At 41.9% G+C, this 115,343-nt stretch carries 92 protein-coding genes and 13 pseudogenes (1 of these 105 running past the window's edge); 71 read left to right on the forward strand and 34 right to left on the reverse strand.

Features of this window, described 5'->3' with window-relative positions:
- Positions 1–126 precede the first annotated feature (126 nt).
- Genes JCM19038_RS10100 through JCM19038_RS10105 form a run of 3 tightly spaced genes read right to left on the reverse strand, consistent with a single transcriptional unit; the run spans position 127 to position 1,055 of the window.
- A complete protein-coding gene (locus JCM19038_RS10100) occupies positions 127–324 on the reverse strand; it encodes a hypothetical protein (protein WP_152549401.1) in 198 nt (65 codons plus the stop codon).
- On the reverse strand, positions 302–469 hold the full coding sequence (locus JCM19038_RS21815; protein ID WP_081831737.1) for a YvrJ family protein: 168 nt from the start codon (positions 467–469) through the stop codon (positions 302–304). The genes JCM19038_RS10100 and JCM19038_RS21815 overlap by 23 nt, the downstream gene beginning before the upstream one ends.
- Positions 462–1,055: a sigma-70 family RNA polymerase sigma factor gene (locus JCM19038_RS10105; protein WP_042417493.1), complete on the reverse strand. Its 594-nt coding sequence runs from the start codon at positions 1,053–1,055 to the stop codon at positions 462–464. Before JCM19038_RS10105 ends, JCM19038_RS21815 begins: the two co-directional genes overlap by 8 nt.
- Before the next feature lie 340 nt (positions 1,056–1,395).
- Here JCM19038_RS10105 and JCM19038_RS10110 point away from each other — a divergent pair, with 340 nt between their 5' ends.
- Positions 1,396–1,581, forward strand: coding sequence for a hypothetical protein (locus tag JCM19038_RS10110; protein ID WP_152549402.1), 186 nt, complete (start codon positions 1,396–1,398; stop codon positions 1,579–1,581).
- Positions 1,582–1,615: 34 nt separating this feature from the next.
- Here JCM19038_RS10110 and JCM19038_RS10115 read toward each other — a convergent pair whose 3' ends face one another.
- A complete protein-coding gene (locus JCM19038_RS10115; RefSeq protein ID WP_042417498.1) occupies positions 1,616–2,116 on the reverse strand; it encodes a GNAT family N-acetyltransferase in 501 nt (166 codons plus the stop codon).
- 114 nt (positions 2,117–2,230) lie between these two features.
- Between JCM19038_RS10115 and JCM19038_RS10120 the strand changes: the two genes are divergently transcribed.
- The 25 genes and pseudogenes from JCM19038_RS10120 to JCM19038_RS24425 all read left to right on the forward strand — a co-directional run bounded on the left by JCM19038_RS10120 (position 2,231) and on the right by JCM19038_RS24425 (position 25,446).
- Positions 2,231–3,490, forward strand: a complete 1,260-nt coding sequence (locus tag JCM19038_RS10120) for an S-layer homology domain-containing protein (RefSeq protein WP_042417501.1) — start codon at positions 2,231–2,233, stop codon at positions 3,488–3,490.
- A 286-nt stretch (positions 3,491–3,776) separates the two neighbouring features.
- Positions 3,777–4,373 carry a response regulator transcription factor gene (locus JCM19038_RS20755; RefSeq protein ID WP_052361418.1) on the forward strand — a complete coding sequence of 199 codons (597 nt, stop codon included), beginning with the start codon at positions 3,777–3,779 and terminating at the stop codon, positions 4,371–4,373.
- A gap of 43 nt (positions 4,374–4,416) precedes the next feature.
- The gene (locus JCM19038_RS10130; RefSeq protein ID WP_042417503.1) at positions 4,417–6,369 is read left to right on the forward strand and encodes a cell wall metabolism sensor histidine kinase WalK; all 1,953 of its coding nucleotides are present in this window, start codon (positions 4,417–4,419) and stop codon (positions 6,367–6,369) included.
- Positions 6,370–6,561: 192 nt separating this feature from the next.
- Positions 6,562–7,341 carry a glycosyltransferase gene (locus JCM19038_RS10135; protein WP_238554373.1) on the forward strand — a complete coding sequence of 260 codons (780 nt, stop codon included), beginning with the start codon at positions 6,562–6,564 and terminating at the stop codon, positions 7,339–7,341.
- Between the two features lie 35 nt (positions 7,342–7,376).
- Positions 7,377–8,024, forward strand: a complete 648-nt coding sequence (locus tag JCM19038_RS10140; RefSeq protein WP_238554374.1) for a sugar transferase — start codon at positions 7,377–7,379, stop codon at positions 8,022–8,024.
- Positions 8,025–8,043: 19 nt separating this feature from the next.
- A pseudogene (locus tag JCM19038_RS10145) lies at positions 8,044–8,235 on the forward strand (helix-turn-helix domain-containing protein); the annotation flags it as partial.
- Between the two features lie 194 nt (positions 8,236–8,429).
- Positions 8,430–8,693, forward strand: coding sequence for an NAD-dependent epimerase/dehydratase family protein (locus JCM19038_RS24415; protein WP_052361422.1), 264 nt, complete (start codon positions 8,430–8,432; stop codon positions 8,691–8,693).
- 5 nt (positions 8,694–8,698) lie between these two features.
- On the forward strand, positions 8,699–9,355 hold the full coding sequence (locus tag JCM19038_RS10150; protein WP_052361424.1) for an NAD-dependent epimerase/dehydratase family protein: 657 nt from the start codon (positions 8,699–8,701) through the stop codon (positions 9,353–9,355).
- A gap of 13 nt (positions 9,356–9,368) precedes the next feature.
- Complete coding sequence (locus tag JCM19038_RS10155) at positions 9,369–10,109, forward strand: YveK family protein (RefSeq protein ID WP_081831740.1); 741 nt, start codon at positions 9,369–9,371, stop codon at positions 10,107–10,109.
- Between the two features lie 291 nt (positions 10,110–10,400).
- Positions 10,401–10,667 carry a hypothetical protein gene (locus JCM19038_RS10165; protein ID WP_042417508.1) on the forward strand — a complete coding sequence of 89 codons (267 nt, stop codon included), beginning with the start codon at positions 10,401–10,403 and terminating at the stop codon, positions 10,665–10,667.
- Positions 10,668–10,685: 18 nt separating this feature from the next.
- On the forward strand, positions 10,686–12,128 hold the full coding sequence (locus JCM19038_RS10170) for an oligosaccharide flippase family protein (protein WP_152549405.1): 1,443 nt from the start codon (positions 10,686–10,688) through the stop codon (positions 12,126–12,128).
- A gap of 11 nt (positions 12,129–12,139) precedes the next feature.
- A complete protein-coding gene (locus tag JCM19038_RS10175) occupies positions 12,140–13,378 on the forward strand; it encodes an O-antigen ligase (protein WP_042417510.1) in 1,239 nt (412 codons plus the stop codon).
- A complete protein-coding gene (locus JCM19038_RS10180) occupies positions 13,350–14,051 on the forward strand; it encodes a glycosyltransferase (RefSeq protein ID WP_052361427.1) in 702 nt (233 codons plus the stop codon). The genes JCM19038_RS10175 and JCM19038_RS10180 overlap by 29 nt, the downstream gene beginning before the upstream one ends.
- Positions 14,024–14,425, forward strand: coding sequence for a glycosyltransferase (locus JCM19038_RS20765; protein ID WP_193745107.1), 402 nt, complete (start codon positions 14,024–14,026; stop codon positions 14,423–14,425). The genes JCM19038_RS10180 and JCM19038_RS20765 overlap by 28 nt, the downstream gene beginning before the upstream one ends.
- On the forward strand, positions 14,425–15,984 hold the full coding sequence (locus tag JCM19038_RS10185) for a hypothetical protein (protein ID WP_042417512.1): 1,560 nt from the start codon (positions 14,425–14,427) through the stop codon (positions 15,982–15,984). The genes JCM19038_RS20765 and JCM19038_RS10185 overlap by 1 nt, the downstream gene beginning before the upstream one ends.
- 282 nt (positions 15,985–16,266) lie before the next feature.
- The gene (locus tag JCM19038_RS10195; RefSeq protein ID WP_238554375.1) at positions 16,267–17,058 is read left to right on the forward strand and encodes an acyltransferase; all 792 of its coding nucleotides are present in this window, start codon (positions 16,267–16,269) and stop codon (positions 17,056–17,058) included.
- A 232-nt stretch (positions 17,059–17,290) separates the two neighbouring features.
- Positions 17,291–17,923, forward strand: a complete 633-nt coding sequence (locus JCM19038_RS10200) for an IclR family transcriptional regulator (RefSeq protein ID WP_193745108.1) — start codon at positions 17,291–17,293, stop codon at positions 17,921–17,923.
- Positions 17,924–18,050: 127 nt separating this feature from the next.
- A complete protein-coding gene (locus tag JCM19038_RS23600; RefSeq protein WP_238554376.1) occupies positions 18,051–18,338 on the forward strand; it encodes a hypothetical protein in 288 nt (95 codons plus the stop codon).
- Positions 18,269–19,186 carry a hydantoinase/carbamoylase family amidase gene (locus tag JCM19038_RS10205; protein ID WP_238554384.1) on the forward strand — a complete coding sequence of 306 codons (918 nt, stop codon included), beginning with the start codon at positions 18,269–18,271 and terminating at the stop codon, positions 19,184–19,186. Before JCM19038_RS23600 ends, JCM19038_RS10205 begins: the two co-directional genes overlap by 70 nt.
- A gap of 109 nt (positions 19,187–19,295) precedes the next feature.
- A complete protein-coding gene (gene solA / locus JCM19038_RS10210; protein ID WP_042417521.1) occupies positions 19,296–20,414 on the forward strand; it encodes an N-methyl-L-tryptophan oxidase in 1,119 nt (372 codons plus the stop codon).
- Between the two features lie 36 nt (positions 20,415–20,450).
- On the forward strand, positions 20,451–21,815 hold the full coding sequence (locus tag JCM19038_RS10215) for a sodium/glutamate symporter (RefSeq protein WP_042417523.1): 1,365 nt from the start codon (positions 20,451–20,453) through the stop codon (positions 21,813–21,815).
- 318 nt (positions 21,816–22,133) lie between these two features.
- Positions 22,134–22,517 (forward strand): carboxyl transferase domain-containing protein, encoded by a 384-nt coding sequence (locus JCM19038_RS24420; protein ID WP_255343370.1) that lies wholly within the window; start codon positions 22,134–22,136, stop codon positions 22,515–22,517.
- Positions 22,484–23,560 (forward strand): acyl-CoA carboxylase subunit beta, encoded by a 1,077-nt coding sequence (locus tag JCM19038_RS10220; protein ID WP_202963051.1) that lies wholly within the window; start codon positions 22,484–22,486, stop codon positions 23,558–23,560. The genes JCM19038_RS24420 and JCM19038_RS10220 overlap by 34 nt, the downstream gene beginning before the upstream one ends.
- A gap of 174 nt (positions 23,561–23,734) precedes the next feature.
- Positions 23,735–24,997: a class I adenylate-forming enzyme family protein gene (locus JCM19038_RS10225; protein WP_052361431.1), complete on the forward strand. Its 1,263-nt coding sequence runs from the start codon at positions 23,735–23,737 to the stop codon at positions 24,995–24,997.
- Positions 24,994–25,446, forward strand: coding sequence for an AMP-binding protein (locus JCM19038_RS24425; protein ID WP_052361432.1), 453 nt, complete (start codon positions 24,994–24,996; stop codon positions 25,444–25,446). The genes JCM19038_RS10225 and JCM19038_RS24425 overlap by 4 nt, the downstream gene beginning before the upstream one ends.
- A 98-nt stretch (positions 25,447–25,544) precedes the next feature.
- Here JCM19038_RS24425 and JCM19038_RS10230 read toward each other — a convergent pair whose 3' ends face one another.
- From JCM19038_RS10230 to JCM19038_RS10260, 7 genes and pseudogenes are all read right to left on the reverse strand, one after another.
- Positions 25,545–27,170, reverse strand: coding sequence for an acyl-CoA synthetase (locus JCM19038_RS10230; RefSeq protein ID WP_042417524.1), 1,626 nt, complete (start codon positions 27,168–27,170; stop codon positions 25,545–25,547).
- Positions 27,171–27,521: 351 nt separating this feature from the next.
- Positions 27,522–29,459 carry a TRAP transporter permease gene (locus tag JCM19038_RS10235; protein ID WP_052361436.1) on the reverse strand — a complete coding sequence of 646 codons (1,938 nt, stop codon included), beginning with the start codon at positions 29,457–29,459 and terminating at the stop codon, positions 27,522–27,524.
- Positions 29,446–29,820 (reverse strand): DUF1850 domain-containing protein, encoded by a 375-nt coding sequence (locus JCM19038_RS10240; protein ID WP_373902843.1) that lies wholly within the window; start codon positions 29,818–29,820, stop codon positions 29,446–29,448. Before JCM19038_RS10240 ends, JCM19038_RS10235 begins: the two co-directional genes overlap by 14 nt.
- A gap of 143 nt (positions 29,821–29,963) precedes the next feature.
- On the reverse strand, positions 29,964–30,968 hold the full coding sequence (locus JCM19038_RS10245; protein WP_042417527.1) for a TAXI family TRAP transporter solute-binding subunit: 1,005 nt from the start codon (positions 30,966–30,968) through the stop codon (positions 29,964–29,966).
- Between the two features lie 19 nt (positions 30,969–30,987).
- Positions 30,988–32,037, reverse strand: a complete 1,050-nt coding sequence (locus JCM19038_RS20775; protein ID WP_052361437.1) for an acyl-CoA dehydrogenase family protein — start codon at positions 32,035–32,037, stop codon at positions 30,988–30,990.
- Positions 32,037–33,197 carry an acyl-CoA dehydrogenase family protein gene (locus JCM19038_RS10255; protein ID WP_042417528.1) on the reverse strand — a complete coding sequence of 387 codons (1,161 nt, stop codon included), beginning with the start codon at positions 33,195–33,197 and terminating at the stop codon, positions 32,037–32,039. The genes JCM19038_RS20775 and JCM19038_RS10255 overlap by 1 nt, the downstream gene beginning before the upstream one ends.
- Before the next feature lie 19 nt (positions 33,198–33,216).
- A pseudogene (locus JCM19038_RS10260) lies at positions 33,217–34,001 on the reverse strand (enoyl-CoA hydratase/isomerase family protein).
- A gap of 289 nt (positions 34,002–34,290) precedes the next feature.
- Between JCM19038_RS10260 and JCM19038_RS10265 the strand changes: the two are divergent.
- The 3 genes from JCM19038_RS10265 to JCM19038_RS10275 all read left to right on the forward strand — a co-directional run bounded on the left by JCM19038_RS10265 (position 34,291) and on the right by JCM19038_RS10275 (position 38,064).
- Complete coding sequence (locus JCM19038_RS10265) at positions 34,291–35,202, forward strand: LysR family transcriptional regulator (RefSeq protein WP_052361438.1); 912 nt, start codon at positions 34,291–34,293, stop codon at positions 35,200–35,202.
- Between the two features lie 101 nt (positions 35,203–35,303).
- Complete coding sequence (locus tag JCM19038_RS10270; protein ID WP_042417529.1) at positions 35,304–36,491, forward strand: CaiB/BaiF CoA-transferase family protein; 1,188 nt, start codon at positions 35,304–35,306, stop codon at positions 36,489–36,491.
- 211 nt (positions 36,492–36,702) lie between these two features.
- Complete coding sequence (locus JCM19038_RS10275; protein WP_202963052.1) at positions 36,703–38,064, forward strand: amidase; 1,362 nt, start codon at positions 36,703–36,705, stop codon at positions 38,062–38,064.
- A 191-nt stretch (positions 38,065–38,255) separates the two neighbouring features.
- Here the strand turns inward: JCM19038_RS10275 and JCM19038_RS10280 are convergent, their stop codons facing one another.
- Positions 38,256–39,752, reverse strand: a complete 1,497-nt coding sequence (locus JCM19038_RS10280) for a gluconokinase (RefSeq protein WP_042417532.1) — start codon at positions 39,750–39,752, stop codon at positions 38,256–38,258.
- 19 nt (positions 39,753–39,771) lie between these two features.
- Positions 39,772–40,670 (reverse strand): annotated as a pseudogene (gene gnd / locus JCM19038_RS10285) (phosphogluconate dehydrogenase (NAD(+)-dependent, decarboxylating)).
- Positions 40,671–41,018: 348 nt separating this feature from the next.
- Between gnd and dgoD the strand changes: the two are divergent.
- Together dgoD and JCM19038_RS10295 are read left to right on the forward strand one after the other, a co-directional pair.
- A pseudogene (dgoD, locus tag JCM19038_RS10290) lies at positions 41,019–42,166 on the forward strand (galactonate dehydratase).
- Positions 42,167–42,200: 34 nt separating this feature from the next.
- Positions 42,201–43,549, forward strand: a pseudogene (locus JCM19038_RS10295) (GntP family permease).
- 114 nt (positions 43,550–43,663) lie between these two features.
- On the opposite strand, the gene JCM19038_RS10300 reads toward JCM19038_RS10295, so the two are convergent.
- Positions 43,664–44,512 (reverse strand): MurR/RpiR family transcriptional regulator, encoded by an 849-nt coding sequence (locus JCM19038_RS10300; RefSeq protein WP_052361439.1) that lies wholly within the window; start codon positions 44,510–44,512, stop codon positions 43,664–43,666.
- 286 nt (positions 44,513–44,798) lie between these two features.
- On the opposite strand from JCM19038_RS10300, the gene JCM19038_RS10305 reads away from it, so the two are divergent.
- Both JCM19038_RS10305 and JCM19038_RS10310 read left to right on the forward strand, forming a co-directional pair.
- Positions 44,799–45,635: a hypothetical protein gene (locus JCM19038_RS10305; protein WP_042417537.1), complete on the forward strand. Its 837-nt coding sequence runs from the start codon at positions 44,799–44,801 to the stop codon at positions 45,633–45,635.
- Between the two features lie 47 nt (positions 45,636–45,682).
- Positions 45,683–45,862 carry a hypothetical protein gene (locus JCM19038_RS10310; protein ID WP_042417538.1) on the forward strand — a complete coding sequence of 60 codons (180 nt, stop codon included), beginning with the start codon at positions 45,683–45,685 and terminating at the stop codon, positions 45,860–45,862.
- 613 nt (positions 45,863–46,475) lie between these two features.
- On the opposite strand, the gene JCM19038_RS10315 is transcribed toward JCM19038_RS10310, so the two are convergent.
- The gene (locus JCM19038_RS10315; protein ID WP_042417539.1) at positions 46,476–47,732 is read right to left on the reverse strand and encodes an Nramp family divalent metal transporter; all 1,257 of its coding nucleotides are present in this window, start codon (positions 47,730–47,732) and stop codon (positions 46,476–46,478) included.
- 235 nt (positions 47,733–47,967) lie between these two features.
- Between JCM19038_RS10315 and JCM19038_RS10320 the strand changes: the two genes are divergently transcribed.
- Positions 47,968–48,471: a hypothetical protein gene (locus tag JCM19038_RS10320; RefSeq protein ID WP_042417540.1), complete on the forward strand. Its 504-nt coding sequence runs from the start codon at positions 47,968–47,970 to the stop codon at positions 48,469–48,471.
- A gap of 301 nt (positions 48,472–48,772) precedes the next feature.
- On the opposite strand, the gene JCM19038_RS10325 is transcribed toward JCM19038_RS10320, so the two are convergent.
- Both JCM19038_RS10325 and JCM19038_RS20780 read right to left on the reverse strand, forming a co-directional pair.
- On the reverse strand, positions 48,773–50,101 hold the full coding sequence (locus tag JCM19038_RS10325; RefSeq protein ID WP_042417541.1) for an oligosaccharide flippase family protein: 1,329 nt from the start codon (positions 50,099–50,101) through the stop codon (positions 48,773–48,775).
- Between the two features lie 219 nt (positions 50,102–50,320).
- Positions 50,321–50,731 (reverse strand): sigma factor, encoded by a 411-nt coding sequence (locus JCM19038_RS20780; protein ID WP_052361443.1) that lies wholly within the window; start codon positions 50,729–50,731, stop codon positions 50,321–50,323.
- A gap of 329 nt (positions 50,732–51,060) precedes the next feature.
- Here JCM19038_RS20780 and JCM19038_RS10335 point away from each other — a divergent pair, with 329 nt between their 5' ends.
- The 5 genes and pseudogenes from JCM19038_RS10335 (at position 51,061) to JCM19038_RS10355 (ending at position 56,578) form a co-directional block, all read left to right on the forward strand.
- A complete protein-coding gene (locus JCM19038_RS10335; protein ID WP_042417542.1) occupies positions 51,061–52,821 on the forward strand; it encodes a polysaccharide deacetylase family protein in 1,761 nt (586 codons plus the stop codon).
- A 5-nt stretch (positions 52,822–52,826) separates the two neighbouring features.
- Positions 52,827–54,103 (forward strand): annotated as a pseudogene (locus JCM19038_RS10340) (glycosyltransferase).
- Positions 54,103–55,224 (forward strand): non-hydrolyzing UDP-N-acetylglucosamine 2-epimerase, encoded by a 1,122-nt coding sequence (gene wecB / locus JCM19038_RS10345; RefSeq protein WP_042417545.1) that lies wholly within the window; start codon positions 54,103–54,105, stop codon positions 55,222–55,224. The pseudogene JCM19038_RS10340 and the gene wecB overlap by 1 nt, the downstream one beginning before the upstream one ends.
- A 76-nt stretch (positions 55,225–55,300) precedes the next feature.
- Positions 55,301–56,320 (forward strand): glycosyl hydrolase family 8, encoded by a 1,020-nt coding sequence (locus JCM19038_RS10350; protein ID WP_042417548.1) that lies wholly within the window; start codon positions 55,301–55,303, stop codon positions 56,318–56,320.
- Between the two features lie 39 nt (positions 56,321–56,359).
- Positions 56,360–56,578: a hypothetical protein gene (locus JCM19038_RS10355; protein ID WP_193745109.1), complete on the forward strand. Its 219-nt coding sequence runs from the start codon at positions 56,360–56,362 to the stop codon at positions 56,576–56,578.
- Between the two features lie 29 nt (positions 56,579–56,607).
- Here the strand turns inward: JCM19038_RS10355 and JCM19038_RS10360 are convergent, their stop codons facing one another.
- Positions 56,608–57,804 (reverse strand): sugar diacid recognition domain-containing protein, encoded by a 1,197-nt coding sequence (locus JCM19038_RS10360; protein ID WP_052361445.1) that lies wholly within the window; start codon positions 57,802–57,804, stop codon positions 56,608–56,610.
- Between the two features lie 170 nt (positions 57,805–57,974).
- Here JCM19038_RS10360 and JCM19038_RS10365 point away from each other — a divergent pair.
- Both JCM19038_RS10365 and JCM19038_RS10370 read left to right on the forward strand, forming a co-directional pair.
- Positions 57,975–59,143, forward strand: a pseudogene (locus JCM19038_RS10365) (NAD(P)/FAD-dependent oxidoreductase).
- 192 nt (positions 59,144–59,335) lie between these two features.
- Entirely contained in the window at positions 59,336–60,589 is a 1,254-nt protein-coding gene (locus JCM19038_RS10370) for a serine hydrolase (RefSeq protein WP_042417553.1), read from the forward strand.
- Between the two features lie 37 nt (positions 60,590–60,626).
- Here JCM19038_RS10370 and JCM19038_RS10375 read toward each other — a convergent pair whose 3' ends face one another.
- Both JCM19038_RS10375 and JCM19038_RS10380 read right to left on the reverse strand, forming a co-directional pair.
- Complete coding sequence (locus JCM19038_RS10375; RefSeq protein WP_042417556.1) at positions 60,627–61,703, reverse strand: hypothetical protein; 1,077 nt, start codon at positions 61,701–61,703, stop codon at positions 60,627–60,629.
- 27 nt (positions 61,704–61,730) lie between these two features.
- Positions 61,731–62,495, reverse strand: a complete 765-nt coding sequence (locus JCM19038_RS10380; RefSeq protein ID WP_042417559.1) for an aspartate/glutamate racemase family protein — start codon at positions 62,493–62,495, stop codon at positions 61,731–61,733.
- Between the two features lie 302 nt (positions 62,496–62,797).
- On the opposite strand from JCM19038_RS10380, the pseudogene JCM19038_RS10385 reads away from it, so the two are divergent.
- From JCM19038_RS10385 to JCM19038_RS10405, 5 genes and pseudogenes are all read left to right on the forward strand, one after another.
- A pseudogene (locus JCM19038_RS10385) lies at positions 62,798–63,039 on the forward strand (PadR family transcriptional regulator).
- Positions 63,032–63,922, forward strand: a complete 891-nt coding sequence (locus JCM19038_RS10390) for a permease prefix domain 1-containing protein (RefSeq protein ID WP_042417562.1) — start codon at positions 63,032–63,034, stop codon at positions 63,920–63,922. The pseudogene JCM19038_RS10385 and the gene JCM19038_RS10390 overlap by 8 nt, the downstream one beginning before the upstream one ends.
- An 18-nt stretch (positions 63,923–63,940) precedes the next feature.
- The gene (locus tag JCM19038_RS10395; protein ID WP_042417565.1) at positions 63,941–64,912 is read left to right on the forward strand and encodes a hypothetical protein; all 972 of its coding nucleotides are present in this window, start codon (positions 63,941–63,943) and stop codon (positions 64,910–64,912) included.
- A 147-nt stretch (positions 64,913–65,059) separates the two neighbouring features.
- On the forward strand, positions 65,060–66,493 hold the full coding sequence (locus JCM19038_RS10400) for a sodium:solute symporter (RefSeq protein WP_042417567.1): 1,434 nt from the start codon (positions 65,060–65,062) through the stop codon (positions 66,491–66,493).
- On the forward strand, positions 66,490–68,118 hold the full coding sequence (locus JCM19038_RS10405; protein WP_042417570.1) for an amidohydrolase: 1,629 nt from the start codon (positions 66,490–66,492) through the stop codon (positions 68,116–68,118). Before JCM19038_RS10400 ends, JCM19038_RS10405 begins: the two co-directional genes overlap by 4 nt.
- A 72-nt stretch (positions 68,119–68,190) precedes the next feature.
- Here JCM19038_RS10405 and allB read toward each other — a convergent pair whose 3' ends face one another.
- From allB to JCM19038_RS10430, 5 genes and pseudogenes are all read right to left on the reverse strand, one after another.
- Positions 68,191–69,612, reverse strand: coding sequence for an allantoinase AllB (gene allB, locus JCM19038_RS10410; RefSeq protein WP_042417572.1), 1,422 nt, complete (start codon positions 69,610–69,612; stop codon positions 68,191–68,193).
- A gap of 33 nt (positions 69,613–69,645) precedes the next feature.
- Positions 69,646–70,884 carry a Zn-dependent hydrolase gene (locus JCM19038_RS10415; protein WP_042417573.1) on the reverse strand — a complete coding sequence of 413 codons (1,239 nt, stop codon included), beginning with the start codon at positions 70,882–70,884 and terminating at the stop codon, positions 69,646–69,648.
- A gap of 66 nt (positions 70,885–70,950) precedes the next feature.
- A pseudogene (locus JCM19038_RS10420) lies at positions 70,951–72,557 on the reverse strand (ABC transporter substrate-binding protein).
- A 19-nt stretch (positions 72,558–72,576) separates the two neighbouring features.
- Positions 72,577–74,007, reverse strand: coding sequence for an amidohydrolase family protein (locus JCM19038_RS10425; RefSeq protein WP_042417575.1), 1,431 nt, complete (start codon positions 74,005–74,007; stop codon positions 72,577–72,579).
- Between the two features lie 96 nt (positions 74,008–74,103).
- Entirely contained in the window at positions 74,104–74,778 is a 675-nt protein-coding gene (locus tag JCM19038_RS10430) for a DUF1028 domain-containing protein (RefSeq protein WP_042417578.1), read from the reverse strand.
- Between the two features lie 257 nt (positions 74,779–75,035).
- On the opposite strand from JCM19038_RS10430, the gene JCM19038_RS10435 reads away from it, so the two are divergent.
- The 4 genes from JCM19038_RS10435 to JCM19038_RS10450 all read left to right on the forward strand — a co-directional run bounded on the left by JCM19038_RS10435 (position 75,036) and on the right by JCM19038_RS10450 (position 80,674).
- Positions 75,036–75,800, forward strand: coding sequence for an IclR family transcriptional regulator (locus JCM19038_RS10435; protein WP_042417581.1), 765 nt, complete (start codon positions 75,036–75,038; stop codon positions 75,798–75,800).
- Positions 75,801–76,110: 310 nt separating this feature from the next.
- Positions 76,111–77,532, forward strand: coding sequence for an amidohydrolase (locus JCM19038_RS10440; RefSeq protein WP_042417584.1), 1,422 nt, complete (start codon positions 76,111–76,113; stop codon positions 77,530–77,532).
- A gap of 20 nt (positions 77,533–77,552) precedes the next feature.
- Positions 77,553–79,085, forward strand: coding sequence for an AbgT family transporter (locus tag JCM19038_RS10445; protein WP_042417587.1), 1,533 nt, complete (start codon positions 77,553–77,555; stop codon positions 79,083–79,085).
- Between the two features lie 446 nt (positions 79,086–79,531).
- The gene (locus tag JCM19038_RS10450) at positions 79,532–80,674 is read left to right on the forward strand and encodes a S8 family peptidase (protein ID WP_042417589.1); all 1,143 of its coding nucleotides are present in this window, start codon (positions 79,532–79,534) and stop codon (positions 80,672–80,674) included.
- Between the two features lie 389 nt (positions 80,675–81,063).
- Here JCM19038_RS10450 and JCM19038_RS10455 read toward each other — a convergent pair whose 3' ends face one another.
- A complete protein-coding gene (locus JCM19038_RS10455; RefSeq protein WP_052361447.1) occupies positions 81,064–82,641 on the reverse strand; it encodes an ABC transporter substrate-binding protein in 1,578 nt (525 codons plus the stop codon).
- 185 nt (positions 82,642–82,826) lie between these two features.
- On the opposite strand from JCM19038_RS10455, the pseudogene JCM19038_RS10460 reads away from it, so the two are divergent.
- From JCM19038_RS10460 to JCM19038_RS24440, 7 genes and pseudogenes are all read left to right on the forward strand, one after another.
- Positions 82,827–83,998: pseudogene (locus tag JCM19038_RS10460) on the forward strand (M20 family metallopeptidase).
- A gap of 138 nt (positions 83,999–84,136) precedes the next feature.
- A complete protein-coding gene (locus tag JCM19038_RS10465) occupies positions 84,137–85,696 on the forward strand; it encodes an ABC transporter substrate-binding protein (protein WP_042417590.1) in 1,560 nt (519 codons plus the stop codon).
- Positions 85,697–85,720: 24 nt separating this feature from the next.
- Positions 85,721–87,283: an ABC transporter substrate-binding protein gene (locus JCM19038_RS10470; RefSeq protein ID WP_052361449.1), complete on the forward strand. Its 1,563-nt coding sequence runs from the start codon at positions 85,721–85,723 to the stop codon at positions 87,281–87,283.
- 479 nt (positions 87,284–87,762) lie between these two features.
- A pseudogene (locus JCM19038_RS23610) lies at positions 87,763–88,697 on the forward strand (ABC transporter substrate-binding protein).
- A gap of 164 nt (positions 88,698–88,861) precedes the next feature.
- Positions 88,862–89,062 carry a hypothetical protein gene (locus JCM19038_RS20795; RefSeq protein WP_052361455.1) on the forward strand — a complete coding sequence of 67 codons (201 nt, stop codon included), beginning with the start codon at positions 88,862–88,864 and terminating at the stop codon, positions 89,060–89,062.
- Positions 89,063–89,170: 108 nt separating this feature from the next.
- On the forward strand, positions 89,171–90,139 hold the full coding sequence (locus JCM19038_RS24435; RefSeq protein WP_052361457.1) for an ABC transporter substrate-binding protein: 969 nt from the start codon (positions 89,171–89,173) through the stop codon (positions 90,137–90,139).
- A complete protein-coding gene (locus JCM19038_RS24440; RefSeq protein WP_052361461.1) occupies positions 90,136–90,756 on the forward strand; it encodes an ABC transporter substrate-binding protein in 621 nt (206 codons plus the stop codon). The genes JCM19038_RS24435 and JCM19038_RS24440 overlap by 4 nt, the downstream gene beginning before the upstream one ends.
- A 37-nt stretch (positions 90,757–90,793) precedes the next feature.
- On the opposite strand, the gene JCM19038_RS10485 is transcribed toward JCM19038_RS24440, so the two are convergent.
- Positions 90,794–92,176, reverse strand: a complete 1,383-nt coding sequence (locus JCM19038_RS10485) for a M20/M25/M40 family metallo-hydrolase (protein ID WP_042417592.1) — start codon at positions 92,174–92,176, stop codon at positions 90,794–90,796.
- A 93-nt stretch (positions 92,177–92,269) separates the two neighbouring features.
- Here JCM19038_RS10485 and JCM19038_RS10490 point away from each other — a divergent pair, with 93 nt between their 5' ends.
- From JCM19038_RS10490 to JCM19038_RS10500, 3 genes are all read left to right on the forward strand, one after another.
- Complete coding sequence (locus JCM19038_RS10490; RefSeq protein WP_081831757.1) at positions 92,270–92,818, forward strand: FGGY family carbohydrate kinase; 549 nt, start codon at positions 92,270–92,272, stop codon at positions 92,816–92,818.
- The gene (locus tag JCM19038_RS10495; RefSeq protein WP_042417599.1) at positions 92,805–93,725 is read left to right on the forward strand and encodes an FGGY-family carbohydrate kinase; all 921 of its coding nucleotides are present in this window, start codon (positions 92,805–92,807) and stop codon (positions 93,723–93,725) included. Before JCM19038_RS10490 ends, JCM19038_RS10495 begins: the two co-directional genes overlap by 14 nt.
- Before the next feature lie 72 nt (positions 93,726–93,797).
- Positions 93,798–94,571, forward strand: coding sequence for a tyrosine-protein phosphatase (locus tag JCM19038_RS10500; RefSeq protein WP_042417603.1), 774 nt, complete (start codon positions 93,798–93,800; stop codon positions 94,569–94,571).
- A gap of 124 nt (positions 94,572–94,695) precedes the next feature.
- On the opposite strand, the gene JCM19038_RS10505 is transcribed toward JCM19038_RS10500, so the two are convergent.
- Both JCM19038_RS10505 and JCM19038_RS10510 read right to left on the reverse strand, forming a co-directional pair.
- A complete protein-coding gene (locus tag JCM19038_RS10505) occupies positions 94,696–95,091 on the reverse strand; it encodes a hypothetical protein (RefSeq protein ID WP_307190004.1) in 396 nt (131 codons plus the stop codon).
- On the reverse strand, positions 95,088–95,885 hold the full coding sequence (locus JCM19038_RS10510; RefSeq protein ID WP_042417605.1) for a DUF3100 domain-containing protein: 798 nt from the start codon (positions 95,883–95,885) through the stop codon (positions 95,088–95,090). Before JCM19038_RS10510 ends, JCM19038_RS10505 begins: the two co-directional genes overlap by 4 nt.
- Before the next feature lie 438 nt (positions 95,886–96,323).
- Between JCM19038_RS10510 and JCM19038_RS10515 the strand changes: the two genes are divergently transcribed.
- Together JCM19038_RS10515 and JCM19038_RS10520 are read left to right on the forward strand one after the other, a co-directional pair.
- The gene (locus tag JCM19038_RS10515) at positions 96,324–97,499 is read left to right on the forward strand and encodes an acetyl-CoA C-acetyltransferase (protein ID WP_042417609.1); all 1,176 of its coding nucleotides are present in this window, start codon (positions 96,324–96,326) and stop codon (positions 97,497–97,499) included.
- 22 nt (positions 97,500–97,521) lie between these two features.
- Positions 97,522–99,117, forward strand: coding sequence for a long-chain fatty acid--CoA ligase (locus tag JCM19038_RS10520; RefSeq protein WP_042417612.1), 1,596 nt, complete (start codon positions 97,522–97,524; stop codon positions 99,115–99,117).
- Positions 99,118–99,273: 156 nt separating this feature from the next.
- Here JCM19038_RS10520 and JCM19038_RS10525 read toward each other — a convergent pair whose 3' ends face one another.
- From JCM19038_RS10525 to speB, 4 genes are all read right to left on the reverse strand, one after another.
- Positions 99,274–100,074 (reverse strand): sulfite exporter TauE/SafE family protein, encoded by an 801-nt coding sequence (locus JCM19038_RS10525; protein WP_042417615.1) that lies wholly within the window; start codon positions 100,072–100,074, stop codon positions 99,274–99,276.
- A gap of 109 nt (positions 100,075–100,183) precedes the next feature.
- On the reverse strand, positions 100,184–101,233 hold the full coding sequence (locus JCM19038_RS10530; protein WP_238554377.1) for a dicarboxylate/amino acid:cation symporter: 1,050 nt from the start codon (positions 101,231–101,233) through the stop codon (positions 100,184–100,186).
- Complete coding sequence (locus tag JCM19038_RS23620) at positions 101,197–101,397, reverse strand: hypothetical protein (RefSeq protein ID WP_238554378.1); 201 nt, start codon at positions 101,395–101,397, stop codon at positions 101,197–101,199. The genes JCM19038_RS10530 and JCM19038_RS23620 overlap by 37 nt, the downstream gene beginning before the upstream one ends.
- 159 nt (positions 101,398–101,556) lie before the next feature.
- Positions 101,557–102,501: an agmatinase gene (speB, locus tag JCM19038_RS10535; protein WP_042417619.1), complete on the reverse strand. Its 945-nt coding sequence runs from the start codon at positions 102,499–102,501 to the stop codon at positions 101,557–101,559.
- Between the two features lie 160 nt (positions 102,502–102,661).
- Between speB and JCM19038_RS10540 the strand changes: the two genes are divergently transcribed.
- Positions 102,662–103,417: an HAD family hydrolase gene (locus JCM19038_RS10540; RefSeq protein WP_042417622.1), complete on the forward strand. Its 756-nt coding sequence runs from the start codon at positions 102,662–102,664 to the stop codon at positions 103,415–103,417.
- A gap of 44 nt (positions 103,418–103,461) precedes the next feature.
- Here the strand turns inward: JCM19038_RS10540 and JCM19038_RS20810 are convergent, their stop codons facing one another.
- Positions 103,462–106,536, reverse strand: a complete 3,075-nt coding sequence (locus JCM19038_RS20810; protein ID WP_052361465.1) for a gamma-glutamyltransferase — start codon at positions 106,534–106,536, stop codon at positions 103,462–103,464.
- Between the two features lie 149 nt (positions 106,537–106,685).
- Here JCM19038_RS20810 and JCM19038_RS10555 point away from each other — a divergent pair.
- The 8 genes and pseudogenes from JCM19038_RS10555 to JCM19038_RS10590 form a co-directional block, all read left to right on the forward strand.
- Positions 106,686–108,655, forward strand: a pseudogene (locus JCM19038_RS10555) (acetoacetate--CoA ligase).
- 47 nt (positions 108,656–108,702) lie between these two features.
- Positions 108,703–108,900, forward strand: a complete 198-nt coding sequence (locus JCM19038_RS10560; RefSeq protein WP_042417626.1) for a hypothetical protein — start codon at positions 108,703–108,705, stop codon at positions 108,898–108,900.
- Positions 108,901–109,050: 150 nt separating this feature from the next.
- Complete coding sequence (locus JCM19038_RS10565) at positions 109,051–109,404, forward strand: DUF5362 family protein (protein WP_042417628.1); 354 nt, start codon at positions 109,051–109,053, stop codon at positions 109,402–109,404.
- A 597-nt stretch (positions 109,405–110,001) separates the two neighbouring features.
- Positions 110,002–111,567, forward strand: coding sequence for a sensor histidine kinase (locus JCM19038_RS10570; RefSeq protein ID WP_042417629.1), 1,566 nt, complete (start codon positions 110,002–110,004; stop codon positions 111,565–111,567).
- Positions 111,567–112,238, forward strand: coding sequence for a response regulator (locus JCM19038_RS10575; protein WP_193745110.1), 672 nt, complete (start codon positions 111,567–111,569; stop codon positions 112,236–112,238). The genes JCM19038_RS10570 and JCM19038_RS10575 overlap by 1 nt, the downstream gene beginning before the upstream one ends.
- Before the next feature lie 168 nt (positions 112,239–112,406).
- Entirely contained in the window at positions 112,407–113,384 is a 978-nt protein-coding gene (locus JCM19038_RS10580) for a tripartite tricarboxylate transporter substrate binding protein (RefSeq protein WP_042417633.1), read from the forward strand.
- 12 nt (positions 113,385–113,396) lie between these two features.
- Positions 113,397–113,846, forward strand: coding sequence for a tripartite tricarboxylate transporter TctB family protein (locus JCM19038_RS10585; protein ID WP_042417636.1), 450 nt, complete (start codon positions 113,397–113,399; stop codon positions 113,844–113,846).
- A 14-nt stretch (positions 113,847–113,860) separates the two neighbouring features.
- Positions 113,861–115,343 (forward strand): annotated as a pseudogene (locus JCM19038_RS10590) (tripartite tricarboxylate transporter permease) (it continues 28 nt past the right edge of the window).

A 115,343-nucleotide genomic window follows, 5' to 3' on the forward strand; every position in this document is an offset into this window, starting at 1 on the left:
GAGGCAGTGTGTAGCTAGAGTGAGTTGTGGTGTAGCTAGAGCAGCGCCTGCTGCATCAAGCCAGGATCGTACCCTGTTTGTCTAAGTAACAAAAAAACCGCCCAGTTACTGGGCGGCATCCACAAGCTATGACCGGAAGCGGTTTTTGAACTCTTCAAATGTGGGAGCATTGTCTTCGTTGAATGTTTGAATAATTTCTGTCAGTTTCAAGTATAGAACTTGTCTTAAATCGTCGCGTTCTTCAGGAGTTGTTTCAAGCAAACACTTTCGGATTTTCGGTTCAAATTGTTGGATGATTTCTTCAATTTTTTTTGGATGATTCATCGTCATTTCTCTCACTTACCTTCTCTATAAAAAGTTGTTCGAGGCGTTCTAACCTTCGCTCAAAGCGGAACAATAAATAAAGCGTAATGGCAATCGGGAACCCGTACTTTGACATGATCTCAATAAGTGACGATATCTCAATCATTGCCAGTTCCTTCTTTCATAACGTTTTGTAAAAAACGAATAGTTGCTAGGCGCATACGTGAGACCGCTTGTTGACTAACATTCAATTGATCCGCGATTTCTTGATTCGTCAGTTCGAATTTGTAATAACCGATGAGTATTTTCTTTTGTTGTGGTGTTAACTTTGTCAAGGCGTGACTGAGTCTTGGATTGGAAGACCATGATTGAACGTCGAGTGTTTCGCATATGATTGAATAGTCAGGTTCAACAGCAATCGTATAGTCAGTGACCGATGGGTTGTCCACGATGAGTGGATTCCTGGTTCGTTGTTTTCGGCGTTTTTGATCGTATTGAATGGCAGTCCAGTAAAGTGTCTTCGAAACATAATGGGTGAATTGTGCATCAAGATAAAACGATTTGAAATGGTCATCTAATCGCTGTTGGTTGGCGTCAGTTGGCTCACGAAAACTCTGAATAAATATATTCCTAGCTTGTGGACTAGATAAAAAATGCTGCATGATAGGCTGTTCAAACAGCTTACTATGATTTCGAATAAATGATTCTAGTTCGGGGCACTCGTCCAATAGTTGCTTAACGATCCACTGCATTTTTATCACCCCTCTTTAACGGTATATGCCAAAAAGAACAATTGTGTGTGGGTTGTACAACAAAAAGGGGAACATTCGTTCTTTAATCATAAAGGTTGGGACCAAGTCTGTAAATATTTAAAAATAACGTTTGACATTTCATTGGTCTTTAAGTATAGTATTAAGAATAACATTAAAAGCGCGAAGGTCTTTAGCATAATTGAGAGAATTTGCAATTTGGAGTAAAGATTGAATATTCTGACGAAACTATACGTTTAGCATACTAGAAAGTAGGGTATATACAATATGTTAATAAGAGGGTGCGCGCAGATAAGTTAAATAGAGAGATAAGAGGTGAGAGATGATGAGGTTACATGTACTATTATTTATTGTTCTCGGCATGGTACTATCCATAACAGCACTAGTATTTGGAATTATTGCACCTACCGCAATTGCAAGTACATTGGCACAAATCATTGGTTTTTCCGGACTTGTATTTACATTTCTTTATGGATTGCTAATGAATCGTTCAACAGCGAAAGTCTAATGAAATCCCGCACCGTTTGCGGGATTTTTTTATGTTATGAGTAACAATAAATGTCCACGAGCTTCCCCCATTTTTCCATTTGTTGTTCGTACGTCATCCCAATTCGTTTTGCAACCCGCACAGAAGGTTCATTTGCAGGATCGATAATTGAGATGAGTCGCGTAATTCCGAGTTGCTCATTGGCATACTCACAACAAGCGGAAGCGGCTTCAGTCGCATACCCATTTCCCCAAGTTTCTCGTTTGAATAAATAACCGACTTCCATTTCAATTTTTTTGTTCACTTTCTGAGGGACAATGCCACACTGACCTAAGAAAATTCCAGTTTCTAAATCCTCAACAACCCAAAGCCCTAGATTAAACTTACGATAATTTTCAAGCGTCCATTCAATCCATTCTTTCGTTTCGGATTTTGATTTTGTTGATGGATAGTATTTCATAGCAACGGGATCACTAAAGATTGTGAGCAGTTGCATAACATCTTCATGGTTCATCTCTCGAAGACGTAAGCGTTCGGTCTCTTGAATGATGTTCATCGTTGACCCTCCTTGCTCCCTTTAGTATACAAGCTAAACCATTACTAGAAAATAGAGAAAAAATCTAAGACTTATGTCATAATCAGAAGAAAGTGTGTAGCGAGGAGACAGATTATGAAGAAGTTAACGAGCGTAATGGTCGCAATGGCTGCTATGGCATTAGTGCCGAGCGTCATCCAAGCGAATGAAGATCCATCATTCTTCGATGTTGATGCAACGAATACTCATTATGAAGCGATCGAACGTATGACTGACCGAGGAATCATTCAAGGGTATCAAGATGGTACATACCGTCCGAGTGCCAACATTAGTCGGGGTCAAGTCGCAACATTGATTGCTCGTGCTCTTGAACTACATTTGCCAGATGAAGAGGAACTGCCAGCGTCAATTTACCACGATGTGAACCGTAATCATACACAAGCGGCTGCAATTTATGCAGTGCAAGAAGCGGGTGTTATGACGGGCAGTAATGAATATTTTAATCCAAGCGCACAGATTAGTCGCGAACAAATGGCAACAGTACTCGTTCGAGCATTTGATCTTGAAAGAGTTGTTGAAGGTGGAAATCAAGATCCGGTAACGGATTTAACGAAAGCGAGTGCAACGCACCGTGCAAATATTAGCATTCTTTCTCAACATGAAATAACGAGAACGTCTGACGGTTCGTTTCGCCCACGTAATCAAGTGACCCGAGGCCAGTTTGCATCGTTTATGGATCGTGCGTTAAGTGTCGTCTATACGAAAGAGCTTGGGATTACTCGCGTACAACAAGTCGATGAGTATACATTTGACGTTCATTTTACAGAGGACATTGAAAGGTTATCGCCAGAGAACTTCTCGTTTGATGGTGATGTGGACATTCTTGATGCGTATCGTTTAGATGGGTTAGAAACGATCCGCCTGATCACTACTGAAGCTACGTTTGGTGTTCGTTCAACGTTATTATACCAAGAAGGACGCACGAGTTATTCATTTGTTGGGACGGGTGGAAGTGACATTGAGGGCATGTTACCGATGGGAACCTTGCTAGATGAAGTCATAAAAACAAAAGGAACGCCAAAGCATGAGGGCTTTTTCTTAGGTGGTCCTTACGTGTTGTATGATAAGAATGGTTATTTTTATGATTATTATGATGACACCCATCCGATCACAGGTTATTGGATTAGTAATCCGATAACGAACATATTTGGAGCAAGAGTCGGAATGACGTTAGAAGAGCTGAACAGTCATTTTGGGACGAACGTAAGGGCGTCGTTTTCAGAGGGTGAAGGGATGTATACGTTTGATTTTAAAGTAGACGGATATGACCTTTGGTTTTCTGCAGATTCCCCGACAGGCAGATCGACGGATGTTATTATACAGAAACGCTCTTAATGATAGAGACCGCTACGACGATACGCGTTGTAGCGGTTTTTTATTGAATGAATATCATCACTATATAATTATTTGAATTGTTTGGGTTGTTGGTATCTTATTTTGGTATATAATGAGATCAATAGTCATAAAGCATAATGACGATAGTCATTTTTATAGGAATTGTGTCTATATAAAATGACAAGTATTGTGATTAAAGTTTTTCTATGTAAGTTGAAAACTTTACTTTCGTAATTGATGTATCTTGCTTGTAGTTAGAAAGTAATTGCGAAATGAGGTATACGAGATGGAGCACGATCGCGTATTGATTATAGAGGATGACAAAGACGTATCGTACCTGATCCAACAATATCTACTTAAAGAATCATTTGAGGTTGAGATGACGAAAAGCGGATATGTTGGTCTAAATAAATTAAAGGCGTTTCGGCCTCATTTATTACTTTTGGATATCGGTCTACCTGATATCGATGGTCTCTCATTATGTAAAGAAATTCGCAGGAGTTCCACGATCCCGATTTTGTTTTTGACAAGTCGTAGGGAGATGAGAGATGTGATCTTAGGGTTAGATGTAGGCGGAGATGACTACATTACGAAACCGTTCGAACCAGAGATTCTAGTTGCTCGAGTTATAGCGAACATACGGCGCTATCGTTTAGTATCTGAATTTACGAATAATTCTAGTCGATTGTTTGAGTCTTTAACAAATCGTGAAATTGAAACGTTACTGTTGCTAAATCGAGGATACACAAATAAAGAAATTGCCAATCGTTTGTATCTCTCTGAAGGAACAATTAAAGGTTATAATCATGTGATCTTTAAGAAGTTAAACGTGAAAAATCGAACACAAGCCATTACGAAAGCAAGAGAAGTTGGCATCCTATAAGCAAAACGAGTGATACATTTGAACCGATTAGAGGAGAATGTGAATGAATACTCGGACGCGCTCTATACTTGTTGTTTTTCTATGTTCGTTGGTTAGCTTCAGCTATTTTTCTACGATCATTCAAGCAAATGAACGTAGTCATTTCATCTATGATGGAGAAGGGGTTCTTTCATTAGATGGGGTGTGGAAAGTAGCAAATGAAGACTTCGCGAGTTGGAGTGAGCACGTTGAGCACGATGATTGGGAATTTCTCGAAGTACCACATCGTCTGTTTTCGCTCGATCGTTATGATTATAATGGCTCTATTGCTTATCAGACAAGCATTGATGTTCAGCAAACTTCAGAGCAACAGTTAGCGCTTTATATTCCGAATAGAATCGGAAATTTTCGTTTATGGATTAACGAAGAACAGCATCCTGCTGAGTCGCAAGTGATTATTCCTTTTGAAAGTGACCAAGATGACGTTCAGATTGTAATCATCGTAGAAGAATACTTAGTTAAAAGTGGTGGCTTGTATAAAGAAATAAAGTTCGGTGCGCACAGTGACATTGTAAGAAAGTACAGTATAAATGAAGCGATGGCAGCTATTCCATTAAGTGGACTAGCTTTATTTGGCATCTGCTATTTAGCCTTTTATCGTTTTTATCGTAATATGAAACAAGTATTGTATTACGGATTGTTTATGCTCACAGTCGTCTTTCTTATGATTGTTCAATCAGGTTATCTTGCAAATTTAGCCTGGATTGTTGAATACAAACTGATTGTAATGAGTTTATTTATGGTAATGCTGTTCTTATATCTTTATGCAAAAGTGGATTTTACTAATTACTCAAATCCCTTCATTGAACGCATGATCACTTGGCTTTCAATTGTGAGTCTAATCGTAATTCCCTTCATTCCCATTAGTTCTTTTCAGTTATGGGGCATTGTGGTCATTCATATAGGGGTTGCGAGTTATATTATGTACTTACTTGTTCGGGCAGTGATTGAAAAGCATCCGAATGGTATTTTTAATTTTATTGGCGTTTGTTTATTAGGCTTTCTTGTAATATTAGAATGGGTCTTTATACAAAATATCTACTACGTTGGGACGATTTTTGCATATGGAATTACTTTTCATATTTTTCTGCAATTTATTAATTATGTAATTTCTTCATTGGCTACCTACATCAAAATGGAAGAAATGAAAAGAGAACTACAAGGGTTTAATGCGTCTTTGGAATTGAAGATTAGAGAGCGGACGTTGCGTTTGCAGGAGCGCACAGAGCAGCTTCAACACGTAAACAATGAATTATCGAAACTAGAGTCGATGCGAAGGCAGCTGCTAGCTGATGTGACGCACGAGCTTGGGGGACCATTGACGACAATTCAAGGGTATGTTCGAGGGATGCTAGATGGCGTTCTACCTAATCCATCGAAGAATCTTCTTGTCGTTTATGAGAAATCTCAACTCATGGAGCGATTTTTGGATGACTTACACGCATTGAGTTCTTTAGAAGTCCAACAACTTTCATTTGAGTATGAGCGAGTTGAATTCGTAGCTTTTACACGTACGTTAGTACGCCAATTTGAACAAAATGTAAATGAGACCGAGGTAAAGGTGACTTTTCAAAGTGAAGACGCATCGTTGTTTGTGACTATCGATCCATTAAGAATTGAACAAGTCTTTATAAATCTTATCGGTAATGCACAAAAGTTCTCACAACCATCTGCTTCAATTACAGTTAGTGTCCACAGTGATGAACACTTCGCCCATGTAAGCATTAAAGATGAAGGGAAAGGTATCCCGGATACCGCGCTCCCATACGTATTTGATCGATCGTTTCAAGTAGATCGTGAAAAACGATTCGTTAACCGTCAAGGCGGATCAGGTCTTGGATTGGCAATTTGTAGAGAAATTATTACTCGACATCATGGAAGAATCAGTGCCGAAAGTGAACTTGAAGTCGGGAGTGTCTTTTATTTTTCATTGCCTTTAGACACAGATATAAAATAAGCCAAAGCCGTTTTTGTTACTCTGTTCGCCGTCTATTTGTACAGAGTGAGACTTTTCGACAATTTATGAAACTACTAACTTTCGTTAGTAGTTTCTTTTATTTCGTAAGCTTATTCTAAAGTTAGCACACAGTGAATAACATGAATCAGATGAGTTATCTCGAAATCATATTAAATGAAATGAGGTGTGATTTTGGTTGGCATTAAAGGATTAGTTAGTGTCATTATGCCTGTATATAACGGGGAGTTGTACATCGACAAAGCCATTTCTTCTGTACTTAAGCAATCCTACCGACATGTAGAATTGATAATTGTGGATGATTGCTCAACTGACGGTACACTGGGCATTATTCAGAGCTATGCCTTAGATGATGATCGAATTACTGTGTTGATGAACAAAGAAAATCTGGGTGTATCGCTCTCTAGAAATCGTGCTGTTCGTGAAGCAAAAGGGGAATGGATCGCTTTTTTAGATAGTGATGATTGTTGGCAGTTAGATAAGTTAGACAAGCAGTTGGATGTCGCTCATACAAAGAATGCAGCGTTCATCTTTACAGGTGTGTCGTATATGAATGAGGAAGGAGTGGTTTTTGATTACAAGCATTCCGTTCCTATTAAAGTCGGTTATCGTCAACTGCTTCGTAACAATGTGATTGCATGTTCATCCGTTCTGTTAAAACATGCGTTCTTAATTGAGGACAAGATGGCACGTGATGATATGAGTGAAGATTATGCGCTGTGGTTAACCATTTTGAAGAAAAAAGGAATTGAAGCGTATTCGATCAATGAGCCACTTTTAATGTATCGAATATCGCGAAACTCTAAATCAGGACGAAAACTTAAAGCGGTCTCAATGACTTATCAAGCGTATCGATTTACTGGTTTGAGTGCGCTCGTTTCAATGTATTACACGTCCAGTCATATCATTTGCTCCATTCAAAAGTATAGAAGGTTGAAAATTCATATCTTCTGAAGGTTCTAACTTTAATAAGGAGGTAACGAATCGTTGTGAGTATATACAGTCCTAAATCGCTAAAAATGTCAAAAGACCTCTCCTATCGAATTGCAAAACGTACGATGGATGTTGGATTATCGCTATTGATTGGTTTCCTCTTGATTCCGCTCTTTTTACTTCTTATTTGTCTCGTTCTCATCATTGATGGTAAGCCTGTTTTTTTTCGTCAGAAGCGAGTCGGGCAACACAACCGCACATTTACGATGATCAAGTTCAGAACCATGTCGAACGACAATCGTACGATTCGTACTGCGTATAACTGGGAAAAGCAAGTACCTGACGATTTTGTTTTTAAAAGCGGTAGCGGTGTTTATGTAACAAAAATTGGAAAGTGGCTTCGGAAATTGAGTGTAGATGAATTGCCGCAATTGTACAATGTCCTTCGAGGTGATATGAGTTTAATTGGTCCTCGTCCTGAAGTCCCTGCGATTGCTAAGTATTACGATAAGAATCAACAAAAACGCTTAAAGGTTAAGCCGGGTATTACGGGATATGCTCAGGTTCATGGTCGCTCAGATCTAACTCATGGACAAAAGATTGCTTATGATGTGCATTACATCGAAAATTGTTCTCTCAAGCTAGATCTCATCATTCTTATTAAAACGATTGGCACTGTCATGACAAGGCGAGGTGCCTATTAATGGAGTGGGTTGAAAACTAATGGATTATGTAGGTGAAAAAATTAAACAGTTGCGTCTACAAAACGGCTTAACAATTACAGCTTTATCAGAACGCTCAGGAATTGCCAAATCATATATTAGTAGTATTGAGCGTAATATTCAGAGTAACCCTTCTATCAATTGTTTAACAAAAATAGCAGATGCATTATCAGTACCTGTACATGAATTAATTGATGGAATTCATGAGTACGCCGAACGTAAGATGTAGCGTTCTTAATTGAGAAAGTTAAACGAGAGTGGTTCGGAACGCTTAAAAGAACCGTCAAGCCTCGTTCAATTGCGGTATGAACATGGTAGATAGTCCTTTATACGATAAAACTTGGAATGAATGTTAGACACTCAAATAATCATAGACGGGGGATTAACATGAAGGTATTAGTAACCGGAGGAGCCGGATTTATAGGCTCAGAGATCGTACGAGAATTAGATGCTAGAGGAGCTGATGTTGTTGTATTGGATTATGCTCCTCATGCGATGGATTATCAACAGTACGCAACGGTATACGCTGTTGATGTGAGTACGAATTTACATGATATCTTCGAACGGGAACAGCCAGAGTATGTCATCCACCACGCCGCGCAAGTGTCTGTTTCAACGTCAATGAAGCAACCAGATCTGATGGTAAGTTAAACATTTTGGCAACCATTAATGTATTAAAAATGTGTGTAACGTACGGTGTGAAACAATTCGTTTTCTCATCATCCGCAGCGGTCTATGGTTATCCCCATACAGCCAACATTGATGAAGATACGTTGTGCCAACCGCTTTCCTTTTATGGGTTATCGAAGTTGCAAGCAGAGGCATATATTCGATTTTTTGCAAAGCAGTATCGGCTAGATTGTACGATTTTAAGGTATTCAAACGTGTATGGCCCAGGGCAATCTACAGAAGGTGAGGCAGGTGTCGTCGCCTTGTTTATTCACCAATTAGAAAGAGGACAGGCTTTGAATATCTATGGTGATGGTCATCAGACGCGAGATTTTGTCTACGTTAAAGACGTTGTTATGGCAAATCTTCGAGCAATTGAACACAATGCAGTCGGAACGTTTAATATTGGGAGCGGAAAAGAAACGTCAGTCAATGAGCTGATTAAGAAGTTAGCTGACTTAAAATATAAACACGTGACGTTGAATTATTGTCCGATGCGCTCAGGAGACATTGTTAGAAGTTCATTAAATGCCTCCCGTGCACATGAACAATTACAGTGGCGTCCCGTCTACACCATTGATGAAGGGCTTACTAGAACCATTCAACACTATGAAGCTGCCAAACCGATCGTTAATTTCGTTTAGTTAGGAGTGCGAGATGTACGAAAGAAAAATGGATATGAAACAGATCCTGAATGCTCTGAAGCGAAGGTGGCTGTTGTTTGTGATCGCAATAACGGTGTTCTTTTCTAGTACGAGTTACGTCGTATTCACGGTGCTGGATCCAGTATACGAGGCGAGTGAATCAATTTTAATCGGACAATTAAGAGAAGATCGAGAAAATGTTGTGATTGAAAATACGAATATGCTACTTGCATCCACGATGGATTTTCTAAGAAGTCCGATGGTAAAGTCGCAAGTTTCTGAGGATTTAGGAATTCCATACCAAATACTTGATGAAAATACGACGGTAAGTCATCAAGAACGCTCCCAATTAATACATGTGTCGGTTCATTATCCTAATCCAACAGAGGCGAAGCACATTGTCCAAGAAATGACAGCGACAACGGTGAATTTAATGGAACAATCCTTTGGTGTGACTGAACTTCAAGTTCTAGGTAATGCATCTGAAAATGTAACGGTTAAGCGTATTGATCGTCCTTTTGTAAACGTAGCGATTGCTTTTCTCGTTAGTGTCTTATTTGGCCTTGCGCTTGTGTTGATGAGTGTTCACTTTCGCGATGTCATTGAAGAGGCACGTGATGTAGAACTGGATCCAGACCTTGATCTTCTTGGCTCAATCAAACCGAATGTTCGAAGGCGAAAGCTACGTCATCTAAAAGAGTCACAGAAATTTGATATAGAAGGGGAGGGAGAACGTGTTCGAGCGTACAAGTAGAAAGTTCAAAAAGTGGAATTCTCAACTGCTTGAACAACAGTTGTTGTATGTGACCAAAAATATCGAACGGCGAATGGATGAGCACCACCATGTCTTATTTTGTACGAATACGAAAGAGAATAAAAAACAGGCGTTTTTTCTGGGAAAATTGCACAGTTACTCGCTCGAAAAGGGAAGCGAGTCCTTTACTTTCAGCTTTATGAACATAAAGCACGGCGTACAGGTTTAAGCCGAATAACGACTGTTCAAGAAGGAGATCATTATAAGATTTCAAGAACAGTTGTTGGAAATGTGGATGATTTGCAAGTTTACAATCTTGAATTAGTGAGTTCAGTTTTTGAAGACCGGTTAGAAGTGTGGAAAGAAAGCTATGATTATATCGTTGTTGAGGCGCCTGAGATGATGAAGAATATGTATTCACAATGGATTCTGTCTAGTAGCGATGCTGTCGTTTTATTCGTGAAGCGGAAGAGAACGAAAAGAAACGACATGCAACGGAGTAAAGAGTATTTAATCCGACAGCAGAAGGTATTACTTGGGGTTGTATATGAACATTAGACTTGCGTGGGTTATGAAATGAAACGACGTAATAAACAAAAACTATCGATTGTAGCAAATGTCTTACACTTGCTATACGGAACGGCAGCATCCGCTATACTCCAAGCCATTGCACTCTTATTGCTCGCTTCTTATTTGCAAGCACATGATTTCGGTGTGTTTAGTGTTGCACTAGCAATGGCAATGATTATGGGCTACTTCACCGATGCAGGTCTTGGAGACCTCGTTCTTCGAGAAGGGTCAAAAAAAGCAGTCGTCATTCAAACGCTGATCGTCTCTTACGTAAAAATAAGGTTGCTGTTCCTTATACTCACCTTTAGCGTTGGTTTGTCGGTCGTTTGGCTACTGTATAGCGTTCAACAAGAGGTCTTCCACCTCTCTGTTGCTTTAATTCTTCCGATTGTAATCGGATTGATGTTTCAAAGTATTGCCTCTATTTATTTTCAATTAATAGAACGGATGCAATACATGAGTGTAATTAAGATCGTCTCAGCAGCAGCGCTCGTCTTGATTGTCATTCTTGGTGTCCTCATGCAAGTGTCACCGATGGTTATTGCTTTTTTGTATGGGTGTGCCTATTTAATTGCAGGAATGGTCGGGATGGTTTTACTATTCCTTCACTTAGGACGTGTCGATTGGAAGGCGCCTTTTCATGTTGGTTTATTAAACCAGATGTGGACCTATACGATCGGTGGTTTGTTATTTGTTATCTTGCCACATTTAGGACCACTCGTCTTGGAACGCACGTTATCGCTAGTAGAAGTCGGTTTGTTCGCCTTAGCGTATCGAATTCCACAAGCGTTACAACAACTTCCATCGGTTGTTGCGAGTGCTTTTTATCCAAGACTGTTTTCTGCTTATCAACAAGGTCAACATGTTGAGCATTTGCGGTTAAACATGATTGAAATGAAGTGGATGGCGATCATCAGTAGTTTAATTGCTCTTCCTTTTTTACACCTTGCTGAACCGTTATTACACCTTGTGTTTGGAGCAGAATGGTCACTTGCTGCGCCTGCTCTTATCATTTTATCAATGATGTTAGTTGTACAAGCGTTAAACATTGCTGTAGGCGATGGTCTCACCACTTCCGGCAAGCAAAAAACGAGAACGATGATGCAGCTGGTCGCTGTATTAATTGGAATTGGATTGTACGTAACACTCAGTCTTCAATTTGGTGTGATCGGTGCTGCAATTGCAGGAGTGATGATTGAAGCAATTGCATTGGTTTTGTTTTGGTTGTTCTATCCTTTCGGAAAAAAAGAAATCATCAAACGCGTTCTTCTTCCTTATCCATTGGTGTTTTTTGGTAGTGGAATTGTTTTGCAGCAACTACACGTTCAACCGTTGTTGCCTGTGTATCCCATGCGATCCTTCTTCTTTTGTTTTTCATTTGGGATGAAGATGTTCGGGGGCCGATTACAAGAAAAGTTGTACGTGTTGCAGCCTGATGCCAAGAGGTGAGGGGGAATAAAATGGAACATACACATCGTAGACCACACAATCAGTTAAAGCATCCTTGGTTGACGTACCTTCTCATTTTATTCGTTCCTCTTGCAGGGTTTAGTATCCAAATTGGATTCTCGTTGAAACCATATATGATTTTTTTAATCGTAGTATTTTTCTTATATGCTTCTTCGTTTATCTTCGATCGTTTGCAGCCTTTTGAGTGGATCATGCTGATGTTTTACTTTTTGTATTGTTTTTCAGGAATTTTTTCACTCTACTCAACGGCAAGTTTACGAATTATAATTGGCGTCATTTTGTATTTAGGATTTTACCTTTTAATGAAGGCCGTTCTAATGCGGAGCACGAATCGTGTGATTGAAGCTGGCATTTTATGGGCTGGAATTGTCTTTAATGGAATGAGTCTCTTGTTGTATGCCATAGGGTTATCGATGGTGGATGCGCATGTTGGGGAGAGAGTGTCCGCATACGGTGTTTTGTTCGATAGAAGTTATCCAAGATTAATCGGTGTGCTTGATGATCCGAATTTTTATGTTTTTTATAACACGCTCTTTTTCTCATTTTATTTGACTCATCTACACGATCGTAAAGGAAAGGTAGGCTTATTCCTTTGCATCCTTGCCTCAATATTAACGTTTTCAAGAGGCGGTTTACTCGTGTTGTTCGGTCTATTTATTCTCTATTTCATTTTTCGACGCGGATTAAATCGGTTCAAGACGATCATGGTTACCGCATTAGGAGGCGTGATCATCTATACGGTTGCGTTTTACGTCTTGCATATTAATATTTATGATTTGTTTGTCGCACGTATGGGAGACCTCACGTATGACGGTGGAAGCAATCGAATTGACTTATGGGAACGAGCGATTGGATTCATGACTGACAACCCTTGGTTAGGTCTTGGTCCTTACAATTATGCACAGTATAACGAGTATTACTATGGTGTAGATTTATCTGCGCATAACACGTATTTAGATATTCTAACGGATGCTGGGGTCTTAGCTTTGCTTTTTTATCTGATGTTTCTCTTCGTTGTCGTGTATCAACTCGTTCAGTCAAAGTTGTATCGTTTAAAACCGTATATGATGTATGCACTAATTGGATTTGTTGCACAGTCATTGCTTTTGTCAGTCATTATTAACGATATGTTTTTTCTCTACTGTGCCATCTTAGCAGTGTTTTTGAGTCGGGACATGGCAACCCGAAAGGAGAGGTTTGATGACAGACGTTCTGTTTTTAACGGATGAATTACGATTTGGTGGGGCAGAAACGTACTATTGCTTAATTTCTAATCAATTATCTAAACAAGGAATACAATTTCACCTCATGCACCAAAAGGGCGCAATGTCAAAACAGTTACATCCTGACCATCAGATCACTCATCTGACGAAGAGTCATGTACGAAACTTACAACTAATACGCGGCGTTATTCAAGATGAACAGATCACGATCGTGCACGCCAACAGTTTACGGATGCTACTCTATTGCCTTGTTGTACAACGAAGTATAAGAAGGAAACTTGTCGTGTTGTATACGAAGCATAACATCACGTTGCTCGAAAAATATGCTCCGAGAATTTACACGTACGTATTAAATCACCATGTGTTCACGACGATCGCCCTTTCTCTTTCAGAACAAGAACGATTACTACACCAAGGGATCTCTGCTTCAAAGTTAGCAGTCGTTTATAACGGTGTAGATCTAGAACAATTTTCTGTGAAACAAAAGCGGGTCAATGCGAGTACTTATCGAATTGGAATGCTTGCACGACTTTCAAAAGAAAAGAACCCTCTCTTTTTTTTAGAAGTCATGGAAGCGTTTAAAGAAGACGATTCATTCCACTTTTATATGGGGGAGATGGTCCAGAGCGTGCACGAGTTGAAGATGAAATTGTGGCTCGCGGTTTGGAAGATAACGTAACGCTAATGGGGCATATAGAACGACCTAAAGAATTTCTCGAAGAGATGGATGTACTCGTTTTGCCTTCTCATCGAGAAGTGTTGCCAATGGTTCTACTGGAATCGCTTGCTGTTGGGACGAATGTTGTTGTGATTGATCGCGGTGGCATTCGGGAGGTCATTTCAGACGAGCAGGTAGGTTTTATCATCAAAGAACACGACAAAGAAGCATTTGCTCAGTGCATTCGCACACTTTGTTCTGATCGAGACTTACGACATTCTATGTCAAAACGAGGCCGACAACGTGTAGAGCAGAATTTTTCAATCGAGAAGATGCTAGAGAGTACGTATGGACAGTACGCCAAGTCAAAAACGAGCAGTGGAGGTCTGGATTGATGAAGGACGAGCTCAATTCTTGTAATCGTTTTGCGATCGTGATTGGCAAAAAGGTGGAACATTGGCAGCATCAAATCGTACAAAACATGAACGATGCAGGGACTTCATTACAACTTGTCATTACGATCGATAATCATAAACCGGCGCGTGTTTTCTGGGATGGGCGTGACGCTCATGTGGAAGTTGTTGGAGTTGAAGACGTAACCATAGATCTTTGTGAACGATATCACCTTTCGTTTATTTTGCAATTCGAAGCTTGTCAATTAGAGCACGTCGTAAGCGCTTTGCCGTTTGGCGTCTGGACATTCCGAGGTCATGACGGTTGTGTACTGAATTCACATTTAGCATTTAAAGAAACATTAGAAAGCCAACGCACGACGAGCATCTACCTCACGATGAATCAAGGAAATGACGAAGAAGTTGTCTTAAAGGAAGGGCACGTGACAACGGTGTTGCATTCATTAAAAGCAACGAAAAAAGAAGTCTACGAAACCATCACGTCATGGCCACCATTACTTCTAAACGTGCTTCAAAAGAAACCAGAGCGAACGTTCAAAGGCTATTCAATACGACCAGTACGAGATTCCAGTCCTCATCCTTCCGTTCAAGAGCGTGCACAAATGGTCTTAAAGCTAGGGGTGCGAAATGTAGGTCGCACCTTTCAAAGACTATTTCGCGAAGAGTATTGGAACGTCGGAATTGTGAATGTGCCGATTGAGACCATGTTGAGCGAACCCGTACCTTCTTCAGTATCTTGGATTCCATCTTCAACAACAAGCTATTATGCTGACCCATTTGGCCTTTATGAAGACGAGAAAGTGACGGTTTATATGGAGGAAATGAAGCCATACCGCGTAAATGGCGTCGTTTCGAGAGCATCTTATACGAGAGAAGATCCAGGTGTTCAATACGAGGAAGAAGCTGTATTGCAACAAAGAAACCACCTATCTTATCCGTATTTATTTCGAGAGTATGGAGACGTGTACTGTGTGCCAGAAACGGCTGGGCGTAATGAAGTTTCATTGTATCGCTGGTGTGCGGACAGTCAATGTTTTGCTCACGAAGAGACGTTAATCAACAACATGAAAGCCATCGACTCGACCTTATTTTATGACGGGGAATGCTGGTGGCTATTTTGTACCGTTCTAAAAGAGAACAGAGAAAGCCATAACTCAGAGCTGCATCTTTTTTATTCGGATCAATTGAAGTCAGGATGGAAACCACATCCGTTAAATCCGGTGAAAATCGATAGTCGCTCTAGTCGTTCAGCGGGGACCCCATTTCATGTTGATGGTACTTGGTATCGACCAGCTCAAGATTGTTCAGTCACGTATGGAGGAGCCGTAGTGTTCAACAAGATTATCACGTTAACCACCGAACAGTATGAAGAACAAGTCGTTACGACGATTACGCCTTGCAAAGAAAGTGACTTCCCTGATGGTATTCACACGTTATCATCTGTTGGGCCGTATACACTTCTTGATGGAAAATGCTTTCGCTATCATCTGTTTACACCGTTTAGAAAATGGATCCAAAAAACAATGGCGATCTATGAATAATATGGCGTGAGGAGATCATTGGAATGCGTAATGGACAAAGCTCCCTGTTGCATTATATGGAGATGAGGGAACGAGAGAACAACTTAGGTCTTGTGAGGTTTATCGTTGCCTGTCTAGTCATGTATTTTCACGCGTATTACTTAACTGGCAATGCCCATAATTATGAGCTGCTTAGGGTGATGATATTCTTTATTATTAGTGGCTTTTTCGTTTATGGTAGTTTTTCTCGAAATCTAAACGCCTTTCGCTTCATCTTCGCCCGTGCAATACGGATCTTCAGGTTTGATTGGCGTTGTTTTGTTTACGACCTTCATCGTAGGGCCGTGGATGACCTCTTTATCTTTGAATGACTATTTGCATTCGGGCGAGACGTGGCAGTATCTTCGAACCATTATGATCTATCCGTTGCCACCGGGACTTCCAGGAGTATTTGAAAGCAATCCTTATTCACATGAGGTAAATGGTTCATTATGGACGTTGCAACTAGAGATGGTTTATTATGCTTCCTTACTTATTCTATTTTTTGTAGGTGGATTAAAGCGTACACGATTGCTCGTGCTTTTTCTGATTGTAAATCTCATTCACTTCTTTCCAATGTCATTTGGAACGACGTATATCGAATTGTATCGTTACTTTTTAATAGGAATGTTACTATATGCTTGGCGCCATGTTATTCCAATACGCCACCGATACGCTCTCATTTTCATCGTGATTTTGTGGGTATTCAAAGAGAGCGCCATGTTTTATCATCTATTTTTACTAGTAGGCGCATACCTCGTTTTGTATGCCGTTTATAAATGGAAATTACCAACCTCGTTTCAAGTCATACTTGGCAACCTTTCGTACGGCATGTTTTTATACGGTTATCCGCTTCAACAAGTGGTCGCGTATTATAGCCCGAGTGCGCATGCTTTTCTTAATTTCATTTTCGCCTTACCGTTTACTCTTCTGTGTGCATGGTTATCTTGGTGCTTAATTGAACGCCCATCATTGCAATGGATGGAAAGGAGGATGGCTCGGACGAATCATCAACAAGCGTATAAAGAACATAATCAAACACCGACCACCACGTAACCGACCCATGATGAGGAAGGTTTGTGGTGGTTGTTTAGTTGGAATGAAAGTGGTTTTCATTGATAAAAGACAATAAAAGACTTGAATTAGCATATGTGCGTAGTCCAGCTCGTAGTTGTCTAATAATAAAGTATCTATTTTCTCATGTAATGGGAAAAAGAGATACTGTGATGAGATGATTCATGTTAACATGTGTACCATTACGTCAGGTGAGAGAAGAGGCTACGTGAAAATGTCAGAAGTTTTAAAAAGAAGTGTTGTCCTTTTAGAAGCGCTTCGACCGACAGAAATGAGGAATTCGTGGACCTTAACGGAAATTAGCCGCCACGTGGACATACCGACGCAAACGGTCCATCGCCTATTAAATCAACTCGTTGAACTAGGGTTCGTGTATCGCGATCATGAGTCGAAAACGTATCGATTAGGGTTAACGCTCATGCAACTTGGACTATCGATTGTGGATCATTTATCGGTGCGTAATGTTGGACTTCCAATTATGCGTAAGCTTGGACAAGAAACGAATGAAAGTGTGTATTTAACGATCCCAGAAGGTACGGATGGTATTTTCATAGAGTGTATCGAATCTCCACATTTCTTTAAGATCGTTGAGCCGGTAGGTATGCGACGACCATTACATAAAGCAGCTTCAAAGAAAGTCATTCTTGCATATTACAATGAAGAGTATCGTAAGCAAGTCATTCAACAGCTGAGAGAAAGTTACTATAATGAGTTGAGCGGAATTGAAGCTGAACTAGAACAAATTTATCGTAATGGCTATACGGTTTCATATGGTGAGACAACAGAAGGAACAACGAGTATTGCAGCCCCAGTTTTCTCTTGGAAGGTGAGGTTATTGCATCCTTAAGCGTCGCTGGTCCAAATACGAGATTTAAAGCGTCACGGTGTAGTGAATTAACACGTTTGACGATGCGTTATGCACAGGAGTTATCAACAGAATTAGGATATCTACCAAAAATAATGAGGTGAAATCAATGATTAACCGAAGACGTCTACAACAAAAAATTGAAGAACTAGGACAGATTGGACAAGATCCTGCTGGAGGCTTAACACGTACGACTTTCACACCACCGGAATTAGAGGCTCGAAACTGGTTGATTCAGCAATTAGAAGCCATTAACGTTGACGTCAGATTGATCCGGCTGCGAACATTTGGGGACGAACTGAGGGAACACGTAAGGGGGCACCGAGTATTGTTTTTGGTTCTCACATTGATACGGTACCGAATGGTGGTATGTATGACGGTGCGCTTGGCGTATTAATCGCGCTTGAGATCTTAACGTCTTTACGTGAACGAGGTGTAAAAACGATACATCCGCTCGAGCTCATTTCATTTAGTGGAGAGGAACCGAACCCATTTCGCTTATCAACATTTGGAAGTCGCGCACTAACAGGCAAATTAACAAAAGAGCAAATACAATATGTTATGGATGCTTCAGGTAACGTCTTAACAGAACGTCTTGAAGCAGCGGGTGGCAGTTATGAGCAGTTTAACGAAACACTAAGAGATCCCTTGGATTTTGCTCATTATTTAGAAGTGCATATTGAACAAGGAAAACGATTATTGAATCAAGGGATTCCAGTTGGCGTCGTACGGGGAATTACAGGGATTTATCGTGAGCGAATTACCGTTCAAGGACAAGCCAATCACGCAGGAACGACGATGATGGGAAGCGATCGTCAAGATGCGCTTACTGCGGCATCACAACTCGTATTAAAGCTTGAACAAATTACTACCGAATCGCCAATTGCTGAATTAGTGGCAACAGTCGGTGAGCTACACGTCTATCCAAATGCGGCAAACATTGTACCAGGAGAGGTATCATTCACGATGGAAATTCGCGGAGAAACCGAAGAACAAATTGCAAGTGTTCGAACGCAAATGGAAACGGAGTTTGCTCACGTCGAGAGAGAGCGAAATGTGGTCGTTACCCGGGACGTTATTTTGGATCAGCCGGGCGTGCCAATGGACGAGATGGTCATGAAGATGATGGAAACCGTCTCAACAAAGCTTGGTCATAAAACGCTCACACTCGGTAGTATGGCCGGTCACGATGCAGCTCACATGGCGGGTATAACGCCTTCTGGAATGTTGTTCGTACCAAGCTAGAAGGCAAAAGTCATTGCCCAGAAGAAGAAAGTCGAATGGAAGACATTGAAATCGTTGCAAACGTGCTCTATGAAACGATTCTAACATTGGATTCAAAGGGGAATAACGAATGAAAAATTACGATGTCATTATCGTTGGCGGCGGTTCAATGGGAATTGCGGCTGCTTACTATTTACAAAAACATCATCAAAATGTGCTCGTCCTTGAACAATCAACGGTACCGAACACGATTGGGAGTCATCACGGGGCAACTCGTATTTTACGAATGGGTTATGGAAACGGCGGACAGTATGTTCCGATTCTAAAAGAAGCATTGCAACTTTGGAAAGACCTTGAGGAGGAGACAGGCAAAGAGCTCTATCATCAAGTAGGAGCATTGTCGCTTGGGCATAAGGATTCTGCTTTTGTACAGGAGACGATCGAAAGCTCCCTCATCCATGACTTACCACATGAGCAATTGACAGCAGCAGAGATGATGAACCGTTTCAGTGGAATTCGAATTCCAGATGATTACGTCGGTTGTTATGATCCACTCTCAGGTTTTCTTATGAGTGAAACGTGTATCAAAACGTATAAAGAGGAAGCCATTAAACTGGGAGCTACAGTTCTAGAGAACACAGCCGTCACAAAAATTAACACGGTCGCAACACACCCTGTTGTAGAAACAAGTTCTGCAATCTATGAAACGAGGAAAGTGATCGTAACCGCGGGTGCCTGGAACGGAAAACTACTCTCTGATTTCGAGTTACCGATGAAGCCTGTAAGAAAAACAATTGGCTGGTATGAAACCGATGGGCAAACGTACACGAATGATTTTCCCGTTTTTGTATTCGATACGTTACATGATGGACATTATTACGGATTTCCTGATTATGACGGGAAGGGGTTAAAGATTGGAAGAATGGAAGGTGGCGACACGGTTAACCCTGACGCAATGGAGCGGGTGTTTACCGACCAGGACAGTGAAGAACTAGAATCATTTACATCGAAATACTTGCCGAAGGTGTCTTCACGAAGATTGGACGGGAAAGTTTGTTTATTTACGAATACGCCAGATGATGACTTTATCGTCGACTTTTTAAATGATCAAAAAAATGTGATCGTAGCGGGTGGATTTTCTGGTCATGGTTTTAAGTTTGCTAGTGTAATTGGCGATATTTTACGAGAAATGGCAATGGAGGGTTCGACAAGTCGGAACATTGATTATTTAAAGAAATCACGATTTTAGAGCCTTTAATGTGAGACTGGAGATGAAGCGAAGAAAATGGACATTACGATTTGGAACATTATGACGGATGTTGGAATCATGTCGGTTTTACTTATGGTTGGGGTTTTGCTTAAAGCAAAAGTTTCTTGGATTCAAAAAACATTTATGCCTGCTAGCTTTATCGCTGGTCTCCTCGGTCTTCTGTTTGGACCTAATGGACTTGGTTGGTTGCCATTTTCTTCTTGGATTGAGCTGTATCCAGCGGTGTTGATCGCTGTTGTGTTCGCATCCATTCCAATTGGAGCCGTTAAAAAGCGTTTTAAAGAACAATCATCCCGAATCCGAAATGTGTGGATCTACGGTGTATTCATCTTAATGCTCTTTTATGCGGTTGGTTTGTTATTAACTCAGCTGTTCCTAACTCCGGTTATGAACGTTCCGGTCGGAGCAGGAATGATGCTTGGCGTAGGCTTCTTTGGAGGGCATGGTTCGGCGGCTGCAATTGGAGAGACATTTGCTTCACTTGGTTGGGAAGAAGCAACGAGTCTAGGGTACACGTCGGCAACAATCGGTATGGTGATTGCAGTCTTTTGTGGAATGTTGATCATTAAACGGGGAACAAATCAAAACGAAGCCCATTTCGTTTCAGACTTTAAACGGCTACCAAACGAATTGAAAACAGGATTAATGCCAAAAGAAAAACGTCAATCCATTGGAGAAACGACGCTCTCACCAAACGCTGTTGATCCATTGCTTGCACACATCGGCTTAATTGCGATTGCAATTCTACTTGCATATGGTGCGAAAATAGGAATTGAAGCCGTGTTTCCGATGTTATCATTGCCACTGTTTAGTTTTGCTATTTTAACTGGGATTCTTATCCAATGGTTACTACGTAAGACGAAGAGTGATGACTACGTCGATAAACGTGTCGTTGATCGGATTGGAGGGACAGCAACCGATTTAATCGTTATGTTTGGGATCGCTTCTATTAACTTAACTGTCGTAGCAAGTTACGCCGTACCACTGGCAATTTTGTTCATTGTTGGTTTACTCGTTGCTTACATAAGCTTTCGAATTCTTGCACCGCGAACGTTTCGGACGTATTGGTTTGAAAATGCTGTGTTCAGTTGGGGGTACACGACCGGAACCGTTGCAATGGGTGTCGCATTACTTAAAATTGTTGATCCAGAGTTAAAGAGCACAGCACTCGAAGATTTCGGTGTTGCGTACTTGGGGATCATGCCATTTGAGGTACTTACGTTAACATTTTTACCATTAATATTGATGAGCGGTTTTGGCTGGGCTTACACAGGACTTGCGATCACGATCTGTTTAAGTCTGATTATCGTCTCAAGAAGTCAAGGTTGGATTACATCTATGAAATACTCAAATGATCATTCAAGAACGCATAGCCAATAACATCGGCTATGCGTTTTTATGTGGCATACTGCACAGATAATTCATATCTGATTCATTAATTCAAACATGGTTACGAAATGAAATGTAAGCGCATTCATTTGCGTTGATTTACCGCCATTTATTAATTGGAAATACTTGGCACAATTATTGCTTTCTAGTTGAATACAACAAGGACGAGGAGAGGGACCGTATGAGTTGGCACGCAGAAATTGAAGAATTACAGCGTTTAAAAAAGTTAGCTGAGAACATGGGGGAGAGGCGAGCGTCCAGAAGCAAAAGTCGAGGGGCAAGTTAACGGTTCGAGAACGTATTCATCAAATTCTTGATGACAATACTTTTCATGAATCAGGGGCTCTAGCAGGCAAAGCAACGTATGACGAAGAAGGCAACGTAAAAACATTTATGCCAGCGAACTTTCTACTCGGAACAGGGAAGATCGACGGGCGTAAAGTTGTCGTTGGTGCCGACGATTTTACCGTTCGTGGCGGTGCTTCAGACGGTGGAATTAAAGCTAAGCAAGAGTATGCCGAATTAATGGCACATGAGTTGCAATTACCGATGGTCCGCCTCGTTGATGGCACCGGTGGAGGGGGCAGTGTGAAGAGCTTGGACTCTAGCGGCTCAACGTATGTTCCAATTAACCTGCATGGGATCATGTTGTCAAAAACATGGGCAGAGTTCCAGTCGTTGCAGCAGCACTAGGGGCGACTGCAGGGCTCGGTGCAGCACGAGTAGCAGCGTCTCACTTTTCAGTAATGGTTGAAGAACTTTCACAAATTTTCGTTGCGGGACCACAAGTCGTGAAGTTCGGCATGGGGCAAGATTTAACGAAAGAAGAACTCGGTGGAGCGGCGGTTCACCGTGCAAGCGGTGCTGTGGATAACATTGCATCCTCTGAAGAAGATGCATTTATGCAAATGCGAACGTTTCTTTCTTATATGCCGAGCAACATCTTTGAATTGCCACCTATTATGGAGTCAGAGGATGACCGAGACCGCCGTGAAGAATCACTCATTGAAGCAATTCCGAGAAACCGTCGTCGCCCATACAAAGTACGTGAATTACTTGAGAAAGTGTTAGACGAAAATACCATCTTTGAGATCGGCAAACACTTTGGTTCGAGCACCGTCACCGGTCTTGCCCGCTTGAATGGCCATCCGGTCGGTTACTTAGCGAACGATCCGTACGTGCTAGGTGGGGGTATGACGAGGGAGAGTAGTGAGAAGATCGAGCGGTTCGTTGATCTTTGCCAAACGTTCCACCTTCCAATCGTAAACTTCGTTGATCAACCAGGACTTGTGATCGGTGTTGATGCGGAGAGAAAAGGAACGATTCGTAAAGGCGTTCGTGCCATTTCTGCCATTTATCAAGCACAAGTACCGATGATTGAAATTATCCTTCGCAAAGTGTTTGGCGTCGGTGGCGCAGGAATGATTAATGGTCATGGCTTACATCAGCGTTACGCTTGGCCGTCAGGTGACTGGGGGTCGCTACCGGTTGAAGGAGGCGTTCAAGTCGCATATCGACGGGAGCTTGAAGAAAGTGACAACCCTGAAGAGCTGCTCCAAACGTTAATGGAAAAAATGGAGTCAATCCGTTCACCATTTCGAACGGCTGAAGCATTTGGGATTGAAGAGATCATTGATCCTCGTGATACGAGACCGCTTTTGTGTGATTGGGTTGAAGATGCCTATAAACGCTTGCCACAACTGCTCGGTCCATCGAGCTTTACGATGAGACCGTAAGAAAGGGAGATATCGTGTATGCGTGGATATTCTCACGTGAATCAGTGTTTAGTATTCCGTTAAATCATGAAGAGTGAATAACAGTTAGGGCCGCAAATAAAGACAACCTATTGGAAGTAGCAAAGAAAAAAGATGACGTTATAGTCAAACTCAAAGGATGATAGGAGGAATTAGATGAATAGCTTTGGAACACAAGAAGAGTTAGTTCATCGACAAATGGAGCATTGGGCAATGATTCAACCAAACCATCCGTTTGTCTATTACGGAGAGCAACGGAAAACCTTGACGTATAGAGCCTTTAACGAACGGGTGAATCAAGTGGCGAATGGTTTGTTAGAAGAAGGCATTGCGAAAGGTGATCGCATTTCAGTATTTATGAAAAACCCACTCATGACGACAGTGGCGATGTTTGCGATTTGGAAGTGCGGTGCAGTGTTTTGCCCGATTAATTACAATTTCAAAGGGAAATTACTTAGCTATCCGTTACATGATACGAATCCAATTATGGTGATTACAGAGCGCTCAATGGTGAGGCGGCTTAATGATATCGCCTATGACGTGCCGTGTGTCAATGCAATTGTTTATAGCCCTACATTACGTGACCATGATTACGAGGAGTCATTAGCAAAAGATCGACTACATTCAATCTATAACGAGAAAGACTGGAGCTTAATAATCTCTGAAAATCGTAACAATCCGAACGTTGAGTTGAACTACTTTGATATGGCGAACATCATCTATACGTCAGGAACGACAGGGCCCGCAAAAGGTGTCGTCCAATCACACCGCTGGGTGTACGGATACACACGAGGTCTTCGCAGACTGCTGACGCGGGAAGATGTTGTTTACAATGATTTGCCTCTGTATCACGTTGGAGGAGCATTTGCGAACATTGCACGAGCTGCTTTTGTCGGTGCGGGAGTCGCACTTTATGATAAATTCAGCGCAATGCACTTTTGGAAACGCATTAAAGACAGTCAAGCGACATCGGCAATCTTGCTCGATGTGATGATCCCTTGGCTTATGAATGCAGAGACGAAGAATACGGATCGTGAAAACACGTTAAACAAAGTGCATATGCAACCCCTTCCGAACTATCATCAAGAAGTCGCTCATCGCTTCGGATTTGATGTCATTACGTCAGGATTCGGGCAAACAGAAGTGGGCAATCCACTGTCTTCGGCGATATTGCATGGGCTAGACGGTAGAGGAACCCCTGACTATTTACGAAGAGGCTACACACTAGATGAGATGATGGCGTTGTTAAAAGACGATTGCGTACCGATCATGCGGGGGGATGAAGTAAACGAAAAAGGGTTTATGGGGAAACCAAATGCCCATTTTGAATTGGCGATTTTAAATGAATACGATGAAGAACAACCGCCAGGCGTCATTGGTCAGATCGGCTTTCGCCTCAATTACCGTCTCTCATCATGACGGAATATTTCAACAAGCCAGAATCAACGACAAAAGCATTTAAGAACCTCTGGTTCCATTCCGGAGACGCAGGATACCTTGGGTTAGATGGTTACTACTATTTCGTCGATCGTTTAGGAAGCGTTATTCGTTGTCGAGGTGAGAAGATCTCCTCTTATCAGCTCGAAGACATTATTAATAACCATGATGACATTAACTTAACCGCAGCGTTCCCAATCCCCGCAAAGCAAGGTGATGAAGACGACGTTGCCGTCTTTTGTGAACGAAAGCCAGGTGCAACGATTACAGAAGATGCATTGCACACATGGTGCATTCAGCAAATGCCGAAGTATATGGTGCCTACGTATATTCGCTTCATTGAGGAGATCCCTCGGACACCGACAAATAAGATAGAGAAATATAAGTTAAGGGAACTGCTTCTTTGTGAAGCACCAGTTCAAAACAATTAACCTCTCCAGAGTTGGAGAGGTTTTTGATTTCCGCTTTATGTGGGGTTGTGAAGGAGAACTAGTATAGAAATTAGCTGGCTAAGAAAAGTCCTGTATATTCATTTTCGCAACTTGAATCTCTGAATCTTCCCACTCGTAGTTTTAGGCAATTCATCCAAGAACTCTACTTTTCTTGGATATTGGTGCTTGGATAGGTTCGTTTTCACATGTAGACTTAGTTCTTCACCGAGTTCAGCGCTAGTGCGGAATTGTTTACTTAAGACGACATACGCTTTGACGATTTCGCCTTTTTGTTCGTCTGGTTCGCCAACGACGGCTGCTTCTGAGACGGCGGGGTGTTCAAGTAAAGAGCTTTCGACTTCGAATGGACCGATTCGGTAGCCAGAACTTGTAATAATGTCGTCGGATCGACCTTGGAACCAGTAATATCCTTCTTCATCTGTTAAAGCGAGATCCCCGGTTAGAAACCACTTTCCGCTCATTTTCTCTGCGGTTTTCTCTTCATTGTTCCAATAGCCTTTGAAGTAATAGCCATCGTTCGTTGTGTCGATCGCGATTTCACCAACTTCACCGTCAGGTGTTGGATTCCCTTGTGCGTCAAGAAGGGAAATGGTGAATCCGGGCGTTGGAAATCCCATCGAACCGTTTTTAATCACCATCGTAATCGCATGGTAGTTGTTGATCACCATACCGACCTCGGTTGCGCCGTAATGATCATGGATATTTATTCCAATATGCTTTTTGAAAAATCGAATGACCTCTGCATTTAGTGGTTCTCCAGCGCTACTTAATTTCTTCACTGATAGCGAATGTTTAGTGATAAGCTCAGGACCATCTTGCACCATCATTCGATAGGCAGTAGGCGCATAGGCGAAGTTCGTCACATTGTATTTCTCCATTAAGCGGTAATAAGCTTCACTACTTGGACGACCTTTGTACATGACAATCGGAATTCCAAAGCTTAACGGGTTGAAGATCGAATTCTGCAAGCCATATGCCCATCCAGGATCGGCACCACCCATAAAGATATCGCCTTCTTCATAGGCAATTCCGTATTTCGAATAAGGGTAAGTGCTGAGTAAAATTTTGTGAGCGTACACGGCTCCTTTTGGCATGCCTGTTGACCCTGAAGTGAATTGAATAACAGAAGGGTCGGATAATAATGTTTCTTCAACGTCGTAGTCTACAGGAAATTCATGAATGAGCGAGTGAAAGTCGAGTGAGGGAGTATCTGGGTTGTCGATGACGATGACTTTACTTGAGTGATTAATCGTTGATAGTTTTTGAGATTGTTCATGGTTTGTAATGAGAACTTTGCTCTCAACGGTTTCCAACCGGTAAGAAATCGCGGAAGAGTTGAAAGCTGTAAATAAAGGAACATAGATGGCACCGATTTTCCATGTCGCCAAAACGGTAACGACAAGCTCGATATCCTTACCTAGAAGACATGCCACTCGGTCACCTTTTTTTACGTTGAGGGACTTTAAGGCATGCGCCAGTTGGTTCGATTTGTCACGTAACTGTTTGAACGTATATTCGACTTGTTTACTGGACTCATCTTCCCAATAAACCGCGATTCGGTTATGATCCTCTGCCCATCGATCACAACATTCGTGACCCATGTTAAACTTCTCTTCTGGATTCCAATCAAAGGATTGATAAGCGTCATCCCAAGAGAATGCTGAACTTAATTGATTGTAGTTCAATTGCTTTTCAGTATACATTGTAAATCACCTCGGTAGATTTAAAAGATCGTGATAAATGAAATCTTATAAGTAGAATTTAATCTAAGGTGTAAAGTACTTTATACATGTTAAGCGCTTACAAAAATAATAAATTCTTTTTGATAGTATGAGTAAATGCAGTTCGAACACAACTGAGGATTGAAAATTCCCATCTTTCTGTAAATTATAGATGTTAGACTTTGAATGTCAAGTGGGGAATTGAATTTGTGGTTGAATTTAAAAGTAGAAAAAGCTTGTTAATGGTAATTGTTCCATTTATCACGAAGTTAAATATACCCGTTGATCGAAAGCATAAAAAAGAGGAAGGTATCAAACCTTCCTAATTAATGTCTATACGTGTTCACCTTCAGTATTATCTGAGAACTGAACTTTCCCTTTCTTAAAGGTCCATCGTAAATAACCGAGTACAGTTAGTATAATAAGAAGCCCAATAAGGTCAAGCATAAAACCAGGGGTAATCATTAGTAATGAGCCAATGATAATGCAAATTCTTGGCAGGATACGAATTGACTCGTAAAGGTACCCTTCGATGGCTATGGCTAGCCCTACAATACCGAATATGGCAGATAGGGATCCTATTAGAATTGTCTCAACAGACCCGAGCATAAGAAGACCAGTGTTGAAGACAAACATATACGGAATAATGAATGCAGCGAGACCGATTTTAAGCGCCCACATCGCGGTTCCCATTGGAGAAGTGTTGGCTATACCTGATGCAATAAATGGTGCGACTGCAACTGGTGGTGTAATCGCTGAGACGATTCCGAAATAGAAGACGAAAAAGTGTGCTGCAAGTGGCTCAACACCCATTGAAACGAGAGCTGGAGCTACGAGCACAGCCAAGATTACATATGCTGCAGTTGTAGGTAAGCCCATACCGAGTATGATGGATGTAATCATCGTTAGGATTAAAAGAAGGATCAAGCTTCCCCCTGCTAACGCAACAAGCAAGTTCGAGATGTTTAGTCCTAACCCTGTTAAATTAATAACTCCAATGACAATACCTGAGACTGCGGTTACGATGACGACAATCATAGAGTTTTTTGCTGATTGGACAAAGCCATCAATTAGCGCTTTTACACTTACTCGTGTCGTCCTACGTAGTTGGGCAACTATGATCAGTGCGAGAAATGACCAGAAAATTGCAAGTGCTGGTGGTAAGTACACGATTGCTAATAAGAATACGAGAATGAGAAGTGGAATGGCTAAATGAATACCGTTTTTAAGTGTTGCTTTTAAATCGGGCATTTCTTTGGCTGGAACACCAATTAACCCTTGCCGTTTTGACTGTAAATGAACGACGACCATCGTCGATAAATAATAGAGAACGGCAGGGATGATCGCAGCAAGAATGATCGTCGTATAAGGTAGGCGTAAAATATCGACCATAATAAAAGCGGCTGCACCCATAATAGGTGGCACGAGCTGTCCACCTGCGGAAGCAACCGACTCTACTGCGCCCGCAAACTTAGGGTTATAGCCGAGTCGCTTCATCAATGGAATGGTAACAGGCCCAGTTCCAGATACGTTAGCAGCAGCACTTCCAGATACGGTCCCAAAAAGCGAGCTTCCAATTACGGCTGCCTTTGCAGGTCCGCCTGTCATCCTGCCGAAGAAAGCAATTGAAAGATTTAAAAAGAATTTTCCGGCTCCCGTAACTTCTAAAAATGTCCCGAACATAATAAAGAGAAATACATAACTCGCAGATACTCCGAGTGTGATTCCAAAGATCCCTTCATTCGTTAAAAACATTTGGTTAACAATACGCTCGAAACCATAGCCACGATGTGATAATAATCCTGGAAGATAAGGTCCGACAAATGCGTATATGAGAAACAATCCTGCAATAATAGTTAAGGCTTTTCCTGCCATTCTTCTTGTAGCTTCTAGTAGGAGAAAGATCAGCAGTGTTCCGAGTATAAGATCCATTGTATTGGGATTTCCAACTCTTCCAACTAGTTCATAATAGGAAAAGTATGCATAAACGCCAATTCCAAGACTAAGAGCTGCAAAAATCACATCGGTTCCGAGGAGGGTGCGATTTTGTGTCGTAGTCTTCGTAGGAGCAACGCAAAGGAATAATAATGTCATACCAAAAGCTAAGTGTACGCTTCGCTGTTGGTATGCAACGAGCATTTCAAAGCCAGCAGTATAGAGATGAAAGAAACAAAAGGCTAGTGATAAGATGATAATCGCGTAACGATGGACACCAACTTCTTTACGATAAGGCGTAGAAAGTAATTGCTCTTTTTTCTCACGTTTCTTCACAAGCCACCACCTCATTTTCTAAAAATTGAATTACGATCGGTGTTCCTGAAAGTGTGTAGTGTTGAAGGGTTAGTCGCTCATCATGATAGCCGATGACTAGTGGGTATAAATAAGGGACACGAAAGCGAATAGTGTCAAGTGATTGATTACGTGTAATCTGCCAGTTTCCAAACTGAAAATCATCTTGAAACGTAGCCGTATCTCGTTTATTTCCGTAGTAATTAGCTGCATCAAATGATTCGAATTCAACGTGTTCAAGGAGAAAACTGTCTTCTTCGACAACGTACATTTCCCATTGTTTTGTTTCGTACATAGAGTGTGTGTATTCAATGTAAAATCTTTCACCAGCTCGAGGGGCAATGAGGCAATCATTTCATTTGTATTTTCATCATAAATATCAATGGTTTTTGGCGTATTCAATGTGTGACAAGTTATAAATAGGCTTAGTAAAAGAACAAAAAAGAAGAGGAGGTACTTCATGTAAGTCCTCCTTTGATAAGGTTTTTAGTCACTACCAACCACGTTGTATTCACTCGCTTCATCCCAAATTCCTTGCTCTTCAAGAACTTGAACAACAGCTGGATGGAATTCAAGAAGGTTGCCTCGGAAAAGGTATTCTGGTTGTTGGTTCCATTCAGCTCCTGCAGGATGACTGTCCTCGATCACTTGATACTGATCAATCAACGTTTCGCTGATCATTGATGCAACATCATCAGGAAGATCGGCACGTGCAACAAGCATGGTGTTTGCCCCTACTCCTTGTAAGTCGTGGTCGTCGTTAACATGATAGGTTCCTGCTGGAAGAACTTCAGGATAGACTCCAGGTAAATCTTCAAGCTCTTCTAGAATTTCTGGTTCAATTTCTATTAAGCGGATATCTTCAGTCGATTCAAGGTCAACAATCCCTGAAGTAGGGGGACCACCAACAATAATAGCTACATCAATTTGTCCTGAACGAAAGGCATCAATTTGTTCAGCAAAGCTTAAGTACATCGGATTGAAGTCTCCATAGGACATGTCATGGGCTTCAAGCAGTGGCTCGATGATCTTTATATTCCCACTTCCAGCAGCGCCAACCCCCACATTCTTCCCTTCAAGATCTCGAAATGAATGGATATCTGAGCTCTCTCGAACAACGATATGTGTGAACATGCCGTGACCGGCAGAGACTTGACGCCATTGTTCAAAAATATCTGGATCTTCTTCTGAGTAACTAAGGATAGTAGGTCCATCTATTAGGATCAAATCCACATCACCATGGCTGAGTAATCTTGCGTTTTCTTCTCCAGCGGCAGTGACTTCGACGCCCAAATTAATGCTAGGTTCATGAGCTTGGAACATGCTTGACATACCACCACCTACGAAATAGTAAGTTCCAGCGGTACCGCCAGTTCCAAGGGGGACGTGTGTCGTTCCTGAATCATTGTCATTAGCATCGGTATTTGCACCGTCACAAGCAACAAATAGGCACGTGAAAATCAGGGTGAAAATAAATAGACTGCGTTTCATGTTTGTAACCTCCTCTTACCTAAAGTTGTTTCCACAAGGATTTGCTTGAAGAAATGACGTTTTCACCGATTTGCTTTGCCCAAAATGCCTCAGAGCCATATTCATCACGCCATGACCATAACCTTCTCGTGTACTGATGAAGTGGATGTTCGTGGGTGAAGCCAATTGCTGCGTGAATCTGATGTGCAATCGGTACCGCTTTTGAAATTGATTGGCTAACATAAGTTTTTGCGATTTTGACCTCATTTTGGAATTGAATGTTGTCTACTGTAGCTGTTGCGGCGGAATCTGCAATTACATTTGCTGAGGTAGCAAGACCAGTTAATACGGCAAGCTGTTGTTTAATAGCTTGGAATTTCCCGATCGGTCGACCGAATTGTTGGCGTTCTTTCGCGTGATGGATGGACATCGTGAGAATTTGTTGTAATGCTCCTGCCATCATCATCGTTCTTCCTAACAACGTTTCGTGAATAAATTGTGCAGCATGTTCAGGTGTCATTGCTATGACTTGTGATGAATTGAGTGAAGTGTTTTTGCAGATTACTTTGTTTCTCGATTCACCTGCAATATTTGAATCTGGAACTGTTGTGGTGAGATTGAGTGGAATTTTGAGCAAATACCACTTACCAGTAGGTGTTTTAACCGGTGACACTAGATCATCAGCCCATTGTGTGAATGGGACGCGATTGAATGTGCCGTTGATAATCCAAGTTTCTGAATGTTGTTGAAGATCAACATCTTCATTGATCATACTAATGGTTTGTTTTGTGTTAGGAAGCGGGAGTCCAAGCTCGACATACTGCCAATTTGCAATGATTGACTCTGCTAAAGGGATTGGTGCTGCGAAACTACCAGCGATTTTTAACACGGCAAAGGCGTCAAGCTTTGTAAAGCCACTTCCATTACAGTCTTCAGGAACTCCGATTGTTGTTATTCCCATGCTGTCGAGTTCATTCCAGAATGTTTTTGGGAACGTTCCGTTTTCAGCGTCGTTAATTAATTCTTTAGTACAAGTTTGTTTGAACAGTTTTTCTGTCGTGTCAACAAGCATACGTTCGATTGTGATCATTAAAGTCCCAACCCCTTTCCTACAATTGACCGTAAGATTTCAGTTGTACCACCTCGAAGTGTGAAGCCTGGAGAATGCAACATCGCTTTTGCTAGTAATCGTTCATACTTCTGTTCACTATGTGAAGATGGTTCGCTCTCAATGAGCATTCTCGCCGTTTCAATGATCGTATTCTCGAATTGATTCCCAAGGTCTTTTACGAGTGATGCTACAAGACTCGCTGGTTGGTCTTCCTCAAGCAGTTGAGCAATTGAAAAAGACATTCTCCGCAATGTAACGAGCGTTGCTACGAGCTTTCCGATTTCCGTGTAGGCATAGGTAGAATTTGCATCTGCTCTTTGTTTCAATACTGTAATCATCTCTTCAAGTAACGGGTACGTACTTAAAAATCGTTCTGGTCCACTCCGTTCAAATGCTAGTTCAGCCATTCCTTGTTTCCATCCTTCCCCAAGCTTACCGACGATCATTTCATCGGAGAGGCGAACGTTCTCGAAGAACACTTCATTGAAGTGTTCTTCGCCTGTCATCAGGGTAATTGGTCGGATGGAGACACCTTTGGCACGAAGGTCAACAATGAATTGGCTTAATCCTTCATGCTTCTTCTCCGTTTGCTTTTCAGTACGGCACAGTACAATCATATAGTCTTGGAGATGGGCGCCACTCGTCCAAATTTTACTACCGTTCAGTAACCATTCGTCACTTTCTTTTACCGCCTTCGTGTGAATGTTCGCTAAATCAGAACCGGCATTCGGTTCACTTAAGCCAATAGAGAAGTAAACTTCCCCTTTACAGATTCCTGGTAAAAAAGTCTGTTTTTGATATTCAGTTCCGTATTTTAGAAGTAAAGGACCTGTCTGGCGATCAGCAATCCAGTGTGCTGCAACGGGTGCACCGGCTGCGAGCATTTCTTCCGTAACGACATAACGTTTCAAATTGGATTCACCTTGACCGCCGTACTCTTTTGGGAATGTCATACCGACCCAACCTTTTTCAGCCATTTTCATGCTCCATTCTCTAGAGAAACCAGCAAGCCAAGAGTCACAATCAGGTTGAAATGATTCAGCATCAAGTTCTTTTTGAATAAATGCTCTTACTTCATGACGAAATTCTGTCAAAGAGTTCGATGCTTTTGAAACTGGCAATTGAAGTGACGCTTCCATTGAACTTCCTCCTTATACCTTAGCGATTTACGAATGCTGGTTTGCGTTTATCAAGGAAGGCTTGCACTCCCTCTTTGTGATCTTCAGTCGCGGTAATAATCGACATGTGAGAAGAAATTAAATCAAGCGATGTTTCTAAGTCTAATTTCTCTGACTGTCGCGCTGCTCGTTTCATCATGCGAATGGCTACTTGCGGCCCGTCAGCAATTTGTTTCGCTATTTTGAGTGTTTCTTCAAGTAATGATTCACGAGGGAATGTATGGTTAACTAATCCTATTTCCAATGCTTCCGTTGCATCAACGGCACGCCCAGTCCATAATAATTCAAGCGCTTTGGCTTGCCCTACAATACGAGGAAGAAAGTAAGCCCCACCGTCTCCTGGGATTAATCCAACTTTTACATATCCTTCAGATACTTTTGCCTCAAGCGCCATCGTTCTGAAATCTGCATTAATGCCATGTCCAAACCAGCCCCAACGGCTGCACCGTTAATCGCCGCAATGACAGGTTTGTCGATGCGATTCATCATAAAAGCAACACGATGGATGTCTTCCCAAAGCATGTTCTTCGCATCGAGTCTTGTTTCGCGTCCTTTTTGTAAATCTTGCATATCGCCGCCAGAACAAAAGGCATCACCATTTCCTGTAACGACAATTACATGCACACGATCGTCACGCTGGGCTGTTTCCAGTGCACCCACCCATTGTGTAATCATTTCAGACGAAAATGCATTTTTCTTTTCGGGTCGGTTTAAGGTAATTAGTTGGATATGCTCTTGTAATTCAATGTGTAAAGGTTCGTTCATTTTCCATACCTCCGTTTAAACATTATTATCCAAACATGGATAAGTGTCATAAGTTCCGTAGAAACAAAAGTGATTGATAGCGCTTACAAAAAGTGGTGGGATTTTTTACATTAGACAGTGGTTTTTTGAACCTCTGACCTTCACGTATGATTTGAAGCAAAACATTGAACCTCTCACTCCTTTTTTTCTATTCTGAATTGTTTTTATCTTAAAGTTTAGTCAATATAATGTCTAATACTGCTTTAAAATAAAACTATAGCTTATTGCTATAAAACAGGAGGTCCTTTCATTGGATATTCGCCAATTGAACTATTTTGTCACACTTGTTGAGAAGAATAAGTTTGTGGCTGCGGCTGAAGTGCTTCATATCTCGCAACCATCTTTAAGCAACATGATTAAGCAACTGGAAAAAGAACTAGGATGCAAGTTATTTGAACGAAGTACTCGTGAAATGAAGTTGACGGAGCCCGGAGAAGTGCTATATCGTCGTGCAGTGTTAATTCTTAAACAATTCGAAAGTACATTAAAAGAAATGGAAGATGTTAAAGACACAGGATTTGGAGCTATTGATATCGCTATGATTGAGTCTTCGAAATACTGGATTCCTAAAGTGGCAAAGCAATTTTCTGAGGAGTATTCAAACGTACAAATTTACTTTAAGGAGATTCGGACAAAGCACATGCGTGATGCATTGATTAGTAATGACGTTCATTTTGCGATCACGACGATGGTAGAGGATTTAGAGGATACGTATGAGCTAACACCAATCTACCGAGAAGAACTTGTCTTAATTTGTCCTGAAAATCATGCTTTTGCTGCTAAGTCGAGCATTGATATAGCTAATTTGGAAGGTGAGACATTAATTCTTACTCAAGCAGTTTTCCAAATAACTGAAATCATTAAGCAAGCCATTATTCAATCGGGAATTGATTTAGAAGGCAAATACTATGTTGAACGACTGGATACGGCACGGATGCTTGTTGCGGAAGGATTAGGGGTATGTATCCTGCCAGCTAGTTATCCCAAATATTCACTTCATCAAGGTATCCATACAGTGAAATTAACGAATCCAACCCCTAAAAGGAAAGTGTTTATGGCATATAACAAAGAACGCTATTATTCGCCAGCAGTTATGAGATTTAGGAATTTAATACAGCAGTTTTTTATAAAAGAAGATAATAAGATTGGGTTCTTAAAGTAGATTTATTTGTTAAGACTATAAATATATTCAAAGTTGGTATTAGAAATTATATAATAGTCAGTTTAAAATGCTCCTTAACAAGAAATATTGTGGGGGATAACATGAAATCTGCGATGGACGGACTTATTGTACTTGATTTATCACAGGTTTATCAGGGTCCATATTGTGGGATGTTAATGGCCTATCAAGGAGCAAAAGTGATAAAAATGGAAGCGCTTACCGGAGAGGTGATTCGTCAACGTATCGAAGACAAAAACCCGCATGAGTTTCTCATGTTTAATTCTAATAAACTTGGTATCTCACTTAACTTAAAGTCTTCTGAAGGAGCCGAGATATTAAAATCCTTAGTTCAACAAGCTGATGTATTAATTGAAAATTTCACTCCTGGGGTGATGGACAGACTTGGTGTCGGGTACGATACTTTGAAGGAAATTAATCCGCGTCTTATTTATGGTTCCGCGACAGGCTTTGGGCTTAATGGTCCTTACTCCAATTTTCCAGGTATGGACTTAACCGTTCAGGCTATTTCAGGTGTCATGGCTTCAACAGGCTATGATGGGAAGCCTCCCGTAAAAGCAGGACCTGCAGTTTGTGATATTTTAGGCGGAATTCATTTATACGGTGGGATTGCAACAGCACTATACGAGCGTGAAAAGAGCGGTGTTGGGCAACATGTTGAAGTTTCAATGCACGATGCAACATATCCCGCACTTGCATCGCCACTTGCAGGGTACTACGAAGGTGAGGGTAAGCGACCTGAACGAACGGGTAATCGTCATAGTGGGTTGCGCATGGCACCATATAATGTATATGAGACGAACGATGGATATGTTGCAATCATTTGTGTAACAGAAAAACATTGGGAACAGTTAGTACGACTCATGGAACGAACTGACCTCATCGGTGCACCGGGGTATGAGAATACGGTTAATCGAGCATTAAACATGGATGTTGTCGATCAAATGATTGAAGATTGGACGAAGAATAAGAGTAAATGGAATTTAATGAAACAACTTAAAGAAGCTAGAGTGCCAAGTTCCCCAGTATTATCGATTGCAGAAGTAGAAGATGACGAACATTTGAAAGCAAGAGGTATGATTCAATACGTTGATCACCCTATTCGAGGTCGCTCAAAAGTTCCTGGTTCCCCAATTCGCTTGTCGCGCACCGAGCAACAGACGGTTACACCAGCCCCCCTTGTTGGTGAGCATACTGAACAGGTACTGCAAGATATGCTTCACTACAGCCCTGCGGAACTTGAACGATTGCGTGAAGAGGGGATTATTTAAGAGGTTTCTAAAGCCTTTCCAAGACTAAAAAAGGAAAGGCTTTTTCTAACTCATTCTGTCAGATCCCCTACCAAACACTCCCACCTTCTCATAAACTTTTCTATAATGAAACGATGAAACCAGCAGGAAATCGACTGTGCAATCCGTAATTACATATAGAAGTAGATGCGAGCTCTATACCTACCCATACAACGAGAATGGAGTGACCACAGTGAATAAAGCGATGAGTTGGACAGAGTTAGAGCAATATGATGCCGTCGGACTTGCGGAACTTATTGAAAAAGGTGACGTTACGGCTAGTGAATTGGCGAAGCAATCGCATGAAGCCATTCGTGCGCTGGATGATCACGTCAGCAGTGTTATTGAAGTGTTTGAAGATGTCGTAGAAGACCCTTCGAAAGACGGTGCGAACCTTGAAGGTTCGTTTAAAGGGGTTCCATACTTAATGAAAGATTTAGGACCTACGCTTGCTGGTAGACTTCAAGAGATGGGCTCTAAGCTTATGCAAGGAAATCGAGCAGAAGCGGATAGTTTCCTAACGTCAAAGATTCGCAAAGCAGGACTTAATGTGATCGGGAGAACAACAACACCGGAGTATGGCTTGTGTAGCTCAGCGGAAAATCCAGAGCTTTATGTGACTCGTAATCCGTGGAACCAAGACTATACGAGTTGCGGTTCATCAGCGGGCTCATCGGTAGCTGTCGCGGCAGGGATGGTACCGTTGGCACACGCCTCAGACGGCGGGGGATCAATCCGAATTCCTGCTGGCGTCAATGGCATTATCGGTTTAAAATCATCTCGAGGTGTGTTGTCTGTCAGTCCAAATGGATCAGACTTGATGGGTGTCGTCTCAACACAAGGGTGTGTGTCGAGAACGATTCGTGATTCTGCCATGTTTTATGATGAGTGCCGAGGCGGTGCGCCTGGAGAGTTTATGCCGTATTGGGCGCCTGAACAATCATATTCGAGCTTGATTGCACATGATTCGAAGCCACTGCGTATTGCGGTCTCTCATGAATGGGGCGATTACAAAGCAGATCCACATATCGTCTCTGAACTGACCCGTACAGCTGAATTTCTAGAAAGCCTCGGTCACCACGTCGAATGGCAGACGCCGAAGGTTGACCTCTATAAAGCCTACCAAGCGCAAACGGACTGTTATATTATGAACTTCTCCCAAGTCATCGCAGGCTTAATGGAACAAAAAGGGCTAAAAGAACCTCCTTTGGACTTGATAGAACCGATGTGTATTCGTGTATGGGAAGAAGGCATTGATGCAACGTATTCAAAGCGTGCGGCGATGCAAGCGCAATTTAATGACGTGTCTCGTCAAGTCGGAACATTCTTACAAGAGTGGGATATCATTCTTACCCCGACGATGGCGAAACCGACTCCGAAAGTCGGTACGAAAGAGTACATGACAACAAGTGAGGAGCCAAACGTCTATGACTGGTTCCAGAATTTGTGGAGCATCTTTTCATTCACCCCGATCGCAAATGTGACAGGATCCCAGGCATCTCATTGCCGATGGCAACACTTGAAAACGGGCTACCACTTGGTATGCATTTCTTAACTCGCCAAGCGAATGATGGGTTACTTTTGCAGCTTGGTGCTCAGATTGAGCGGGCCTTAGACGGTGCGTGGAACGGGGGAAATAAGCCGGAAGTGCATGTGTCGAAGTTGTAAAAAGATCAGCATCCTGTAAAGGGGCGTGACATAAAAAGTTCGGCTCATTTTGGATCAATGAGCCGAACTTTTTTATACCTAGATCCGAACGCCTTTTTTCTGTTGCAACGCATACAGTCGCTCATAATGTGGAGATAAGCTTCGGATTAATTCGAGATACAATGAGCTGTAATCACGATAGAGTGATGCCGAAGTTTCGTTTGGGATCACTTTCTCATCCACGTGTTGATGCTGTTTGAAATGAGAAAGTGACTCAATGTCCCCGAGTGTATACATGCTTAGAATGACTGCCCCGAGCGCTGAACTTTCATAAGACTTCGCAAAATGAAGCGGCTGGTCGAAGATGTCTGCCGCCATCTGCTTCCACGTCTCTGAGCGGGAGAATCCTCCAGAAGCATAGATGGAACCAGGGAATCCAATTAATTCTTGTAAGGCGAGTAACACGCTGTAAATATTAAACGTAACCCCTTCAAGTGCCGCACGAATCATATCTTCTCTCGTATGTGTACGGGTCAGACCAATATAGGAAGCCGTCGCTTCCGGGTTCCAAAGCGGTGCCCGTTCTCCGGTAAGAAATGGTATAAAGAACAACCCGTTTGATCCAGCAGGGACACGGTCAGCTAACGCTAATACCGCTTCTACTGCTTGATCACTAGAGATCGTTTCATCCTTTACGAGTTCTTCAACGACCCATTGAAGCGCAATGCCTCCATTATTAATGGGGCCGCCGATAATCCAAAGGTCGTCAGTGAGTAAGTAACAGAACGTTCTTCCTTTCTCATCAACATGGGGTGTAGAAGATGCGCTTCGGATCGCTGCACTCGTACCGATCGTTAACGCAACTTCTCCTTCGTTGATTGCACCGACTCCGAGGTTAGACAAAACCCCGTCGCTTGCTCCGATGATATAAGGGATGTTATCCCTATAAAACGTAAAAGACGTTGGTACGAGTTCTGGAAGCTGTTCGGTTGTAACCCCAGCATAGCTCACGATCTCTTCATCCCATGCACGATCGTGAATATTCATCAAACCGGTCGCGCTGGCAATTGATTCATCCATGACAAATTCACCGAAGAGCTGATAGAAGATGTATTCTTTAATGCCGATCACCTTTGCCGTGTTTTCGAGAAGCGTAGGTTCATGCGTTTTCATCCAGAGAAGCTTTGCAAATGGAGACATCGGGTGAATCGGTGTACCGGTACGCTCATAGAACTGTTGGCCAGACTCCGTATGTTGCATTGCCTTCGTCTCGGCTGAACTTCTTTTATCCGCCCAAGTAATGAGGTTCGTTAACGGCACCCCTTTGTCGTCCACGCACATCATGCTGTGCATCGCAGAACTGAAGCTAACTGCACGAAGCTCATTCACACCTTTGTTTGAAAAGACGATGGCTTGCTCAAGAACAGAGATGGTCTTTTGATAAATAAGATCGGGGTCCTGTTCGGCAGCATCGGGAGTTGGACTCTGCATCGGATACGTTTCGTATGCTTTGTACCTCTCTTGACCTGTTTCGTCGAATACGACCGCTTTTACACCGGTTGTGCCGATGTCAACGCCGATATAATCAACATGCATCTAGATCACCTGCTTTTCGTTACTCGTTTTTCTCTACGGCATGACCGCCGAATTGATGTCTTAGTGCAGCAACAACTTTTCCGTGAAACGGATTTTCATCTAGGGAGCGATAACGCATTAATTGTGACATGGCGATGACCGGCGCACTTGCTTGATAATCAAGAGCAGCTTCCACTGTCCATTTGCCTTCTCCTGAAGAATGCATCACCCTTTAATGCTATCAAGCTTCGGTTCTTCTTTAAATGCTTCCGCCGTTAATTCCATCAACCATCCACGAATGACGGAACCGTGGTTCCACATATCCGCGACACTGTGATAATCATACTCAAAAGGACCTTTCTCTAGTAGCTCAAACCCTTCTCCAATGCTTTGCATCATACCGTATTCAATTCCGTTATGAATCATTTTTAAATAGTGACCGCTCCCCACTTTTCCGGTAAGTAAGAAACCATCTTCGATTGTAATCGCTTCGAATATTTCTTTTACGCGATCGGCGGCTTGTTCGTCTGCCCCAACCATCGCACACAACCCATTGCGAGCGCCGGAAACCCCGCCTGAAGTTCCGCTGTCCGCGAAGAGAATTCCAGTCTCCTTCAATTGTTCATGGCGTCGCAATGTATCTCGGTAATGAGCATTCCCTGCATCTATAATTAAATCATTTGGTGATAGTTTTTCACGGAGTTCTTGAAATACACTCTCGGTAATCTCACCGGCAGGTACGAGCAAGATGATTGTTCGTGGCGTTTCGAGCTTATTTAGCAATTCGTCAATGGTAGTTGCGGACTGACCGCCTGCTTCTCTTAAAGCGGTCATCGTTTCTTCTTGTTGGTCCATTCCAACGACATCGATGTTGCGGTCGATGAGCTGTAGGGAAAGGGGCAATCCCATTTTCCCTAATCCGATAATTCCTACGTTCATAAAAACGCCTCCAAGTAGTGGTGTTACTTGTATGTTATTAAAATTATTTTCATTTGTAAATTAAAATAAGAAAATATATTTCATTTTACGTCACTTAATGATACGATTCATACAATTACAGAAAAAATGGTTTCAATTCTATAAAAAAGATGATTGGTTCCTTCGATTGTTTAGAGAATGCAACATAAAAAAAGTAATGCAAAGGAGGTCTTCACGTTTCGCACTCAGGCCTTGGCAATTGATTTGGCGGAGCGATAGAAAAAGTGAAGATGATTATTTTTTAACATTATCTCTGAAAGCGCAATCATGACTAAAAGCGATCTTATAAAAGAGAAAGGAAGAGAATCTATGAAAATCGTAAGCTATGAATTGTTTCAAGTACCACCACGTTGGTTGTTTCTTAAAATCGAAACCGATGAAGGATTAACGGGGTGGGGAGAGCCGATCGTTGAAGGTCGAGCAGCAACCGTGAAAGCAGCAGTCCATGAATTAATGGAGTATCTTATCGGAAAAAACCCACTCCACATTGAAGACCATTGGAATGTGATGTATCGTTCAGGTTTTTATCGTGGCGGTCCGATTTTGATGAGTGCTATATCAGGAATTGACCAAGCGCTTTGGGATATTAAAGGAAAATATTATTCAGCACCTGTCCATGAACTTCTAGGTGGTAAAGCTCGTGAATCAATCAAAGTCTATTCGTGGATTGGCGGAGATCGGCTTCAGAAGTTGGCAAGGAAGCGAAGAAGGTTGTCGATCAAGGATTCACGGCAGTGAAGATGAATGGAACCGACGAGCTTCAGTATGTCGATTCGTATGAGAAAATCGACCGTGTGTTAGAAAATGTAGCAGCCATTCGCGAAGCGGTCGGCCCTTATATCGGAATTGGCATCGACTTCCACGGTAGAGTTCACAAGCCGATGGCAAAAATTCTTGCCAAGGAATTAGAACAGTTCCGTCCGATGTTCATTGAAGAGCCCGTATTGCCAGAGAACAATGAAGCGTTGCGCGAGATTGCCAATCATACAGCAATTCCAATTGCTACAGGCGAGCGCATGTACTCAAAGTGGGATTTTAAAACGATTCTTAAAGAGGGTTATGTTGATATTATTCAACCAGACTTGTCACATGCCGGGGGGATTACGGAGAACAAGAAGATTATTTCCATGGCTGAAGCATTTGATGTCGCTGCTGCACCTCATTGTCCACTCGGTCCGATTGCACTTGCTTCCTGCCTTCAAGTGGACGCAACGTGCCACAATGCTTTTATTCAAGAACAGAGCCTTGGCATTCACTATAACCAAGGGTCGGACTTGCTTGATTATCTTACCGACGCAACGGTGTTTAACTATAAAGATGGACATGTGAAAATTCCTGATAGGCCAGGGCTTGGCATCGACATTAATGAAGACCACGTCCGCAAAATGAGCGAAGAAGGTCATAACTGGCGTAACCCTGTGTGGAGACATGAAGACCGTAGCATTGCAGAGTGGTAGACAAAGAATAACTGGATAAAAGAAGGGATAAAACATGTCAGGTGTAAGTTTAATTCTTATTACGATCTTAGGGATCGGCTTACTTTTATACTTAATTATACGTTCCAAAATGCAAGCGTTCTTGGCTCTTTTGTTAGCGAGTATCTTTATTGGGTTGATGGCTGGCATGGATCCGATGTCGCTGCTCGAGACGATCGAAGAGGGCATGGGCGGAGCACTAGGCTTTATCGCAATTGTAGTCGGGCTTGGTGCGATGTTCGGTGAAGTGCTCCGAACGTCTGGTGGTGCTGAAAGACTCGCATTCACCCTCATTGATACGTTTGGAGAGAAACGTGCGCAGTGGGCACTTGGTTTTACCGGATTAATCGTCGCCATCCAGTATTCCTTGATGTCGCGCTCGTAATTCTTATCCCGATCGTTTACAGCTTAGCGATGAGAACAGGGAAATCATTGTTGTTTTATGCGATTCCGCTCCTTGCTGGTCTGGCTGTTGCTCACAGTTTTGTACCTCCGACGCCGGGACCGATTGCTATTGCCTCAATGTTAGGTGTTGATTTAGCATGGATGCTTCTTTTCGGTTTTATTGCAGGGTTACCAGCAATGATTATCGCAGGGCCGGTGTTTGGCCGATATATCGGAAACCGTATCCACGTTCCTGTGCCTGACCATGTGAGAGCTCGTGCGGAAGCAGAAGAGCAGGTAGATACGAATCTGCCATCTTTCAAACTGATTTTGTTTATTATATTACTTCCGTTAATTCTTATTTTAGCGAATACAGCAGGCGAACAAGTGCTGAATGAAGGTGTACTTCAAGAGATCTTCATGTTTATTGGTCATCCGTTCGTGGCGTTAATCATCGCAACGCTCTTTGCATTGCATTTCTTGGGCAAAAAGCGCGGTCTTTCCAAAAATGAATTGCAAGAAATGTCTACAAAAGCTTTGGAACCTGCCGGGATTGTGATCTTAATTACCGGTGCTGGTGGGGTATTTAGTGAAGTGCTGATCCAGAGTGGTGTCGGTGATGTGATGGGCGACCTTATGGCTGCTTCAGGATTTCCGCTCGTACTCCTTGCTTTTTTAATTGCGACGGGCGTGCGGGTAGCTCAAGGTTCAGCAACGGTAGCCATGTTAACTGCTGCAGGATTGGTCGCTCCAATCGTGAACCTTGTAGACTTAACACAACCATCACTTGCACTCATTGCAGTAGCGATTGCGTGTGGTGCAACTGTATTGTCTCACGTGAACGACTCAGGATTCTGGCTCGTTAACCGATTCTTAGGAATGTCAGAAAAAGACACGTTAAAGTCGTGGACGGTTATGGAGACCATTATCGGTGTTGTAGGCTTCCTCGTCGTGTTTGTCCTAAGTTTCTTCTTTAATTAACAGATAAAAAGAGAGTGAAGATGGGTTCTCCATCTTCACTCTCTTTCTTTGTTGCTTAATTACAGTCACGCCTAATATTTGTGCTGGCGAATTCGTGCGCGGATGCTGTATGCGTCAATATCTTTTCGTAGCAATGGACTCTCGAATTTTATCTAAATTATGAAGTGTCGTGTCTTTTAGTTGCAAGGCAGACAATACATAAAGTACGTCGATTAATGCGAGCTGGACCATTCTTGAAGCCATGGCTTCGGAGCGAAACAGAGATTCTCTGGCACTCGTCGTTAATGTGTAATCCGCAACTTTCGTTAAAGGAGAAGATGTGTGCCCGGATATCGCAATTGTAACAGCACCGCCTGCTTTCGCTGTTTTTAGTGCGTCAACAACATCGCGATTACTACCGCTATTAGAAATGCCAATGGCGGTACTGCCTTCAGTTAATAAGGAGGCGCTCATCATCTGTTGATGGCTGTCGCTGAACGCTTGAATAGGAATGCCAAACCGCATGAATTTGTGATAAGCATCTTCGGCTACGACCCCAGAACCACCAGACCCATAAAGATCAATGCGCTTGCTTTGGGTAAGGATTGTCGCCACCGTCTGCAACGTTTCTTCATTAATAAGCGCCAATGTATCATCCATGGCACGCTTATGTTCAGTGAAGATTTTGGAAGCAAGCGTTGGAACGTCGTCTTCGAAAGAAACGGACTCATGAATATTGGCTTCTTCTTTTACAATTTGTCTGGCGAGTGAGATCTTTAAATCTTGAAAGCCTTGATAACCGAGACGCTTGCTGAAACGGTACACCGTGGCATCTGCAACACCGCTTGCTTCCGCAAGTTCTGAAATTGAAAAGTAGACCGCTTTATCGGGAGAAGACAGTATGAAATCGGCAACCTTCTTCTCTTTGTCCGATAACGATGAATAATACGAACGAATCGTCTGTAAACAGGCGTTTGTCGTCAAAATATCCCTGCTTTCATGCTTAATCTATCTCGCAGTATAGCATATGTGATGTGAATCAAGGAATGAATTCGAGACTTTGCCTAAGCCTGTATCTTACGGGTTTGGAGGCGAACTGGAATTTAAGCACTTCTTAGAAGTGCCATTATTTTGAATTATTTCTATGTTGCTAGTGGACTTTTGCTATACGATATAATTAGGTGATTAAAGGAAGGTTTAAACGCATAGAGATATGATAGAAACTCATGTAACAAAACTTCTTTACGAACAAGAAGCGGGGACTTGATATATGAGAGCTTTTAAGCTTTTCTTATTAAATCTACAAAATGAGTTACCTAAACATCGCCAGATGATTAGGATCGGAAGCTATATGTTTTTTATTGTGTTGTCTTTTTTAGCTTTTATAATCACAACAATAAATTATTTCAATAATCCCTTAATCGAGAATCTATCTGCAAATCAGTACTATATTGCTCCCTTCATAGTTGGATTTTTAGGAGCAGCAATCGTTCTTTTATTTGGATTTTTCTTTACGAATGCACTTCTGCTTGTATCATCAAAGAAAATTCGATTTTTTAATGTTGAGATTGAATTTGATACGAGTGAAATTGCTGAGAAAAAGGCAGGACAGACGATTAATTACTTATCTAAAGTTATTGAATCTCATAGATATGCCTTGGCTAAAATGAGAGCCGAGGATCGAAGGTCTCATTTAGCGATCTTGATGGAAGTTATGAGGTCGTACCAAACGCAATTAAGAGCAGCATATGACGACCATGAGATTGAAGTGAAGGTATATACTGAAAGTCATGGTTTTACTAAAGGGCAGAACTTATTAATTGCAGATCTTCAGTATTTAGAAGGTAAACAAAAGATCGCCTATAAAAATCGAACTAAAAGAAAATCAACGAATTTAATGATTGCTGAAACAAAAGTAGAAGAAGTAGTAGAGGATGATGAATTGATCATCCCTTCCGAACAAACGGTATATATCGTAGTTTCAAGAAACATCGAAGATCTGTTTGATGATTTGGATACGAATACACTTAAAGGCCTTATTCATTATGCAGAAGTGGTGAAGAACGAAATTGAAATGTTAGATATAGTGGAGTATGATTATGAGTAAGAATGATAGGGTATAGATTTCTAACTAGTAGAAAGGGGAGCTGTTCTATGCAAAGCGAAGTAGCGACAAAAGCACGCCGGTTATCCCCAATTCAAAGGAAACGTCGAAGAGAAGCCATACTAGCAAAGTATAGAGACCCACAATCAATGGACGCTTCAGAAACAGTAGAACAACGAATTAGCCGTCTCCATTTGGGGAAAGAAATTGCGGACAAGTATATTAAATAAAAACAGAGAAAGGGGTGTTAAGATCCCTTTCTCTTTTCGTTTTTCTCTGGTTCGTAAACATAATGAGAATAGGGCTTGTTATTCTTCAAGTTGTTTCCACGAACCAGTTTATTCGTTGTATTTTCTATTTTAAATTTATCCAGTAGTCGTTTCTTCTTAGAGCTCAAAATAATCTCCCCTCTCTTATCCGACAGCTTGGTCAAAATCTAAGGGAAGTAAACATGAGGCCTTAGCTTTGAAATTGACAAAGGTTGAACCGTTAGAGGGTGCAAGAGCGTATAAAAATGTATTGCATATTTCAGGACAAAAGATCGACATTCGAAGTCATACACATGAAAAGCGAGTCTGCTGGTATAGTCACCACAGACTCGCTTGGTCGTCATTCATTCAAAACTTTTTCTAACAATGTGAATTCGGTATAATCGTTAAATTTTGCCACGTCATGTCCGGTAATCACAACTGCCTCCTTAGAAGAGAGAGTTGTCTAGCAGTAAGAATAATTGTTCTGGTGGTTAGTGCTAATGAGGCTCGAATAAGTGAGCGCATCCATGGTAAGGATGAGGTCACCCACTGTATAAAATTTATTTAATACCCTTACGTCACATAGCTAAGGCTAGAAGAAATCCATAAACACCTGAACTGCAAGGACAGTGACGAGTCCGATGATTAGGACATTAATGGTGTTGCTTGCCGTCGTGTTTTTGAATTGTCCCATGCGATCTTTCTTGTTCGTTAAGATGAACAAGACGACGGTGAGGATCGGTAATAATAATCCGTTTATCGCTTGGGCAGATATAATGAGTTCAATTGGTGAACCGCCGAACAGCCAAACGAGTGCAATCGGGATCATGCCGGTCACGATGAGGATCATGCGATTTACTTTTGCACTTGGATCTTCGGAACGCTTGAAGGCATGTCCGAACAACATCGGTTGCACCGTTAAGTTAAATAGTCCGGATGAAAACCCTGCGGTCCATAAACCGACGGCAAAGAAGATGGTCGCAAATGAGCCGAGAATTGGCGTGAGTTGAACGGCCATATCACCTGCACTTGCGATCGTTTGACCAGACCCATAAAACGCAGATGCTGAAGAAAGTAATATTGCAACTGAGATGAGTGCGAGTAACGTAAAGTTAATTTTTAAATCGTTAAATGAAAGTCTTCGAATTTGTTCTTTTGAATACGATGAGGAACGGTATTTGTTCTTCGTGAAGCCAGATAGTGCCACTAGCGTATTCGGCACGAGAATTGTTGCCACTAAGGCAAGAATGATCAAGATGTTGCCTTGTGGAATGGAGAACGTGAACCCCTGGCTTACTGTACTACCGGAACCGGGTAAAGCAACAAGTGCAGTAAGACAAAATGTAAGGACGAGCATAACCATGACAATTCGGTTAATGTTCTCAAGCACTTTGTACACGCCAAACCAAGCAATGCTCATGGCCATTACAGATAACAGCGAGACCCAGGCGAGCATCGGAATAGAAGGAAACAGCAAATTCATCGCCATAGAAGCTCCGATGAAATTACCAGCTTGAAACGCAAGTGCCCCGAGCCATAAACCAAAAAAAATTGCTTTTGACCAGAAAACACTCACTTCGTCACGTATGCCCTCAAGGACACTAGTCCCAGTGGCAATCGTCCAATTGATGACGGGTCGTTGAATGAAATACCCGACAAGACAAGCGATCACAAGAATCCAAGCGACTTGAAAGCCAAGTTCTGCCCCAGCAACAGATACGGTTGTCACGGTTCCTGGGCCGATAATGCATGCAGCTACAATTGCGCCAGGTCCCCAAGACTTCCACCACGGTAGTGTAGTGGTTTGTACAGGCTTTGCAGTCACAGTTTCTCTCATCACATTAGACATAGCGACACACTCCCTTTTTGTATTGGGTGATTGTATCAGGGAATTAGCAATCGGTTGGTATTTTTGTAAGGTTTTCTACAGGAATGTTTTTATCAGGAATTCATGAAAAATCAGTAATCTTTTGTTAAAATAATGGAAAATAAAAAATATTTAGATCGAAACTATGAAAGACTTAGACGTAAGTAAAGAACAAGCAGTAAAAAGCTGAGTGATCAATTTTTTTGAGGAGGGACGGATGCAACCTTATACGTTGACAGCGAGTAAAGTAACCGATGAGACGAAGGAAAAACCTTACCAAGTCATAATTTCAATCACCTTTCATGATGATCAATTTTATGAGAAGATATTTGAATTCTTACAGAAGAAACCACGGCTTTTTGTCGTACATCGTGAGCGTGTTCGCTATGCACTTGGCACAAATAAAGAGTGTAAATATGCCTTTGACGTCGTGTATCAAAAGTCACAGTATGAGTATACGGACCAGACATTATTGGATTTCTTTACAGAGCAGGAATGGCTTTATTCGTTTGATGACGTACAAATGCAAGAGGAGTTTTTAGAAGAGGGGATGAACGAGTTAGACAAATTCTTACTAAAGGCTAAGTCTTTAGTAGAAGCGAAACGATCCATAGATAACGAGAAACAGAGTCGTACCTCTGCTGATCGACGTTGGCGACGGCTGAGATGGTTCGTATATGTCGGTGGTTTTGGAGGGATGTTAGCTGTAGCTATATTTTAGATTCCCGCCCAGATCTAGCGAGCTACATTCAACAGAATCATATATGGTTACCTATTTTATTCCTCATCTTGATTTCAACAATGCTGGTCTTAATGGCATTAATGGAAATTCGAATTAGCCGGGGATCACTGGATAAGAAAACGGTTTTCACCACGACCGGAGTTATTCTTGGACTTCTTGCGTTTTTCAGTCTAGCTAATTTTATATAAGTTAAAGCTCTACTCATAGTTACCAATCAACCCCATCGACCACCTGATTAAGTGGTCGATGGTTGATTGGTTGTTTATCTTAAATTCCACCGTCACGAAGGCAGTGCTTCTTGCCGCCCCATCATGACGTTTAATCCGAGCTTTTTACAGATCGTTACATAGTGAAGCAATGTGAGTAAGACAGCGCCCATGTTCATTCCGAGTATGATACCGTCCATTTGCAAGCTTTGCATGGAGCCGAGGACGATCATTAAGACAAAGGAAATGCTCGTCGAGTACAAGGAGTGAATGAACGCGTCTTTCACTAAACCAATACCGATGAGATAAGCTTGGAGCGGTGTGGCAAAGTATTGGAAGATAAAGTAAGGGACGAGTATTTGCAAATAAATGTGAGCCGAAGATGCTTCAAAGAACAAGTTCGTAATTGGTTCTGCAAAGGCATAGAACATGAGAACGACTGGCGCACCGTAAAAAACGGTTACGATCATTGATAGTTTCAAATAGTGGTGCAATGTCGCGAAGTCTTTTCGTTCATACGCGTCAGCAACGATCGGGATGAGCACGATCAGTAACGCATGGGCGATAAACGCTGGAAAGAAGCCGACGGTGAATGCAATTCCTGCGAGCTTTCCGTACTCAACAACGGCGATGCTTTCAATCATGCCTGCGTTTCCGAGTGCCCAAGTAATCAGGAACGGCTTAATGGCAAAGGATGCGGAATGAAAGATTCTAAGACCGGTCGTAGGAATGGAGACGGCAAGTAATTTCTGTCGTACTTCTTTTCCAGTGAGGGTTGTCTGCCTCACGGATTTTATCTTCTTCATATTAAAAATGAACACAACCATTAAGTAACCTAACACGAGTAATTCACTTAATTTTAAAGCAAGCAGTGCCATGAAAATCGCAACATCGCTGTCAAAAGAAAATAATCGGAAGACGATCAGGAGACCAACGAGTTGTAGTGATCGCTTCATCAGATTGGCGATTGCAATCTTTGTTGTCTTCTGGGCACCGATTAAATAGCCCTTTACAACGGCAGAGAACGTAATGATTGGAATAAGAAGAAGAAGCATCCATTGAATTCCTACGTGGTACGTATGAAAGACAGGGAGTAAAGGTAAAATCCATGATGCGATGAACATCATGACAACAGCCCAAAGCGATGCCAATTTCAGTGCATGTTTAAGAACGCTCCAGTGGTACGTTGGTTCCTTCTCTGCAATGAGCTTTGAGATCGATACGGGCAATTCAATATTTGAAAGTACAACAACGAAAAGAATGGTTGGCAGAATGGCCATGTACAACCCGAAAGCTTCATCGCCAAGTTCACGAGCCAGTACAACATTAATAAACAGTTCTAAGCACTCACCAACAAATGCTGCGAGTGAGAGCACGAGTAAGCCACGAAAAAACGTATTCACCGAAACACCTTCCTTCTCCTACTTAATATGTATGAGACAAGGTGTGGAAATATGGGTGTAAATGATCGACAGATTTACTGATGAAATCACTTCATACGAAAGAGTCCCTTTGAAATGCAAAGGGACTCTTTTGTCATTTTAGAACGTTTTGAAGCCGTGCAATCGCCCGCTTCCGCCAGTCTTTGACTGCGGAAACAGACACCCTGTATTTCTTTGCAATCATGCGAGGGGGCAGATCGTTGACGCAATGTTCATACGCCCATATGCGTTCTTTGTCGCTGAGAAGCGAGAGGTAATGCCCAAAATCATCCACTGTGTATCTGTCTGTTGCGTGGCCACGCTCTTCATATGTTTCTTGGAAGTCGGTAGGCATGTTATGGCCTGATAGGTGTACTCACTTTTGAAGTACGTCAACAGTTCATAACTTACGCAAAGCTTAGCGTACGCCGGGAATGGTCCTTTCTCTGGATTGTGTGTTTCGTATGCTTTCCACAACGCCATGTAACCTGCCTGCATTAGATCTTCATGGAAACCTCGGATCTGTGTGCGTTTAACAGAAGCTTTAATTAATGGGTTGTACTGATGATAGATTTCCTCGAAGTTGAATTGTTGACGGATCGACTTTGTCACTGAAAAATCCTTCCAGTGGCGGATCCGCCGCAATTGTATTCCCTCGGGTTAAGACTATAATACTATAGTTTAATGACTTAAGTATATATTATCAGAAAATTTTATTAATAATGTGTTAGAATATCTACGAATTAATGATCGAAATGTAAAATATATGAATCTTTTACAATATTAGTTATTCAATTCTAACTTATAGATATAATATACCTGGTGTTCTAGTAAATTATTACTTGTTTATTAGGGCTATTATCTACACGGAACAGTTGAATGGCTCTCTATACCATTAAGAGACACTCATTATATGGAAAAAAGTGAGGGGGATCGTTGTTGTGCGTAAGAAATTATCACATCAGATTAGTAACGTTTTAACCGTGATAAGTCTATGTTTATTAACAATGTTTTTCTTTTATGAAGAATCAAAAGCAGTAGAGAATCTTCTCCATCACAGTGAAGACCGACAAGTGGTGGTTTTCTATTCTTCTGCTACTGGGGAGATAGATGAACACCAACGCTTATTAGACATGGCCCTTCATTCGTTTACAAACGATGTACTCTGGGTACCGATTGAACATGCCAAAAGAGAGCATTTCCAAAATAAGACGCATCTTGTTTATTACGGTCAAACTATTACGAGTATTCCTCCTGAAATGAATCAATGGGTTCAAGAGTTTGACGGAGAAGTGTTAGCTATAGGGTACAATGTTCATCCTTTTTCTGAAGTCTTTAATTTTATTGAGGTCGGTTTCCCACAAACCATTACTGAATTGTTTGTGAATGAGGATTATGAGTCCAGGCACGAAACATACCCTGTGCCGGTTTTGAATGTTTCAGTAGGTCGGAATCAAACTGTAGATATCCATAGTAGTGGGGGAGACGGGTCACGTCATTTTCCGATGTATGTGCAAAAAGACCAGTATCACTATTTTGCCTCACCTAGAATTGATAAGCCTTTCTCTATCTATTTTTCAAACGTGTTAGTTGAATTTTTTAATCATGATTACCGAGACAATCATTATGGCTATCTACGATTAGAGGACATACATCCCCTCGTTAATCCTGAGCACCTTATGGCGATTGCGGAAGAATTAAAACATCTTGAAATCCCATATATGATGGCTGTTATTCCTGTATATACACATCCAGAGACAGGTAGGCAATATCATTTCAGTGATTCTCCTGAGGTGTTAGAGGCATTGTTGTATATGCAAGATCACGGAGGAAGTGTTGTATTACACGGATACACTCATCAATTTAGACAAAGCGAAACAGGAGAAGGCTTTGAGTTTTGGGATGTAGAGAATGAGATGCCTATCTATCATGATGCCGATACAGAAGATCCAGTTTTGTATGAAGAAGAGGACTTTATCAATCCTAGCGATTATGACGATTATGTAGAGCAGAATCATACCTTCGAACGTGAATACATTGAATCGCGCATTACAAGGGGAGTTCAAGAGCTCGTGAATTTTGGTCTTTATCCGTTAGCATTTGAAGCTCCGCATTATACGATGTCGCAGCACGGTTATGAAGTGTTATCTGATTACTTCTCCACGTATGTTGGTCAATTACAACTAAGTGATGAAAAATGGGAGATCATGGATACCACACCATTACCAACAACGCCTGATTTTTTGCACGGAATGACGTTATTACCAGAAACAATTGGTTATGTGCAACCAGATGCGGAGCAACCTGTGCAAAACGTTATGAATGAGGTCGAGTTCTATCAATCAGTGGACAGTAGTTTAATCGGTGGGTTTTACCATCCATATATAGAATTAAAGTATTTTGATGATTTTAGTGACGAATTATTGAAGCGAGAAGATATTACATGGATCGATCTAAAAGACTATCAAAATCATGTAGAGGTTGAGCATGTAACGATTCAAAGTGGAGAAGGAGAAATTGAAGTAGAGATTGACCGAACGAAATTGTTAACCACATCAATAGAATTTCCTGCCTACCATTTAAGAAACTTGGCACAAAGTTATGCTTGGGTGATAGCGGGAATTAGTGGAGGAACTGTGTTCGTGTTTATAGGATTAATATTCTTCCAAGTAATTAGGAGAAAAATTAGAGAGGAAGATTAGACTTCATGGCGGATTTGATACTCTATGTCTCGTTGTTGATCATTTGGTCAAGCTTGCTGTATCACTTGTTTCTAATGGTAGGTGGATACTGTTATTATTGGCAGCACTTTAGAATTGTCCATCAATGGCAAAAAAAGTCACTCCAAAAACCTGTCGTTAGTATTCTCATACCCGCACATAACGAAGAAGTAGTCATCCGAGATACGCTTTCTGCAATGGTAAAGCTTAACTATCCTAAAGACAAATTAGAGATCATTGTAATTAACGATCTATCTACAGATCAAACAGGAGCAATTGTTGATGAATTTTCGAAAGAGTATTCATTTGTTAAAGCCGTTCATACTAAAAAGCCTTTTGGTGGAAAAGGGAAATCTGGAGCTTTAAATCAAGGGTTAAAAAACTCCCAAGGTGAAGTCATTGTTGTCTATGATGCAGATAATCAGCCTGAACCTAATGCTTTGCATTATCTTGTGATGGGGCTAATTAACGATCAATCGGCAGGTGCCGTAGTTGGGAAGTTCGTGTTGTAAACGCAAAGAAAAATTTATTAACGAGATTTATTAATATTGAGACGTTAACGTTTCAATGGCTGGCACAGGCAGGTCGTTGGTATTGGTTTAAAGTTGCCACAATACCAGGAACGAATTTTGCTATTCGGCGTTCATTGCTGAAGGAACTTGACGGCTGGGATGAGAAGGCGCTGTCAGAGGATACAGAACTTAGTTTTCGTGTGTATGAAAGTGGATATCACATTCGCTTTTTCCCTGAAGGAGTGACGTGGGAGCAAGAACCTGAGACGTTAAAAGTCTGGTGGAAGCAACGAACGAGGTGGGCACGGGGGAATCTATACGTAATTGGAAAGTATTTGTTCCGTGTAACAGAATTAAAAAGCAAACGAGTGATGCTTGATTTATTGTATTTCATTTCCATTTATTTATTGTTTTTTGCAGGAATTTTATTATCTCACAGTTTGTTTGTGACGAGTTTCGTCGTTGATTTGAATTTGACAATCGGTTCGGTTTCTTTCCTTTTAATTTTTATAGGGTTTCTTGTTTTTGTTACACAAGTCTGTCTCGCTCTTAGCTTAGAACAAAACCAATTAACGAGTAAGAACGTGATGACGGTTGCGTTAATGTATATCATCTACTCACAAATGTGGATATTCCTCGTCATCTATGCTAGCGGTTTGGAAATAAAGAGGGTGATGTTTAAGCAAGAAGCAAGGTGGTATAAAACGGAGCGATTTAATTCCAAATCTAAAGGTCAAAAGGAGATTGACTAATGAAAACAATGACAATATTCGGAACTAGACCAGAAGGAATAAAAATGGCACCGCTCGTACTTGAGCTTGAACGAGATGAGGAAATTGAGAATATTATCGTGAATACTGCACAACATCGTGAAATGCTCGATCAAGTGTTGCAGTTGTTCGAGATTGTACCAAACTATGATCTTCAATCAATGGAGGTGGGTCAAACATTAGAAGTACTAACTAATAAAATCATTTACGGAATATCAGAGCTATTAGAGAATGAACGACCCAACCTTGTGTATGTCCATGGAGATACGACTACCACATTTGCAGCAGCCTATGCAGCATTTCTAAAAAAAATACCTGTTGCTCATGTGGAGGCGGGCCTTCGAACGAATACACTGCACTCACCATTTCCAGAGGAAGGCAACCGCAGGTTAGTGAGTCGAATTGCAACTGTACATTTCGCACCTACAATTGCGAATCGTGATGCGTTAGTTAATGAGAACATTAATGCAACTTCCATTCATGTAGTTGGTAATACAGTCATTGATGCACTACATTATATTCAAAAGCAAAACGTAGTGATGGATCGGTTCATTCAACCATTACTGCACAATAGGATGAAGACTATTCTTTTGACGACACATCGACGAGAAAATCTGAATGAACTGGAATCTGTGTTTGATGCAATCGAACATATTGTCACGTACGAGGAAAATGTACAAGTCATTTTTCCGGTTCATAAAAACCCTCACGTACAAGCAATTGCAAAGCGTAAGCTTGGAAGCGATATAAACATCCATCTTGTCGATCCTCTTGATTATCAAACGTTTGTTCAAGTGATGATGAATGCCGATGTCATTGTTACCGACTCAGGAGGGATTCAAGAAGAAGCTCCAGCTATTGGAAAATCGGTCGTTGTAGTAAGGGAGACAACAGAACGACCAGAAGGAATTCTATCTGGACATTTACATTTAACCGGAACATCGAAAGAGAGGATTGTGGAGAGTATCAGACATATTTTATCTCAAACAGAACATCGAACTACTTTACCAAATCCTTTTGGAAATGGTGATTCGGCCAAGAAGATTGTTGAAATAACAAAGAGGAAATATAGTGTTGCCAAAGTAAAGGAATTCGCCCATTGATGTTATTCAGACGATCCAAGTGGATGCTGATGATGCTAGGGTTAAGCCTGGATTAGTGATGATCGGAGGATGCACTATGAATAATGATGAACGCCCTATGACGGAGCGTTTCATCCATGAGTGGTTTTTGAATGATGACGGTACGTTTGCGACATATATTGTAGATGGAGATCAACTGGATGAAGATCTTGTTGCTGGTCGAGAAGCATTGTCTGAGACAATTGGCTTGTTAATGGAGTATGCCTTACTGCGAGACGATCATTCATTATTCCAAGAGTACGTTGAAGACTTTGAAGAGTCATTTCTAGAAGAAGACGGGATGATCTACTGGAAGTTAACGCCAGGTGCTTCTGAACATGTTTCAACGAATGCGCTAATTGATGATATTCGTATCGCCTATGCCTTTATGAATGCATATGAACGATATGGTGAAACTGAATATCGAGAAATTTCTCGTGTGATCACACACCAATTAAATAGTCGTTATCAAGATGCTGAGGTTTATACGGACTTTTATGATACAAAGCATGACTATGCGTCATCTGTTATTACGCTTTCATATATTGATCGGTTTGCCTTAGAGATCCTTCATCATGATAATCAATTGGATGAAACACTTTACCAAAATACGATCCACATCCTTGAAGAAGCACCTATTCAGAACGGGTTTTATCCTAAATCATACAACGTAGAACAAGCTGAGTATGAATTTGATCAAGAGGTAAATATGGTTGATCAGATGATCATTGCCTATCATGAGTCAAAAGCTGGGATGAGATCAAATGAACTGCTCGACTTTATACGAGACGAGTTTGAGAGAAGGGGAGTTATTCACGGAATCTATGACCTGAAGACAAAAACACCACTTGTAGATTATGAGTCTCCAGCATTATACGGATTTACGATTATGTATTTACTAGAAATTGAAGAGTACGAATTTGCGGAAAGTGTCTATGAACGAATGATACAGTTCCGAAATGAGGACACATCTGATCCCTATTACGGAGGTTACACGGTTATTAATGGAGATACTCATATTTTTGATAACCTTGTTCCATTACTGGCTGAGCAACAGTTGAAGAAAATCGGTATGTAATGTACAACCGTCCATCGAAATGACCGACGGTTTAAGTGTGTGTATTCTCAATCTTACGTAATGGGGATGCAGCAAAAGCGACTTGAGCTTTACGAAGAAGCTATGGAGATTATCATGATTGAAGCTCCCAAAGTGTTTACTTTGCAAGAACAATTACGTATCGGTGTATCTGACAACGTAAACAATTTTTCCCCACAACATCCAAGCGGTCGATTGTTATTTAATGAAGTAATCATTTCTTCAGAAGAAACCTATTAATACAATTAAGAGAGTAGCCACTTGTATGGCTACTCTCTTGTTATTTTCTCATCGTTTTTCTGGGAATGGACAGGACTACCCTTTGCACGAAGTGCGACATAAAGCAAGATGCAATCTTCGAATTGATCGAGATCAAGTCCTGTGATGTCTTTGATTTTCTGCAAACGATAGACGAGGGAGTTACGGTGAAGATAGAGCGCCCTTGCGGTTTTGCTTAAATTCATGTTGTGATGACAATATGAAAGAAAAGTTGTTGATAATGTGTTGAACTTCGGGTCATCAAAAAGGTTCGATAAGTTATCGTGCAGGCGTTTCTCTAAATAAGGATGCAATTGATCGAGTAATAAGGGAAGAGCAATGGACCAGTCCGAATAATGATAGATTTTATTCAATTCATTCGAATGTTTTCCAGCCGTCAACGTTCTTTCTGCACTTTCAAAGGATTCTTGAATGCCCGAGACGCTTTGCCCAAGGGGACCGATCGAAATTTGACAAGTGATTTGGTATTGCTCAAGCAGATGTTCTTGGAACCGATGAATCTGGTAGTGAAAGGATTTGTTTTTATACACATCATCAAGGTGTGTTGTTTTTAATAAAAGCCAGCGATCGAGCGTTAGCAGTGTAAGTAAATCTTGGTCATCATCAAGAACGTGTGCATTGAGGTATTCTTGCATCACATGATGGTCATGTGTCCACGTCAAAGGATTCGTTTGAGAAGACGGATGGAACTCAATGAGAATACAACATCTTCTCTGGTAAAGGTCAAATCCGATCATATTGGCATACTGTTCTATGCGATCTGTACTCGTTGAAGGAGTATGAAGTAAGTGATGGATCAGTGTGTCGTGCTTTTTTGCTTCAAGGATTGCACTTTCTTGATAAAAAGATTCGTAACAAAGCATTTCTACATGGCTTTTTACGAGTTTCGTATAGTTGTTCACGTCTTCAGGATTGCCAACAATACCGAGTACACCGATTGCACGTTCATTAAAGTAAATCGGTGCGGCAACGCCAGGCAACACATTGACGAATGACTTTGCGTACGCTTCATCGAAATGAACGATTTGGTCTTTCTTTAACACATCAATCGATGCACAGTGAATTGTACCGAGGCGTTTAGAGTCTGTGCATCCGACAATGATTCCGTGTTCATCAGTTATGCTCATTGGATAATCGAGAATATCGGTCGTTTGATCAACAATTCGTTGTGCGATTCTCTCTAGCAAAACGAACACCTGCCTTTAAAGTAATAGTATTCGTCAAATGTTGACAGGTTCCTTCGTGAAAGTGACGAATAATCCAGTTGTTTCGGATGAGTTTTTTGTGGAGAGTAGCTATAGAAGTGTCTTGATCGGTTTTGTACAGTTATAAGAAATGAAAGAAAGTAGGCGGGGCGATGAATTCGAAACATGCGGATCTATTAATCGTTGGTGGCGGTGTGATCGGATCAAGCATTGCTTATCATTTACTTAACGCGGGCTACGAAGGAAAAGTAATCGTATTTGAAAAAGACCGAAAGTATGAATATTCATCGACGCCACGAAGTGCAGGTGGCATTCGCCAATTGTTTACGACGAAAGTAAATATTGAATTGAGTCAATATAGCTTATATGTTTATAAAAATTTTCAAGAAACGATGAAATTTGATGGCTTTGATCCGGAGATTGACTTGAAACAACGAGGGTATTTATTTTTAGGAACCGATGAGATGATGAGTAAGTTCGAAGAGCATCTCAAATTGCAACACCAACTCGGTGTGAACTCTGAAATTCTTGATAAAGCGGGATTGTTAAAACGTATTCCTGAGCTGAATGTGAAGGATATTGCAGGAGGAATTTATTGTAGGGAAAGCGGTTATTTGGATCCATATTCCGTCATGCAAGGCTACATTAAAAATGCAAAACGCCTCGGTGCCGAATACGTATATGATGAAGTTGCAGATCTCGTGCTTGATGAAGTCTTCCAAAATGGCGTCAAGATGACGAATGGGGATACGTACTATGCACCGATCGTAATCAATAGTGCAGGTGCCTGGGCGTCGCAGTTGAGTCAACAAGCGGGATATCCATTACCTGTCGTCTCACTACCGCGTCGCGTCTTCCAGTTTGACACTGAAGTGCCACTACAAAATCCATTACCACTCACAATGGATCCTACAGGCGTTTATTTCAGACACGAAGGCGAGCACTTTATTAGTGGATACGCGGAAGATTATGTACCAAGTATGGATTTTAGTTGGAAACGACAAGATTTTATCGAAAACATCTGGCCAATTATCGGACATCGTGTTGGCCCGTTTGAACAACTGAAGCTTCAGAGCGGTTGGACGGGATTGTATGACCACAACACAGAAGATCATAATGCAATTATCGGTGAACATCCTGAGGCAAAAGGTACTACGTTGCCTTTGGGTTTAGTGGACACGGCATGCAACAAGCTCCAGCAGTCGGAAGAGGCTTGTCGGAATTGATTATGAAAGGGAAGTACGACACCCTCGACTTAAGTCCATTACGAGTTGAACGATTTAAAGAGAATGCATTAGTCATTGAAGATGCAATTTATTAACGTTGATTGTATTACGAATGGCGTCATGCTGCTTAGCGTTGAGCAGCTCGACGTCATTTTTTGTTGGAAGTGGTTTAACTGAGGTTAACCTGATTTAAATTATACTAGCTATAGTAAGCAAAATGTACAAAGCCAGTATCTATGGTATACTCAATTACTGTTTTTAGAAATAATATAAGGAAGGAAACAATCATGCCAACGATAACAATTTTCGCATTTTTAGTATTCATCATTCTTAGTCTAATTCCGTTGCGCAAAGAGAAAAATCGGAACACGTGGGGGTATATTAGCGCGTTTGGATCAACGATTGTAGCCATCGTCATATTTTTAGCGGTCTTATTATTAAATGTTAATTTACTATTAGGTATAGGAATCATGGTCGTTATGTCCATCCTCTTGGATCGGAACACGTATACGAAAGCAGGCATCATTACGTTAGGTATTCTTGCCATAATCATGGGTGGTTTAGCTTACTACGTACTAAGAGAGGACGTAGACTTTGTTGTAAATTACATTAAAACAGATTCTACTACTTCTTTTTATTATGCAGTGAATGATGAAGTTGTTGTGAGTCGAAATGAAGACATGAATATTCCTTTAGCGAGTACAGCGAAAATGACCATTGCTGGTGTTTTCGCTGAAGAAGTTGTTTCGGGAAACATCGATCCAGATGAACAAATAGACATTGTAGATCTTGAGAAATTCTACCTTCCTGATTCGGATGGTGGTGCACACCTTGCATGGTTGAAAGATGTAGGTGAAGAGACCGTTTCGTTAGAAGAAGTTGTTCGTGGGATGATTTCATTTAGTTCAAATGCAAATACGGATTACCTTCTAGAGCGATTAGGCATTCAACATGTGAATGAACGCATTGCTGAATGGGGCTTGGGAAATCATGACAATCTAATTCCTTTTGTCAGTGGATTAATCGTTATTCAAGAATATGATAGGGATCTGGAAGACTTGCCATTTGAAGACTATGAACAACAGGTATTAGAAACGCATCAATCGATTGTTAATGGACAATTGGATGCAAGTGAAATGAACCTTACTGCAGGACTAGGAGACCAACGGTTTTGGTCAGACTGGTTACCTTCATCTACGACAGCTGAATACAGTCGATGGCTAAATCAGGTGCAAACTGGGGAGTGGGCGGATGAGGAAGCCTCAGACTATTTCATGTCCATTTTAACTGATATCTACGACGCACCAGAAGGATATACGATGATGGGCGGGAAAGGTGGTTCAACGGCATTTGTGCTAAATGAACCAAGGTTCTTGACTACAGTCGACGGTGATTTCGTGCAGTGGGCAATGTTCACCGATAACTTAAATGCGTGGGAAAGGTTTAAATTAAACCGGAATTACTTTACATTCGTACAGCAGTTTCTAGAAAACCGAGAGTACAGAGAAGACGTGGTTGAGGAATTACAGTCAGCTGAATAAAAACTAAGGTCCTCCAAAAGTTTTGGAGGACCTTGTTCTATGCTTCGAGCTTTTGATCTGGAAGGTCGGTAGGCTTCTTTCTAGAAATCGCCTTAATCGTAATCGCGCCCATCAGAATAAAGCCGATTAACCCTGTGATTGGATAGAGAATGTTCACGAGATCTGTAAAACCGACAAAGCTTGCTCCGAAGGCAAGAAAGCCGAACAAAGTTCCATACAATTTGAACTTCATTGTGCCAGGACTCATCATTCGACTCGTAAATGAATAGAGCATCCCAACGGCAGTATTAAAGATCATCCCGAAGATTAATACGACAAAGAGTAAAGCGGTCAGCGGCATAAAGTCAGAAGCTATGATTAACGTTGGCATTGCAACATTTGCGGCTAAATGGAAGTTCGAGAAGATTGAAATGTGAATCATTAATGTTAGTAAGCCCAGTGTTAAACCTCCGACCATTCCTCCGATGAACAATGCTTTTTTGTTTTTCGTAGAACCCCCCATAACTGAAAGCATTGGAAAGCTTGCCGCAACACAGTTTGAGACGAACAAGCAAGCACCAAGCAACCAGTGAAACGTCGCTGCAGATTCTGGTTGTTGAAGTTGCATAAATTGTTCAAATGAATAATCCGTCGTAACCGCAGAGTATCCGGACATGGCAACGAGCAATACGAACATAATTGGTGTAAAGATTCCGAGTACGTAAAGAATCCCTTTGAAATTTAGAAACAACGTTGCGATTGTTAGTAGCGTGAGAATTAAACTACCTAAATATACAGGCAATCCAAATTGTTGATCAAATAGGGAGCCGCCACCTGCAATCATGATGACCAAGATTCCAAATAAGAAAAAAGTCAGAAATAAATCGACAAACACAGCTAAATACTTTCCACACAAATATTGCAGTACACGGTAGTGGGACTTCGCGTTAATCTCACTTCCAATTCGAATCACACTCGTTAGTAGGAACATAAACAGACCTGTGGCAATCAGAGCACCAATTCCTCCAACCCATCCGAAAAACGTAAAGAACTGCATGATTTCTTGTCCTGATGCAATTCCAGCTCCAACAACAACCCCAACGACTGCGAATGCAAACGTTAATCCATCTTTCATGTAAGTCCTCTCCTTTGTTGAAACGTCTCACATAAATCCGTAATAAGGTTTTTGCGTGGTCGCATAGTGCATCCAATGAATAAGCGTAATAAAATCATACACAGGTCGAGATGTTGCTTGTTGAATCGCGTAAGCATACGGTGGCAAATCACTACACTCAAGTAGAATGACAGCAACATCATCGTCAACGAGTGACTTAGCTGCTGTTACGGCTTCTTGTTCAAGAGCGGCGTGGTCAAATGTTCCGCGATCTTCAATAATGCATGAAAATTCTGTTAAATAACTCAAATCTTCAATGCGGATCGAGGACGGGTCATGGATGCCACAATTCTCTAGAAGCTCTGGTGAGATTCCTTTTTCATAAGCGGTGAGTACGCCGACCTTTTTATTAGGTTTTAACCCTGCAAGAAGCCAAGGAACTTGCATGAGGCTGGATAAGTAAACCGGAATGTCGACCGCTGCCGCGACTTCCTTTTGGAACCGTCCAAAAAAACCACAAGCGGATGTGATGGCTCTCGCTCCTTCTTTTTCCAATTCCTTTGCGGTTTTCACAACAGTTTCGAGTATACTTTCATCACCGTTTAGTAGTTTCATTGTCGTGCAATTCGGGACTTTTTTTAGCATGACTGGAAATGGATACGTGCTTAAGTTTGCAACATTTCCTGGAACGGTTGGGTACCAGCAATCATCCAAATATAGAATGCCTACTGAAAAACCCGTAACATATTGTCCGCGTAGCTGCGTCACCGATGTTAACTGTGGATGTACATAGCCGTATGTACGGTTTTGCATTGAGACCCCTCCTTTTTTAACAGAATCTAGATACTTCTACGCTACCGGACTATTTGTTTGTACTCTACAGCAGACATGACCAATTTTTTCGTGAGATGTTGCTGACCTTTTGTGCAAAAGTTCTAAAGGATTGGTTAAACGACTGACAAATCACTGTTGAAATTCATACCATGCTATGTCTATACTTTGTAATACGAGGTATGAAGAAAAGAGGTTATTCGTTGGATAAAGAAATGATGAAAGGCAATATTGATTTGATCTTACTTTCACTTATCGCGAAAAAAGACTTATATGGTTACGAAATGACAAAGAAGTTGCGCTCGATTAGTGATGAGTCATACCAAATGAGTGAAGGCACACTTTACCCATCGTTGAAGCGAATGGAGAAGAAGGCTGGATTGAATCGTATTGGGACGATCGTAGCGGAAAGCGCCGAAAATATTACCATGTGACAGATGATGGTGTACGAGAGCTTAAGAAAAAGCGTGCCGATTGGGTCGTACTAAATGATCTCGTCCAACGGACGAGTGAGTCCCATGAGTAGTTTTCCGAGTTTTGTAGCGCGGATCGTTCAGCAAACTGACGGGAGTCGCGCTGAACATGAGGATTTGTATGAAGAGTTGCTCACTCATCTTGAAGATCTGAAAGAAGATAAAATGAGCAATGGCAAATCTGAAAAGGAAGCAGAGGAGGAAGCTATGACTGAGTTTGGCAAAGAGTCGGTTTTAGGAGATCAAATTCAACAAGCGAAATTCCCTTTTCGAAGAGAGATGTTTCTTGGATTTGTGTTTGGGTCGTTTTTATGGATGTGTGCACTGTTTGTCCATATCGTCGTATCTGAACAAATGGCAGTCTATTCATTATTTACGATCTTTATCGGGCAAATCGCAGTGCTCGTTATATCATTAAACCAGCGATTTGTGCTTAGACGTAAACTGTGGATGAACATGGCATTGTTGGTGCATTTAGTGTTGTTTATTTTGTTTGGTCTAACAGGCCTTTATACGCAAGCAATGTCATTTCATGTGTTGTTTTATGTCTTAATACTATTCAATATTGCACTCATTTATCTGACGACGCTATCGTACAACGCGTCATCGAAAGAAGTTAGGACTAGGCGTTATTTTCATAGTGTGCAATTAACGACAGGTTTTATCATTGCTGCGTTTAATGTAACGATGAGCTTCGGTGCAATGATTTTTGTTGGAATGAACATTATTTTGCTCAATTATGCGTTGCCGATCGTCGTATGGGCACTAAGTTACGTATTGCAAGCAAAATTTCTACAGCGAACGAAACGAGCGATGATAATTAGTACCGTTATTACGCTGTTCGTCTTTTTGTTTGGGATATTGCCGATTGCTAGTCTTTGGTTTGAGATTGTGCCAACGGAAATTGTACGGTTCTTCTGGCCGTTTAGACCATAGAGGAAGGAGAGTTTAAGTATGAAGTTTACCAATATACTCCTTTTACTCGGCGTGATGACTGGTATTGTCTTATCATTAGCGATCGTTGGTTACATTCAAACGAACGAAGACGATGGTCCACGGTTTACGGGGGAGTTTGACGTTCAAGGCGATCAATTGTTGTATGCGTTGGAGCATGAGGGGCAGGAAACAGTGTTTGTCGATGAGGAAAAAATCTATGAAGCTGATCCTGGCTATCAAATCTTTGATCTTGCTTTTGCACGAGACGAAGTGTTGTTTATTCATACAACTGGCTATGATGTTCAACCAGCAGGTGAAGGAGAAAATCAACTGAGAACGAGCGAAATTATTAATGGCGCTGGAGACATTATTGTCGAAGCAAGGGGAGTACTCAATCAACTCGTTTACGATGAAAAAAATGATCAGCTGTATGCGGGTGGAATCCATATTTCACAAGGTGTTAAACCTGAACAAGGCTTTGAACCTTTAGATGAGGGCTTTTTTAAAGTCGAAGAAGATGGTTCATTGACTCGAATTTTTGATCGAGCGATGACGGTTCATCAAGTATTAGACGAAGGACAATTTGTTGTAACGATGTATGATGATTACGAGCTGGATGAGCGAACAGCAGATTCAATTTTCGAGTCTATTTCACGTTCATATCTGTATGATCCGAACACGGAAGAGGTTGAATTATTGTCAGAAGAAGATACGGAAGTCGACGTGAGCCAATCAGTGATCTATGACGATGCACTGCTCTACCAGACAATTATGAACCCGAATAGCAATGAAAACTATGATTATGATCTCGTTTATGAAGGTGATCGCTTAAACGTCGGTTCAGCGGTCGGGAACATTCAAGTGCAAGACGATCAGCTATATTATACAAAACGTGAACAAAGTGGTTTTCAAAACAAGCCAGCGTTTACACTTTATACGTATGACCTTTTACAAGGAATGGAAGAAGAGGTGACATTAGTCACGGATTAGCGATGATCCCATGTGTTTTGTCAGGATATTTAACAGAATAAAGTGTGATTTTGACAAAAAAGTGAAGGAATCTACACATTCTGCATGGAATATAGCAATAGTGAATGATCAAAACAAAACGCTCCAAAGAATGAAAGGATGACTTCCATGTTTAACGATCAAGAAATGATGATCATTACGATTGCAGTAATTGTGTACTTTTTCTTTTTGTTCGGCTTTAGTATATGGGTAAGTCGAGGTGTCAAAACCTACGATGACTATAATGTTGCTGGTCGTGGTGTACGAATGTTTTCGCTTATTCTTACGTTTGTTGCGACCGCGATTGGTGGTTCGATTTTACTCGGGTATATGACGAGTGGATATGAAATCGGGATGGGTCAACAATGGGCGAACATCGGGATCTTTATTTTCTCCGTCGTGCTCGTGTTATTCTTTGCAAAGCGTATTCGCATGCTTGGTGAGAAGCATAACATGGTCACTCTCGGTGACTTTACAGCGCTTCGTTACGGGGAAAAAGCACGCCTTCCAACCGTCATTGCTGTATTAATGGCGTATTGTTCCATTACAGGGATGCAGTTTGTATCGATTGCTACGATTCTAAGTTTTACGATGGACGTTAACTTTACTGTCGGGATTATCATCGGTTGGGTTTTACTTACGATTAAAACGTATTTCGGCGGTCTAAAAGCTGTCGTCTTGCAAGATGCGATTCACGGTACCGTTCAAACCGTCGGAATCTTCCTGCTTTTCTTTGTTGTGATGTATTATTCAGGTGGCTGGCAAAATGTTGAACAAAATGCAAGGGAAGCTGGAGACGGTTGGATGTTGTCGATATCTAGCTTGCCAACGCAAGAGATCTTCGTTTTTCTTTTAACAATTGGTGCGTATCAATGTGTTCGCCAGGACTTGTGGCAACGTTTCTGGGCAGCAAGTTCTGAGAAAACGATGAATATCGGGTATTGGATTTCCATTATTCTGTCCGCATTAACAGGTGTTGTTGTCGTCTTAATTGGGATTATGAGTTTACACGGCTTGAATATGACGATTGATCCTACGCTCGTTTATTATGAAGTCGTTGGAGAAGTATTCCCGTTCTCGCTCGTTTTAATTATGATTTTAGCGTTATTAGCGACGGTTATATCAACGGCAGATTCTTTCTTCATCTCAGGTGCTTCCTCAATTGTGAATGACATTATTGGTCCGAGAGTGAAGAACCCGAGCAACCAAAAGATGTTGTTCTACAGTCGGGTTAGTGTTGGTATTGTCTCGGTGATTGCACTCTTATTAGCGTTGTATATTCCGCAATTGGTCAGTCTTTGGATAACAGGAACTGCGATGCTCGTATCAGGAATGTTAGCTCCGATTATGGTCGGTCTCGTCTGGGGTGGCGTAACAAAGATCGCGGGTCTCGCCTCCATGTGGAGTGGATTAGTGACCTCAATTGTTTGGCAATTGCTTGATCATCCATTTGGTTTACACCCTGTTTTTGTCGGGTTGCCATTGTCCATTATTGTGTTGTTTACAGTCACGTTTGTCACGACTAACCGAAATCGAGATGCGAATAGGAGCGAAGCGCTATGATGTTATATGCAGATTTAATTGTTACTAATGCTAGAGTCTATTCAATGGAAGTTGAAGGGGAACACACTGAGAGTTTTGCGATAAAGGACGGACGTATTCTTGCCATTGGCGCCTATGTAAAGATTGATGAATTGAAGGGACCAGATACAGCGATTTATGATGCAGATTCAAAAGCTGTATTACCGGCATTCATCGAAAGTCATGCACACCCTCTAGATTTTGCAAAAAAACAACTCGAGTTGGATTTAAGACCGAGAATGACACCGAATCGTGAAGCTATTATTCAAGCGATAAAACAAGAAGTCGCCAAAAAGCAAAAGGGCGAGTGGATCATTGGAGCAGGTTGGGATGAGAATTTAATGGAAGGAAAGCGTTTTGTCACGATGGCGGATCTTGATGAAATTGCGCCTGAACATCCGGTGTTCTTACTTCGGACGTGTGTACACAACGCCATGGTGAATACGAAGGCCTTTGAATTGAGTGAGATTGCACTTGATGCGAATGACCCTGAAGGTGGTTCGTTTGAACGCGATGAATCTGGAACGTTAACAGGTTATGTGATGGAAGACGCGATGAGTGTATTTAAGACACCGACGTATTCAATTGAAGACACGAAGCGGGCCTGGAAAATTGCCGAAGAGATTTTCCTAAGTTGGGGCATTGCCACGATCAATGACATGGCAACAGGCAAAGAAGAGTTCAAAGTGTACCAGCAACTACAAAAAGAAAACCGACTACGCTTAAATGTTGGCATGTGGTTATGGGGACGTACGCAAATGAGCCGGACAGGATTGCAAGAAGAAATCACGACCTTAGGCATTGAATCTGGCTTTGGTAATGAGCAATTAAACGTTCAAGGCATTAAATTTATGATCGATGGAAGTGTTGGAGGCAAAACGGCAGCGGTAGCTGAACCTTTTGAAGGAACAGCTAATAACTACGGAATTGTCTACTTGAAACAGAGTGAATTAAATGACCGCTTCAAAAAAGCAATTCAAAATAATTTGCGAATTTCTGTTCATGCCATCGGTGAGCGTGCACTTGAAATGGCGCTTCAAGCGTTCGAATATGCAGAGATACAGAAGTATCCACATATAGAGAGGCACCGTATTGAACACGCGATCTTACCAACAGAAGATCACCTAAAGCGAATGCAAAAGCTTAGCATTATTGCGGGTTCTTCCATTGGTTTCCTCTATAGTATTGGTGATGGCTACGTGAACAATTTAGGACACGAACGCGTAAAGCGCGCGTTTCCACACCAGAAGTTCAAAGCATACGGGATTGTAGCTCCTGGAAATTCCGATTTGCCAGTAACGGAAGGGAACCCTTTTCTTGGTGTCTACACAGCCGTTACGCGCACGACGAGTAGCGGAACGAAAACCGATCGTAGCGAAAGCTTATCTGTATATGACGCATTATGTGCTTACATGATTGATGCTGCATACGGCAATTTCGATGAACACAAGCGTGGTACATTAACCGTAGGAAAGAAAGCCGACTTTATGGTCGTCTCGCATGACCCGTTTGTTGTCCAAGAAGAGCAACTTAAAGACATCCAAGTAATCGCAACCTACGTGGAAGGTGTAGAACAGTATCGAGTCGGTGAGGAAGTGAAGGTTTAAACAATGTCGTGCAAAGATAAAAATTGCAATAAAAACAGGGTCTAGTTCAATAAATACTAGACCCTGTTTTTGTTAGTTAAACGGTAACGATTGCTTTCTCTTTTTTGTGATAAGTTTGCCTTGACCTGGTTTTCCAAAGAGAATTCCATCATTCATAACCATCTGACCACGAACGATCGTTTGAACTGGCCAACCTTTTATTTTTTTGCCATGATACGCGGTCACTTTACTTTTACTGTGCAGTTGTTCCCGGTTGATCGTTCTTTCTTTGTTCATATCAACAATTGTAATGTCCGCATCGCTTCCAGGTGTGAGGCACCCTTTTTGAGGATGCACACCAAAAAGTTTGGCAGGTGTAACAGATAATAAACGGGCAACGTCTTGTAATGAGAGTTTACCTTCAGTAACCCCGTGTAACATAAGGGGCACTAGAGTCTCGACTCCGCACATGCCAGCAGGAATTGACCAAAGTCCCCCATTTTTTTCTTCTTCGGTATGAGGAGCGTGATCTGAACAAACGTGAGAAATCGTTCCATCCGTAATCCCTTGCCAAATGCGCTCTTGATCGCTTTTGTATTTAACGGGTGGGTATACTTTCATATGTGGTCCAACACGAGCGAAGTCTTCATTGCTCAAAAACAAATAGTGTGGGCATGTCTCTACAGTGATAGGTAACCCTTCCGCTTGGGCATCTCGAATGAGGTCAAGTGCATCACCTGAACTAATATGTAACACATGGAAACGCACACCGGTTTCACGTGCGAGCTCAATGCCGGTTTTAACAGTAAGTACTTCTGCAAGAGCTGGTCGTGTTGCGATGAGGTCTTCATAACTTTTACCTCCGCGAGCTTCTACTTGTTCGGTTAATGTTTGAATTAGATCATTATTCTCAGCATGTACTGCGAATACTTCGCCCGTCTTCTGTACTTCTTGCATCATCGTATATACGTCACCATCGTGAAATGGAGGAATAACGTCTTCCATTCCAGGTTTGTAGTTGTACATGAGCTGGTATGTTTTTGCGTGTACTGCGTATCCCCAAAAAAATTTGAACCCAATAACGCCTTTTTGTTGAAGTGAAGGTAAGTGTTCATTGTTTAAATCTCCAACACATATTCCCCAAAGTGCGAAATCTACAAATGCTTTTTTGCTTAAATTATCGACTTGACGATCAAAGTTCTCAGCGTGATTCACAGGTGGGGAAGTGTTCGGCATTTCAAATACCGTTGTAATTCCCCCGGCTGCTGCAGCGCGAGTGCTATGAATAAAATCCTCTTTATACGTTGGTCCTGGATCCCTTGAATGGATATGGGTGTCAATAAAACCTGGAAAAACATAATGACCAGTAGCGTCAATCGTTTCGAGACTATCCCCTGTAAGTTGTTCATGAGTCACTGCGCTAATTTTTCCTTCACGAATGTAGATGTTTGCTTTGAATTGTTCAGTATCTGTCACAATCGTACCATTTTCTATTTTCATATCCCATGTTGTCATGGTGAACGCCTCCTGAATGGTTAGATGATTATGTTAGCGTGATGCTTCTCGCCTAATGGCAGTAATTAAGACGTTTGTGCCTGCTGCAATTTGTTCAACCGTTGAGTATTCGGTTGGGTCATGACTGACACCATTTTTACATGGAACGAAAATCATTCCAGTAGGCCAGAGTTTAGCCATGTTCATCGCATCATGACCAGCACCACTTGGCATGTTCTCATAATGAATATCGATTTCTTCACAAGCACTCTGTAATCGTTCTTGGATATGACGTTCAATGACAATTGGAATTTCTTTACTTAGAACGGCAATTTCACAGGTCACACCTCGGTACTGCTCAATCACATAAGCTTTTTTGCGGATTTGTTGGTGTACTCGTTGTTTGGAAACCATACTTGTACTTCGAATATCAACGTAAAGCGTGACTTCACCAGGAATTACATTCATAGAGGCAGGAGTTACTTCGCAAATCCCAACGGTGGCTACCGTTTTATTTATGGCCTCAAGCTTGGCAGCGTCTTCTACGAATAAAATCATTTCAGAAGCGGCGACGAGTGCGTCTTTTCTTCGCATCATCGAAGTTGTACCGGTATGGTTTGCCTGACCTTGAAACGTCAGTTTTAATCGTGTTGGTGCAGCAATCCCGTTTACGATCCCAACTGGAACGTCTAAGCTTTCGAGCTCAGGGCCTTGTTCAATATGTAATTCAAAAAACGATTTAATGTCTGTCTTTGAACGGCAGGCTTTTTCAACAACTTCAGGATTTAACTTACATTGGCGTAGTGCTTCTGCTAGGCTGACGCCATCTTGGTCAGTTAGTGTAGACATCTTATCAATTGGGAATTCCCCGATCATCGCTTTGCTACCGAGCGTAGCGACGCCAAAACGTGAAGATTCCTCGCTTGCAAAAGCAATCAGTTCAATAGGATGGTGAGGTTGGATACGATGTTCATTGAAGAGGGCTACGACTTCCAAGCCCGCGACGATTCCTGCGGTTCCGTCAAATTGCCCGCCATTTCTTACAGTATCGAGATGCGAACCGATGGCAACGACAGGTTGAGTATCATCACTTCCTTTTAATCGAGCGATCGTATTGCCAACAGCATCTGTTCGAACAGTCATCCCTAAAGAAACGGCTAATTCAGAAAAGGTGTGATGAGCCCTGCGCTCATCTTCGGTATAGGCGAGACGGTTCATGCTCTGATTTGTTGAGATTGGAGTTCCATTTAACTTGCAAAAATACGATTCAATGCGTGACGTTGATGCTTGCATTACAGTCACCTCAATTCTAAATTTCTTCTATCGGATGAATAGAAAAAACCCCCTACGGGGTTCTTCCTATTCATCTTTTGTAACGTTCCATAATATCGGTCCAATTAAATCACGATAGTTTTCAATAGATTCACGATGTGCGACGAAGTTTTGTTTGTTACCGATTTTACTGATTGGTAAGTAGTCCCATACCGCCAGTTGTAAATCGTCGACATACGGTTGTGCATCTTCAATTGTACTTGCTTGTGTAATGTTCTTTAGCGCCTCATCAATCTCATCGCTTTCTGTCCAACCAGGATAACTCGACTCAGAACTTAAGAAAGGGTATTGATGGAGGGTTGGGCGAACAGCAAAGTCAACAACGAACAGGTCAAAGTTTTCTGGGTTATCACGTGCTTCTTCAAAGGAAGCCCAGTCATAGACGCTAAGTGATGCATTAAGCCCAATTTCTTCTAGCGCTTGTTGTGTATAGATGGCAATATTGTATAAGTTATCCACTTCACTTGTTGCTAAAATAACAACCTCTTCTCCCGCATACTCAGATTGTTCCACGAGTGTCTTCGCGGCTTCAATGTCATTTTGATTGTAGTTTTCTGAGCCAGCCTCACTATACCAGTGTGATTGATTAGGGTTTGCAAGTGCGGGGTCAAGACTATAAAAACGATCATCACTATATGCGGACATGAGTGCATCGTTCATATTAACCGCAGTATTGACTGCATGGCGAAGTGTGGGATCGCTCAGTGGTCCTTGATCGTTGTTGAACACGTAAGCCATAATGCCCCCATCACTTAAAAACTGTTCAACACCGTCAGACGCATCAATTTGGTCAGAGCTATCTAACGGAAGGTTAAATGCAATATCATACTCGCCAGTTGTTATTCCATTGACCCTCGTAGAGGCATCGGTAATAAAGTTAAAAAACACTTCGTCGACAAGCGCCTCTTTTTCTCCAGCTAGACCACTAGCTTCTCCCTCAGGTGATTGGTAGTCTTCAAATCTTGTTAAATGAACATGTTGATCTATTGACCACTCTTCTAACTGGAAGGGACCCGTACCGATATACTCGCTAATGCTTGCTGTTCCTGCTTCTTCAGCAATCTCTTTTGGCATAATTGCAGGTAATGGTGCAACATCAGCAAGAATGTTTGGTCCAATAAGAGTTGCCTCTTGTAGATGTAACTCAACAGTGTTCTCATCCACCTCTACCATTGTTGCATCTGGAAAGTTTGCGAGCCTTGGCTAGATTGGGTTAACCAACGCTCCATTGAAGCGACAACATCTTCAGCAAGCATCGGTTCTCCATTATGGAAAGTAACATTATCACGAAGAATAAATGTATACACGAGTCCATCATCGCTAACCTCAAAACGCTCCGCTAATGACGGTTGGACTTCATAGTCTTCGTCAATGGCAAGTAATTGTTCAAATACATGGCGACTCACATCTCGTGTAGCTGTATGTGGTGTAATATGAGGATCAAGCGTAGCTGGGTTTGTTCCATAGCCTAAGTTCAATGTTCCTCCTGAATCCACGTCGTCAGCTGTCGCTTCTTGGTCATTTGCAGACTCGCTTTCTGTATTTGCCGATTCACTCTCACTGTTATCACAAGCGGTCGTTAATGCTAACGCACTTAACCACAAGGCCATCGTCGTTTTTCTCATCTTAATCATCGTTTTACCCCCAAGTTAATTATAGTTGGCATAGGCTCATATAAGATGCGTTTTTTGAAATAGCAAAATCTTCAGGGCTGATTTTGCTCGTAATGCGATTGGCTTCCTGCTGACACTCATACATTATTTTTTCCTCATCAACGGTTGTATAACTTCCTTTGTAATAAAGTGTTTTACCACTCACCATCACCCGTTCAATTTCATTTCCTCGCGCAGAGTAAATTAGGTTTGGGATATGGTTACGCATTGGTTCTTTAATAATGGGTTGCATCGTTTTATGACTCAAATCAATGAACTGCAAGTCGGCTTTTTTTCCAGGTTCAAGTGACCCCACGTCTTGACCAATCCCAAGGGCGTGTGCACCTTCAATTGTTGCCATTCGTAATACTTGATAGGCGGGAAACACTTCAGGGTCTTGGTGAATGATTTTATTAAAGAGAGCAGTTAATTTCATTTCATTAATTATTTGATTGCAATTGTTTCCTGAACATTGGTCACTCCCAAGTCCTACATATCCACCAGCTTTTTTAAATTGTGCTGCGGGAGGGACTCGACCAGCGATGACTCCAATGGAACCGGAACATAAAATCATGGAGACTTTTGCTTTGGCGAGACGGTCAATTTCTTCATCATTGGCTTCTGTAAGGTGAGCAGCAATGAGTCGCTCATTCAGAAAACCTCGCTCTTCTAGAAAATCAATTGACCCTTGACCATAGCGATTCATTATTTGTTCAGTCTCACGCGTACTCTGTGCTACGTGCATATGGATACCGATGTTTTTATCAACGGAAAGCTGACGTACCGTTTCAAGTAATCGTTCACTGAGGAAGTCTGGACCTTGCGGACCGAGCAATGCTGTAATTCTGTTATCGTCATACCCATGCCACTCTTCAATAAGACGAATATTTTCTTCTAACGATTCTCGTCCTTTTTGTTCGTCAAAAGGATACAAATCGCCATCTTTAAGCAAGTGTTGAACATCATCTGGTACCTCTCGAATATGACTTGTAAGTCTAGCTCGAGCCCCCAATTGGCTAAAAAATTGGGCAATCTCATGAATCGGAGTTGAGTAATCAGCAAAAGTTGTTGTACCAGCCGCTAGACCCTCAAGCAAATTCATCTTACTTCCTGCCAATTTCGCCTGATCGTCAAGGTACTTTCTGAAAGGGCCAACCCCTTTGTGCATCCAATTTTTTGTGTCTTGTCCAACCCCGCGAAGCGTTCCCCAATAGGAATGCATGTGACCATCAATAAAACCTGGCAAGACCATTTTTCCTGAGGCATTGATCGTTTCAGAAGGTGAATACTGTTGAATTAAGTCTTTCGTAACACCAACTTCAACAATCTTTCCATTGGCAATTGCGATTGCTCCGTCATCAACAAATCCAACACCTTCACCCGCCATCGTAAACAAGTCTGCATGAGTAATTAACATGTCAATCTTAGTCATCTCACGATCATCCCTTCTATACTTTACGTGATCGATAGAACGGTATTTTTAAAGTCAAATTACTAAACGTTTTTTGTGGTTTATGTAGACAACAAACTATAAATTTGGATTCAAAGCCTTTTGACGATAGGTATCTGCGTGGTTTCGCCATACTTCCCATAGCTTTTTCATAGAATTGAGAGGATCGTCACTCCAATCGACACGTAAATCAATATATGGGAATGTGGTATCGGTGTATATGACAAGAGCGATTGATTTCTCATCTTTCACTTCTCCACCTAGATTAAAACCAACCTCTATTGCGTCTAGTAGACGATCTGGGAAAGATAAGTGATGGTTTGTTAGATATTGTTCTGCCATTGATTTAGGTATTTCAGGGTTGCTAAGGTAATTGCCAACGGTTGCAACATTTTTTTCACAATAGTGACCAGCGTGAGGGCCAAAAGCATTTTCTCCGGTAAATGCATCAGAATGACCATCTTTGTCGACCACCGCTAACTGCCTGTATTCTGGGTATGGGGTTGCTGCTTTCATAGCTCGAAGAGCTGATGAAGCGTCAAACCGATCTTGTAAAATAGTCATTCCAATTCGTGCAAGCCTTGGGTCTGTCATGTTCTGTGAGAGAACAATTCCTGTATCACTTTGACATTGTATGACTCTTGCTCCAACAGCAGGGCTACTCGTTGTAACAATGGCTCCGAATGCATTGGTTTTGTCACAGCGAGCAGCGACAGAAAAAGTCGTTGATACAAAAATTTCAGAGTCAGTCATTTGGTACCTCCTTCTCATCGTTCCGTTCAAAGGAACGACATTCCCTTAATGTGAATTTAACTTAACTTAAATTTCTGAAAATGTCTAGATGATTGTAAGAATTTATATCAACTTAGATTTTATTACGTATAAAACGAGGCAGTTAACGATAATTTCCAGAGGTAGATTTTTCTATATGATTAATTTATAGTGTAGGTTAATTGTAGAGTGTTCCTGTAAGTAGAACGGTGGTCTTAAATTTGTGTGGAGGTGAAATTGTGGAGTGGTTAGATCGTTTTACGATTGTAATGGATTCTGTGAGCGAAGCGACAGTGGATGGAATTGGAATTAGTCAATTGTCACGAGATAGTGAGATTAGTAAGAGTACATTGCATCGCATGCTTAAAAGCATGATTGAAAAGGAACTTGTCGCACAAAACGAGGTTACTAAAAATTATTATTTAGGACCTCGAGCAATGCAGTGGGGGAGTCGTTTTATTCAAAGTCAAGACCCTAGTGAACGGTTAAGAACTTATTGCAAAGATGTTGCAAAAGTTACTGGGCTATACACCTATTTAAGTAAATACCAAGCGAACCAAGTGTATTGCATTTATTCATATCAACCTTCAAACATTCGAAACAACTATTTTGTACGAGTCGGTCAACAAATGCCCGCTCATTGTTCATCATCTGCTAAGGCAATTCTTGCCTATAAATCAGAATCAGAATTTATAAAGATGGCAGGTGGGGAGCCTTATGATGTATTCACAAGTCATACAATTCGTGATGCAAGCGCATTGAGTGATGAATTACAAAAGGTAAGAAAAGAACAAATTGCTTATTGTTTAGAAGAAATGGAAACAGGAATTTCAGCAATTTCAATTCCTTTTTTTCATAGTCAACAAGAGACAGATGTGTGTTTGAGTGTCGTTGGTGATAGCAATACCATTCTAAAGAATATGGAAGAGATTAAAGTTGAACTAAAAAGCACTGCAAAAAAAGCGAGTCATTATTTACAAAATGCACAAATCTTAGGTGTTTAAATTTAATAAACACACCGAAGTGTTTATGGTGTGTTTGTTTTTGTGCGTTCGTTATTTAATTGCTTTGAAAAGATGTAGTAAAGTTAAAAAAGCGTGTAAGAAAAGCTACAATTCATTTCCCTTGTTTTCCTTAGTTAGAGCGTAATGATGCTATATTCAAATAGTTAATAGATAGTTCATAATATTACTAATTCACCTGATTTGTTTCACTAAATAAATCTTTGTGATAGGATAATTCTAATTTAACGCTTACTATTCACAAATAAAATAACAACAGCAATTTTCTGTTAATAATAAGGGAGTTTTGTGTATGTCAGTACAGCAATTCATAACGAAACATATGGACGACAATCGATCTGAATATGAAAGAATCGCAAAACAAATTTGGGATACACCAGAACTTCGGTTTGAAGAAGAACAATCTTCGAAAACATTAGCGGATTATATTGAGTCACAAGGGTTCGATGTTGAATGCGGCATCGCAAACATCGATACAGCGTTTCGTGCGAGCTATGGAAGTGGTGCACCGGTTATTGCGTTTCTCGGTGAATTCGATGCGCTTTCAGATCTAAGTCAAGTCGAGAATGAGACAAGTTATTCTCCGAAGATTCAAGGTGGCAATGGACACGGCTGTGGTCACCATATGCTAGGGACGGCTGCATTAGCGGCAGCCATTGCTGCACGAGATTATATGGTTGAAAACAACTTGCCAGGCACGATTGAGTTCTACGGTTGCCCAGGAGAAGAAGGTGGTTCAGGTAAGACCTTTATGGCACGTGAAGGTGTTTTCGATAACATTGACACTGCAATAACTTGGCACCCAGGAACATTCAATACAGTCTGGGCGTTTGAGACTTTGGCAAATTATCAAGTGTCGTTTAAGTTCAAAGGCAAAGCTTCGCATGCAGCAGCTAGCCCACACCTCGGTAGAAGTGCTTTAGATGCCGTTGAATTAATGAATATTGGCTCTAATTATTTACGTGAACATATTGAAGAAACGTCACGACTGCACTATGCCATTACAAACACAGGTGGTATTTCACCAAATGTTGTGCAGCCGGAGGCGGAAGTTCTTTACTTAATGCGTGGAACAACGGTTCAAAAGGCCAAGAATGTATTCGAGCGTGTTCAAAAGATTGCAGAAGGTGCGGCACTTATGACTGAAACGGAATTGGATGTTCGTTTCGACAAAGCTTGTACGAACTATGTTCGTAATCATACGCTCGAAGAAGTGATGAACAACGAAATGGCAGCGTTCGATGAACCGGAATTTACAGATGAAGAAAAAGCGCTTGCGAAGAAATTCTACGACACGTTGAGTGAGAGTGAGCAACAAAGCGCCGTTGAAGAAGTACGTAAAGTATCTTCAGAGTCACTACCAACAGATCTACCAGAACTAGCGATTCCATCAACTCCTGGGGAGAAGCGTCTAGCAGGTTCTACGGATGTTGGCGATGTGAGTGCGATTGCCCCAACGGTACAGTGCTATACAACTTGTTACGCCTTTGGAACACCAATGCACACGTGGCAAATGGTCGCACAAGGGAAGACATCGTATGCAATGACGGGTATGCTTTATGCGGCGAAGTTAATGTCAGGAACAGCGGCTCAATTGCTTCACTACCCAGAGAAGATTGCAACGGCAAAAGAAGAGTTAAACGAACATTTAGGCGGAAAGCCGTATGAATGTCCAATCCCAGAAGGGATTACACCAACGAAAATTTCACACTAAAATCATCGAGGTGAATTGCTATGCAACCAAATTCTTCTTCGGTGATGAATCGAATTCTTAACCGAGTTGAATGGCTTGGGAATAAGTTACCCCACCCATTTATCTTATTCGTTTATCTAGCAGTCGCAATTATTATCATTTCATGGATTGTTAGTCTTTTTAGTGTCTCTGTTGAGCATCCGATGAGCGGGGAAACCATTGAAGCGAAGAGTTTGTTCTCTGGTGAAGGTGTATTGTTTATGATTGAATCGATGATCACGAACTTCACCGGCTTTGCTCCATTAGGATTAATTTTAACGATGATGCTCGGAATCGGGCTTGCGCAACAAGTCGGTCTTTTTGATACGCTAATGAAAGCGACGATTATGCGTGCACCAACTGCACTTGTTACGTACGCAATTATTTTTGCTGCTGTTCTCGGTAACATCGCTTCCGATGCAGCGATGATTATTATACCTCCGCTTGCAGCGATGGTTTTCTATTCCTTAGGGCGAAATCCGATTGCAGGAATGTGTGCCGGGTTTGCCGGGGTAACAGCAGGGTTTACAGCGAACATCTTAATTGCAGGTACAGATGCACTTTTGGCAGGGATTACAACGGAAGCAGCTCGCTCTCTTGATCCCGATATTCTCGTTACACCTGTTGATAACTGGTTCTTTATGAGCGTATCAACATTCATGGTCGTACTTGTTGTAGGTTTGGTTACTACGAGAATTATTGAGCCAAGACTCGGGAAGTTCGATGAAAGTTATGCAGAGCCTGCGGTATTAAACGAATCTGCAGAAAAACCAAAGCGAAAAGAAATGTTAGGTTTGCTTTATGCTGGGATCGGTACAATTGTATATGTTGGGATCGTACTCGCATTGATTCTACCAGAGGGGTCTGTATTCCGCGGTGAAGGCGGCTCATTTATTCCGTCACCATTCTTATCGAATATCGTTCCGTTTATTTTGATATGGTTTATCGTTGTTTCTGTTGCATATGGTGTCACAGTTGGTTCGGTTAAGAGACCAGGTGATGTTCCAATGCACATGACAGAAGCGATGAAAAGTATGGTGCCATACATCGTTCTCGTGTTTGCAATCTCGCAATTTATTGCTTACTTCAACTGGACGAATTTGAGTACTATCTTAGCTGTTAACACGTCCGAGTTCTTAGAAGGAATCGGATTTACAGGCTTAGGATTAATGGTCGCATTTATCATTCTTGCAACCTTACTAAATCAGGTCATTACGAGTGGTTCTGCGCAATGGGCATTAATGGCTCCTGTTTTTGTTCCGATGCTCATGCTTCTCGGATATGATCCAGCATATGCGCAACTCGCCTATCGAATCGGTGATTCAGCGTCTTCCGTACTAACGCCGTTGAATCCCTACTTAATTATGGTTCTCGGTTTTATGAAGCGATACGATAGCAGACTAGGTTTAGGAAGTATTATTTCATTAATGATTCCATACGCACTCTTCGTACTTGCTGTTTGGATCGTTCTATTCGTCATTTGGACATTACTCGGCTTGCCGATCGGTCCAGGTGTAGACATCTATTTGGATTAAAGAATTCATAGGCCGCCCCTCTGTCAGTAGAAACAGGGGGGCGTCTTTCATTTGGGGTTCTATAAGTACTCTGATCCAAGGTTAGTAGACGAAATTTTTGTCGCTAAACCGTTCACATGGCGCTGTTAAAGAGAAAAAACCTAAAAAAACGGCTAGGTATTACGAATGGTTTTGCTTTTAAGAAAAAAGACTACCAAGCAGAAAGTCTCGTTATCTTAGGAAAACATTTCAATGGTTTATATATCAAGGGTTAGGCGCTCGTATTTCCATATTTATACCAGTTGAAATGTAAGTGATTAGTCCTGAGAAAATCTAGTCGGAAGGAATTAGAAATGCTAGATCCGTTGATAGATCAATGGGTCAGTCTATTTATTATATTTTAACAATTCAAAAAATGTGCTATTCTTTTCGTGAGGGTACTAATCCAATAAGAGGAGTGAGATTCTATGAAGAAGCCTTGGAAAATGCTATCTACTACAGCAGTTTTTGCGACCGCATTCGGTGTAAGTGTATCAGTGGTTAACGCCGCAGAGGATGAGAAAGCGCAGTACTTAATTGGGTTTGATGACATCACTTTGGCCACAGAATTCGTAGATGAACACGAAGTGTCCGAAGACCAACTTGTTGCAACATCATCAGGAGAAGACATCGATATTGACGTGTTGCATGAATTTGAACACATTCCGGTATTATCAGCAGAGCTTGATAAAGAAGACGTAACTGAATTGAAAGAGAATGACGCGATTGCGTATATTGAAGAAGATATTGAAGTGACGATCTCGCAAACGATTCCTTGGGGAATTGATCGTGTTAATGCACCGGCAGCTAATGCGAGTGGTGTGACAGGTGGCGGTGTGAGTGTCGCAATCTTGGATACTGGAATCTCTACACATGAGGATTTAAACATTCAAGGTGGTGAAAGTTTCGTTCCTGGTGAACCAGGAATTGATGATGGAAATGGACACGGTACACATGTAGCGGGTACGATTGCAGCACTTGATAATGATCTAGGGGTTCTTGGTGTATCGCCTGACGTTGATCTATATGCGGTTAAAGTGTTAGGTTCTGATGGCTCAGGGAATATTAGTTCAATTGCTGAAGGGCTTGAATGGGCAGGTGAAAATGGAATGGATGTTGCAAATATGAGTTTGGGTAGTCCATTACCAAGTCCAACTCTTGAACAAGCAGTTGATGAAGCGACCGATCGTGGTGTGCTTGTTGTAGCAGCATCTGGAAATTCAGGCGCCTCTTCTATTGGTTATCCTGCAGCCTATGATAATGCGATGGCAGTAGGTGCAACGACTCAAAACGACACGCGTGCTAGCTTTTCTCAATATGGAGCAGGTTTAGATATTGTAGCTCCAGGAGTAGGGGTAGAAAGTACGTATCCTGGTGGAGGCTACCGTAGTCTTGATGGTACATCGATGGCAGCACCTCACGTAGCTGGAGTTGCAGCGCTTGTACTTGAACAAAACCCTTCGTGGTCACCACAGCAAGTGCGTAATCACCTTAATGATACAGCCACAGATCTTGGTGACTCAAACCAATACGGTAGCGGTCTTGTTGATGCCGTTTCTGCAACTGAGTAATCATTAGAAAAAACCTCTCAATCGATGATTGGGAGGTTTTTTGATGAGCATGCGCTGCTCACATATAGCCAGCTATGTTAGCAGAATAAGTGAAAAAACAGCCGGTTTCTCGTGCTCTGTTCACTAAGCCTGATCTGGAGTTCGTTTAAGCAAACAATCAGTAATATGTGGACATTTTGAAAAGATGGCTTCAACTTTGGAGCGAAAACCCCACAAACAAGCTTTTCTATTGGAATTCCAGCAATTCACCTTCAATTCTAGAGTGAAATCCCCACATAAATCGTTACGATAACTTTTTTTTGAAGTACACGTCCAAGCTCGCTTCTTAGAAAGAATCCTCGCTCTTGAAAAAAAGCTCCCAATCCACGGATTGGGAGCTTGCTATGTTTTTAATCCTCAATCGTCGTATTCCAAAGAATCGGGCCGATCAAGTCTTCGTAGTTTTGGACATTGCTACGAACACCTGTTAAGCCGGATGATTTACCGATGTTTAACATGGGCATGTCTTCATAGAATTGAACTTGTAATTCTTCGAAGACTTCAAATGCTTCTTCTTGTGTAGGTTGCTCTTTAATTTCATCAAGGAGTCGATCTAACTCTTCACTCTTTGTCCAACCGACGTAGGCTGCGCGTTTACTGAGCGTCGGGTATTGATGTGGAATGAGTCTTGTTGAGAAACTTGTAATGGCAATATCAAAGTTACTAGGGTCCTCAGAGAGTTCTAGATACGTCGGCCAATCGGTTACTTCTAAGACTGCATTCATTCCAAGCTCTTCAAGTTGCTGATGTAAAACGACCGCCGTGTTGTAAAGGGAATCATAATCTCTTGCAACTAGAATAACAACTTCTTCACCGTCATAACCCGCTTCATCTAGCATCTCCAGCGCGCGATCTGGGTCGTTTTGGAAGTAGTGTTCTTCACCAGCTTGTGAATGCCAATCAACTTGATCTTCGAACATGATACCTGCGTCTAATGTAAAGAATTCTTCCGATACGTAAGCGCCAAGCATGATAGCTTGATTGTCAATGGCGGTATTTACAGCTTGTCTCATGAGAGGATCGGTAAATACACCTTCCTCTTCATTGAAAATCCCTGTTTGTAAAGAACCTAAAGCTGTAACGAGTTCAACGTCTGGCTGTGCTTCAAGTTGATCAGCGTTATCGAGGGGAACTGTAATGATGACGTCGTATTCGCCAGTTTGCAAGCCAGCGATGCGTGTCGATGAGTCGGTGACAAATTCAAAGTATAAGTTCTCAATTAAAGCTTCTTTATGTCCAGAGAGTCCGCTTGCTTCCTCTTCAGATGGCACGTAATCTTCAAACCGCTGCATATGAATGTGCTGGTCTGTTTGCCAATCAACGAATTCGAATGGTCCAGTTCCAACATACTCATTAACGCCTGTACCATCGGCCTCATCCACGATTTCTTTTGGCATGATTGCTGCAATCTGAACGACTTCTGCTAACACGTGGAGAATTATGGAAGACGATTCATCCAGTTGAAGTTCAACGGTATAATCATCAACTTCAACAAACGTTGAATGTTCTAAATTAGAACGACCTTGTGTTGTCGTCTCTTTCCAACGTTCCATAGAGGCTACTACATCTTCAGCAATCATTTCCTTACCGTTATGAAAAAGCACACCTTGCCGCAAGTGAAACGTAATCGTCTTACCGTCGTCACTTTCTTCAATTGACTCTGCTAACATAGGTACAACTTCAAAGTCGTCATTAATTGTGACAAGCGCTTCATAAAAATGGCGTGTAATGTCACGAGTTGCAACGGCTGTTGTGATGTATGGATCGAGTGATTCTGGTTGAGCAGGATAGCCCACTCGTAATTCCTCTGCGATGGCATTATTTGTTGATGATGCATCCGTACTTTCTGTTACATCGCTACTATTATCATTATTACAGGCAACTAAAAGTCCTGCAGAAATGAGGCTTAAAGGCATCCATTTCTTCACATCTATTCCCCCCAAAGGTGTATTTGCAGAACAATTGTTCTAAGTATTAACGATTAGTGTACCTTAATTGATAGAAAATTCAATAGTTTTGCGAGAAAAATTAACAAAGTAGTGAAAAGATTGTGTAAGATGAGATATAGTAAACGTGAGCGCTTTATATTACGAGTAATAAGGAGGGGAATGGGATGGCACTTACATATCCATTAACAAATGAGGCAATTTTCACACAAATGGTAGAGTGGAGACGACACTTTCACCGCTATCCAGAGCTTTCATTTCAAGAGGTAGAAACACCAAAATACATTGCAGCTCTTTTGAAAGAATTAGGATTGGACGTACGTGAACAAGTAGGGGGCGTGGCATCGTTGCAACCCTTCATTGTGCTGGGGAAGGACCGACAGTTGCATTTCGGGCAGACTTTGATGCGTTGCCAATTCAAGAGGAGAACAACGTAGACTATGCTTCAGAAAATCCAGGAGTGATGCATGCGTGTGGTCACGATGGCCATGCAGCTGCGTTATTAGGTGTCGCACATTTATTGACAGAAATGAAAGAAGAATTAACTGGAAAGGTCGTCTTTATTTTTCAACATGCAGAAGAGTTGACGCCGGGTGGCGCGATTGCAATGGTTGAAGATGGATGTCTTGATGGGGTCGATGTTATTTTCGGTGCACACGTGTCTTCAGATCTAGAGCTTGGACTGTACAACGTACGTAGTGGTGCAATCATGGCTGCGGCGGATGCATTTTCAGTAGAGATTCAAGGCAAAGGTGGTCACGGGGCGAAACCACATACGACAATTGATCCAATTACTGCAGGAACATCACTCGTCAATGATTTACAACGAATCGTTTCTCGCCGGGTTGATCCAATTGATCAAGCCGTTGTTTCCGTATGTAAGTTCCAATCTGGGAATGCATTCAATGTTATTCCTGATACTGCGAGTGTTGCAGGAACAGTACGGACCTTTAATAAAGAGACGAGAACTCAAATTGAACGAGATATTGAGCGGATCGTGTCGGGGATAGAACTTACGGGCGATGTTACTTGTTCACTCACCTATACGAAAGGGTATCCGACCGTTGTGAATCATGAGAAAGAAACAGCAATCGTAAAAGAAGTCATGAAAGACATAGTAGGCGAGTCAGCGGTCATTGAACGACCACCGATGATGGGAGCAGAAGACTTTGCCTATTATTTAGAAAGTGTTCCGGGAACGTTTATTCATGTTGGTGCGATGACGGATGACCCAGATACACAATATCCTCATCACCATCCACGCTTTAACTTTGATGAACGAGCGCTTGGCAACATTGGAACGCTTTTTGTAAGTCTTGCAGAACACTATTTAAAATAATGAATAAGCCTATAGATCATACAGGTCTATAGGCTTAATTATTAAAATAACGTGCTAGAAGACCTGACAAAAGCCGTGAATGTTATTCCGAATTTTGTAAATATTATAGAGCGATAGTTTTTAAGGGAGGATAACTTGATGAGAACATACAAGAAGTTGATTGTAGGAACGGTACTTAGTGCGTTGGTATTGACAGCATGTGATTCAAGTGAAGAACCGACAGCTCAGGGAACAGATACTGGAGAAAGAACTGAACTTCGTGTCGCTTACTCTGCTCAACCTCCAATATTGGATCCCCATGAACAATTAGCGATTGCGGTGTCTGATGTTATGCGTCATGTAATGGAACCACTTGTGACGATCGATTCCGAATACAACGTAAAACCAATGTTGGCAGAATCTTTTGAACAAAGTGAGGATGGTACAGAGATTCAGTTTGTTTTACGTGAAGATGTTGTCTTTCATAATGGAAAACCGATGACAGCAGAAGACGTAGAGGCATCAATGAACAAATGGCTCGGCGCTGCAGGGAGTCGTAATCAATTTCATGAAGATGCTCACGTGGAAATTGATGGTGACTATGAAGTAACCCTTCATTTGCAACAACCGTTGGCAACGGCGTTGCCATTGATGGCATTTACGAGTACTGGTTTTCCAGGAATTATGCCAAAGGAAATCGTTGAAGAAGCGAATGAACAAGGGGTTAATGACTACATAGGCACTGGGCCTTATCAATTTGAAGAATGGGTAACGGATCAACACATTCATCTAAGTAAATATGAAGATTATGTTAGTAGTGACGTTCCTACCGACGGGTTAGCAGGTGAGAAGTCTTCAAACGTAGACGATATATACTTTGAATTTGTATTAGATCCAACAACGAGAATTTCTGGGGTTCAGACGGGCCAATACGATATTGCACACTCTGTTCCATTTGATAGTGCTGAACAAATGGATGCAGATCCAAATCTTGAAAACTTGTACTATCCTGGTGGGTTTTTAAATGTTCACTTCAACAAACGAGAAGGATTTTTTGTTGATCAAGAAGCGAGGCAATCTCTCGTAAAATCGATGAACAATGAAGCCATTTTGACAGGGGCGTACTCAAACGATAATTTCTATGATTTAAATCACAACATTATGATGTATCACCAATTGAACAATTGGGATAGCGATGAAGGACTTGACGTGTATGAACAACAAGATCCGAGTGTGATGGAAGGTTATTTAGATGCAATTGATTATGCCGGTGAACCGATTACGATTATTACGACGAGAGACTATGAAGATCAATACAATGGTGCAGTCGTATTACAAGAACAAATGCAACAACTAGGAATGAACGTTGAGCTTGAAGTGTACGATTGGCCAACGTTACTGGAAGTGAACCAAGATGAATCAGCGTATGATATTTATGTGATGGGGAATGTCTCAGTACCAGAACCGTCGTCCAATTATTATTTTGATCCAAATTATCCTGGATGGACAACCCTTCCAGATGAGCTATTTGAACTTCGCAATGCCGCTTCCGTAGAAGATGGTATCGATGCGTATGATGATTTGTTGGCGTGGTATTGGGAAGAGGTACCTGTTTACAAAGTTGGTGACTATACACGTTTTCTTAGTTATTCTACCGATGTTGAAGGGCTTGATTATCTTGAAGGATTTGTGCTCTGGAACATCCAAAAAGAAAATTAAAACAAAAGGTTAGGAGGATCATAAATGAGTGTACGTAAAACCAAAATGACAGTTGGAGCAATCGCGTTTTCATTATTATTAGCTGGGTGTGGAGATTCAAATACGGAAGAATCGAGTGCGGTGGAAGGTGCAAATGGAAGTGGTGGCGGGACGTTGAATTTTGGTTATAGTACACAGCCGGAAGTTCTTGATCCTCATTTTACGACGGCTTCTGCAACGAGAGATTTAGTGCGACCAATCTATGAATCATTGGTTACGTTAAATAGTAATTATGAAGTCATTCCAATGTTGGCAGAAAGTTATGAAGTGAGTGAAGACGGTAAAACAATCACGTTTTCTCTTCGAGAGGGTGTCTTGTTTCATAACGGTGAAGAGTTAACTGCAGATGATGTGGTTGCTTCGATGGAACGTTGGCAAGAGATCGCAAATGTTTTACCCGATGCAAGTTATGAAGCGATGGACCCGTATATCGTTCTGTTACATTTAGATGAGCCGAACAATACGGCGCTTCATTTGCTAGCCGATATTAGCCAAATGGCAGCGGTAATGCCAGAAGAGATCGCTGTAGATGCTCCTGCAACGGGGGTTACGGAGTATGTAGGTACAGGACCTTATGAATTCACTAATTGGAATCAAGATCAACATGTTCACCTTACCCGCTTTGAAGAGTACACCGGTGTAGACGAAGAAACGGATGGTATGGGTGGCGCAAAACACGCGTACTTAGATGAGATTTACTTCCAATTCGTACCGGACTCACAAACGAGGGTTGCGGGCTTACAAACTGGGGAGTATGACTTAATTAATGGATTGCCATATGACAACTATGATATGTTTGAAAATGATGATTCGGTAGATTTACGTACGATGCCAAGTGGGATGGAAGTTCTCGTATTTAACAAGAAAGAAGGCTTATTCTCAGATCCACTTGCACGTCAAGCAATCAACGTAGCTTTGAACAAAGAACCGATTATGCAAGCGGCGTTTAACCATGAGGATTTTTACAGTATGGAGCCTGCATTGATGATTGAAGATCAAGCGGATTGGCATACTCGAGCAGGCGAAGAGAATTTTGAAATTAATGATCCAGACCTTGCCCTTTCAATGCTAGAGGAGGCAGGATACGACGGTGAAGAGATTCGCATTCTGACTTCAAGAGACTACGATCATCACTATAATGTGTCGGTCGTAACGCATCAGCAATTGCAAGAGATGGGCTTGAATGCAACGTTGAATGTTGTCGACTGGGCGACGTTACTCAGTTTAAGAGAAGACCCGTCTCAGTATGAGATTTTCGTAACGTCATTGTTTATCTATGCAGTTCCTCATCAATATCCGTTTTTGAACTCGAGCTGGCCAGGCTGGACGGACAACCCGGGTTACGAGGAGTACTTTGATCAGATCGATCAAGCGAATGACCAAGATGAAGCCCTTGCAATTACAGAGCAGTTACAAGAGTTGTTCTATGAAGACGTTCCTGTTGTCAATGTCGGGCATTACGATACGATCGATGGTGTGAAAACTCACGTCATAGATTACGATCAACTTATGGGCCCAATCCTTTGGAATGTTCAGCTTGATGAGTAATGGCTCACCTTTTCATTGATTAATGATGGTTTATAAGCTACTTCGAAGACGACAAGCTTTGAAGTAGCTTACTTTTTTAGAAAGACTTTATTTAGAAAATAAAGTCCTTCATCCTTATTTTCATGATCATAACATAAAGGAATATGACAGAAGTTGTCTAAATAATTAAGAGAAGTTTTAGGCGTTCATTATATAAATCAGGGAGGTAAGGGGTTTTGTTAAAGTCTAAGTGGGTATGGTCATTCGCTCTTATGTCAGTACCAATGGTGTTAGCAAGTTGTTCGAACGAAACAGAAAGTGAAGATGCAAGTTCTGCTGAAGGAGCAGAAGAAGTTGTCGGCGGAACGTTTAATTATGGATACGGGACACAGCCGGAAGTGCTTGATCCTCACTTTACGACGGCTGGTGCAACGCGTGATTTAGTTCGACCGATGTATGAATCACTTGTGACGTTAAACAGCAATTATGAAGTTGTCCCGATGTTAGCGGAAAGCTACGATGTAAGTGAAGATGGCAAAACGATTACATTCAACTTACGAGAAGGCGTTCTATTCCACGATGGTGGGGAAATGCAAGCAGAAGATGTGGTGGCTTCGATGGAGCGTTGGCACGAAGTTGCAAACGTGTTACCAGAATCAGCGTATGAAGTCGTTGATCCTTATACGGTGGAATTGCATTTGGAAGAGCGTAACAACTCTGCACTCCATTTAATCGCAGATATTAGTCAATTAGCGGGGATTATGCCTGAAAAAATTGCGAGTAACGCTCCGATTACAGGGATTACAGAGTATGTAGGGACGGGCCTTATCAATTCGAAGTCTGGCATCAAGACCAACATGTACAACTCGTTCGTTTTGAGGAGTATACAGGTGTTGAAGACGAAGCAGATGGTATGGCTGGGCAGAAAAATGCCTATATAGACGAGATTTTCTTCCATTTTGTTCCTGACTCACAAACGAAAGTCGCCGGACTTCAAACGGGCGAGTACGATTTAATCAGTTATGTTCCGTATGACACGTACGAAATGCTTGAAAATGACGATTCGCTTATTGTTCATACGATGCCGAGTGGCATGGAATTTCTCGTGTTTAATAAGAAAGAGGGCATTTTCTCAGATACAAAAGCTAGACAAGCGTTTAATATGGCAATCGATAAAGAACCGGTGATGAAAGCTGCCTTTAATTATGAAGAGTTTTATAGTATGGAACCAGCACTTATGATTCCTGATCAAGCGGATTGGCATACGCGAGCAGGAGAAGAGCATTTTAATGAGTATGATCCTGATCGCGCACTAGAATTGTTAGACGAAGCAGGCTATAACGGTGAAGAGATTGTTATTCTAACAACAAGAGACTACGACCATCATTACAGTGTGTCGGTCGTCGTACATCAGCAACTGCAAGAACTTGGCTGAATGCCACATTAAATGTCGTAGACTGGGCAACGTTACTTAGTCTAAGAGAAGACCCGAGTGAGTTTGATATTTTTGTAACGGCTTCATTTATTTATGCCGTTCCGCACCAATATCCGTTCTTTAATAGTGATTGGCCAGGTTGGACGGATCATGAGAATTATGACATGTACTTCAATCAAATTGATCAAGCCGAGAGTCAAGAAGAGGCGCTTGAGACTTTGGCTGAGCTTCAACAATTCATGTATGAGGATATGCCGGTAATGAACGTCGGTCATTACAGCACTATTGATGCGACAAATGACCGTGTAGAAGGGTACGAGATGTTAAGTGGACCGATTCTTTGGAACGTGCAATTGGCAGACTAAAAGTTGTCCGAATAAATGATTGAAAATTAAATCTAATTCTGTATAATGAAAGTCATACTTTAACATAGTAGAGTGTTACAACTTTAACGTGGGAAGATGGGGATTATCATGAAGCTACGCAACAAGTATCTAGCGCTTGGGATCGTACCGTTCATGCTTGCTGCTTGCGGTGGGGATGACAGTTCAGAGACGACAACAGATGCGAGTGTTGACAACAATGATGCAACTGAGATTTCAGGGGAATTGCAAATTGGCTATAGTGCACAACCTGACACGATGGACCCGCACATGAGTCCTACTACAGCAACAAGAGATGTCAGTCGTAACGTCTTTGAAACGCTCGTTGCAGTGAATGCCGATTATGAAGTATCACCAATGTTGGCAGAGTCTTTTGAAGAAAGTGAAGATGGGAAAACAATTACGTTTCAATTGCGTGAAGGGGTACTCTTCCATAACGGGGAAGAAATGACTGCCGAAGATGTGAAAGCATCGATGGAGAAGTGGACTGAGTACTCTTCAATCGGACGTTCAAACTTGGCGGATGCGGAGTTTATCATAGAAGACGACTATACGTTTGTGATTGAATTACCAGAGCGCAATTCAGTGATCCTCCATGTTCTTGCAGAGATTGGGCAATTTGCAGCGATTATGCCAAAAGAAGTCGTTGATGAAGCAGGTCCGACCGGAGCGAATGATATTATCGGTACAGGGCCGTTTGAATTTGTTGAATGGGCAACAGACCAACACATCCACCTCACGCGTTTTGACGATTATGTTGCGCGTGACGAACCTTCGAGTGGATTAGTCGGTGAGAAGAATCCACAATACGAAGACCTCTACTTTAACTTTGTTTCGGATGCATCTACTCGAGTATCTGGACTTCAAACGGGTGAGTATGACGTCATTATGGCTGTACCTTATGACAATATTGATCTCATGAATTCCAATCCCAGTATCGAAACGATGATCACACCGAGTGCAGTAGAAGTTGCTGTCTTTAATGAGCTAGAGGGCGTGTTTGAGGACCCACTCATGCGAGAGGCGGTTAACGTTGGGATTAACAACGAAGCATCATGACTGGCTCTGTAACGAGTGATCAGTTTTATAAGTTGGATCCAGGTTTGATGCTTGAGGAACAAGTCGATTGGTATACAGATGCAGGAAAAGAAAACTACTTCCAAAACGATGTTGATCGAGCGAAAGAATTGTTAGATGAGGCTGGATACGACAATGAGCTCGTAACGATTATGGCGACAAGAGATTATGATCATCATTATAATGCGGCCATTGTCCTTCAACAAGAACTCGAAAAACTAGGGATGAATGTCGAGTTAAGTATTATTGATTGGGCAGCAATGCAAGAAGAAATCTATGATCCTAGCGCTCATGACATGTTCGTATCATCCTTTGCGACACGCTCCATTCCTCATCAATTCCCAGTGCTTAGTAAACGCGCAGAGTTTGCAGGCTGGACACAAAGTGAAGAATTGGATCGCTTGTTAGATGAGATCAAGTTACAAGAAACACAAGAAGATGCACGAGCGGTCTTTGCGGAGTTACAAGAACAGTTTTATGAAGATTTACCGATGATTAATATCGGTAAATTCCACACCATTACATCGATGGATGAGAGTGTGGAAGGGTTTGACGAGCTTGTCGGTCCGATCTTCTGGAACGTATCGTTGAATGACTAAATGAAAAGTGCCCACCTTGGAGTGGGCACTTTTGCATTTAAGCAAGTGTCGTTCTTTTTTGAAGCAGTTCGTCTTTTGTCATTTGACTGGCTGCTTTCATAACTTCGCATGTGCAAAGAATGCCTTTGTAGAAATTGTCCACAACGAGGTTTTCATTTGGGGAATGGTTGGCTTCATCGGCATTTGCATACGGGACGATTACAGAAGGGACACCGAGAATGTTTGTCCAAACGTGATTAGGCAGGCTGCCTCCTAAACTCGGTTGAATAAACGTTTTTCGTTCGAATGAACGTTCTGTTGCCTCCCGAACGGTTTCGACGATTTGGTAATCGGCAGACGTTCGTGACGGTGACATCGCTCCGATTTTTGCGACAGTAATGTCTGGTGCGAATTTAGAAGCATGCGCTTTGAACCGTTCAAAAATCTCATCAGGGTCTTGATTGTTCACGAGACGCATGTCCATTTTGACAGTTGCTTCACTTGGAATGATCGTTTTGGCCCCTTCACCGCTATAGCCACTGGAAAAGCCGGCAATATTAAATGTTGGTTCAAAGCATAATTTTTTGTAGTAATCAGCCTTTGATAGATCGATTCTTTGATCCCCAACTTGTTCTCTTAATTCTTCAATATTGAAAGGGAGTTGTTCTAATAGTTGACGCTCAAGGTCAGTTGGTACTTCTACGTCATCATAAAAACCTTCTATTAAAATGTTGCCTTCGTCGTCTCGCATCGATTGGAGCAACTCGATAATTTTCCAAGCGGGGTTTTGAGCAATGTTGCCTTTGTTGCCAGAATGATTATCGAAATCGGATCCCTTTGCTTTTAATTCGACGTAGAGCATGCCCCTAGTACCGAGTAATACATACGGGTTGCCACTTGATAGCATAGGACCATCAGATGTGTACACAAAGTCAGCAGCGAGCTTTTCTTTATGGGTTTCAACGAAGGTAGGTAAATTTTTACTGCCGATTTCTTCTTCACCTTCAAAAACGAATTTCACGTTCAAAGGGAGTTCCCCAGCTGTAGCGATGTACGTCTGTGCAGCGAGAATTTGTGCGAGCATTTGACCTTTGTTATCGCCAACGCCACGTGCGTAAATTTTGCCATCGCGAATGGTCGGTTCAAACGGCGGGCTTTTCCATTCTTCTAATGGATCTGGAGGTTGTACATCGTAGTGACCATAAATGAGCATCGTTGGTGCGTCATCAGAGACGTGTTGTTCAGCATAAACGACAGGGTGGTCCTCGGTTTCTATGATCTCAACGTGAGTAATGCCTGCTTCTTTTAGTTTGCCAACGACAAGTGCCGCACAATCACGGACACCATCATTTTGTGCGCTAATACTTTTTTGACGAAGCAATGTAAATAAATCGTTCAAGTAGTGATCTTTGTTCTCTTCAATATGTTGTTTGAAGTTCAATTCTTTTCACTCCTTTTATAAGTCATTGTATCGTAAAATGAAGATTCAAAATATAAAAGATCATAAATTTCAAACAAATAGAAAGGGGCGTTCATGATGCCTTATGTAGCTGCTTTTGACATTGGAACTTCAACGATAAAAGCTGTACTCGTCGACGAGCATGGTCACATGCATCACAGAAAAGAACAGGCCATTCCTACCATTCAAAATGAAGAGTACCGTGAACAAGATCCAGAAAGTTGGTGGACCATCGTTCAAGAATTAAGCCATGAATGGTGGAAAGAAGGAATCAGCCCATCGACCGTACATACCATATCATTGACTGGCCAGATGCAAGATTGCATACCTGTAAATAAAGAAGGAAAAGCAATCCGTAACGCCATTCTTTACTCTGACTCACGTGCACAAGAAGAAGCAGAAATCATTCACAAAGCCATTCCCAACGTAGTGAAAGTGACCGAGAATTATTGTGATGGATCAATGGTATTTCCGAAATTGTTATGGTTACAAAGAAATCAACCGAGCATATATGAACAGATGCATGCTTGTTTAGTGAATGCGAAAGACTATATCATTTTGCAATTAACAGGCCAGTTTGTGGCGGATGTTGTTACAGGAGCACGACAGGATGATGAACTTTGAACAGCAGCAATGGGAGAAGAGTTGGCTAGTAGATGTAGGTCTAGATCCGATGATGTTACCAGAATTACATTCAGCAGGGAAAGTTGTTGGTGTTGTTCAAAAGCATAATAGTGCAGGGTTTATTGAGAAAACAACGGTATTGTGCGGGACTGGTGACGCAGCCGCATCGTCACTCGGGGCAGGGGTATTAGTTCGGGGAACGAGTTACCTGTATATCGGCTCTACTGGGTGGACGGCATTTTCAACAGATCGCAAAAATGAGTTGTATGAGGGCGCGTTCAAGCTTCCACATCTTGATGATGTTCATTTTCTCTCGATTGCACCGATGCTGAATGCAGGTAACGTTCATCGTTTTGCAGTTGAACTTTTGTCGGATGGCGATTATGTAGCTTTTGAGAGCATCGTGCATTCGCTTGAACCATCACTTGATCATCCCTATTTTCTACCCTATGTCCATGGCGAGCGATTTCCAGTTCACGATGCAAATGCAACAGGCTCATGGTCTAATTTGAAGGCAACCACGTCAAAAGCTGCGCTTTGTTTTAGCGTATTAGAAGGGTTATCGTTGAGTATACGACAGCTCATGACCGATTCAGGTGAAGAGAAACCAACAGAGATTATAGTGATTGGCGGAGGTACGAAAAGTCATGCTTGGTGTCAAATACTTGCTGATAGTACAGGCATAACAATTTACGTTCCGGATGATGCAGAGTGGTTACCAGTCGTTGGTGCTGCGTCACTCGGTGGGCGTTATTTGAACTGGACCAATTCGTACGATGAATGGAGTAAAGCGGTTATTGCCCGTCTCGGACAGAAGCGGTATGAACCAGATCAAACATTCGATCATTTATATAAAGTACGATATAGGGAATTTGTCAAAATCTATCCTAAAATAATGCAGAAATAAACCAAATATATAGTTTAATAGAACTAGTTATATGTTACAATGTGATCAAAAGAGCGAATGGGAGTGAGTCTTTTGATTGATATCCATAGCCATATCCTTCCACATATTGATGATGGAACACGATATATTCAACGTAGCATAACGTCGCTTGCACGTGCGGCTCAAAATGGGGTTACGCACGTGATTGTCACTCCCCATCATGGGTACAAGAATTATCATAACCCCCGAGAGAAAATTCTCGATGCAACCCTTCGATTGCGGTTACGAGCGAAGAAAGAGCGGATTCCAATTCTTATTTTTCCTGGTCAGGAAGTCTTGATTCATGAAGACATGATGAATGGATTAAATACGGGGGCACTTTGTACATTAGCGGATGCTGGACAGTACTTACTCGTTAGTTTGCCACAAGACACCATTCCTTCCTTTGCGATGAAAGAATTAAGCGAATTGCAACGTCACGGAGTTGTGCCAGTACTTGCGCATCCTGAACGTCACCCGCTCATACGCAAAGATCCATCTTGGCTCTATACGCTTGTTCAACAAGGCATTGTGACACAAATTACTGCCCCAAGTCTGCTTGGATATTCTGGTAGAAGAGTGAAGCGTTTTGCAATCGATTTAATTAAACATGATCTCGCTCATTTTATTGCGAGTGACACGCACGGCGTAGGGCAAGACCGTTATCGAATGAAAGAAGCCTATGCGATTGTTGAGCGCCATTGCGGAACAAACAAAGCTGTTTTATTGAAAGATAATTCTGATTTATTAATGCATTGTCAACATATATTACGTAGCGAGCCAAGAGTATTGCACACAAGACGAGGACTACTAAACGGATTTGCATAAGAAAACCCATCACATAATGAGTCGCACCAATGAAATAGAGTTTTGGTGCAACGCAAGTGATGGGTTTTTTATTAGATAATCCCTTGAAAACGAAGAACGATTTCAGCAATGATTGCAGAACCAATTAACGTTCCAAATAGAACAAGAAGACAAACGACCATGCTTTCCAGCCCATTTTCACAAAATCGGTCCATGAACGACCGATGGCAATCCCAGCATAAGCAAGAATTGGGGTAGCAATCGCGAGTAACTGGATGTTGCTCGTCCACTCAACAACATAAGGTCCCCACGGAAGACTAGGTAAGGAGAGGATAATCCCAATAATGATCACATAGACGACACTCGGAATTTTCACTGGGATCAATTGACTCAATAATTGGCCTAGCGACGCGATCAGGATCAAGACGAGCATCCCAAGAACGGCTTGAATGGAGAAGATATCGTATCCAATCCAGTTACCGATTAGTGCTACCGTACCTACGATGAGCATCAATAGGAAATATTCTTGACTATTTTTCATTGGTTTTCCCCACCTCGCCACTTCCAGAACAGTTTATAAAGCTTTTCTGTAATCGGTAATGCGATGAATATACTAACAAACAACCCAGTCGCATATGTTAATAGATTACTTGCGCCAGCAAATGCAATAATTTGCGTTTCTAATTCAGGATAAGCAGCAATTAAAGAACCAGAGGCCGCTGCCATCATACTTCCACTACCAACACCTGCGGCCATCGCTAACGAGAGTGGATGAAGTGGTGTGAATGTGGCGAGAAAACCAGAAATAAGTCCATAGAACATCGCTCCGAATACTGTACCGAATACATATATGGCTGTGACTCCACGACCTTCGGCGGATTCAAATCCAAATTTATCATAAATAATTCCAAGATTGGATTCCCGCCCAATACTATGGGTCATACCAATACTTTCACGCTTCATACCGAGCAGTAAGACGGCAACTGGAAGTGCGAGAAAAACCGTTCCGAAGTTTCCGATTTCTTGAAGTAATAGCGCGGGTCCTGCTGCAATGACATTCCCAAGATCGGGACCGATCGTAACACCGATTTTTGCAATTAATAACGTAACAGCAATCGTAATAATTGGTTCGGCATTTTTTGATTGTTTCTCTTTAATGATGGGTGTGAAATAAAGAATAAGTCCAAATACAATGGCAAAGAGCATCGGCAGAAGTACGATCATTCCCGGTCCAATCGTAAGTTCAATAATACCGACTGCCTCAGTAATGAGAACAATTCCAAGCACGATAACATGTAGACGCCAATCTTTTAATAATTGTGTGATCTCAACCATCTTCTGTCCCCCTTAAGTGCTTCAATCTTTACTTCCCCTCGTTCAATTGACTTGAATGTACCCGATAAATTTGAGACGTTGGTTTAATTTCTATGAATAATAAGTATTCTAAAATCATTCACCCGAAAGAGATTCGTAATTAGTATCGGAATTGCCATTTCATAGTGTTATAAAAGTCCGAAATTAATCTAGGTAATTAATCATCGCCAATGGATGTTAATAGTTTACTTTTGAATAGTATCCAAATCAAGTATTTATTTTACTAATTCTGAATAATGGCTAGGATGGATGTGGCGCACTTCTTTTTTTCATGGAAAGTAGCTAACAAATTGGAAAATTTGTGATAGTATAAATGAATGAAGATTCATTAAACATTGAAATGTAAGCGTTTTATCACTTTGTTATTCTAGTAAATCAATCTGTAAGAGGAGCGGTATTATGAATGAGATTTATTTGGTTGAGGCGAAACGAACAGCAATTGGGACATTCATCGGTAGCTTAAAAGGGCTCTCAACCGTTGATCTTGCCGTTCCACTCGTCTCTGAAATGATGGAGAAAACGAAGCTTCCAAAAGACGTCATCGACGAAGTGATCGTTGGGAATGTATTTAAAGCCGGGGTGAAAGGCAATCCAGCACGGCAAATCGGAATCCATGCGGGTCTTTCTGAAGAAACGCCTGCGATGACGATCGACAAACAATGTGCGTCAGGTTTACGAGCAATTACACTTGGAGCGATGCAAATCGGAGCAGGTGAGAGCAACCTAATTCTTGCTGGTGGTGCTGAAAGCATGACAAATGTTCCGCGCCTTTTGATGGGAAGTCGTGAAGGACAGAAGATGGGTGATGCAAAGCTCGTTGATAGTCTTACTCATGACGGGTTACACTGTGCCATTCAGAACTATCATATGGGTGTGACGGCAGAGAATTTAGTGCGTCAATACAATATTACACGTGAAGAACAAGATGAGTTTGCATATCAAAGTCAGGTCAAAGCATTAAAAGCAATTGAAAACGAACGCTTCAAAGAGGAAATCGTACCATTATCGGTCAAGTCACGCCGTGAAACGATCACATTTGATACTGATGAAGGTCCTCGTCATACAAGTGTAGAGAAGCTTGGGAAACTATCATCAGTCTTTGAAAAGGATGGTACCGTAACAGCAGGGAATGCCTCAGGCTTAAATGACGGGGCAGCGTTTACGATCCTTGCATCTAAAGCTGCGGTTGATCAATACAACTTAAAACCAGTAGCCAAAATTAAAAGCTATGCAAGTGCTGCAGTTGATCCTTCAATTATGGGCATTGGTCCTGTTCCTGCGACTAAGAAGGCGCTAGAGCGAGCAGGCATGTCATTAGACGATATTGATCTGTTTGAATTCAATGAGGCGTTTGCTTCACAAGTAATCGCTGTTAATCGAGAGTTGAACGTTGATGAGAGTAAGATTAACGTAAATGGGGGCGCGATTGCACTAGGGCACCCTGTCGGATGCTCAGGAGCTAGAATTGTTGTCACACTATTACATGAACTACAAAAACAACAAAAGCAACACGGTTTAGCAAGCCTTTGTGTCGGTGGCGGACAAGGTGTCACGATCATTGTAGAAGCACTATAATCCATGTGGAAGGGTGATTGGAATGGAAAGAAGATGGTTTTCGTCGTACCCAGAAGGAATAGAGCGTAACGTAGACGTTGAGATTCAAGAAACAACAGTCGTTGATTTTCTTGAAGATACAATTAAAGCCTCGCCAGATCATCGTGCAATCGTATTTGAAAATGAATCGTACACATACAAGGAGTTTGGACAAATTGTTCGTCGAGTAGCGAGCTCCCTACAAGACCAAGGTGTCAAAAAAGGCACTCGGGTTGCGTTAATGATGAACAACTCACCGGACTACGTGTTCTCTTACTTTGCGATTCTTTATGCGGGTGGTGTTGTCGTTCAAAACAATCCAATGTATAAAGAGCGTGAGCTTGGCTACCAACTTACCGATTCAGGTTCTGAACTATTAATCATTGAAAAGTCGCTACTTGACGGATTAGAAGGCATCTCAGACATTGTTTCGAAGATTATCGTTGCAAGAGCAGATGACCATCCGAAGTACGATACGTTAAAGAAACTAATCAATTTAGGTAGTGAAGACTTTGAGCCAGTAGCCATTAAGCCAAAAGAAGACTTAGCAGTGTTGCAATACACGGGTGGAACGACAGGTGTATCAAAAGGCGCTAAGCTTACACACTATAACTTAGCCGCAAACGTCATTCAGACTGATGAGTTCGTTGGTTTGCAAACAGAGAAGCAAAAGGAAAAGCTATTAAATGTATTACCGCTATTCCACGTTTACGGCATGACTGTGTCAATGAACTATTGCATCTACTTACAGTCGACGTTGTACCTCGTTGAGCGGTTTGAACCGAATAGTATTTTGGAACTTTTACACAATGAAAAGATTACGATGCTGCCTGGAACGCCAACAATCTATGTAGCGGTTAATTCTGCTAAAAATATCGAACAATATGATCTTTCTGCTATTCATACGTGTCTTAGTGGGTCAGCGCCACTTCCAACGGCAGTTCGCGATCGCTTTTGCGAGTTAACAGGAGCGAATTTACTGGATGCCTACGGGTTAACTGAAGCATCTCCTGTTACCCACTGCAACCCAATCACAGGTGAATCGAAGCCTGGTAGTATCGGCATTCCGATATATGGTACCGATTGTAAAATCGTCGATTTAGAAGAAGGATTAACGGAGTGCAAGCCGAATGAACCGGGTGAACTGATCGTTAAAGGTGCTCAAGTAATGGAAGGGTATTATAAACGAGATGATGAAACCGAAGAAGCTCTCCGTGATGGTTGGCTGTACACTGGTGATGTTGCGTACATGGATGAAGATGGGTATTGCTTTATCGTTAGTCGTAAGAAAGATGTCATCATTGCGAGCGGCTACAACATTTACCCAAGAGAGATTGAAGAAGTGCTCTATGAGCATCCAAATGTTACGGAAGTTGTCGTCTGTGGTATTCCAGATGCATACCGAGGCGAAACGGTTAAAGCATTTATCGTGAAGGAAGACGCTTCCAAAGATACCGAAGAAGACTTTATTGCGTACAGTAAAGAACGACTAGCGAAATTCAAAATTCCTTCTCAAATCGAATTTAGAGAAGAATTGCCAAAATCTAAAGTAGGAAAAATCCTACGTCGAGTACTAATTGAAGAAGAAACATCGGTTTAAGACAGGCGCACCCGAAACGTTCCAGTTTCGGGTGTTTTTTATATGTTTTATAAAATGTGTACGTTGAAGCTGATAAAAGATTAAACACTGTTCTTAACAAAAAAACTTTAGCAAGTTGAAAGGTCATAACGGTTGGTTCTAGTCCTCAAGTATGAATTAACCAATAATCATAAAGATGACTACAATTGCTAAGAGAACCAAGTAGGCTTTGGAAAAAATCTTATCCGGTAACACTTGAGCAATACGCCTGCCGATCGGGACACCTGCAAACCCACCAATCGTAAAACCAATCAATGCGGGTATGTAAATAAATCCAAGTGTGGATGCTGGCATATCTGTTGCGTTAGCACCGAGAATCATATACGTCGTTGTCCCGACAATGGCAATCGGCAAACCGAGTGGTGTCGCTAACGCCACGGCATGGAGCATGTTAAGACCGCGCTTTCGTAAATAGGGAATGGTCATCACACTACCTCCAATGCCGAGCATTGAAGAGATCCAACCAATAAAGACGCCACTAGCCCCAGCATAACGGCGTTTTGGGAAACGGAAGTGACTGTCGGTAATTGCTGTGGTGAACGTTTTTTTGATGATGTTCGAAACGATTACATAAAGCAAGAAACCGATAAAGGCATAGCGAAGCCACTCACTTTCAATAAAACTAGCAGCGATTGCTCCGAATAGTGAACCGATTGCAATAAAGATTGCCAAATAACGAAAGACAGGCCAATGCACATTGTCTTGTTTGGCGTGATTTAGCGTCGAGTTAAACGAATTCACAATCATCACCGCGAGTGACGTACCGATCGCTGTGTGCATGAGGTAGGCATGGGGAATGGATTCTGGTAAGAACGCATAAAGAATCGGAACAACGATAAAGCCTCCGCCAAAGCCAAAGAGACTAGACATAATTCCAATGAAAATACCAATTAACGTGAAGAGAAAAATCGCAAGCATCTGTTCCGCCTCCAACTAATCTAGCTCGTGGTGTCTACCTTCTTATCGTACAACGAAATGTCGAACGATGCGGCAGAAATTTCAGTCAAACTAAAAAAGGATGAGCGTATCATCCTTTTTTTGCGAGTCTATGATCTTCAGAGCGTTGCAGAAGTGTCGCGTTTGCTGCATTTCCTAGTACGTTAAGCATCGTTCTAAATCCTTCAGTAATACGGTCAATCCCTGCAACGATCGCAATTCCTTCTAACGGAAGACCAGCTGCAGTTAAGACGGTTGTCATCATAATAATTCCTGCCCCTGGAACACCAGCAGTACTAAACGATACGAGCAAAGCACTCACGAAAATCGTTAGAACGAGCGTAAAGGTTAACTCAACACCGAACAATTGGGCAACGAAAATGGCGTTGAATCCTTGAAGGATTCCTGCTCCATCACGCTTAAGTGCCGTTCCAAATGGAATCGCAAATCTAGAAATCTGCTCATCCAAGCCTGCTTTTTTGGCACCGTCCATTGCAACCGGTAATGCTGCATTGGAGCTTGCGGTACCAAATGCTAATGTAAATGCAGGCATAAAGCCTTTAAAAAATGCTTTCGGATTTGCACGTGTTACAGATAAAAGGAGAGCATACAATGCAATCATGATAAAGATTGCTGCGATTAACCCGAGAATGTACACCGCTAAGTTAGCAAGAATTCCGAACCCTTGCGTCGCAACCATCGAAGCAATTAAGCTGAATACGCCAATTGGAGCGATGATTAAGACGAGCCCGAGAATCTTCTGGACAATTTCATACGTGCTCTCGATGAAATTCATAAACGGTTTCGTTTGTTCATCTTGCAATAAATTAATCGCTGTACCGACGAGCGCTGCGATAATGATTACTTGTAATAAATTTCCAGACGCGAGAGATTCGAATGGATTACTCGGGACAATGCTTACGAGCCACTCCATAAGCGGTTGCCCTTCATTCGCATCAGCGTCACCTGAACTAATTGGTTCTGCACTATCACCAGGACGGATCGTAATCGCGACGAGAATTCCGATCACAATAGCAAATGCAGACGTACCGACATAAAAACTCATCAGCTTTGTTGTATATCTTGCAATGTGTCCCGATCCTTTTAACTGCGTAACACCAATGACGAGCGCGACAAACACGAGTGGCACAACAATGAGTTGAATCGCTCGTAGAAAGATCTCCCAACTGGCGAGAGTACATACTCATCAAGCGGTGCAATCCAGCCTGGTGCGAGCAAATTCAACAACCCACCAAATACAATTCCAGCAAACAGTGCAATAAAAATACGAGTGGATAACGACAAGCCCTTCACCTCAGTCTCTACAATTCAATGAGTTTAATTGTATAGGACGGAGATAGGCTTGTAAATAGATTAATCCTATATAATTACTGGGATTTTTGTTTTTCATTCTCATAATAAAAAGACTGGCTTTCCACCAGTCGATGCTAAGTTCAGTGTTAATTAAGATTTATGTTTTTTATTATAGGCAAGCAACGCAAGAAATTTAGCCGCAACGTGAGCTGCATTAAGTGCAGTGGTTCCAGCTGGATCGCGATCAGGTAAGACTTCAACGAGGTCAAAGCCGATGAAATTCCCTCCTGCTACACCGCGAAGCAGTTCGAAAGCTTCCGTGTTCGTAAACCCACCAACTTCAGGAGTACCTGTGCCTGGTGCATATGTCGGATCAAGAAAGTCAATATCGAAAGTCAAAAACGTTGGCGTATGGCCAATGCGTTGATTGGCTCGCTTAATCACTTCTTTTATGCCCATCTCACGGAAATCCAAAGCAGTAATGACTTCATAACCAAGTTCACGATTGTCTATCAAATGTTGCTTCGAATACTGACGCATGCCAATTTGAATGGACGTTTTGGTATTTACAATCCCTTCTTCAACAGCACGACGAAACATCGTTGCGTGCGTGTACTTCTTTCCTTGAAAGGAACTGTCCCACGTATCACTGTGAGCGTCAAAATGTAACAAGCTTACAGGTCCGTATGCCTTTGCGGCTGCACGGAGGTGAGGCAGTGAAACAGAATGGTCACCACCAAAAATGATCGGTACGATGTTGTTAGAGAAAAATGGAACGAGTTGTTCTTCAACGCGCTCATAATTTTCTTCAATAAATCCTGGAGTGATCGATAAGTCGCCATAATCTACGCCGGACAAATCTTCAAAGAGTTCAATGTCAAATGCAGCGTCATAAGAGCTAATTCTCATTGAGCGACTTCGAATGGCTTCTGGACCGAACCTTGCACCAGGTGCGTTTGTTACACCAGTATCAAAGGCATGTCCCATAATCGCATAATCAATGTGTTCGCGCGTTTTCACATGGGGCAAATGCATAAAGGTTCGTATGCCTGTAAATCCTGCTTCTTCATAATCGGTTGCTGGTTTATAATGCATATTGACCACCTTTTTGTTGTAATTTTCTTACATTTTATCATAAAATAAAACCTTCATATACTGTAATACGAACAAGCAAAAGGTATAAAAATTAACGGACTACATTAAATAGACGTACACTAGTATAGTAATTGTAAGTTCCTACAAAAGGTGTGAGACGATGACGAACATCATTACGTTTGATTTAGACGGTACGCTTATGCAAAATCCGTTCGTGAAGTTTGTGTTTCCAGCCATCGAGAAAGAACTGCAGGACGTATTAAACGATCAGCGACCAATCATTTCTGAAATTGTTGCGATGCACAACGACTATATGAAAAAAGGTGAAACATCCAAAGCCTATGATTGGGACCTGATCGTAACGGAGTTTTTGATTAAATCGAATTGTGTGCACACGCTGTCTGTGGAGCAACTTGTAAAAAAGCACGCTGCACCGCCTGACTCGTACCTTCTTGAGGCAGGAAGCATTTCGGCCTTAATGACGTTTAGGCAGAAGGGTTACCGTCTCGTGGCGTTAACGAATGGTTTTTATAAATATCAATTTCCAGTTATGGAACGACTAGGGCTTGCGCCACTGTTTGATCAAATTGTAACGCCAGAAGAAGCAGGGTGCGCAAAGCCAGATCCACAGATTTTGCAGGCGGTGTATGCACATGGCACGATTGTCGGTCATGTAGGGGATCGCATTGATCATGATGTAGTAATGGCTAACCAAGAAGAAATCCCATCCATTTGGATCCGCCATACGTTTCCGGAATGGATAAAACGAGCAACCATGAGTGAACGGATACAGCTTGCACAACCATTGATTAAAGAGAAATATGAGAAAGAAACAGGAACTCAAACGATTAGCGAGGAATGTCAGCCAAATTATATCGTTTCATCAATTGAAGAATTGCACCGGATTTTTACGTAAAAGCGCCCCGTACTTCACTCGTACGAGGCGTTTTTTATATTGGGTTAGTCGAATGCGCGATCTAAAAAGACGACAAGTTGTGCACGGGTGACGTTTTCATTCGGACGAAAACGATTGTCTTCAGTAATCGTAATGCCGTGCTGAGTAAGAATCTCCACGTTTTCTCTATGCGCATCATACGCCTGGTCAAGATCAACGATCGTGACGTCTTCACCAGTATTCTCAAGCTCTAACCCTCGTACGAGAATGGAGGCCATTTGCTGGCGAGTCAAATAATCGCCGCCTTTGAAATATTGGCTGTTATTCGAGCCAATCATAATGCCTGCTTCATAAACGGCAGCCGCAACGTCGGCATACGTGTGACCCGGTGGCGTGTCTACAAACGGTGTGCTGTCTACGTTTTCAGGTACTGGTAATTCAAGTGCATTCGTTAAAATGCGAGCGCTTTGACCACGGTTGATCGGTTGACTCGGTCGAAACGTACCGTCTGTATAACCAGTAATCACATGTAGTCCAGCCATTCTCATAATTGAATCATACCCGAACGTGTTCTCATGAACGTCGCTAAATGACAATGCAGCGTGTTGAACCATTGCACTTCCACCGCCGCGGCGCTCAGGTTCTGTCGTTGGTGTCACTTGACCGTTCTCATGAAATTCAATGCCAGTAACTGCACCAATTCCTTGAACGGCTTGGTTCGCTAAGAAACGATGGCCACGTGTCTCGAGTTCGGCAATCTGAGCAAGGGATTCGTTATTCACATAGCGCCCTTCGTACTCTGTTGCAGAATCAAAATTGTTCCGTTGCGAGAAGCGCGGCTCAGTGATTGCTTCTGGAAATGAGCGATTAAAATCGAGCATGTGCATCATAATTTGTGAGACGGTCGTAATGATCGTGTCACTTCCCGGTGCACCGATCGTAAGTACCGGACGATCGTCTTCCATTACGATGGTAGGTGACATGCTACTTAATGAGCGCATACCAGGTCTCGGGTAATTCGGATGATCAGGAGATTCAGTTGGAATCCGGCTATAAACCGCGTTATTTAATAGAAAACCATAGCCAGGAACGACCATGCCGTTGCCACCAATTGAGACAATTGTAGACGTGTAACTGACGATATTTCCTTCATCATCACTGACCGATAAGTGAATGGTTGATTCATCCGCATCATCTTCTAAGTGCTCAAATTCCTCTGGTTCTTCAATGATTGCTTTTTCTGCAGGTGAGATGGCTTTTTGTTTTACGTCTTCTTGAATGCTCATCTGGCGTGCTTCGTTAATCGGTGTTACATCAATATGATCGACATACAATGTTTGGGCATGATGGTGATCGAAGTTGATCATGCTCAACAAAACATTGCCTCTGTCTAACGATGTTTGGTTTGAAGAATCTAAAGAATGAACGGCTAGCCACTGATCAGGACGACCTTCGTTATCAGTAGAAACGGCGACTTTCAACTGCTTATTTTCAATTCTAAATGTCACGTCATGCCACTCATCTTGAAAAGTGAATGGGATTCGTTCAACCGTTCGAAGCTGACCATCGACAACAGATTGTAGAGCAAGTTGGTTCGTGCCGAAGTTAAGCTCTAAGCCGTACCCATTTAGTGGCAACGTACTACCAGATTGCCATACGTCCGCATTAAGCCAAATTCGGAGCCTACGGTCACCAGAAGAAGGTTCTCCATAGACACGCATCGTTAGTTCATGATCTTGGAGTGCTTCCATCGTCACTGCTGCACGACCGTATGAACTGCCTCTGCCGTCTTGACGGGGTGAAAGTGTCATTTGACCTTGTTCATTGTTTACCGTGAACGTGGCATCAAATGGGTGGCTTGATGGTCCAGTATCAATTCGGTGAAAATGCTCGCTCGGCCACGTTTGATTGTTTTTAACATCTTGGAAGTCATAAGGAAACTGCGGCATTGCTTCAGTCTGTGGATTTCCAGGAGCAATTTGGCCGATGCGTGCAATGCTTGAATCAATAAGGGAACGACGATGATCGGCATACGACATTGATAGAAGCTCGTTTTCTGGAACATCGGTAAACGTGGGATCACCAATGTAAGCTCTTCGGTCCGCAAACGCAGCACGGGATGCTTCTAAGTAATGATGCAATGCATCAACAGGCCCCATATTCGGAACATCGTAACTTTCAAGCATGTTAAAAAGTAAGCCAACAGTAATCCCGCCACTTGACGACGGTGGCATTCCGTAGATGTCATAGCCACGATAGGTAGAATGCGTCGCTTCTCTTGTAATGACCTCGTAACCTTTAAAATCGTTTAACGATACATCGCCTTTAAGAATGCCTTGTTCAGCGTTCCAATTGCTACTTACCGCGCGAAAGTCTGGATTTGCAACGAGCGGTGGTTCATTAATCGTTTGAACCATTGCTTTCGCAACTTCTCCTTCATAAAAGACATCGGCACCCTCATTTGCAATTAATCGATATGTATGAGCAAGATCAGGGTTTTTAATTCGTTCACCGACTCGAGGCTGGTCATAGATTTCAACTGTTGACGAAAACAAGTTAAAACGATCTTGATGTTGATTGGTTTCTCGTACATAGTTGTGATCGGCAATAAAGCCGTTTTCTGCAACTTGAATGGCTGGTTGTAACACGTCTTCAAAACTCATCGTTCCGTATTGCTCGAGGGCAACTTCCCAATTTTTGATCGTACCTGGGACCGATACGCTCGTACCACTTGAGGTTCTCATTGCTGCAGGGTAGATTGAACCGGTCGTAGGATCAATGTAGGACTCATCGCTAAACGAAGCCGGTGTGACCGATCGTGCATCGATCGTAATGTGTCGGTCTTCTTCAGCAAGGTAGATGAGCATCATGCCACCGCCACCGATACCGCCTGAGTAGGGCCGCGTGACGCCTTGAGCTGCTGCAACGGCAATGGCAGCATCAATGGCATTGCCACCTTGATCAAGTATCGCCATCCCTGCTTTTGATGCATGGTAATCTTCTGAAGCAACAGCACCACCTGTTCCTGTAACATGAGCGTCTACATGAGCTTCAGATTGTGCATGGAGGGGTGAAGGTTTGAACAGCGATACGAGTAAAACACCAGATAGTACAAATGAAATGAATTTCCGAATGATCATCTACTCCTTTATAGGTTTTGATTGGAAAAAAACGTAAAACTTATCCTCTTATTGTAATGATAATTAGAAAGGATTGCTAGATAGCAGGAGAAATTGGCAGAAATCACTAATTACATAAAGGAGGAGTAGACGAAGAGGAGGGAAAAAGGATGAGTGTGCAAGAGGGGACGTTGTTACATACCCCAACTAAAGAAGCGATTGAGCAAACAAATTTAAGCGATTACATGAATTGGCTAACGAAGCAACATGGTCTTTCCTTTGCAAATTACCATGAACTTCACAACTGGTCAGTTACTGAGCATGAAGCGTTTTGGGAAAGCTTATGGCATTACTTTGAAGTGAACCCTGGAGCGACGTATCAACACGTTATGGATTCGTCAGAAGGATTTATGCATACGACGTGGTTTCAAGGAGCAACCGTAAACTATACCGAATACATCTTCCGGAACATGAATCCTGAACATGTTGCCGTTAAAGCGTACGGAGAAAAAAGGCACAAAGAAGAAATCGTTTGGGGAGAGTTGTACGCACGTGTATCAGCCGTTGCAAATGGTTTGAAGGCACTCGGAGTTGAGCGTGGCGACCGAGTCGTAAGTTATATGCCTAATATTCCTGAAGCGATGGTTGCAATGCTTGCGACAGCAAGTATTGGAGCGATTTGGTCAAGTTGTTCCCCAGACTTTGGAGCACGAACGGTCGTTGATCGTTTCATACAGATTGAGCCGAAAGTGATTTTTGCTGTTGATGGTTACCAATATAATGGAAAGAAGTATGACCGAATAGACGTCGTAAAAGAAATTAAAACGTCAATTCCGTCATTAGAACATGTCATCGTCGTTCCAGTATTTCAAGATGCGCTTCCAGCTGAATTTAATTTATGGTCTACTTTCTTATCTAATTATCGAGATGGTTCTCCAATTCCATATGAGTCCGTAGGATTTGACGATCCGTTATGGATTTTATATTCATCGGGCACGACAGGACCACCGAAAGCCATTGTCCAAGGTCATGGCGGCATTATCTTGGAACATATGAAATCAATGGTATTACACAAAGATTTAAAATCGGAAGACGTCATGTTCTGGTATACGTCGACCGGTTGGATGATGTGGAACATGGTCGTAAGTGGGTTAATGATGAACGGAACGGTCGTGCTTTATGACGGTAGTCCAGCATATCCAGATGCGAATGTGACATTTAAGCTTATTGAAGAAGCAGGGATTACTTCATACGGTACGAGTGCACCATTCATTATGGCTTGCCGAGCAAACGGAATGCAGCCTAAAGACATCGCAGATCTGTCAACGCTTAAAGCATTCTCTTCTACGGGTGCAACGTTACCTCCAGAAGGATCACAATGGGTGTATGAAGCGGTTAACGACAAGGTATGGTTAAACTCTGTAAGTGGCGGTACCGATATCTGTTCAGCAATTGTAGGTGGGATCCGACTCAACCGGTCTATGCTGGAGAGATTCAAGGACGCGTACTTGGTGTGGATGCCGATGCGTGGGATGAAGAAGGGAATTCACTCGTGGATGAGGTTGGTGAGCTAGTCATAAAAAAGCCAACGCCTTCCATGCCTCTCTATTTTTGGAATGACCCGAACAACGAGCGATACTATGAAAGTTATTTTAATGAGTATAAAGGGGTTTGGCGACACGGTGATTTAATTAAATTTAAAGAAGATGGTCGCTGTCAAATCTATGGAAGAAGTGATTCAACAATTAATCGTGGCGGCGTGCGAATGGGCTCGAGTGAGATTTATCGAGCAGTCGAAAGTCTTGAAGCAATCAAAGATAGTTTGATCGTTGATATAAGCCATCCGACACGAGAACCATACATGCCTTTATTCGTTGTGTTAGAAGATGGCTTTGTTTTGAGCGAAGAATTAAAAACAGAAATCATAACGAGCATCCGTCAAAACGTTAGTCCACGACATGTTCCAAATGACATGTATGTGATTGAAGAAGTTCCACGTACATTAAATGGAAAAAAAGTCGAAGTGCCTGTTAAGAAGTTATTGATGGGTGTTGAGTATGAACAAGCAGTCAATGAAGGATCATTACAGAATCCTCAAACATTTAATTACTTCAAACAATTTCATCGACATGATGCTTAACGAACGGGTTCATTAAAGCATATAGTACTGAAAAAGGAGGAATAACGATGTATCCTCATCAAGATCCCTTCTTCAGGCAACTACAAAAATCATTGTTACGGTTTCAAGCAGACTTTAATGAACGGTTTAAAGGGATGGACGAACGATTGAATGATGCGAATAAACGCTTCGATGAAATCGATCGTCGTTTTACAGAAAAAGCTGAAGAGAATTTCTATGAGATTGAAAAGAAGTTTCATAAATAACGATGTGTACAATTAGCTTCGTTTTAAGTTCACACGTAATACGTGAAAACTTAAAAGGAGGCTTTTTGTATGAAGATTCTTAATAAAGTAGTTTCTTCTTACATACAATTAGGGAATTACTACTAGGAATTGTATAAAAGGAGGAATTGGATGAACGTTGATGTAAGTGCGCATTTGCCAAGAATTGCGCTATGGGGGCGAGTGCTCGGAGTCTATCTTATGATTAGTGGAGCAATTTCTACCATTACTGGTTTGTTCGCTTTTGTTATCGGGGCGATTCCAGGAGTAATAACGATCATTCTCGGTGTGTTTTTATTTCAAAGTGGTAGTGCTGCAAAACGAATGCAAGAGCAAGAGAGTTCTGTAGAACTTAACAATATTTTTACCGGCTATGGACGTTTTTTACTTTGGAATTCAATCATGGCGATCATTGTGACCTTATTCGTTATCATTCTAATTATTCTTGTTTTAATGGGGGTCTTCGCTACAGGGCTTACACAATAAGGATCTTAAATTGTTTATTCAAATGCTGTTGCGTAGGCAACGGCTTTTGTTTTTTTTATTGAATCGAATCGTCAATAGATATGATAAACCTTCGCTTAATCGCTTTATCGTACAATCGTCAAGTAAATGTTTTTGACTAGCTTATCTTATCGGTCAGCGTTTTCTTTTGCTGGACGAAGTGTTTACATTTACCGGACAATTAACTATAGTGGATGATTATTCACTATTTTTGCGATTATCAACAGTGCATTAAGCGGCGTATTGGCTTTTGTCTGTTACAGTGCAAGACTTCGAGTCCGTGAAATATCGGAAATTTTAGAAATAATTATGCGTGTTCCGAGCGGACCTGTGACCGTTAGTCTTGGTGCGGTTCTTCAAAGGAGTTTCTGTTTAGGGGAGCGCTTGTTGGGCTTTTTATTGAATTAGTGTCTACTTTGGTTAGATGAATCAGCAATGCGTCGTTATTGATGGCCTTGTATAGTCCTCAATATCGAGGAGGACCGTAAATGCTGCAACAATTTTTATATGGGATAGTGGGTTGCGGTCATTTTCTACATAACCATATCTTCGTAAGTCTGCAGAGTGAAGGGGGACCATGTGATAAAAAAATGGAAAATTAAAACGCGGATGCTAGTGTTCTCAACGGTCCTGTCGTCATTCTTATTTACAATCTTTGTCATTGCCTTTGCTTCATTTGAAATTGAAAATACGAGAGATGAGTATGAGCAGTTGGCAAGGCAAACAGCGAATACGATCAGTTTTATGCCTGCAATTGCTGACGCCATTGTTAATGAAAAAACGGACGAGCTTGAAGGACAAATTGAACGTATTCGTCTGCAAGTTCAACACCCTCTCATTTCAGTCGTCAATGATGACGGTACGTATGCGCATAACATTAAAGCAAAAAGCAGTGGTGAAGAAGTAGCGGAGGTCGAGTATGCACGAACGCTAATGTATGGCTCTTATCAGAACGAATCTGAACAATTGCATATCCAAATTATTGCGCCCATCTATCAACAAGTGGATTTCAATGGTGAGCGCTTAGTCGGTGCAGTGAAGGTAGAATACCCAAGAGATATTTTGATGACTTCAATTACGGATAAATTTATGCGACTTGGTTTCGTAGCGATTGTAAGTCTTATCGTTTTAGTGTTGGGCATCAGTTTGTTAGCCCGTAACATTCGTGAGGATACGTTTGGGCTTGAGCCGGCGGAGATTGCGAGTAAATTTACGGAAAGAGAAGCCATGCTTGAGTCTGTAAAAGAAGGCATTATTGCCATAAATACGAAACAAGAAGTAACATTGATCAATCCATCAGCACGCAAGCTAATTCAACATCATGATGACGAAGACAAACTCGTGCGTGATTTGGGGCTGTTGGATGTGATCAACGGTGAAGCGTACTTATATGATGAGGAACGTTTTTTCAAAGGACACCCTCTGATTGCGAATTTGCGCCCGATGTACACGAATATGCAATTAACGGGAGCTATTTGCAGTTTTCGATCTAAAACAGATATGAGGTTGCTACAGCAGACCATTGATCAAATGAAAAGCTACGCGGACGGTCTTCGGGCGCAAACCCATGAGTTTAAAAACAAGCTGTATGTAATCATGAGTTTAGTACAACTTGAACAGTATGAGGAAGCGATTCGATTCATCGAGGAAGAAGCCGTCGTGACGGAACGTTTTTTACCAAAGCTTAACCTAATTCAAGATTCTGGGATACAAGCGATCCTTTTAGCGGGAATGGGGAAAGCATCAGAGAAAAATATTACAATCATCATTGAGGACAATTCTTCTTTAGAGCCTACGCATATTCCCATTTCTTCAATGACAACGATGCTCGGCAATGTGATCGACAACGCCATTGATGCAGTCGTTGACGAAAAGCGAAAGAAAATATTGATCTTTATGACGGATGTAGGTGATGATATTGTCATTGATGTTGAGGACAGCGGTAAGGGAATTCCGGATCATTACAAATCAGAGGTCTTAAAACAGGGGTACTCCGTTAAGGGTGAAGGAAGAGGCTATGGTCTTTTTAATGTTGAAAAAGAATTAAGTCGTTACAATGGTTCACTAGAAATAGCAGACTCTGAACTTGGCGGAGCGAGTGTGTCGTTAATCATTCCAAAAAGAGCAGAAGGGAAGATGAAATGATGAATGTGGTTATAGCAGAAGATGATTTTCGTGTTTCAAGCATTCATGAAGCGTATGTGGAAGAAATGGAAGGGTTTGTTGTGACTGCAAAAGCACTAAACGGCAAAGAATTACGTGCATCTTTGAAACAGAACACAGTCGATCTAATCCTACTAGATATCTACTTTCCGGATGAAAGAGGAACGAGTTTGATGATGCACATTCGTACTCAATACCCGGACACAGACATAATCGTCGTTTCGGCGTCGGATCGTCGCGATGATTTGCTTATTGCAAAGCGCTATGGCGTTTATGATTTCTTAGTTAAACCGGTAACGAAAATAAGGTTTCAAACCGCATTGCGACAATATAAAGAGCATCGCGCATGGTTTTCGCAATCATCGACGTTTTCAGAGAGCGATGCAAAGCGGTTTTTAACACATACGGGTCACGCTTTCTCTGAAAAGGAGCTTCCGACAGGGATTGACTCAATTACGTTGAACAAAGTTGCAGGTGCACTAAGCCGAGCATCTGACGGCTTAACGATTGAAGAGACGTGCAGAAAAGAGGGCGTCTCTCGAACGACGGCACGAAGATATTTGGAACACTTGGTGTCATCCGGCAAAGCAAAAACGCAATTGAGTTACGGCGTTATAGGAAGACCTGAGCGTAAGTACGTGCTTACGTCATGACGACCTGGACTTCAGCGAATTCATGCTGAAGTTTTTTTAATTTTAAAGCGATGGTCATAAAGGACAAAAAGAAATAAAAATTCTAAATATTGTAGCGGGTTACTACCGGTGATATATTCATTATCATCGAGATCTGAAAGCGTTTACTTGATGGGGAGGTTTTATACGATGTGGAAAAAAATTGCGATGATGTGCAGTGTCCTTCTAGTTATAGCAGCCTGTTCGAATACTTCAGGCTCTTCACCTGAAAGTTTTCCTGAACAAGCCATTGAGATCATCGCACCGGCAACACCTGGAGGTGGCTGGGATATGACAGCAAGATCAATCCAGCGGGCTATGAATGCCGATGGTTCCGTCGACCAGGACATTACAGTTGTAAATAAACCGGGCGGAGGTGGAGAAGTAGGTTGGCAGTACTTAAATCAACAAGACGGACATTTTGCCGCTGTTAACTCCAGCTTACTCGTTACCGGTAACCTCTTGGATCAAAGTGACCTGACTCACGAAGACTTCACACCATTAGCAATGCTCTCAACAGAGTGGCTAGCTGTAGCAACACATCGTGATGCGGGCTTCTCTGACGGTACTGAGTTGATGGATCAGCTAAGAGAAGATCCTCAATCACTCACGATTGGAGTTAGCCCGTCTCTTGGTAGTGGGAATCATTTGGCATTTGTACAAGCAGCTGTGGAGTCCGGGGTAGATCCGACGGAGCTACAATTTCTCGTATACAGCAGCGGTGGCGACATTATGAATGCGCTTCTTGGGGGACACATTGACGTAACGAGTAATTCAATGTCTGACCTTTCTGATCAGTATGAGGTGGGCGAGATCGATATATTAGCGGTTACGTCACCGGAACGATTAGACAGCTTTCCGGATATTCCTACATGGGAAGAACAAGGGATCGACATGGTGTTCCCACACTGGCGAGGCATCATGGGACCAGCGGATATGCCTGAACATGAAGTGGAGGCATGGGACGAGTGGCTGAGCAGCATGGTGGAGACCGATGAATGGCAGACGGTTTTGGACAATTACGATCTTGAAGATTTTTACATGAGCAGTGGTGAGACTGGTCAGTTTTTTGAAGAGCAGCAGGAATTTTTTGCAGAAATCATTGAACAGGCGGGATTATCCCCGTAGAGAGGAGTCGCCATGAATGCCGTTCGGCTATCATTGCCAATATTTTTTATCGTTGTTAGTTTAGCGCTCGCAATACTTACTTTGCAATTACCACATGCGCAACTAGGCAATCCATACGGACCGATGTATTTCCCGCTCGTCGTGAGCGTAGGTTTATTTCTTTTTTCAGTGATTGATTTAATCAAGACACGCCATCATTTCGGTAAAGAGAATGAAGATTTGAAAGCGTTACTAAAAAAGGAAACGTTGTTTACGTTAGGTGTTATTTTAGCGCTGTGTTTGTTATATACGATCATTTTCGAACGACTCGGCTTCTTTTTGTCCACAGTCATTTTCTTGGTTGCAATTATGTTTTTCTTAAATGGGAAAAAGAAGTGGCTACTAAACATCATCGTGACATTGGTCGTGGCAGGGAGCAGCTGGTACGTGTTCAGCTATTTATTAGAAATTAGTCTACCGTAAAGGAGGATTTCGGTATGGATTTGAGTTTTGTTTTAGATGGATTATGGACAGCCCTTCAACCGATTAACCTCCTTTGGCTCGTTATTGGAGCAATTCTCGGTACGATTGTAGGGATACTCCCGGGGTTAGGTCCGGCTACTGGAGTGGCAGTTTTAATTCCTTTAACCTTTGGTATGGAACCTGTTAGTGCATTGATTCTAATGGCTGCGATCTACTACGGGGCATTGTTTGGAGGATCAAGAAGTTCGATCTTAATTAATACGCCAGGAGATGGGTCATCGATTGCGGCGACATTTGACGGGTATCCGATGACCAAAAACGGTCAAGCCGGTCAAGCGATGTCCATTGCGGCAATGGCCTCGTTAATCGGCGGTGTGATGGCGATTTTTGGATTTATTTTCTTAGCTATTCCGCTTGCGAATTTCGCATTGAACTTCGGACCAGCCGAATATTTATTTCTCTTTTTCTTTGCTTTATCGGCTGTGGTCGCCCTTTCGATAGGAACATGATAAAAGGATTCATAACGATGTTCTTAGGCCTTGGAATTAGCACGATCGGTATTGACTTGCAATCCGGTGTGCATCGACACACCTTTGACATTCCTCATTTCACAGAGGGAATCAGTTTTGTCGTCATCATTATCGGAATTTATGCCATTGGTGAAGTCTTGTACAATATGTTCGCCAACAAGCAACCTAAAGACGTTGATAGTAGCAAGATTGGGAATAAATGGTTTACGAAAGATCAATGGAAGCGTTCCCTCGCTCCAATTCTAAGAAGCGGACCGATCGGTTTTTTCCTCGGGGTATTGCCAGGTTCAGGTGGGACAATTTCATCGCTTCTTGCTTATAGTGCGGAGAAACAAATCTCTAAGAATAAGAAGCAGTTTGGGAAAGGTGCCGTTGAAGGATTAGTTGCTCCAGAATCTGCAAACAGTTCAGCAGCAGTCGGCTCACTCATTCCGATGTTGACGATGGCAATACCGGGTTCGGGAACAACTGCAGTGATGCTCGGGGCATTGGTAATGATCGGTATTACGCCGGGGCCACTTCTCTTTGAAAACAGCCCTGATCTAGTATGGACACTGATTAATAGTATGTTTATTGGGAACATCATTCTTGTGATTATCAACATTGCAATGGTGGGCGTTCTAGTGAAGATCTTGAAGACGCCACCGAAAGTACTCTATCCGATTGTTCTCGTTCTCTCGTTTATCGGTGCGTACACGCTAGGGTATAGCACGATTGATTTCTATATTCTAATTATCGCAGGGGTCATCGGGCTGTTCATGCGTTTATTGGATTATCCTGTTGTTCCGTTAATTCTTGCGCTCATCGTAGGCGGAGAGATGGAGCAAAACTTAAGAAGAGCACTTGTCATCTACGACCAGCCGGTGGATATGCTTTTCGCCTCCCCGATTACAATTGTGTTGGCATTACTTACATTATTATCATTCTCTTACCCGTTGATTATTAAGCTCGTAAAGAGAGCAAGTAA

Source organism: Geomicrobium sp. JCM 19038, assembly GCF_000698125.1.
In the GTDB taxonomy this organism is placed as follows: domain Bacteria; phylum Bacillota; class Bacilli; order Bacillales; family Marinococcaceae; genus Geomicrobium_A.

Coding starts and splice junctions, on each gene's coding strand:
- JCM19038_RS10100 (WP_152549401.1), bottom strand. CDS start 324: ATGAATCATCCAAAAAAAATTGAAGAAATCATCCAACAATTTGAACCG.
- JCM19038_RS21815 (WP_081831737.1), bottom strand. CDS start 469: ATGATTGAGATATCGTCACTTATTGAGATCATGTCAAAGTACGGGTTC.
- JCM19038_RS10105 (WP_042417493.1), bottom strand. CDS start 1,055: ATGCAGTGGATCGTTAAGCAACTATTGGACGAGTGCCCCGAACTAGAA.
- JCM19038_RS10110 (WP_152549402.1), top strand. CDS start 1,396: ATGATGAGGTTACATGTACTATTATTTATTGTTCTCGGCATGGTACTA.
- JCM19038_RS10115 (WP_042417498.1), bottom strand. CDS start 2,116: ATGAACATCATTCAAGAGACCGAACGCTTACGTCTTCGAGAGATGAAC.
- JCM19038_RS10120 (WP_042417501.1), top strand. CDS start 2,231: ATGAAGAAGTTAACGAGCGTAATGGTCGCAATGGCTGCTATGGCATTA.
- JCM19038_RS20755 (WP_052361418.1), top strand. CDS start 3,777: ATGGAGCACGATCGCGTATTGATTATAGAGGATGACAAAGACGTATCG.
- JCM19038_RS10130 (WP_042417503.1), top strand. CDS start 4,417: ATGAATACTCGGACGCGCTCTATACTTGTTGTTTTTCTATGTTCGTTG.
- JCM19038_RS24415 (WP_052361422.1), top strand. CDS start 8,430: ATGAAGGTATTAGTAACCGGAGGAGCCGGATTTATAGGCTCAGAGATC.
- JCM19038_RS10155 (WP_081831740.1), top strand. CDS start 9,369: ATGTACGAAAGAAAAATGGATATGAAACAGATCCTGAATGCTCTGAAG.
- JCM19038_RS10170 (WP_152549405.1), top strand. CDS start 10,686: ATGAAACGACGTAATAAACAAAAACTATCGATTGTAGCAAATGTCTTA.
- JCM19038_RS10175 (WP_042417510.1), top strand. CDS start 12,140: ATGGAACATACACATCGTAGACCACACAATCAGTTAAAGCATCCTTGG.
- JCM19038_RS10180 (WP_052361427.1), top strand. CDS start 13,350: ATGACAGACGTTCTGTTTTTAACGGATGAATTACGATTTGGTGGGGCA.
- JCM19038_RS10185 (WP_042417512.1), top strand. CDS start 14,425: ATGAAGGACGAGCTCAATTCTTGTAATCGTTTTGCGATCGTGATTGGC.
- JCM19038_RS10200 (WP_193745108.1), top strand. CDS start 17,291: ATGTCAGAAGTTTTAAAAAGAAGTGTTGTCCTTTTAGAAGCGCTTCGA.
- JCM19038_RS23600 (WP_238554376.1), top strand. CDS start 18,051: ATGATTAACCGAAGACGTCTACAACAAAAAATTGAAGAACTAGGACAG.
- solA (WP_042417521.1), top strand. CDS start 19,296: ATGAAAAATTACGATGTCATTATCGTTGGCGGCGGTTCAATGGGAATT.
- JCM19038_RS10215 (WP_042417523.1), top strand. CDS start 20,451: ATGGACATTACGATTTGGAACATTATGACGGATGTTGGAATCATGTCG.
- JCM19038_RS10220 (WP_202963051.1), top strand. CDS start 22,484: ATGGGCAGAGTTCCAGTCGTTGCAGCAGCACTAGGGGCGACTGCAGGG.
- JCM19038_RS10225 (WP_052361431.1), top strand. CDS start 23,735: ATGAATAGCTTTGGAACACAAGAAGAGTTAGTTCATCGACAAATGGAG.
- JCM19038_RS24425 (WP_052361432.1), top strand. CDS start 24,994: ATGACGGAATATTTCAACAAGCCAGAATCAACGACAAAAGCATTTAAG.
- JCM19038_RS10230 (WP_042417524.1), bottom strand. CDS start 27,170: ATGTATACTGAAAAGCAATTGAACTACAATCAATTAAGTTCAGCATTC.
- JCM19038_RS10245 (WP_042417527.1), bottom strand. CDS start 30,968: ATGAAACGCAGTCTATTTATTTTCACCCTGATTTTCACGTGCCTATTT.
- JCM19038_RS20775 (WP_052361437.1), bottom strand. CDS start 32,037: ATGATCACAATCGAACGTATGCTTGTTGACACGACAGAAAAACTGTTC.
- JCM19038_RS10255 (WP_042417528.1), bottom strand. CDS start 33,197: ATGGAAGCGTCACTTCAATTGCCAGTTTCAAAAGCATCGAACTCTTTG.
- JCM19038_RS10270 (WP_042417529.1), top strand. CDS start 35,304: ATGAAATCTGCGATGGACGGACTTATTGTACTTGATTTATCACAGGTT.
- JCM19038_RS10280 (WP_042417532.1), bottom strand. CDS start 39,752: ATGCATGTTGATTATATCGGCGTTGACATCGGCACAACCGGTGTAAAA.
- JCM19038_RS10305 (WP_042417537.1), top strand. CDS start 44,799: ATGAGAGCTTTTAAGCTTTTCTTATTAAATCTACAAAATGAGTTACCT.
- JCM19038_RS10310 (WP_042417538.1), top strand. CDS start 45,683: ATGCAAAGCGAAGTAGCGACAAAAGCACGCCGGTTATCCCCAATTCAA.
- JCM19038_RS10315 (WP_042417539.1), bottom strand. CDS start 47,732: ATGTCTAATGTGATGAGAGAAACTGTGACTGCAAAGCCTGTACAAACC.
- JCM19038_RS10320 (WP_042417540.1), top strand. CDS start 47,968: ATGCAACCTTATACGTTGACAGCGAGTAAAGTAACCGATGAGACGAAG.
- wecB (WP_042417545.1), top strand. CDS start 54,103: ATGAAAACAATGACAATATTCGGAACTAGACCAGAAGGAATAAAAATG.
- JCM19038_RS10350 (WP_042417548.1), top strand. CDS start 55,301: ATGAATAATGATGAACGCCCTATGACGGAGCGTTTCATCCATGAGTGG.
- JCM19038_RS10370 (WP_042417553.1), top strand. CDS start 59,336: ATGCCAACGATAACAATTTTCGCATTTTTAGTATTCATCATTCTTAGT.
- JCM19038_RS10375 (WP_042417556.1), bottom strand. CDS start 61,703: ATGAAAGATGGATTAACGTTTGCATTCGCAGTCGTTGGGGTTGTTGTT.
- JCM19038_RS10380 (WP_042417559.1), bottom strand. CDS start 62,495: ATGCAAAACCGTACATACGGCTATGTACATCCACAGTTAACATCGGTG.
- JCM19038_RS10390 (WP_042417562.1), top strand. CDS start 63,032: ATGAGTAGTTTTCCGAGTTTTGTAGCGCGGATCGTTCAGCAAACTGAC.
- JCM19038_RS10395 (WP_042417565.1), top strand. CDS start 63,941: ATGAAGTTTACCAATATACTCCTTTTACTCGGCGTGATGACTGGTATT.
- JCM19038_RS10400 (WP_042417567.1), top strand. CDS start 65,060: ATGTTTAACGATCAAGAAATGATGATCATTACGATTGCAGTAATTGTG.
- JCM19038_RS10405 (WP_042417570.1), top strand. CDS start 66,490: ATGATGTTATATGCAGATTTAATTGTTACTAATGCTAGAGTCTATTCA.
- allB (WP_042417572.1), bottom strand. CDS start 69,612: ATGACAACATGGGATATGAAAATAGAAAATGGTACGATTGTGACAGAT.
- JCM19038_RS10415 (WP_042417573.1), bottom strand. CDS start 70,884: ATGCAAGCATCAACGTCACGCATTGAATCGTATTTTTGCAAGTTAAAT.
- JCM19038_RS10425 (WP_042417575.1), bottom strand. CDS start 74,007: ATGACTAAGATTGACATGTTAATTACTCATGCAGACTTGTTTACGATG.
- JCM19038_RS10430 (WP_042417578.1), bottom strand. CDS start 74,778: ATGACTGACTCTGAAATTTTTGTATCAACGACTTTTTCTGTCGCTGCT.
- JCM19038_RS10440 (WP_042417584.1), top strand. CDS start 76,111: ATGTCAGTACAGCAATTCATAACGAAACATATGGACGACAATCGATCT.
- JCM19038_RS10445 (WP_042417587.1), top strand. CDS start 77,553: ATGCAACCAAATTCTTCTTCGGTGATGAATCGAATTCTTAACCGAGTT.
- JCM19038_RS10450 (WP_042417589.1), top strand. CDS start 79,532: ATGAAGAAGCCTTGGAAAATGCTATCTACTACAGCAGTTTTTGCGACC.
- JCM19038_RS10465 (WP_042417590.1), top strand. CDS start 84,137: ATGAGAACATACAAGAAGTTGATTGTAGGAACGGTACTTAGTGCGTTG.
- JCM19038_RS10470 (WP_052361449.1), top strand. CDS start 85,721: ATGAGTGTACGTAAAACCAAAATGACAGTTGGAGCAATCGCGTTTTCA.
- JCM19038_RS20795 (WP_052361455.1), top strand. CDS start 88,862: ATGTACTTCAATCAAATTGATCAAGCCGAGAGTCAAGAAGAGGCGCTT.
- JCM19038_RS24435 (WP_052361457.1), top strand. CDS start 89,171: ATGAAGCTACGCAACAAGTATCTAGCGCTTGGGATCGTACCGTTCATG.
- JCM19038_RS24440 (WP_052361461.1), top strand. CDS start 90,136: ATGACTGGCTCTGTAACGAGTGATCAGTTTTATAAGTTGGATCCAGGT.
- JCM19038_RS10490 (WP_081831757.1), top strand. CDS start 92,270: ATGATGCCTTATGTAGCTGCTTTTGACATTGGAACTTCAACGATAAAA.
- JCM19038_RS10495 (WP_042417599.1), top strand. CDS start 92,805: ATGATGAACTTTGAACAGCAGCAATGGGAGAAGAGTTGGCTAGTAGAT.
- JCM19038_RS10505 (WP_307190004.1), bottom strand. CDS start 95,091: ATGAAAAATAGTCAAGAATATTTCCTATTGATGCTCATCGTAGGTACG.
- JCM19038_RS10510 (WP_042417605.1), bottom strand. CDS start 95,885: ATGGTTGAGATCACACAATTATTAAAAGATTGGCGTCTACATGTTATC.
- JCM19038_RS10515 (WP_042417609.1), top strand. CDS start 96,324: ATGAATGAGATTTATTTGGTTGAGGCGAAACGAACAGCAATTGGGACA.
- JCM19038_RS10520 (WP_042417612.1), top strand. CDS start 97,522: ATGGAAAGAAGATGGTTTTCGTCGTACCCAGAAGGAATAGAGCGTAAC.
- JCM19038_RS10525 (WP_042417615.1), bottom strand. CDS start 100,074: ATGCTTGCGATTTTTCTCTTCACGTTAATTGGTATTTTCATTGGAATT.
- speB (WP_042417619.1), bottom strand. CDS start 102,501: ATGCATTATAAACCAGCAACCGATTATGAAGAAGCAGGATTTACAGGC.
- JCM19038_RS10540 (WP_042417622.1), top strand. CDS start 102,662: ATGACGAACATCATTACGTTTGATTTAGACGGTACGCTTATGCAAAAT.
- JCM19038_RS20810 (WP_052361465.1), bottom strand. CDS start 106,536: ATGATCATTCGGAAATTCATTTCATTTGTACTATCTGGTGTTTTACTC.
- JCM19038_RS10560 (WP_042417626.1), top strand. CDS start 108,703: ATGTATCCTCATCAAGATCCCTTCTTCAGGCAACTACAAAAATCATTG.
- JCM19038_RS10565 (WP_042417628.1), top strand. CDS start 109,051: ATGAACGTTGATGTAAGTGCGCATTTGCCAAGAATTGCGCTATGGGGG.
- JCM19038_RS10575 (WP_193745110.1), top strand. CDS start 111,567: ATGAATGTGGTTATAGCAGAAGATGATTTTCGTGTTTCAAGCATTCAT.
- JCM19038_RS10580 (WP_042417633.1), top strand. CDS start 112,407: ATGTGGAAAAAAATTGCGATGATGTGCAGTGTCCTTCTAGTTATAGCA.
- JCM19038_RS10585 (WP_042417636.1), top strand. CDS start 113,397: ATGAATGCCGTTCGGCTATCATTGCCAATATTTTTTATCGTTGTTAGT.